The organism is Pseudoxanthomonas mexicana, from assembly GCF_014397415.1.
Classification (GTDB): Bacteria; Pseudomonadota; Gammaproteobacteria; order Xanthomonadales; family Xanthomonadaceae; genus Pseudoxanthomonas_A; species Pseudoxanthomonas_A mexicana.
The window spans coordinates 1,903,352-2,015,305 of the sequence record NZ_CP060731.1; the positions used below are offsets into that span (position 1 = coordinate 1,903,352).

General features: G+C 68.5%; 106 protein-coding genes and 2 pseudogenes (2 of these 108 only partly in view). 62 read left to right on the forward strand and 46 right to left on the reverse strand.

The genetic code is table 11. From position 1 onward, the window contains the following. Nucleotides 1–148, reverse strand: the 5' end (the start) of a protein-coding gene (locus tag IAE60_RS08745) for an MFS transporter (RefSeq protein ID WP_187574549.1). 1,079 nt of this gene lie to the left of the window's left edge; 148 of the gene's 1,227 nt are visible here — the first part of the coding sequence; its start codon is at nucleotides 146–148; its stop codon lies off the left edge, out of view. A 98-nt stretch (nucleotides 149–246) separates the two neighbouring features. On the opposite strand from IAE60_RS08745, the gene IAE60_RS08750 reads away from it, so the two are divergent. Continuing rightward, nucleotides 247–1,167, forward strand: coding sequence for a LysR family transcriptional regulator (locus tag IAE60_RS08750; protein ID WP_187574550.1), 921 nt, complete (start codon nucleotides 247–249; stop codon nucleotides 1,165–1,167). Here IAE60_RS08750 and IAE60_RS08755 read toward each other — a convergent pair whose 3' ends face one another. Beyond that, nucleotides 1,168–1,968, reverse strand: a complete 801-nt coding sequence (locus tag IAE60_RS08755; RefSeq protein WP_187574551.1) for a dioxygenase family protein — start codon at nucleotides 1,966–1,968, stop codon at nucleotides 1,168–1,170. A 312-nt stretch (nucleotides 1,969–2,280) separates the two neighbouring features. On the opposite strand from IAE60_RS08755, the gene IAE60_RS08760 reads away from it, so the two are divergent. The 4 genes from IAE60_RS08760 to IAE60_RS08775 all read left to right on the forward strand — a co-directional run bounded on the left by IAE60_RS08760 (nucleotide 2,281) and on the right by IAE60_RS08775 (nucleotide 5,290). Beyond that, complete coding sequence (locus tag IAE60_RS08760; RefSeq protein WP_187574552.1) at nucleotides 2,281–3,381, forward strand: OmpA family protein; 1,101 nt, start codon at nucleotides 2,281–2,283, stop codon at nucleotides 3,379–3,381. A 191-nt stretch (nucleotides 3,382–3,572) separates the two neighbouring features. After that, the gene (locus tag IAE60_RS08765) at nucleotides 3,573–4,076 is read left to right on the forward strand and encodes a hypothetical protein (RefSeq protein WP_187574553.1); all 504 of its coding nucleotides are present in this window, start codon (nucleotides 3,573–3,575) and stop codon (nucleotides 4,074–4,076) included. A gap of 45 nt (nucleotides 4,077–4,121) precedes the next feature. After that, nucleotides 4,122–4,925: a pseudouridine synthase gene (locus tag IAE60_RS08770; RefSeq protein WP_187574554.1), complete on the forward strand. Its 804-nt coding sequence runs from the start codon at nucleotides 4,122–4,124 to the stop codon at nucleotides 4,923–4,925. A 74-nt stretch (nucleotides 4,926–4,999) separates the two neighbouring features. Beyond that, nucleotides 5,000–5,290 (forward strand): hypothetical protein, encoded by a 291-nt coding sequence (locus tag IAE60_RS08775; RefSeq protein WP_187574817.1) that lies wholly within the window; start codon nucleotides 5,000–5,002, stop codon nucleotides 5,288–5,290. A 21-nt stretch (nucleotides 5,291–5,311) separates the two neighbouring features. On the opposite strand, the gene kbl is transcribed toward IAE60_RS08775, so the two are convergent. Then, nucleotides 5,312–6,511 carry a glycine C-acetyltransferase gene (kbl, locus tag IAE60_RS08780; RefSeq protein WP_187574555.1) on the reverse strand — a complete coding sequence of 400 codons (1,200 nt, stop codon included), beginning with the start codon at nucleotides 6,509–6,511 and terminating at the stop codon, nucleotides 5,312–5,314. A gap of 185 nt (nucleotides 6,512–6,696) precedes the next feature. On the opposite strand from kbl, the gene IAE60_RS08785 reads away from it, so the two are divergent. The 5 genes from IAE60_RS08785 to IAE60_RS08805 all read left to right on the forward strand — a co-directional run bounded on the left by IAE60_RS08785 (nucleotide 6,697) and on the right by IAE60_RS08805 (nucleotide 11,506). Further along, complete coding sequence (locus tag IAE60_RS08785) at nucleotides 6,697–7,713, forward strand: sulfate ABC transporter substrate-binding protein (protein ID WP_187574556.1); 1,017 nt, start codon at nucleotides 6,697–6,699, stop codon at nucleotides 7,711–7,713. A gap of 2 nt (nucleotides 7,714–7,715) precedes the next feature. After that, nucleotides 7,716–8,579 carry a sulfate ABC transporter permease subunit CysT gene (cysT, locus tag IAE60_RS08790; RefSeq protein WP_187574557.1) on the forward strand — a complete coding sequence of 288 codons (864 nt, stop codon included), beginning with the start codon at nucleotides 7,716–7,718 and terminating at the stop codon, nucleotides 8,577–8,579. 1 nt (nucleotide 8,580) lies between these two features. Further along, a complete protein-coding gene (gene cysW, locus IAE60_RS08795) occupies nucleotides 8,581–9,543 on the forward strand; it encodes a sulfate ABC transporter permease subunit CysW (protein ID WP_187574558.1) in 963 nt (320 codons plus the stop codon). Nucleotides 9,544–9,552: 9 nt separating this feature from the next. Then, on the forward strand, nucleotides 9,553–10,611 hold the full coding sequence (locus tag IAE60_RS08800) for a sulfate/molybdate ABC transporter ATP-binding protein (RefSeq protein WP_187574559.1): 1,059 nt from the start codon (nucleotides 9,553–9,555) through the stop codon (nucleotides 10,609–10,611). 187 nt (nucleotides 10,612–10,798) lie between these two features. Then, entirely contained in the window at nucleotides 10,799–11,506 is a 708-nt protein-coding gene (locus IAE60_RS08805; protein WP_187574560.1) for a TorF family putative porin, read from the forward strand. Between the two features lie 61 nt (nucleotides 11,507–11,567). On the opposite strand, the gene tdh is transcribed toward IAE60_RS08805, so the two are convergent. Further along, nucleotides 11,568–12,602 carry an L-threonine 3-dehydrogenase gene (gene tdh / locus IAE60_RS08810; RefSeq protein WP_185895472.1) on the reverse strand — a complete coding sequence of 345 codons (1,035 nt, stop codon included), beginning with the start codon at nucleotides 12,600–12,602 and terminating at the stop codon, nucleotides 11,568–11,570. A 180-nt stretch (nucleotides 12,603–12,782) separates the two neighbouring features. Between tdh and IAE60_RS08815 the strand changes: the two genes are divergently transcribed. From IAE60_RS08815 to IAE60_RS08845, 7 genes are all read left to right on the forward strand, one after another. Further along, entirely contained in the window at nucleotides 12,783–14,951 is a 2,169-nt protein-coding gene (locus IAE60_RS08815; protein WP_187574561.1) for a S46 family peptidase, read from the forward strand. 110 nt (nucleotides 14,952–15,061) lie between these two features. After that, a complete protein-coding gene (locus IAE60_RS08820) occupies nucleotides 15,062–15,706 on the forward strand; it encodes a histidine phosphatase family protein (protein ID WP_162110984.1) in 645 nt (214 codons plus the stop codon). A gap of 16 nt (nucleotides 15,707–15,722) precedes the next feature. After that, on the forward strand, nucleotides 15,723–16,994 hold the full coding sequence (gene folC / locus IAE60_RS08825; protein ID WP_187574562.1) for a bifunctional tetrahydrofolate synthase/dihydrofolate synthase: 1,272 nt from the start codon (nucleotides 15,723–15,725) through the stop codon (nucleotides 16,992–16,994). Between the two features lie 67 nt (nucleotides 16,995–17,061). Then, nucleotides 17,062–18,060 carry an SPOR domain-containing protein gene (locus IAE60_RS08830; RefSeq protein WP_187574563.1) on the forward strand — a complete coding sequence of 333 codons (999 nt, stop codon included), beginning with the start codon at nucleotides 17,062–17,064 and terminating at the stop codon, nucleotides 18,058–18,060. A 37-nt stretch (nucleotides 18,061–18,097) separates the two neighbouring features. Further along, nucleotides 18,098–18,706 (forward strand): CvpA family protein, encoded by a 609-nt coding sequence (locus IAE60_RS08835; RefSeq protein ID WP_162109559.1) that lies wholly within the window; start codon nucleotides 18,098–18,100, stop codon nucleotides 18,704–18,706. Between the two features lie 6 nt (nucleotides 18,707–18,712). Continuing rightward, entirely contained in the window at nucleotides 18,713–20,182 is a 1,470-nt protein-coding gene (gene purF / locus IAE60_RS08840; protein ID WP_185895477.1) for an amidophosphoribosyltransferase, read from the forward strand. Between the two features lie 14 nt (nucleotides 20,183–20,196). Next, nucleotides 20,197–20,994 carry a ferritin-like domain-containing protein gene (locus IAE60_RS08845; protein WP_187574564.1) on the forward strand — a complete coding sequence of 266 codons (798 nt, stop codon included), beginning with the start codon at nucleotides 20,197–20,199 and terminating at the stop codon, nucleotides 20,992–20,994. Between the two features lie 128 nt (nucleotides 20,995–21,122). On the opposite strand, the gene lpxH is transcribed toward IAE60_RS08845, so the two are convergent. Continuing rightward, nucleotides 21,123–21,860, reverse strand: a complete 738-nt coding sequence (lpxH, locus tag IAE60_RS08850; RefSeq protein WP_187574565.1) for a UDP-2,3-diacylglucosamine diphosphatase — start codon at nucleotides 21,858–21,860, stop codon at nucleotides 21,123–21,125. Nucleotides 21,861–21,950: 90 nt separating this feature from the next. Here lpxH and gltX point away from each other — a divergent pair, with 90 nt between their 5' ends. Next, nucleotides 21,951–23,357: a glutamate--tRNA ligase gene (gltX, locus tag IAE60_RS08855; RefSeq protein WP_187574566.1), complete on the forward strand. Its 1,407-nt coding sequence runs from the start codon at nucleotides 21,951–21,953 to the stop codon at nucleotides 23,355–23,357. A 13-nt stretch (nucleotides 23,358–23,370) separates the two neighbouring features. Beyond that, nucleotides 23,371–23,859: a Fur family transcriptional regulator gene (locus IAE60_RS08860; RefSeq protein ID WP_185895481.1), complete on the forward strand. Its 489-nt coding sequence runs from the start codon at nucleotides 23,371–23,373 to the stop codon at nucleotides 23,857–23,859. 167 nt (nucleotides 23,860–24,026) lie between these two features. Here IAE60_RS08860 and IAE60_RS08865 read toward each other — a convergent pair whose 3' ends face one another. From IAE60_RS08865 to IAE60_RS08875, 3 genes are all read right to left on the reverse strand, one after another. After that, on the reverse strand, nucleotides 24,027–25,259 hold the full coding sequence (locus IAE60_RS08865; protein WP_187574567.1) for an MFS transporter: 1,233 nt from the start codon (nucleotides 25,257–25,259) through the stop codon (nucleotides 24,027–24,029). Then, nucleotides 25,256–25,711 carry a MarR family winged helix-turn-helix transcriptional regulator gene (locus IAE60_RS08870; protein WP_187574568.1) on the reverse strand — a complete coding sequence of 152 codons (456 nt, stop codon included), beginning with the start codon at nucleotides 25,709–25,711 and terminating at the stop codon, nucleotides 25,256–25,258. Before IAE60_RS08870 ends, IAE60_RS08865 begins: the two co-directional genes overlap by 4 nt. A gap of 112 nt (nucleotides 25,712–25,823) precedes the next feature. Beyond that, complete coding sequence (locus tag IAE60_RS08875; RefSeq protein WP_244966717.1) at nucleotides 25,824–27,989, reverse strand: TonB-dependent receptor; 2,166 nt, start codon at nucleotides 27,987–27,989, stop codon at nucleotides 25,824–25,826. A 91-nt stretch (nucleotides 27,990–28,080) separates the two neighbouring features. Here IAE60_RS08875 and IAE60_RS08880 point away from each other — a divergent pair, with 91 nt between their 5' ends. Together IAE60_RS08880 and IAE60_RS08885 are read left to right on the forward strand one after the other, a co-directional pair. Then, complete coding sequence (locus tag IAE60_RS08880) at nucleotides 28,081–28,488, forward strand: MerC domain-containing protein (protein WP_187574570.1); 408 nt, start codon at nucleotides 28,081–28,083, stop codon at nucleotides 28,486–28,488. 142 nt (nucleotides 28,489–28,630) lie between these two features. Further along, the gene (locus IAE60_RS08885) at nucleotides 28,631–28,807 is read left to right on the forward strand and encodes a 30S ribosomal protein THX (protein WP_185895485.1); all 177 of its coding nucleotides are present in this window, start codon (nucleotides 28,631–28,633) and stop codon (nucleotides 28,805–28,807) included. Nucleotides 28,808–28,872: 65 nt separating this feature from the next. Here the strand turns inward: IAE60_RS08885 and hutI are convergent, their stop codons facing one another. Together hutI and IAE60_RS08895 are read right to left on the reverse strand one after the other, a co-directional pair. Then, nucleotides 28,873–30,099 carry an imidazolonepropionase gene (gene hutI / locus IAE60_RS08890; protein ID WP_187574571.1) on the reverse strand — a complete coding sequence of 409 codons (1,227 nt, stop codon included), beginning with the start codon at nucleotides 30,097–30,099 and terminating at the stop codon, nucleotides 28,873–28,875. A 1-nt stretch (nucleotide 30,100) separates the two neighbouring features. Then, nucleotides 30,101–30,295: a hypothetical protein gene (locus IAE60_RS08895; protein WP_187574572.1), complete on the reverse strand. Its 195-nt coding sequence runs from the start codon at nucleotides 30,293–30,295 to the stop codon at nucleotides 30,101–30,103. A gap of 83 nt (nucleotides 30,296–30,378) precedes the next feature. On the opposite strand from IAE60_RS08895, the gene IAE60_RS08900 reads away from it, so the two are divergent. From IAE60_RS08900 to IAE60_RS08915, 4 genes are all read left to right on the forward strand, one after another. Continuing rightward, a complete protein-coding gene (locus tag IAE60_RS08900; protein ID WP_187574573.1) occupies nucleotides 30,379–31,635 on the forward strand; it encodes a formimidoylglutamate deiminase in 1,257 nt (418 codons plus the stop codon). A gap of 126 nt (nucleotides 31,636–31,761) precedes the next feature. After that, on the forward strand, nucleotides 31,762–33,405 hold the full coding sequence (locus tag IAE60_RS08905; RefSeq protein WP_187574574.1) for a serine hydrolase: 1,644 nt from the start codon (nucleotides 31,762–31,764) through the stop codon (nucleotides 33,403–33,405). A gap of 2 nt (nucleotides 33,406–33,407) precedes the next feature. Next, a complete protein-coding gene (locus IAE60_RS08910; RefSeq protein WP_187574575.1) occupies nucleotides 33,408–34,625 on the forward strand; it encodes a sensor histidine kinase in 1,218 nt (405 codons plus the stop codon). Further along, on the forward strand, nucleotides 34,622–35,383 hold the full coding sequence (locus IAE60_RS08915) for a LytR/AlgR family response regulator transcription factor (protein ID WP_187574576.1): 762 nt from the start codon (nucleotides 34,622–34,624) through the stop codon (nucleotides 35,381–35,383). Before IAE60_RS08910 ends, IAE60_RS08915 begins: the two co-directional genes overlap by 4 nt. Nucleotides 35,384–35,389: 6 nt before the next feature. Here IAE60_RS08915 and IAE60_RS08920 read toward each other — a convergent pair whose 3' ends face one another. The 3 genes from IAE60_RS08920 to IAE60_RS08930 form a co-directional block, all read right to left on the reverse strand. After that, complete coding sequence (locus IAE60_RS08920; RefSeq protein ID WP_187574577.1) at nucleotides 35,390–35,887, reverse strand: methylated-DNA--[protein]-cysteine S-methyltransferase; 498 nt, start codon at nucleotides 35,885–35,887, stop codon at nucleotides 35,390–35,392. Between the two features lie 94 nt (nucleotides 35,888–35,981). Then, nucleotides 35,982–37,481: a DNA-3-methyladenine glycosylase 2 gene (locus IAE60_RS08925; protein WP_187574578.1), complete on the reverse strand. Its 1,500-nt coding sequence runs from the start codon at nucleotides 37,479–37,481 to the stop codon at nucleotides 35,982–35,984. Nucleotides 37,482–37,530: 49 nt separating this feature from the next. Further along, the gene (locus IAE60_RS08930) at nucleotides 37,531–38,796 is read right to left on the reverse strand and encodes an alkaline phosphatase family protein (RefSeq protein WP_187574579.1); all 1,266 of its coding nucleotides are present in this window, start codon (nucleotides 38,794–38,796) and stop codon (nucleotides 37,531–37,533) included. A gap of 56 nt (nucleotides 38,797–38,852) precedes the next feature. Between IAE60_RS08930 and IAE60_RS08935 the strand changes: the two genes are divergently transcribed. Beyond that, a complete protein-coding gene (locus IAE60_RS08935; protein WP_187574580.1) occupies nucleotides 38,853–39,374 on the forward strand; it encodes a YybH family protein in 522 nt (173 codons plus the stop codon). Nucleotides 39,375–39,461: 87 nt separating this feature from the next. Then, nucleotides 39,462–39,812, forward strand: a complete 351-nt coding sequence (locus tag IAE60_RS08940) for a hypothetical protein (RefSeq protein ID WP_187574581.1) — start codon at nucleotides 39,462–39,464, stop codon at nucleotides 39,810–39,812. A 42-nt stretch (nucleotides 39,813–39,854) separates the two neighbouring features. On the opposite strand, the gene IAE60_RS08945 is transcribed toward IAE60_RS08940, so the two are convergent. Continuing rightward, nucleotides 39,855–40,589, reverse strand: a complete 735-nt coding sequence (locus IAE60_RS08945) for a ThuA domain-containing protein (protein WP_187574582.1) — start codon at nucleotides 40,587–40,589, stop codon at nucleotides 39,855–39,857. 107 nt (nucleotides 40,590–40,696) lie between these two features. On the opposite strand from IAE60_RS08945, the gene hutU reads away from it, so the two are divergent. The 6 genes from hutU to IAE60_RS08975 all read left to right on the forward strand — a co-directional run bounded on the left by hutU (nucleotide 40,697) and on the right by IAE60_RS08975 (nucleotide 50,608). Beyond that, on the forward strand, nucleotides 40,697–42,364 hold the full coding sequence (hutU, locus tag IAE60_RS08950) for a urocanate hydratase (RefSeq protein ID WP_187574583.1): 1,668 nt from the start codon (nucleotides 40,697–40,699) through the stop codon (nucleotides 42,362–42,364). 173 nt (nucleotides 42,365–42,537) lie between these two features. Further along, nucleotides 42,538–43,137, forward strand: a complete 600-nt coding sequence (locus IAE60_RS08955) for an RNA polymerase sigma factor (RefSeq protein ID WP_187574584.1) — start codon at nucleotides 42,538–42,540, stop codon at nucleotides 43,135–43,137. Between the two features lie 28 nt (nucleotides 43,138–43,165). Next, nucleotides 43,166–44,113 (forward strand): FecR family protein, encoded by a 948-nt coding sequence (locus IAE60_RS08960; protein WP_187574708.1) that lies wholly within the window; start codon nucleotides 43,166–43,168, stop codon nucleotides 44,111–44,113. A 91-nt stretch (nucleotides 44,114–44,204) separates the two neighbouring features. Continuing rightward, nucleotides 44,205–47,582, forward strand: a complete 3,378-nt coding sequence (locus IAE60_RS08965; protein ID WP_187574585.1) for a TonB-dependent receptor domain-containing protein — start codon at nucleotides 44,205–44,207, stop codon at nucleotides 47,580–47,582. 102 nt (nucleotides 47,583–47,684) lie between these two features. Further along, nucleotides 47,685–49,274, forward strand: coding sequence for an alkaline phosphatase D family protein (locus tag IAE60_RS08970; protein ID WP_187574586.1), 1,590 nt, complete (start codon nucleotides 47,685–47,687; stop codon nucleotides 49,272–49,274). Beyond that, nucleotides 49,271–50,608, forward strand: a complete 1,338-nt coding sequence (locus tag IAE60_RS08975) for a ComEC/Rec2 family competence protein (RefSeq protein WP_187574587.1) — start codon at nucleotides 49,271–49,273, stop codon at nucleotides 50,606–50,608. The genes IAE60_RS08970 and IAE60_RS08975 overlap by 4 nt, the downstream gene beginning before the upstream one ends. An 87-nt stretch (nucleotides 50,609–50,695) precedes the next feature. Here the strand turns inward: IAE60_RS08975 and IAE60_RS08980 are convergent, their stop codons facing one another. The 9 genes from IAE60_RS08980 to IAE60_RS09020 all read right to left on the reverse strand — a co-directional run bounded on the left by IAE60_RS08980 (nucleotide 50,696) and on the right by IAE60_RS09020 (nucleotide 60,005). Beyond that, nucleotides 50,696–52,288: a sensor domain-containing phosphodiesterase gene (locus IAE60_RS08980; protein ID WP_187574588.1), complete on the reverse strand. Its 1,593-nt coding sequence runs from the start codon at nucleotides 52,286–52,288 to the stop codon at nucleotides 50,696–50,698. 199 nt (nucleotides 52,289–52,487) lie between these two features. Next, nucleotides 52,488–52,991: a lipocalin family protein gene (locus IAE60_RS08985; RefSeq protein WP_374502168.1), complete on the reverse strand. Its 504-nt coding sequence runs from the start codon at nucleotides 52,989–52,991 to the stop codon at nucleotides 52,488–52,490. Between the two features lie 34 nt (nucleotides 52,992–53,025). Further along, a complete protein-coding gene (locus IAE60_RS08990) occupies nucleotides 53,026–54,108 on the reverse strand; it encodes a cyclopropane-fatty-acyl-phospholipid synthase family protein (protein ID WP_187574590.1) in 1,083 nt (360 codons plus the stop codon). Further along, a complete protein-coding gene (locus IAE60_RS08995) occupies nucleotides 54,105–54,893 on the reverse strand; it encodes a DUF1295 domain-containing protein (protein ID WP_187574709.1) in 789 nt (262 codons plus the stop codon). Before IAE60_RS08995 ends, IAE60_RS08990 begins: the two co-directional genes overlap by 4 nt. Before the next feature lie 5 nt (nucleotides 54,894–54,898). Beyond that, nucleotides 54,899–56,149 carry an SAM-dependent methyltransferase gene (locus IAE60_RS09000; protein ID WP_187574591.1) on the reverse strand — a complete coding sequence of 417 codons (1,251 nt, stop codon included), beginning with the start codon at nucleotides 56,147–56,149 and terminating at the stop codon, nucleotides 54,899–54,901. Then, nucleotides 56,146–56,922, reverse strand: coding sequence for a DUF1365 domain-containing protein (locus tag IAE60_RS09005; RefSeq protein ID WP_187574592.1), 777 nt, complete (start codon nucleotides 56,920–56,922; stop codon nucleotides 56,146–56,148). The genes IAE60_RS09000 and IAE60_RS09005 overlap by 4 nt, the downstream gene beginning before the upstream one ends. Continuing rightward, nucleotides 56,919–58,202 (reverse strand): NAD(P)/FAD-dependent oxidoreductase, encoded by a 1,284-nt coding sequence (locus IAE60_RS09010; RefSeq protein ID WP_187574710.1) that lies wholly within the window; start codon nucleotides 58,200–58,202, stop codon nucleotides 56,919–56,921. The genes IAE60_RS09005 and IAE60_RS09010 overlap by 4 nt, the downstream gene beginning before the upstream one ends. Nucleotides 58,203–58,204: 2 nt before the next feature. Further along, entirely contained in the window at nucleotides 58,205–59,128 is a 924-nt protein-coding gene (locus IAE60_RS09015) for an acyl-CoA desaturase (RefSeq protein ID WP_187574711.1), read from the reverse strand. Nucleotides 59,129–59,225: 97 nt separating this feature from the next. After that, a complete protein-coding gene (locus IAE60_RS09020) occupies nucleotides 59,226–60,005 on the reverse strand; it encodes a hypothetical protein (RefSeq protein ID WP_187574593.1) in 780 nt (259 codons plus the stop codon). Nucleotides 60,006–60,249: 244 nt separating this feature from the next. Here IAE60_RS09020 and IAE60_RS09025 point away from each other — a divergent pair, with 244 nt between their 5' ends. The 3 genes from IAE60_RS09025 (at nucleotide 60,250) to IAE60_RS09035 (ending at nucleotide 62,873) form a co-directional block, all read left to right on the forward strand. Then, entirely contained in the window at nucleotides 60,250–60,774 is a 525-nt protein-coding gene (locus IAE60_RS09025; RefSeq protein WP_244966718.1) for a sigma-70 family RNA polymerase sigma factor, read from the forward strand. Next, nucleotides 60,771–61,439, forward strand: coding sequence for a ChrR family anti-sigma-E factor (locus tag IAE60_RS09030; protein ID WP_185895509.1), 669 nt, complete (start codon nucleotides 60,771–60,773; stop codon nucleotides 61,437–61,439). Before IAE60_RS09025 ends, IAE60_RS09030 begins: the two co-directional genes overlap by 4 nt. A gap of 75 nt (nucleotides 61,440–61,514) precedes the next feature. Continuing rightward, entirely contained in the window at nucleotides 61,515–62,873 is a 1,359-nt protein-coding gene (locus IAE60_RS09035) for a S41 family peptidase (protein WP_187574594.1), read from the forward strand. 23 nt (nucleotides 62,874–62,896) lie between these two features. On the opposite strand, the gene IAE60_RS09040 is transcribed toward IAE60_RS09035, so the two are convergent. Next, nucleotides 62,897–63,454 (reverse strand): PH domain-containing protein, encoded by a 558-nt coding sequence (locus IAE60_RS09040; RefSeq protein WP_187574595.1) that lies wholly within the window; start codon nucleotides 63,452–63,454, stop codon nucleotides 62,897–62,899. Between the two features lie 388 nt (nucleotides 63,455–63,842). Here IAE60_RS09040 and IAE60_RS09045 point away from each other — a divergent pair, with 388 nt between their 5' ends. From IAE60_RS09045 to IAE60_RS09055, 3 genes and pseudogenes are all read left to right on the forward strand, one after another. Further along, complete coding sequence (locus IAE60_RS09045; protein WP_185895511.1) at nucleotides 63,843–64,601, forward strand: hypothetical protein; 759 nt, start codon at nucleotides 63,843–63,845, stop codon at nucleotides 64,599–64,601. Between the two features lie 139 nt (nucleotides 64,602–64,740). Continuing rightward, on the forward strand, nucleotides 64,741–65,991 hold the full coding sequence (locus tag IAE60_RS09050; protein ID WP_187574596.1) for a putative DNA modification/repair radical SAM protein: 1,251 nt from the start codon (nucleotides 64,741–64,743) through the stop codon (nucleotides 65,989–65,991). 8 nt (nucleotides 65,992–65,999) lie between these two features. Continuing rightward, a pseudogene (locus IAE60_RS09055) lies at nucleotides 66,000–66,797 on the forward strand (TIGR03915 family putative DNA repair protein); the annotation flags it as partial. Nucleotides 66,798–66,825: 28 nt separating this feature from the next. Here the strand turns inward: IAE60_RS09055 and IAE60_RS09060 are convergent. After that, on the reverse strand, nucleotides 66,826–67,227 hold the full coding sequence (locus tag IAE60_RS09060) for a GFA family protein (RefSeq protein WP_187574598.1): 402 nt from the start codon (nucleotides 67,225–67,227) through the stop codon (nucleotides 66,826–66,828). Between the two features lie 158 nt (nucleotides 67,228–67,385). Between IAE60_RS09060 and IAE60_RS09065 the strand changes: the two genes are divergently transcribed. Further along, entirely contained in the window at nucleotides 67,386–68,309 is a 924-nt protein-coding gene (locus tag IAE60_RS09065) for a TolB-like translocation protein (RefSeq protein WP_187574599.1), read from the forward strand. 95 nt (nucleotides 68,310–68,404) lie between these two features. Continuing rightward, on the forward strand, nucleotides 68,405–69,970 hold the full coding sequence (locus tag IAE60_RS09070) for a M20/M25/M40 family metallo-hydrolase (protein ID WP_187574600.1): 1,566 nt from the start codon (nucleotides 68,405–68,407) through the stop codon (nucleotides 69,968–69,970). Nucleotides 69,971–70,036: 66 nt separating this feature from the next. On the opposite strand, the gene IAE60_RS18655 is transcribed toward IAE60_RS09070, so the two are convergent. Together IAE60_RS18655 and IAE60_RS18775 are read right to left on the reverse strand one after the other, a co-directional pair. Beyond that, nucleotides 70,037–70,426 carry a DUF1428 domain-containing protein gene (locus IAE60_RS18655; protein ID WP_244966719.1) on the reverse strand — a complete coding sequence of 130 codons (390 nt, stop codon included), beginning with the start codon at nucleotides 70,424–70,426 and terminating at the stop codon, nucleotides 70,037–70,039. Then, nucleotides 70,412–70,774: pseudogene (locus IAE60_RS18775) on the reverse strand (DUF1428 domain-containing protein); the annotation flags it as partial. The pseudogene IAE60_RS18775 and the gene IAE60_RS18655, both read right to left, overlap by 15 nt. Before the next feature lie 140 nt (nucleotides 70,775–70,914). On the opposite strand from IAE60_RS18775, the gene IAE60_RS09080 reads away from it, so the two are divergent. Then, nucleotides 70,915–71,646: a hypothetical protein gene (locus IAE60_RS09080; protein WP_187574602.1), complete on the forward strand. Its 732-nt coding sequence runs from the start codon at nucleotides 70,915–70,917 to the stop codon at nucleotides 71,644–71,646. Between the two features lie 7 nt (nucleotides 71,647–71,653). On the opposite strand, the gene IAE60_RS09085 is transcribed toward IAE60_RS09080, so the two are convergent. Continuing rightward, nucleotides 71,654–72,757, reverse strand: coding sequence for a DUF1615 domain-containing protein (locus IAE60_RS09085; RefSeq protein WP_187574603.1), 1,104 nt, complete (start codon nucleotides 72,755–72,757; stop codon nucleotides 71,654–71,656). An 82-nt stretch (nucleotides 72,758–72,839) separates the two neighbouring features. Here IAE60_RS09085 and IAE60_RS09090 point away from each other — a divergent pair, with 82 nt between their 5' ends. Beyond that, the gene (locus IAE60_RS09090; protein WP_187574604.1) at nucleotides 72,840–73,523 is read left to right on the forward strand and encodes a GNAT family N-acetyltransferase; all 684 of its coding nucleotides are present in this window, start codon (nucleotides 72,840–72,842) and stop codon (nucleotides 73,521–73,523) included. On the opposite strand, the gene IAE60_RS09095 is transcribed toward IAE60_RS09090, so the two are convergent. Next, nucleotides 73,520–74,557 (reverse strand): GlxA family transcriptional regulator, encoded by a 1,038-nt coding sequence (locus IAE60_RS09095; RefSeq protein WP_187574605.1) that lies wholly within the window; start codon nucleotides 74,555–74,557, stop codon nucleotides 73,520–73,522. The genes IAE60_RS09090 and IAE60_RS09095 overlap by 4 nt on opposite strands. A gap of 100 nt (nucleotides 74,558–74,657) precedes the next feature. On the opposite strand from IAE60_RS09095, the gene IAE60_RS09100 reads away from it, so the two are divergent. From IAE60_RS09100 to IAE60_RS09110, 4 genes are all read left to right on the forward strand, one after another. Continuing rightward, the gene (locus IAE60_RS09100) at nucleotides 74,658–75,416 is read left to right on the forward strand and encodes a sterol desaturase family protein (RefSeq protein WP_187574606.1); all 759 of its coding nucleotides are present in this window, start codon (nucleotides 74,658–74,660) and stop codon (nucleotides 75,414–75,416) included. Between the two features lie 67 nt (nucleotides 75,417–75,483). Then, nucleotides 75,484–75,759: an STAS/SEC14 domain-containing protein gene (locus IAE60_RS18780; protein WP_244966686.1), complete on the forward strand. Its 276-nt coding sequence runs from the start codon at nucleotides 75,484–75,486 to the stop codon at nucleotides 75,757–75,759. Then, on the forward strand, nucleotides 75,753–75,881 hold the full coding sequence (locus tag IAE60_RS18785) for a hypothetical protein (RefSeq protein ID WP_484573270.1): 129 nt from the start codon (nucleotides 75,753–75,755) through the stop codon (nucleotides 75,879–75,881). Before IAE60_RS18780 ends, IAE60_RS18785 begins: the two co-directional genes overlap by 7 nt. Nucleotides 75,882–76,309: 428 nt before the next feature. Continuing rightward, on the forward strand, nucleotides 76,310–78,874 hold the full coding sequence (locus tag IAE60_RS09110; RefSeq protein WP_187574608.1) for an NHL domain-containing protein: 2,565 nt from the start codon (nucleotides 76,310–76,312) through the stop codon (nucleotides 78,872–78,874). Between the two features lie 25 nt (nucleotides 78,875–78,899). On the opposite strand, the gene IAE60_RS09115 is transcribed toward IAE60_RS09110, so the two are convergent. From IAE60_RS09115 to IAE60_RS09145, 7 genes are all read right to left on the reverse strand, one after another. Then, nucleotides 78,900–79,451: a redoxin domain-containing protein gene (locus IAE60_RS09115; protein ID WP_187574609.1), complete on the reverse strand. Its 552-nt coding sequence runs from the start codon at nucleotides 79,449–79,451 to the stop codon at nucleotides 78,900–78,902. Nucleotides 79,452–79,509: 58 nt separating this feature from the next. After that, nucleotides 79,510–80,268: a hypothetical protein gene (locus tag IAE60_RS09120; RefSeq protein WP_187574610.1), complete on the reverse strand. Its 759-nt coding sequence runs from the start codon at nucleotides 80,266–80,268 to the stop codon at nucleotides 79,510–79,512. A 91-nt stretch (nucleotides 80,269–80,359) separates the two neighbouring features. Further along, entirely contained in the window at nucleotides 80,360–81,004 is a 645-nt protein-coding gene (locus tag IAE60_RS09125) for a MarR family winged helix-turn-helix transcriptional regulator (protein ID WP_187572011.1), read from the reverse strand. 73 nt (nucleotides 81,005–81,077) lie between these two features. Further along, a complete protein-coding gene (locus tag IAE60_RS09130) occupies nucleotides 81,078–81,611 on the reverse strand; it encodes a hypothetical protein (protein WP_187572012.1) in 534 nt (177 codons plus the stop codon). A 16-nt stretch (nucleotides 81,612–81,627) separates the two neighbouring features. Beyond that, entirely contained in the window at nucleotides 81,628–82,134 is a 507-nt protein-coding gene (locus tag IAE60_RS09135) for a hypothetical protein (protein ID WP_187572013.1), read from the reverse strand. Nucleotides 82,135–82,144: 10 nt separating this feature from the next. Next, nucleotides 82,145–83,227: an SMP-30/gluconolactonase/LRE family protein gene (locus IAE60_RS09140; protein ID WP_187572014.1), complete on the reverse strand. Its 1,083-nt coding sequence runs from the start codon at nucleotides 83,225–83,227 to the stop codon at nucleotides 82,145–82,147. A gap of 137 nt (nucleotides 83,228–83,364) precedes the next feature. Beyond that, nucleotides 83,365–83,778 carry a DoxX family protein gene (locus IAE60_RS09145; RefSeq protein ID WP_187572015.1) on the reverse strand — a complete coding sequence of 138 codons (414 nt, stop codon included), beginning with the start codon at nucleotides 83,776–83,778 and terminating at the stop codon, nucleotides 83,365–83,367. Between the two features lie 115 nt (nucleotides 83,779–83,893). On the opposite strand from IAE60_RS09145, the gene IAE60_RS09150 reads away from it, so the two are divergent. After that, nucleotides 83,894–84,784, forward strand: a complete 891-nt coding sequence (locus IAE60_RS09150; RefSeq protein WP_187572016.1) for a LysR family transcriptional regulator — start codon at nucleotides 83,894–83,896, stop codon at nucleotides 84,782–84,784. Nucleotides 84,785–84,797: 13 nt separating this feature from the next. Here the strand turns inward: IAE60_RS09150 and IAE60_RS18925 are convergent, their stop codons facing one another. Beyond that, nucleotides 84,798–88,004, reverse strand: coding sequence for a putative bifunctional diguanylate cyclase/phosphodiesterase (locus IAE60_RS18925; RefSeq protein ID WP_187572017.1), 3,207 nt, complete (start codon nucleotides 88,002–88,004; stop codon nucleotides 84,798–84,800). Between the two features lie 138 nt (nucleotides 88,005–88,142). After that, the gene (locus IAE60_RS09160; protein WP_425504469.1) at nucleotides 88,143–89,123 is read right to left on the reverse strand and encodes an alpha/beta fold hydrolase; all 981 of its coding nucleotides are present in this window, start codon (nucleotides 89,121–89,123) and stop codon (nucleotides 88,143–88,145) included. 190 nt (nucleotides 89,124–89,313) lie between these two features. Between IAE60_RS09160 and IAE60_RS09165 the strand changes: the two genes are divergently transcribed. After that, nucleotides 89,314–89,703, forward strand: coding sequence for an MAPEG family protein (locus IAE60_RS09165; protein ID WP_187572018.1), 390 nt, complete (start codon nucleotides 89,314–89,316; stop codon nucleotides 89,701–89,703). A gap of 116 nt (nucleotides 89,704–89,819) precedes the next feature. Then, the gene (locus IAE60_RS09170; protein ID WP_162110924.1) at nucleotides 89,820–90,962 is read left to right on the forward strand and encodes a COG3904 family protein; all 1,143 of its coding nucleotides are present in this window, start codon (nucleotides 89,820–89,822) and stop codon (nucleotides 90,960–90,962) included. A gap of 112 nt (nucleotides 90,963–91,074) precedes the next feature. Here the strand turns inward: IAE60_RS09170 and IAE60_RS09175 are convergent, their stop codons facing one another. The 3 genes from IAE60_RS09175 to IAE60_RS09185 are packed head-to-tail and all read right to left on the reverse strand — an operon-like array spanning nucleotide 91,075 to nucleotide 92,524. Continuing rightward, a complete protein-coding gene (locus IAE60_RS09175; RefSeq protein WP_187572019.1) occupies nucleotides 91,075–91,299 on the reverse strand; it encodes an RNA-binding S4 domain-containing protein in 225 nt (74 codons plus the stop codon). Nucleotides 91,300–91,319: 20 nt separating this feature from the next. Next, on the reverse strand, nucleotides 91,320–92,018 hold the full coding sequence (locus tag IAE60_RS09180) for a serine/threonine protein kinase (RefSeq protein ID WP_244966539.1): 699 nt from the start codon (nucleotides 92,016–92,018) through the stop codon (nucleotides 91,320–91,322). 2 nt (nucleotides 92,019–92,020) lie between these two features. Beyond that, complete coding sequence (locus IAE60_RS09185; protein ID WP_187572020.1) at nucleotides 92,021–92,524, reverse strand: RNA polymerase sigma factor; 504 nt, start codon at nucleotides 92,522–92,524, stop codon at nucleotides 92,021–92,023. A 190-nt stretch (nucleotides 92,525–92,714) separates the two neighbouring features. Here IAE60_RS09185 and IAE60_RS09190 point away from each other — a divergent pair, with 190 nt between their 5' ends. From IAE60_RS09190 to IAE60_RS09215, 6 genes are all read left to right on the forward strand, one after another. Next, a complete protein-coding gene (locus IAE60_RS09190; protein ID WP_187572021.1) occupies nucleotides 92,715–94,625 on the forward strand; it encodes a DEAD/DEAH box helicase in 1,911 nt (636 codons plus the stop codon). 104 nt (nucleotides 94,626–94,729) lie between these two features. Then, nucleotides 94,730–96,382 carry a sensor domain-containing diguanylate cyclase gene (locus IAE60_RS09195; RefSeq protein WP_244966540.1) on the forward strand — a complete coding sequence of 551 codons (1,653 nt, stop codon included), beginning with the start codon at nucleotides 94,730–94,732 and terminating at the stop codon, nucleotides 96,380–96,382. Nucleotides 96,383–96,501: 119 nt separating this feature from the next. Then, entirely contained in the window at nucleotides 96,502–98,916 is a 2,415-nt protein-coding gene (locus IAE60_RS09200) for a putative bifunctional diguanylate cyclase/phosphodiesterase (protein WP_187572022.1), read from the forward strand. A gap of 40 nt (nucleotides 98,917–98,956) precedes the next feature. Then, nucleotides 98,957–99,676: a pseudouridine synthase gene (locus tag IAE60_RS09205; RefSeq protein ID WP_187572023.1), complete on the forward strand. Its 720-nt coding sequence runs from the start codon at nucleotides 98,957–98,959 to the stop codon at nucleotides 99,674–99,676. A gap of 90 nt (nucleotides 99,677–99,766) precedes the next feature. Next, nucleotides 99,767–100,837, forward strand: coding sequence for a GGDEF domain-containing protein (locus IAE60_RS09210; protein WP_187572024.1), 1,071 nt, complete (start codon nucleotides 99,767–99,769; stop codon nucleotides 100,835–100,837). 93 nt (nucleotides 100,838–100,930) lie between these two features. Further along, entirely contained in the window at nucleotides 100,931–101,353 is a 423-nt protein-coding gene (locus IAE60_RS09215) for a universal stress protein (protein ID WP_187572025.1), read from the forward strand. Between the two features lie 12 nt (nucleotides 101,354–101,365). Here the strand turns inward: IAE60_RS09215 and IAE60_RS09220 are convergent, their stop codons facing one another. Together IAE60_RS09220 and IAE60_RS09225 are read right to left on the reverse strand one after the other, a co-directional pair. After that, the gene (locus tag IAE60_RS09220; RefSeq protein ID WP_187572026.1) at nucleotides 101,366–102,430 is read right to left on the reverse strand and encodes a DUF1176 domain-containing protein; all 1,065 of its coding nucleotides are present in this window, start codon (nucleotides 102,428–102,430) and stop codon (nucleotides 101,366–101,368) included. Next, entirely contained in the window at nucleotides 102,427–103,374 is a 948-nt protein-coding gene (locus tag IAE60_RS09225) for a DMT family transporter (protein ID WP_187572027.1), read from the reverse strand. The genes IAE60_RS09220 and IAE60_RS09225 overlap by 4 nt, the downstream gene beginning before the upstream one ends. Nucleotides 103,375–103,475: 101 nt before the next feature. Here IAE60_RS09225 and IAE60_RS09230 point away from each other — a divergent pair, with 101 nt between their 5' ends. Beyond that, nucleotides 103,476–104,120 carry a Pr6Pr family membrane protein gene (locus IAE60_RS09230; protein WP_187572028.1) on the forward strand — a complete coding sequence of 215 codons (645 nt, stop codon included), beginning with the start codon at nucleotides 103,476–103,478 and terminating at the stop codon, nucleotides 104,118–104,120. Nucleotides 104,121–104,324: 204 nt separating this feature from the next. Then, a complete protein-coding gene (locus tag IAE60_RS09235; RefSeq protein ID WP_187572029.1) occupies nucleotides 104,325–105,626 on the forward strand; it encodes an MFS transporter in 1,302 nt (433 codons plus the stop codon). Here the strand turns inward: IAE60_RS09235 and IAE60_RS09240 are convergent. After that, entirely contained in the window at nucleotides 105,620–106,450 is an 831-nt protein-coding gene (locus IAE60_RS09240) for a DUF72 domain-containing protein (protein ID WP_187572030.1), read from the reverse strand. The genes IAE60_RS09235 and IAE60_RS09240 overlap by 7 nt on opposite strands. Nucleotides 106,451–106,522: 72 nt before the next feature. On the opposite strand from IAE60_RS09240, the gene rraA reads away from it, so the two are divergent. Then, nucleotides 106,523–107,005: a ribonuclease E activity regulator RraA gene (gene rraA, locus IAE60_RS09245; protein ID WP_187572031.1), complete on the forward strand. Its 483-nt coding sequence runs from the start codon at nucleotides 106,523–106,525 to the stop codon at nucleotides 107,003–107,005. 117 nt (nucleotides 107,006–107,122) lie between these two features. Here the strand turns inward: rraA and IAE60_RS09250 are convergent, their stop codons facing one another. Continuing rightward, nucleotides 107,123–108,934, reverse strand: a complete 1,812-nt coding sequence (locus IAE60_RS09250) for a DUF885 domain-containing protein (protein ID WP_187572032.1) — start codon at nucleotides 108,932–108,934, stop codon at nucleotides 107,123–107,125. A gap of 112 nt (nucleotides 108,935–109,046) precedes the next feature. Here IAE60_RS09250 and IAE60_RS09255 point away from each other — a divergent pair, with 112 nt between their 5' ends. Next, nucleotides 109,047–109,397 (forward strand): GFA family protein, encoded by a 351-nt coding sequence (locus IAE60_RS09255; protein ID WP_187572033.1) that lies wholly within the window; start codon nucleotides 109,047–109,049, stop codon nucleotides 109,395–109,397. A gap of 28 nt (nucleotides 109,398–109,425) precedes the next feature. Beyond that, a complete protein-coding gene (locus IAE60_RS09260; protein ID WP_187572034.1) occupies nucleotides 109,426–110,310 on the forward strand; it encodes a DUF2785 domain-containing protein in 885 nt (294 codons plus the stop codon). A gap of 16 nt (nucleotides 110,311–110,326) precedes the next feature. Here IAE60_RS09260 and IAE60_RS09265 read toward each other — a convergent pair whose 3' ends face one another. After that, a complete protein-coding gene (locus IAE60_RS09265) occupies nucleotides 110,327–111,262 on the reverse strand; it encodes a LysR substrate-binding domain-containing protein (RefSeq protein ID WP_187572035.1) in 936 nt (311 codons plus the stop codon). Between the two features lie 108 nt (nucleotides 111,263–111,370). On the opposite strand from IAE60_RS09265, the gene IAE60_RS09270 reads away from it, so the two are divergent. Further along, nucleotides 111,371–111,954, forward strand: partial view of a DMT family transporter gene (locus tag IAE60_RS09270; protein ID WP_187572036.1) — the 5' portion only. The gene runs 313 nt beyond the window's last position; the window shows 584 of its 897 coding nt (coding positions 1–584); its start codon is at nucleotides 111,371–111,373; the stop codon falls past the right edge of the window.

Genomic DNA, 111,954 nt, shown 5'->3' on the forward strand with positions numbered 1-111,954 from the left:
GGCCCGCGGCGGCGATGGAGACCTGCAGGTCGGCGGCGACCTGCATCAGCAGGCCCATGATGACGAACTCGGTGGTGCCGATGCCGAAGGCGCCGGCGGTGAGCGCGTACAGGCCCAACGGCAGTCGGGAGGAGGCGGTGGGGGACATCGCAGCAGGGGTTGAAAGAGCAAGGCGTGCAGCGTGCGCCTTCCCTGGTTGATGAAAAACAGTGAATATGCCGAATCACTTTCAATGGAAACTTGAGAATGGATCGCGTCGGCGACCTGGCCCTGTTCTTGCGCGTGCTCGATCTCGGCTCGATCACGGCAGCGGCGCACAGCCTGGATCTTTCGGTCGCCGTGGCCAGTCAGCGCCTGAAACGGCTGGAGAAGGAGCTGGGCGTGCGCTTGCTGCACCGGACGACACGTCGCCTGCATCCCACGCCGGAGGGCGCCGCGCTGGCCGAGCAGGGGCGGGTGCTGGTGGAGGAACTCGAAACACTGGGCGCCGGCCTGCGCGAAGCGGCGCAGGAGATCGCCGGCACCCTGCGGATGACGATGTCCGCGTCGTTCGGACGGCAGTACGTGTCGCCGCGGCTGCCGGCCTTCCTCGCGCGCCATCCGAAGCTGCGTCTCAGCATCCACCTCAGCGACAACGTCGTGGACCTGGTCAGCGAAGGCTTCGACCTGGCGATCCGCATCGGTGCGCTGGACGATTCTCGCCTGGTCGCCCGGCGCATCGCCCCGAACCGGCGCGTGCTGTGCGCCTCGCCCGATTACCTGCGCCGACGCCGTCGGCCGCGCACGCCCGACGAACTCGCCGATCATGACTGCCTGCTGCTGTTCGGCAGTGGCGGCCGGCAGGATGTGTGGCGGCTGGGCACGCCGACGGGCGGCGAAGTCGCGGTGCGGGTGCAGGGGCGCCTCGAGAGCAACTTCGGTGAAGTCCTGCGCGATGCCTCGCTGGCGGGCGAAGGCATCGTGATCCATTCGCTTTGGCACGTCGCCGACGATCTGCGTGCCGGTCGGCTGGAGGTGCTGCTGCCTGATTACCCGCTGACCACGACCGCGATCAGTGCGGTGATGCCGCAGCGTCGCCTGGTGCCACCGCGCGTGCGGGCATTCACCGAGTTCCTGATCGAAGAGTTCGGTGACGACCCGCCGTGGGAGCGCGGGCTCCCCTGTTGATCAGACGGCGTCGAAGGCGAACGCGTCCAGCGCCAGGCCACCCATTTCCACGTCGCGATGGAGCAGCCTTCCCTTGGCGCCCGCTCCTCCTGCGCCCAGCGCCACGTACAACGGGAACAGATGTTCCGTCGTCGGATGGTTGCGGTGCGCCTCGGGCAGGGCAGTCCAGTCCAGCGCGCCCGCGATGTCGCCCGCCAGCAGCCGATCGCGCAGGGCATCTGTGAACGCTGTCACCCAAGGGTAGGGCGCTGCGTGCGCGTGCTGCCAGTCCAGGGCGCGCAGGTTGTGCGAAAACCCGCCGGACCCCACCACCAGCACGCCCTGACCGCGCAGCGGCGCCAGCGCGCCCCCCAGCCGGTAATGCCACTCGGCGGTCTGCGACGGATCGACCGACAACGCGATCACAGGGATCCCGGCATCGGGATACATCCGCCGGAGCGGCACCCAGACGCCATGGTCCAGCCCGTGATGCCCATCCACCTGGGCGGGGAAGCCGGCGTTCCGCAGGGCCGTGGCGACCTGGTCCGCCAGTCCGGGCGCGCCGGACGCGGGGTACTGGATCCGGTAAAGCGCTTCCGGGAACCCCCCGAAGTCGTGGATCGTTTCCGGCAAGGGCGTGGCGGTGACGGTGGGGCGCGCATGGGTGAAGTGGGCGGACGCCACCACGATGGCCCGCGGGCGCGGCAGCCGTTCTCCCAGCCGGTCCAGGAAGCGGCCGGTGGGGGAGTCCTCGACCGCCAGCATGGGCGAGCCGTGCGAAACGAACAGGCTGGGAAGCGGGGAAGTCGGCGGCAGGTCCATCGCTACAGCTTGCGGTCCGCGGGCGCGCCAGCCAAGACGCGCGCGTGGATCGAAGCGTCACCATAATGTGACTTGAAAGAGGGGGGGCGCTTCCGACCCCCACGAATCCGTGCCAGTTCGCGGGAAGAGTGTTAACCTTTCCCAACTTGTTATGGTACCGTTAACACAGTCTTCACGTACCCCCGCATAATCTGTTCAGCAAGGCGACGGGTGCCTGTCGCCTCGAATAACAACTAGAAGTGCCGGAATCCGCGTCACCACGAAGCCCTTCGGTTTCTCACAACTGAACTTTTACAAGGAAAGGAGCTGCAAATGAACAAGAAGATTCTCTGCGCCGCGCTGCTCGGCGGCCTGAGCCTCGCGAACACCGCGATGGCGCAGGAATTCGACGACCGTTGGTACCTGACCGGCTCCGCAGGCTGGAACCAGCAGGATTCCGACCGTCGCACTGAAGACACCCAGTTCCTGACCCTGGGCCTCGGCAAGTTCATCAGCCCGAACTGGTCGCTGGACGGTGAGCTGAACTACCAGAACCCGAACTTCGACTTCAACAAGGACCTGAACTGGAGCCAGTACGGCATCTCGATGGACCTGCGTCGCCACTTCATCCAGGAAGGCCGTGGCTGGAACCCGTACATCGTGGCGGGCCTGGGCATGCAGCGTTCGGAAGAAGAGTATGTGATCAACAGCCCGGACTCGCCGGCGCAGCGTCGTGACAACAACCTGGCCGCCAAGCTGGGCGTGGGCCTGCAGACCACCTTCGACAAGCGCGTCGCCGTGCGCGCCGAAGTGGCCTACCGCGCCGACTTCGACGACCAGAGCTACACCGCCGAAGGTGGCATCCACCAGCAGGAAGAGAGCTACTTCGGTGACGTGCTGGCTTCGATCGGCGTCGTGATCCCGCTGGGTCCGAAGGCCGAAGCCGCTGCCCCGCCGCCGCCGCCGGCCGCCCCGAGCTGCGCCGACCTGGACGACGACGGCGACGGCGTCAACAACTGCGACGACAAGTGCCCCGGTTCGCAGGCTGGTCAGACCATCGGTCCGGACGGCTGCCCGGTGCAGGTCTCGATCGACCTGAAGGGCGTGAACTTCGACTTTGACAAGTCGACGCTGCGTCCGGACGCGGTCGCGATCCTGAGCGAAGCCGCCGAGATCCTGAAGCGCTACCCCGACCTGCGCGTCGAAGTGGCCGGCCACACCGACCTGTGCGGTGCGGACGCCTACAACCAGTCGCTGTCGCAGCGTCGTGCGCAGGCCGTGTACGACTACCTGACCAGCAACGGCGTCGACGCCTCGCGCCTGGTGGGCCCGGTGGGTTACGGCGAGAGCCGTCCGCTGGAGCCGACCGCGCAGACCCTGCCGGGCTGCAAGAGCGAGCGCAACCGTCGTACGGAACTGAACGTCCAGAACTGATCGGACGCTCTGCAGCAGTAAAGAAGAAGCCCGGCCTTGTGTCGGGCTTCTTTTTTGGGCGCGGTTCGCGTGTCCTGCGTGATCCAGCGCCGCCTTTGTGCATCGGCGCGCGCGTGGCCGCGCATTTTCTTGCCATGCCCCGGTGCGCTGCCTACACTCGCGGCACTTGGAAAAGATTCAGGAGTCGCCCGATGCGCCGTCACGTCGTAGCCAGCCTGCTGTGCATCGCCGCCGTTCCCGCGGCCTACGCCGCACCGGACTGCGCGAGCGGACTGGTTCCGGCGCCGTTGAAGACACCGGCCACGGTGATCGCACCGGTCGCGCCCGAGTTCACCGCCACCGCGACGCAGCTTGGCGCCCCTTCGGGCGTGCTGGCCTCGCATGCGTTCGATGAAGCCCAATCGGTCGATCGCGTCCTGTTGCGCCTGCGCATCGAAGGCTGCCGCAACGTAGCCAAGGCGCTGCCCGCGCCGACCGGCGCTCCGGCCGCTGCCGTCGCCAACAGCCCGGCGGCGTACCAGCCCAAGACGGCGCACGACAATACGCCGTGGCGCTTCGACATGAGCCAGAACGGCAAGCGCATGACCGCCGACGAGTTCGATGCCTGGATGAAGTCGCGCGGCGTCCGTGTCGTCAAGGCGCCGGTTGCGCCGGCCGCCGCACCGGCACCGGCCGAGCCGGCGAAGAAGAACTGATCCCGCGGCGGCCGGCACTCCGGCCGTTTCGCTTGCATCCACGCAATGCCCGCATCGCGCCCGCCCCGTGATCCGCGCGTGCCGTCGCGCACGCGTGCGCCCACGCGCGACAGGACGCAGCCGGGCGTGCGGCATGGACTGGCCCGCGTGCTGTCCAAGCAGGGCGTGTGCTCTCGCACCGAAGCGGCGCGCTGGATCGCGGAAGGACGCGTTTCGGTGGACGGGCGCATCGTGCGCGATCCGGAGTTTCCCGTCATCGCGGGCCGCGCTGTGGTGCGTGTGGATGGCCACGAGCCGGCCGTCGCGCCGCGCCACTACCTGATGCTCAACAAGCCGCGTGGCCTGGTCACGACGACCCGGGACGAACAGGGGCGCGACACCGTCTACCGATGCCTGGAAGACGCAGGCCTGCCATGGCTCGCGCCGGTCGGGCGGCTGGACAAGGCCAGTGAAGGGCTGCTGTTGTTCACCAACGATCCGGCGTGGGCCGCCCGCATCACCGACCCGGCCCAGGGTCCGGACAAGACCTATCACGTCCAGGTCGACCGCGTGCCGGACGCCTCCTTGCTGGAAGCGCTGCGGAAGGGGGTTGAGGTGGACGGCGAACACCTCTCGGCGCGCGATGCGCGATTGCTGCGTGCGGGCGAACGCAACGCGTGGCTGGAGATCGTGCTGGACGAAGGTCGCAACCGGCAGATCCGGCGCCTGCTCGAAGCCTTCGATGTCCGCGTGCTGCGGCTGGTGCGCGTGGCGATCGGCCCGATCGAACTGGGCGCGCTCGCCAAGGGCGCCTGGCGCCTGCTCGATGCGCATGAACGTGATGCGCTGGCGCCGACAGACGGGCGTTGATTGCGCGACCACCGTCCGGGTTCCGTGCGCGGCATCTGCCTACACTCGTTCCGGGCTGAAACTTGGGGAATGACATGTCGAATCTGATCGCGCGCCTGCCGGCGCGTTGCGCCCTGCCGCTTGCGCTCGGCCTGCTGGCGGGGTGCGCCAGCCATGCGCCGGGCACCACCGCCAAGAGCGCGCCCAAGGATGCCGTCGTCACCGTCGCACCAGGGCCGCATGGCCATCGCTTCGACATGCAGCAGAACGGCCGCAAGATGAGGGCCGAAGAGTTCGACGCCTGGATGAAGGCGCGCGGCATCCGCGTGGCCAAGGGTGCATCGACGCGGCCGAAAGCGCCGACCACCGCCAGGCGCGCCCGTTGACGCGCGGGCGCGCCTGTCCGGTCAGGCCTTCAGCACGCCCAGTTCGCGTCCGATGCGGATGAACGCCTCGATGGCGCGATCCAGGTGCTCGCGCGTATGCGCCGCGCTCATCTGCGTGCGGATGCGCGCCTGGCCCTTCGGTACCACCGGAAAGAAGAATCCGATCGCATAGATCCCTTCTTCCAGCAGACGCTCGGCGAAGCGCTGCGCCAGCGGTGCGTCGTACAGCATCACCGGGCTGATCGGGTGCACGCCGGGCTTGATGTCGAAACCCGCCGCCGTCATGCGCTCGCGGAAGTAGGCGGTGTTCTCGCGCAGCCGCTCGCGCAGGTCGCCGGCCGAAGACAACATCTCGAACGCCTTGATGCCAGCGGCCACGACATGCGGCGGCAATGAGTTGGAGAACAGGTAGGGCCGCGAACGCTGGCGCAGCAACTCGACCACTTCCTTGCGCGCCGTGGTGAACCCGCCCAGCGCGCCACCCATCGCCTTGCCCAGGGTGCCGGTGAAGATGTCGATCCTGTCCATCACGCCCTTCACTTCGGCCGAGCCGCGGCCCGTCGCGCCGAGGAACCCGGTGGCATGGCATTCATCGATGTGGACAAGTGCGCCGTACTTCTTCGCCAGCGCGGTGATCTCGTCCAGCGGCGCGATGAAGCCATCCATCGAGAACACACCGTCGGTGGTGATCAGCTTGGTCCTGCAGCCGGCCGCATCGGCGGCCTGCAACTGGGCTTCCAGGTCGGCCATGTCGCAGTTTGCGTAGCGGAAGCGCTTGGCCTTGCACAGGCGCACGCCGTCGATGATCGAGGCGTGGTTCAGTGCGTCCGAGATGATGGCGTCGTCTTCGCCCAGCAGCGGCTCGAACAGGCCGCCGTTTGCATCGAAGCAGGCGGCGTAGAGGATGGTGTCGTCGGTGCCGAAGAAGTCCGCGATCGTCTTCTCCAGCTGCTTGTGCAGGTCCTGGGTGCCGCAGATGAAGCGCACCGATGCCATCCCGAACCCGTGCGTGTCCAGCGCATCCTTCGCCGCCTGGATGATGTCGGGGTGGTCGGCCAGGCCCAGATAATTGTTGGCGCAGAAATTTAGCACCGTGCGGCCGTCTTCCAGAGTGATCTCAGCCGACTGGGGGCCGGTGATGATGCGTTCGGACTTGAACAGGCCCTGGGCGCGGATCTCATCCAGGGTGGCGGCGTAGTGGGCAGTCAGCGGATTGGACATGGGGCAGGGGCGAAAGGGGCAGGCCACCATTCTACCCGCGCCCCGCGATCACCCCGGTCGCGTCATGCGGCAACGGCATAAGCGGTCGCTGTTTCGTCATTTCCCTGCCGGCATGTGCACACGCAGCATCGCGTTTCCGGCCGCGCAGTCTCGGGTCCCGGCCCCCCCCCTTTCCTGGATGCTGCATGAAGAGATCCCTCTCGTACCTCGCTCGCGCTGCCTGGCTTGCCTGCGGCCTGGCGCTGGCGTCTGCCGCGCCAGCGCGGGACATCACCCTGCTCAACGTCTCTTACGATCCGACCCGCGAGTTCTACCGCGAGTTCAACACCGCCTTCGCCGCGGATTGGCAGAAGACGAAGCAGCAGAAGGTCAGCATCGAAACCTCGCATGGCGGTTCCGGCAAGCAGGCCCGCTCGGTCATCGACGGTCTCGAGGCCGATGTGGTGACCCTGGCGCTGGCCTACGACATCGACTCGATCTCCCAGCGTGCCAAGCTGTTGCCGGCGAACTGGCAGTCGCGCCTGCCCGAGAACAGCGCGCCGTATACCTCGACCATCGTGTTCCTGGTGCGCAAGGGCAACCCGAAGAAGATCCGCGACTGGCACGACCTGCTGAAGCCCGGTGTGTCGGTGATCACGCCCAATCCGAAGACGTCCGGCGGCGCGCGCTGGAACTACCTTGCCGCGTGGGCCTACGGTCTGAAGATCTTCAAGGGTGACGAGGCCAAGACGCGCAACTTCGTGCGTGCGCTGTTCCGCAACGTGCCCGTGCTCGACACCGGCGCGCGCGGCGCCACCACCACCTTCGTCCAGCGTGGCATCGGGGACGTGCTGCTGGCGTGGGAGAACGAGGCCCTTCTGTCGATCGAGGAACTGGGACCGGACAAGTTCGACATGGTCGTGCCGTCGCTGTCGATCCTGGCAGAGCCGCCGGTGGCGCTGGTCGACCGCAACGTCGACAAGCACGGCACCCGCGAGGTCGCGCAGGCCTACCTGAAGTACCTGTATTCGCCGGCCGGACAGCGGCTTGCGGCCAAGCACTACTACCGTCCGCGCTATCCGCAGTACGCCGCACCGGAGGACGTCGCGCGCTTCCCCAAGCTTGAACTGGTGACCATCAACGGCGTCTTCGGTTCATGGGCGAAGGCGCAGGCCACGCATTTCGCCGACGGCGGCGTATTCGACCAGATCCAGGCGAAGTAGTCATGGCGGTCGTGTCGCCCCCATTGCCGGGAAGGGCGCGCACCCGGCGCATCATCCCCGGCTTCGGCCTCAGCCTTGGCTACACGCTGTTGTGGTTGGGGCTGATCGTGCTGATCCCCCTGGTCGGCGTGTTCTTCAAGGCCAGCGGTCTGGGAGTCGCCGGACTGTGGTCGATCTGGACCGAGCCGCGCGTGCTGGCCGCATTGCGCATCAGCTTCGGCACCGCGGTGGCGGCGGCGGCGTTCAACGCCGTGATGGGAACGCTGGTCGCGTGGGTGTTCGTGCGCTACCGCTTCCCGGGCAAACGCGTGTTCGACGCGATGATCGACCTGCCGTTCGCGTTGCCGACGGCGGTGGCCGGCATCGCGCTGACGGCGTTGTACGGACCGACCGGTTGGATCGGCCAGTGGCTGGAAGCCGCGGGCATCAAGGTGGCTTACTCGCCGCTGGGGATCACAGTGGCGCTGGTCTTCATCGGCCTGCCGTTCGTCGTACGCGTGGTGCAACCCGTGTTGGCGGAAGTGGAGGTGGAACTCGAGGAAGCGGCGGCGACGCTGGGCGCCAGCCGCTGGCAGACCGTGCGGCGCGTGGTGTTGCCGACCTTGTGGCCGGCGGTTCTGGCCGGATTCGCGCTCGCGTTCGCGCGCGGCGTGGGCGAGTACGGCTCGGTGATCTTCATCGCCGGCAACCTGCCGGGCGTGTCCGAGATCGCGCCGCTGCTGATCACGATCAAGCTGGAAGAGTTCGACTACGAGGGCGCCACCGCCATCGCGGCGGCGATGCTGCTGCTGTCCTTCGCGCTCCTGCTGGTGATCAATACGTTGCAGGCGCGCCTGCAACGTACCGGCAAGCGGGCAGGGGGCTGACATGGGCGAAACCCTCTCGGCCGTCATCGCCTTGCCGCCGGAGTCCGCTTCCGTGGAGCCTCGTACCACCCCTTCGCCGCGCCCGCGCAGCGCGACCAGCGAGCCCATCTGGGTGCAGGTGTTGCTCGTGCTGGGCGCGCTAGGGTTCCTGCTGTCGTTCCTCGTGCTGCCGCTGGCCCTGGTTTTCGTGGAAGCGCTGCGAGGTGGATGGGGCGCCTTCCTGGCCGCGGTCAGCGAGGCCGATGCGCTCGCCGCAGTGAAGCTGACGCTGCTGGTGACCTTGATCGTGGTGCCGCTCAACCTGGTGTTCGGCGTGGCCGCAGCTTGGGCCGTCAGCAAGCATGAATTCCGAGGCAAACGCTGGCTGGTGACGCTGATCGACCTGCCCTTCGCGGTGTCGCCCGTGGTGGCCGGCCTGATCTACGTGCTGATCTTCGGTGCGCAGGGCTGGGCGTACGCGCTGGTCGACGAAGGCTGGCGCCTGTCGCTGCCATGGTTGGGCGAGCTGCATGTGCAGGTGCCGAAGATCATCTTCGCGCTGCCCGGCATCGTACTGGCGACGCTCTTCGTGACGTTCCCCTTCATCGCGCGCGAGCTGATGCCGCTGATGGAGCAGCAGGGAACGGACGAGGAACTGGCGGCACTCAGCCTGGGTGCCAGCGGATGGCAGACCTTCTGGCGCGTGACCCTGCCCAACATCCGCTGGGCATTGCTGTACGGCGTGCTGCTGTGCAGTGCGCGTGCGTTGGGCGAGTTCGGTGCGGTATCGGTGGTCTCAGGCCACATCCGCGGCCGCACCAACACGCTGCCGCTGCACGTGGAAATCCTCTACAACGAATACGCCTACAGCGCGGCGTTCGCGGCGGCGTCGCTGCTCGCGCTCACCGCGCTGCTGACGCTGGCGCTGAAGACCTGGCTCGAATGGCGCCATGGCGAAGCGCTGGCCGCCAACCATCGGCATTGAGACGACACCATGAGCATCAAGATCGAGCACCTGCGGAAGCGGTTCGGTACGTTCACTGCACTGGACGATGTCACCCTCGATATCCGCGAGGGGGAACTGCTGGCGCTGCTGGGGCCCTCCGGCTCTGGCAAGACCACCCTGCTGCGCGTGATTGCAGGCCTGGAGCAGGCCGATGGCGGCCGCGTGCTGTTCGACGGCGAGGATGCCACCTCGCTGAGCGTGCAGGCCCGGCGCGCAGGCTTCGTCTTCCAGCATTACGCCTTGTTCCGCCATCTGACGGTCGAAGAGAACATCGCCTTCGGCCTGCGCGTGCGGCGCGGCAAGCAGCGCATGGCGGACGCGGTGATCCGCGCCCATGTCGCCGAACTGCTCTCGCTGGTGCAACTCGATGGACTGGGCGGACGCTATCCGGCGCAATTGTCGGGCGGCCAGCGGCAGCGCGTCGCGCTGGCGCGCGCGTTGGCCATCGAACCGCGGGTGCTGCTGCTGGACGAGCCTTTCGGTGCGCTCGATGCGCAGGTGCGCCGCGACCTGCGCCGATGGCTGCGCGAACTGCACGACCGCACCGGACTCACCACCATCTTCGTGACCCACGACCAGGAAGAGGCGCTTGAACTGGCGGATCGCGTGGCGATCCTCAATCGCGGACGCATCGAACAGCTGGGCAGCCCTGCGGAGGCTTACGACGCACCGGCGTCGCCGTTCGTCTATTCCTTCGTCGGTGTCGTGAACCGGTTGCCGGCGCATTGGGAGTCAGGCGCCCTGCATGCGGCAGGCCTTCCGTTGGCGGTGCTGGACGCGTGCGGTCAGGGGGAGGCGGAGGTGTTCGTGCGTCCGGAGGACCTGCGCCTGGTCGATGATGGGAAGGGCTGGCCCGCGACGATCATCGGCTCGCAGCGCAACGGGTCGCGGCTACGGCTGCGTGCGCGGCTGGAGGTCGGCGACGAAGTGGAGATCGAGCTGCCGTCGGACCGGGAGGGCGCCGCCACAGGCCCCGGCAGGACGATTCACTTGGCACCAAAACGGTACGGCTGGTTTCCCCTGAATGGTGAAAAGGCACCAGCGTGATGCGTATAAGCTGCTGAATTGATTGGAAAAGAAACGAATTTTCCGCTTGTCCGGCGGGGGCTTGACGTGGGTGATTGCTGCGTCGCACTATCAGGGCGCAGTTAAAAAATAGTGAAGTGGTGATGACGGTCGTACGACGTTCCACGCGCTTCGCCTGCCCACGATCACTCGACCAAGGAGAATCCGGATGAAGCCCGTCAAGCTCGCTACCGCCCTCGCCACCGCCTTGCTGCTTTCGCTGCCGATGTCCGCCTTCGCCCAAGAGGCTGAGGAAGAAGAATCCCCGATCAGCTGGTCGCTGGCGGCCACGTCCGACTACGTGTTTCGCGGCGTGTCCCAGAATGATGAGAGCCCGGCAGGCCAGGCGGGCATCACCTACACCGCACCCCTCGGACTGTATGCCGGTACCTGGGCGTCGCAGGTGGACTTCGATACCAGCAAGCCGGATTTCGAAGTGGACTTCTTCGTCGGCTATAACGTCGACATTACCGACTCCGTCAATTTCGACGTGATGGTCAACCGCTACGTGTATCCGGAGGCTGCCGCCAGCAGCTACACCGAGTTGATCACCAAGACCAGCTTTCTGGAAAACTACAGCGCGACGGTCGCCTACACGGACGACGTCTATGGCTTGGACGAAGAGAGCTGGTATTATGCACTCGGCGCGAGCTACGACTTGCCGAAGGACTTTTCGGTCGCACTCAACGTGGGCCACACTACGTTCGACAGCACGCTGCCCTACGACGACTACACCGACTACGGCGTCAGCTTCAGCAAGTCGTTCGGCATGGTGACGGCTTCACTGGGTTACGTGGGTACCGACAGCCATGGCAACGTGAACTATGGCGATTGGGCCGATGATCGCGTGGTTTTCACGCTCAGCGTCGGCAACTGATCGCACGATCGCAGGAATGGAAAGGGCGCCGCAGGGCGCCCTTTTCTTCTGCGATGAGCCGTCAATTCCAGCTCAGCACGACCTTGCCGGCCTTGCCCTGTTCCATCAGGTCGAAGCCCTTCTGGAAATCGTCGATCGGCAACTGGTGGGTGAGTACTTTGCCCAGCGGGAAGCCGCTCAGCACCAGTTGCGTCATCTTGTACCAGGTCTCGTACATCTTGCGGCCGTAGATGCCCTGCACGGTGAGGCCCTTGAAGATGATCCGGTCCCAGTCCACGCCGGCGCCCTTGGGCAGGATGCCCAGCAGCGCGATCTTGCCGCCGTGGTACATGCAGTCGAGCATGTCGTTGAACGCGCGCGGGTTGCCGCTCATCTCCAGGCCCACGTCGAAGCCTTCCATGTGCAGGTCGGCCATCACGTCCTTCAGCGAAGTGTTGGCCACGTTGACCACGCGGGTAGCACCCATGTCCGCAGCCAGCTTCAAACGGAAGTCGTTGACGTCGGTGACCACGACGTTGCGCGCGCCGATGTGCTTGCAGATGCCGGCGGCGATGATGCCGATGGGGCCGGCGCCGGTGATCAGCACGTCCTCGCCGACAACGTCGAACTCCAGCGCGCAGTGCGCCGCGTTGCCGTAAGGGTCGAAGAACGCCGCCAGTTCGCTGGGGATCTGGTCCGGGATGGGCCACAGGTTGCTGGCCGGCATCACCATGTACTCGGCGAAAGCGCCGTTGACGTTCACGCCGATGCCCACGGTGTTCGGGCACAGGTGCTGGCGGCCGCCACGGCAGTTGCGGCAGTGACCGCAGACGATGTGCCCTTCGGCCGACACGCGCTGGCCGACATCGTAACCGGTCACCGCGGAGCCGAGCTGCGCGATGCGCCCCACGAACTCGTGGCCGATGGTCAGCCCGGGCTTGATGGTGCGCTGGCTCCACTCGTCCCACAGGTAGATATGCAGGTCGGTGCCGCAGATGGCGGTCTTCTCCAGCTTGATCAGCACCTCGTTCGGGCCGGGCTGCGGTACCGGCAGCTCTTCCATCCAGATGCCCTTGCCGGCCTCGCGCTTCACCAGCGCCTTCATCGTCTGTGCCATCGGACGTCGATCCAGGTAATGAGGGCGCGGATTATACGCCCCAGCCCGGAGCGGCCCTGTTGCAGGGCGCCTTGACAGCGCGGACGGCCACGGGGCGCGGGCGGGCAGGACGAAAGTCATGGGCGGCCGCGGTGACAGGTTCATTACAATCGGGACTTTCCTGTCCTTCACGGGGTTTCCATGCGTCCGAACCTGCTCGCCGCCGCTATCGCGGTCCCGTTGTCCCTGCTCGCCGCCCAGATCGCCCAGGCGGGCGAGGGCATGTGGGTGCCGCAGCAACTGCCCGAGATCGCCGGACCGCTGAAGAAGGCCGGCCTGAAGCTGTCGCCGCAGCAGATCTCCGACCTCACCGGCGACCCGATGGGTGCGGTGGTCGCGCTGGGCGGCTGCACCGCCAGCTTCGTGTCGCCGAACGGCCTGGTGGTCACCAACCACCACTGCGCCTACGGCGCCATCCAGCTGAACTCCACGGCCGAGAACAACCTGATCAAGAACGGCTTCAACGCACCCACGACGGCTGACGAGGTCAGCGCGGGCCCGAACGCGCGCGTGTTCGTGCTGGATGAGATCACCGACGTGACGAAGGATGCAAAGGCGGCCATCGCCACCGCCGGCGACGATGCGCTGGCGCGCACCAAGGCGCTGGAGGCCTTCGAGAAGAAGCTGATCGCCGACTGCGAGGCCGAGGCCGGCTTCCGCTGCCGCCTGTACAGCTTCTCCGGTGGCAACACGTATCGCCTGTTCAAGAACCTGGAGATCAAGGACGTGCGCCTGGCGTACGCGCCTCCGGGCAGCGTCGGCAAGTTCGGCGGCGACATCGACAACTGGATGTGGCCGCGCCACACCGGCGACTTCGCGTTCTACCGCGCCTACGTGGGCAAGGACGGCAAGCCGGCCGCGTTCTCCAAGGACAACGTGCCCTACCGGCCGAAGCACTGGCTGAAGTTCGCCGACCAGCCGCTGGGTGCGGGCGACTTCGTCATGGTGGCGGGCTATCCGGGTTCGACCAACCGCTACGCGCTGGCGGCCGAGTTCGACAACACCGCACAGTGGACCTACCCCACCATCGCGCGCCACTACAAGAACCAGATCGCGATGGTGGAAGCGGCCGGCAAGCAGAATGCCGACATCCAGGTGAAGTACGCCGCCACCATGGCCGGCTGGAACAACACCAGCAAGAACTACGATGGCCAGCTGGAGGGCTTCAAGCGCATCGACGCCGCCGGCCAGAAGCAGCGCGAGGAAGCCGCCGTACTGGGCTGGCTGAAGGGGCAGGGCGTCAAGGGCCAGCCGGCGCTGGGCGCGCACGCCAAGCTGCTCGACCTGCTGGAGCAGAGCAAGGCCACGCGCGATCGCGACCTGACCCTGGCGCTGTTCAACAACACCGCGATGCTGGGTTCCGCCACGCAACTGTACCGCCTGTCGATCGAACGCGAAAAGCCGAATGCCGAACGCGAATCCGGCTACCAGGAGCGCGACCTGCCGGCCATCGAAGGCGGCCTGAAGCAGCTTGAGCGGCGCTACGTGGCGGCGATGGATCGCCAGCTGCAGGAATACTGGTTGAACGAGTACATCAAGCTGCCCGCCGACCAGCGCGTCGCTGCGGTCGATGCATGGCTGGGCGGCAATGATGCCGCGGCCGTGAAGCGCGCGCTCGACCGGCTGGCCGGCACGAAGCTCGGCAGCACGGAAGAGCGGCTGAAGTGGTTTGCCGCCGACCGCAAGGCGTTCGAAGCCAGCAACGATCCGGCCATCCAGTATGCGGTGGCGGTGATGCCGACGCTGCTCAAGCTGGAGCAGGAGCGCAAGACGCGTGCCGGCGAGAACCTGGCCGCGCGCCCGGTCTACCTGCAGGCGCTGGCCGACTACAAGAAGAGCCAGGGCGAGTTCGTCTATCCCGATGCCAACCTGTCGCTGCGCATCACCTTCGGCAACGTGATGGGCTACGCGCCGAAGGATGGGGTGGAGTACACCCCGTTCACCACGCTGGAAGGCGTGGTGGCGAAGGAAACCGGACAGGATCCGTTCGATTCACCCAAGGCGCTGCTCGACGCCGTGGCCGCCAAGCGCTACGGCGGACTGGAAGACAAGCGCATCGGTTCGGTGCCGGTGAACTACCTGTCCGACCTGGACATCACCGGCGGCAACTCCGGTTCGCCGGTGCTCGACGCGCACGGCAAGCTGGTTGGTCTGGCATTCGACGGCAACTGGGAATCGGTCAGCTCCAACTGGGTGTTCGATCCCAAGATGACCCGCATGATCGCCGTCGATGGCCGCTACCTGCGCTGGATCATGCAGGAGGTCTATCCGGCGCCGCAGCTGCTGAAGGAAATGAACGTCGGCAAGTAGCACCTGCAACGGTCGCCAGACACGGGACGGGAGCGGGTATCATCCGCTCCCGTCTTCGTTTCCGGCGTATGGAAGCCACGCCGGCCCACCTCCAACGGACACCACCACGCATGCGCATCCTGCTTGCCCGCCACGGCGAAACGCCCTGGAACGCCGAAGGCCGCTACCAGGGCCAGATCGACATCCCGCTTTCGCCGGTCGGCGAAGGTCAGGCGAATGCGCTGGGCCAGCGCCTCAAGGACGTGCGCATCGACCGCGCGGTGGCGTCGCCGCTGTCGCGCGCCCAGCTGACGGCGCGCCTGGCCCTGGGCGATGCGCGTGCCGACATGCTGCAGACCGATGCCGACCTGCAGGAGATCGCCCACGGCGAATGGGAAGGGCTGCTGGCCAGCGAAATCCAGCAGAAAGACCCGGCCCGCCTGCTGGCCTGGCGTGAGGAGCCCGAAAACGTGCTGATGCCGGGCGGCGAATCGCTGCGCCAGGTGCTGGACCGATCCTGGCGTGGCCTGGCCCGCGCCACGGAAGGCCTGGGCGAGGACGACACGCTGCTGGTCGTCGCCCACGACGCCGTCAACCGCGTCCTGCTGTGCCGCATCCTGGGCCTGCCGATCGCCCGCTTGTGGACGTTCCGCCAGGCACCCACCACGCTCAACCTGCTGGAAGGCCCCTCGGTCGAGCAGTTGGAAGTCGTGCGCCTCAACGACTGCGCGCACCACACGCCGTTCTTCGGCGAAGCCAAGCACCGGGCGCTGTAACGCTGCCGAGGCCCGCATGGCGCTTACCGATCTTCCGCAGTGGCTGGCCTACATCGAGCGGCAGCACCCCAAGTCCATCGACATGGGCCTGGAACGCGTGCGCGATGTCGCCGCGCGGATGGCGCTCGGCAGGCCTGCGGCACGGGTCGTCACCGTTGGCGGCACCAACGGCAAGGGCTCCACGGTCGCCTTCATCGAGGCCATTGCGCGCGCGGCGGGCTGGAAGGTGGGCGCCTACACCTCGCCGCACCTGCTGCGCTACAACGAGCGCGTGCGCATCGATGGCGTCGAAGCCGATGATACGTCGCTGGTGGCGGCGTTCGAAGCGGTCGAAGCCGCGCGCGGCGATACGCCGCTGACGTATTTCGAATTCGGCACGTTGGCCGCGCTGTGGCTTTTTGAACGCGCGGGCCTGGACCTGGCGGTGCTGGAAGTCGGCCTGGGGGGACGGCTGGATGCCGTGAACCTGGTCGACCCCGATGTGGCCGTAATCACCACGGTCGATATCGACCACACCGACTGGCTGGGTGCGGACCGCGAGGCCATCGGTGCCGAGAAAGCCGGCATCGCCCGTGCCTGGAAGCCGCTCGTGCTGGGCGAAGTGGATTCGCCTTCCAGCGTGCTGCGCCATGCCTACGCCATCGGCGCGAACGCGCTCAGGCTGGGCAGCGACTTCTTCCACGAGCCCATCGATAGCAGTCACTGGCGCTGGCGCGAAGTCGGCGCGGAACTGGTGTTGCCGATGCCCGTGCTGTCGGCCCCGGCCCAGCGGGCGAACGCCGCCAGCGCGATCGCCGCATTGCGCGCGCTGCCGGGCGACGCGATTCCAGACGAGGCCTTCGCGCAGGGCGTAGCCCAGGCCACGCTCCCGGGGCGCCTGCAGCGCGTGCCGCACGGCGAGGTGGACGTGGTGCTGGACGTCGGCCACAACCCGCAGGCGGCACGCGAACTGGCCGCGTGGCTGCAGGCGCATCCTGCCGCGGGCGAAACGCATGTCGTGTTCGCCGCGCTGGCCGACAAGGACGTGACGTCCGTCGTGGACGCCTTCGCGGGCACGCTATTGCACTGGCATCTGGCGGGACTGGATGCCGGGCCGCGGTCGCAGTCCGCTGATCAACTCGCCGCCCGGCTCGAAGGAACCCTCGCCGCACGGGCACTCCGCCATCCGCGCGTGGAAGACGCCTTGGCAGCCGCGTTGGCCGGTGCACGTGCCGGCGATCGCGTGCTGGTGTTCGGTTCGTTCCATACCGTCGCCGAGGCGCTACAGGCGCTGCATTCAGGTCGATGACGGGGAGCGGCCGGAAGCGCGCCGTATAATCGCGGCGGCATTCCCGCCGCTGCTGCCCTGGACCTGGATGGATACCGCCCTGAAACAGCGCCTGATCGGCGCCGTCGTGCTGGTCGCGCTGGCCGTCATCTTCCTTCCCATGCTGGTCAAAGGGCCGGCACCCGACAGTGGCGTGTCCGACGTGCCGCTCGAGGTGCCCGCCGCGCCCGGCGGCGAATACGAAACGCGCGAGCTGCCCCTGGTCACGCCGGGCAGTGCGCCGGCCCAGGGTGCCGTCGGACTGGACGGTCAGGTGGCCGCGCCTGCTGCCGAGCCTGCGCCCGCCGAGGGTGCGCTGCAGCCGCCGGCGACGGCAGGCGGTGATTTCGCCGTCAGCTTCGGCGCCTACGCCACCCAGGCCGATGCGGACGCCGTGTTGGCCCGCGTGAAGCAGGCGAAGCTGCCCGGCTTCGTCGAACCCGCCACCATCAACGGCAAGCCGGCGTTCCGCGTGCGTGTGGGTCCCTATGTCGATCGTGCGCAGGCCGAAGCGGCGCGGCTGGACGCGATCAAGGTGCGCGGCGACGTCAACGCGCAGGTGGTCACGCTGGATGCGGCGACACCCGATGGCGCGCCCGTACCGTCCCCGGCGCCCTCCGTCGCGACCCCCGCACCGTCGACGCCGACGGTGACCACGCAGGCGCTCCCGCCCACGCCGGCCAAGCCGGTGCCGAAGCCCGCTCCCACGGAAACCAAGCCGGTCGCCGCCGAGACGAAACCGGCCCCTCCGGTCACCAAGCCCGCCGCGCCCGCGCCCGCACCGACAGCGCCGCCCAAGCCCGCCGCCTCCGGCGTGGGCTACGCCGTGCAGTTGGGCGCGTTCTCCAATGCGGGCGATGCGAATGCGCTGCGCGACCGGGTGCGTGCGGCCGGCTTCAGTGCGTTCGTTGAACAGGTGCGCACCGACAAGGGCACGCTGAACCGCGTGCGGGTGGGGCCCGTGGCCGACCGTGCCGGCGCCGATCGTCTGAAGGCGCAGGTGGCCTCCAAGGTCGGCATCGACGGCATGGTGCGTCCGCACCCTTGATGCCGGCCCCCGTCGCCGTGGCCGGAGGGCGTACCGCGTGAGTGCGCTCGATCTGACCCTGCTCGCCATCATCGGTGTCTCGACGCTGTTCGGGCTGATGCGAGGCTTCATCGGGGCGCTCGCCTCGGTCCTGGCCTGGCTGCTGGCCGGGTGGGTGGCGTTCCACTACGGCGCCGAAGTCGCCGCCTGGTTGTCCGATGACGGCCCACCGGGCTCGGCCGATCTGCTGGGCGGCTACGCGCTCAGTTTCGTCGCCGTCATGGTGGTGGTGGGCGTGACCGGCTGGCTGGTGCGCAAGATGGTCTCCTCGGTCGGGCTGTCGGGCGTGGACCGGCTGCTGGGCCTGGTGCTGGGCCTGGCGCGCGGCGCGCTCATCGCCTGCATCGTGCTGCTGCTGGCGGCCTTCACCGATCTGCCGCGCGAACCTGAATGGAAACGGTCCTCCGTCGTGCCGGTGCTGGCGCCGGGCGCGCAGTGGCTTTCACGCTGGTTGCCGGAATGGACCGTGCAGGAACTGGACTTTGGCAACGGCGTTCCCGCGGGCGATAATGCGCGCCTGCATCCCTTGCCCCTGCCGCTGGAAGAATCCGGCGCCCCGCAGGAGCGCGTCCCCCCTGCAGCTTCGCCCGAGTCGAAACCGGAGTAGGTCACCATGTGCGGCATCGTCGGAATCGTCGGCAACCAGAACGTTGCCGGCCAGCTTTATGACGGGCTGACCGTCCTCCAGCACCGCGGACAGGACGCCGCCGGCATCGCCACCGCCGACGGCACGCGCCTGCGCGTGCACAAGGACAACGGACTGGTGCGGGACGTGTTCAACGCCAAGGCGATGAGCGTGCTGGAAGGGCGCGTGGGCATCGCCCACTGCCGCTATCCCACCGCCGGTTCCGAAGGCATGGACGAAGCGCAGCCGTTCTACGTGAACTCGCCGTACGGCATCGCGCTGGCGCACAACGGCAACCTGATCAACACCGACGCGCTGCGCCAGGACGTGTTCGCGCAGGACCGTCGCAACATCAATACCGATTCGGACAGCGAAGTGCTGCTGAACGTGTTCGCTCACGAACTCGACCTGCAGCGCACGCTCAGCCCCGAGACCGCGATCCGCGCCGTGGCCGGCGTGCACCGCCGCGTGAAGGGCGGCTACGCCGTCGTCAGCGTGGTGCTGGGCCTGGGCCTGGTGGCGTTCCGCGACCCGCATGGCATCCGCCCGCTGGTGCTGGGCAAACGCGAACACAGCGAAGGCACCGAGTACATCGTCGCCTCCGAATCCGCGGCGCTGGACATCCTGGGCTTCACGCGCATGCGCGACGTGCAGCCGGGCGAGGCCATCGTCATCACCGCGCGCGGCGAACTGTTCAGCGAGATCGTCGCCGAGCCGCAGGAGCATGCGCCCTGCATCTTCGAGTACGTGTACTTCGCGCGCCCGGACTCGATGATCGACAACGTGTCGGTGCACAAGGCGCGCATGCGCATGGGCGTGAAGCTGGGCGAGAAGATCCTGCGCCTGCGTCCGGACCACGACATCGACACCATCATCCCCATCCCGGACACCTCGCGCGACGCCGCGCTGGAGATCTCCAACGTGCTGGGCGTGAAGTACCGGGAAGGGTTCATCAAGAACCGCTACGTCGGCCGCACGTTCATCATGCCGGGGCAGGGCGAACGGGTGAAGTCGGTGCGCCGCAAGCTGAACCCGATCAACCTGGAGTTCCGCAACCGCGTGGTGCTGCTGGTCGACGACTCCATCGTGCGTGGTACCACCTCCAAGCAGATCGTGCAGATGGCGCGCGATGCCGGCGCCCGCAAGGTCTACCTGGCGAGCGCCGCGCCGCCGGTGCGTCATCCCAACATCTACGGCATCGACATGCCGGCCGCCGACGAACTGGTCGCACACGGCCGCAGCGTGGAAGAGATCGAGAAGCTGCTTGGCTGCGACTGGCTGATCTACCAGGACCTGGACGACTTGGAAGCCGCGGTGCGCGAGGGCAATCCGAACCTGCCGCGCTTCGATTCGTCCTGCTTCGACGGTCAGTACGTCACCGGCATCGAGCCCGGTTATTTCGAGCGCATCGAGCAGATGCGCTCGGACGAGGCCAAGCGCAAGCGCCGCGTCGGCTGATTCGGCAACATCGCATGGCCACGCTGTTCGAGGCCGCGCGCGCCTGCCTGGCGGCGGCCGATGTCGATGAGAAGGTCGGACTGACCCAGCACTACGCGGACGCGTTCCGTCGCGGTGAACTCGAAGCGCCCGACGACGCGCCGGCGCCCGATCCGATCCGCATGCCCGGTCGCCCGGCAAGGCCGGCGCTGGTGCACCCGCGCGACCTGCCTCGCCGCGGACTGGGCAACGTGCAGGGCCGCGCCGCCTTCATCCATGCCATCGCGCACATCGAGCTCAATGCCATCGACCTGGCGTGGGATGCGGTCTACCGCTTCCGCGGCCTGCCCGCGGCGTTCTACGCCGACTGGGTGCAGGTAGCGCACGACGAATCGCGCCATTTCGTGCTGCTGCGAAACCGGCTGCGCGAGCTCGGCTACGACTACGGCGACTTCGACGCCCACAACGGCCTGTGGGAAATGACCGAGAAGACCGCGCACGATGGCCTGGCGCGGATGGCGCTGGTGCCGCGCGTCCTGGAGGCGCGTGGGCTGGACGTGACGCCCGGCATGATCGTGAAGCTGCGCGAGCTGGGCGATGAAGCCACCGTCGCGATCCTCGACCTCATCCTTCGCGAGGAAGTCGCGCATGTGGCGGCGGGTTCGCGCTGGTTCCGCTGGTACTGCGAGCAGCGTGGCGTGGAGCCGCGCGCGCGCTTCCGCGAGTTGCTGAAGGAGTACGCCGGCGGCTACCTGCATGGGCCCTTCAATATCGAAGCCCGCCTGCTGGCCGGCTTCGACGAGGACGAATTGGCGGCGCTGGAAGCCCCGTAGGGTGGGCCTTGGCCCGCCATCGATGTGATGGTGAGTGGGACGTGGGAGCGACGTAAGTCGCGATGAACCACCGCGGCCCATCATCGCGACTTACGTCGCTCCCACAACAGATATAAAGCCTGCCCGAATCAAAGCGAGTCCAGCGCCATTCCACTGGGCTCCACGCGCAGCACCGAGCCTTGCTCGTACCAGTCGCCCAGCACGATGCGCCGGCACGCACGATCACCGAGGGTGAGATCGTGGAGGGCAGGCCGGTGCGTGTGGCCGTGGATCAGCGTATCGATGCCGAACTGCGCCAGCGTCGCCTCCACGGCCGACGGCGTCACGTCGGTGAGCGTTTCAAACGAGGCCTGGTTGTCCTGCTTCATGCCGCCCTGATGCGCGGCGCTGGCGGCACGCGCCTGCGCCGCGAACGCGAGTCGCGCGGCCAGGGGCTGCGACAGGAACTGCGCTTGCCATGCGGTATTCCGCGTCTGCGCCCGGAACGCCTGGTAGGCCGTGTCACCTGTGCACAGCAGGTCGCCGTGCATCAGGATCGCTGGCTTTCCATACAGCATGACGACCGACGGGTCCGGCAGGATGCGCATGCCGGCGCGCCGGCCGAAGGTGTCGCCCAGCAGGAAATCGCGGTTGCCGCGGATGAAGAACACCGGCACGCCGGCATCGGCCACCTCGCGGATGCGCGCCGCGACATAGGCGCCGGTCTCGGAGGGGTCGTCGTCACCCACCCAGGCCTCGAACAGGTCGCCCAGGATGTACAGCGCGTCGGCGCGGCGGGCCTCGCCCTGCATGAAGGCCCCGAACAGCTCGGTCACGGCGGGGCGTTCGGCGTCCAGGTGCAGATCGGAGATGAAGAGCGTGGTCATGCGGGGATTCTAAGCCCTCCCCCTGAACGAGCAGGGGGAAACGCGGTGCGCGCGGGTTAAAATCGCCGTATTCCGTCTGTCGAGTTCCCCATGGCCTGCCGCACCCGCTTCGCTCCCAGTCCTACCGGCTACCTGCACATCGGCGGCGCCCGCACGGCGCTGTACTGTTGGCTGGAAGCGCGCCACCGCGGCGGCGAGTTCATCCTGCGCATCGAGGATACCGACCGCGAGCGCAGCACCCAGGCCGCCATCGACGCGATCCTGGAGGCGATGGACTGGCTGGGCCTGGGCTACGACGAGGGCCCGATCTACCAGACCCACCGCGTCGACCGTTACCGCGAGGTGGCCGAACGACTGGTCGCCGACGGCAAGGCCTACTACGCCTACGAGACGCGCGAGGAACTCGACGCGATGCGCGAGGCGGCGATGGCGAAGCAGGAAAAGCCGCGCTACAACGGTGCCGCGCGCGAGCAGGGCCTGCCGTACCGCGACGACCCGAACCGCGTCATCCGCTTCAAGAATCCGCTCGATGGCGTGGTCGCCTTCGACGACCTGATCAAGGGCCGCATCGAGATCGCCAACAGCGAACTGGACGACATGGTGATCTTCCGCCCGGACGGCTACCCCACGTACAACTTCGCTGTGGTGGTGGACGACTGGGACATGGGCATCACCGAGGTGATCCGCGGCGACGACCACATCAACAACACCCCGCGCCAGATCAACATCTACCAAGCGCTGGGCGCACCGGTGCCCAAGTTCGCGCACATGCCGATGATCCTGGACGAGCAGGGCGCCAAGCTGTCCAAGCGCACCGGTGCGGCCGACGTGATGCAGTACAAGGATGCCGGCTACCTGCCGCATGCGCTGATCAACTACCTGGCGCGGCTGGGCTGGTCGCACGGCGACCAGGAGCTGTTCACGCGGGAGGAGCTGATCGCCCTGTTCGACGTGAAGGACGTGAACTCCAAGGCCGCGCGCCTGGACATGGCCAAGCTCGGCTGGGTGAACCAGCACTACCTGAAGACGGACGCGCCTGCGGACATCGCGCCGCACCTGGTCTACCAGTTGGAAAAGCTGGGCGTGGACCTGTCCACGGGCCCGGCACCGGCCGACGTGGTGATCGCGCTGCGCGACCGCGTGCAGACGCTGAAGGAAATGGCCGAGAAGGCGCTGGTCTGGTACCAGCCGCTGACGGCGTACGACGATGCCGCGGTGGCCAAGCATCTGGGAGCTGCCGCCCAGGCGCCGCTGGCCAAGGCCCGCGAACATCTGGCCGCGCTGGCGGACTGGAATGCCGAAAGCGTGTCGGCGGCGCTGCACCAGGCCGCGGCGGCACTGGAACTGGGGATGGGCAAGGTGGCGCAGCCACTGCGCGTGGCCATCACCGGTACCCAGGTCAGTCCCGACATTTCGCATACCGTCTACCTGGCCGGTCGCGAGGAAGCCTTGAAACGCATCGACGCCGCACTCATCAAGTGCAGTACGTCCGCCTGAATCCGGATCGCCCATGCCCAACGCCCACGCCTGCACCGACCCGCACCATCACGTCCATGACGCCAAGGCGTTCGTGGCGGCGGTGGAACATGCGTGCCAGGAGCGTGGCCTGCGGCTGACGCCGATCCGCGCGCGCGTGCTGCAACTGATCGCCGAAGCCGGCAAGCCGGTGAAGGCGTACGAGCTGCTGGAGTGGGTGCGCGCCACCAAGGGCGTCGGCGCCGACGCGCCGCCGACGGTGTATCGCGCGCTGGACTTCCTGATGGCCAACGGTTTCGTGCACAAGCTGGAATCGGTGAACGCCTTCGTCGCCTGCCACCACCCGAACAGCGCACAACACTCGGTGCCATTCCTCATCTGCGACCGCTGCCACAGTGCGGTGGAACTGGAGGACCGCGACGTGGTGGCCGCGCTGGATGCACGTGCGAAAGCGCTGGGTTTCCAGCCGCAGGCGCAGACGCTGGAAGTGCATGGCCTGTGCGCACGCTGCGCGGCGGCGTGAGGGTTGAGCTGTTGTAGGAGCGACGTGAGTCGCGAGCGCAGACCTGCAGCGTAGTGAGCCGTTGTCTCGCGAAGGATGAGGCAGCTGCCGTCAATGAAGTCCCATCGGTGTACCCGGCGCCGGATGGCGTGCGGTCGCGACTTACGTCGCTCCTACAGGAGCATTACTCAGGCCGCCGCCGGCACCGCCTTCGGCGAACGTTCGCGGATCGGCAGGTTGGCTACCGCTGCAATCAGCGCCAGCGCCATGTCGACGTACCACATCCACGTGTAGTCGCCGAAGCGTTCCAGCGCCAGGCCGCCCAGCCAGGCGCCGAAGAAGCCGCCGATCTGGTGCGACAGCAACGTCAGGCCGAACAGCGTACCCAGGTAGCGCGGACCGAACAGCTTGCCGACCAGGCCCGCCGTCGGCGGCACCGTCGCCAGCCAGGTGAAGCCCAGCGCGGCCGCGAAGACGTAGAACGTGACGGGCGTCGGCGGAGCCATCAGGTAGAGCGCGATCATCACGGCGCGACTGGCGTACATCGCCGCGAGGATCCATTTCATGCGCATCCGCTGGCCCAGCGCACCCGCGACCAGGCTGCCGGCCACGTTGAACAGCCCGATCAGCGCGATCGACACGGCCGATACGCGGGGCTGCAGGCCGCACAGGGCGATTTCGCCGGGCAGGTGGGTCACCAGGAACGCGATGTGCACGCCGCAGGTGAAGAAGCCCAGGTGCAGCATCCAGTAGCTGCGATCGCGCAGGGCGATCGCGATCTGCTGTTTCAGCGTGATGTCGCCGATGGCGGTCACGGCGTGGCTGGCGGGCACGGGCGTGGTCGTCCTCCGCAGCGGAAGCGCCAGCGGAATCGCGAGCAACGAGGCGACCGCCAGCGTGTACATCGCGCTGGCCCAGCCGGCGAACGCGATCACGGCCTGCACCAGCGGCGCGAATACGAACTGCCCCAGTGAGCCGCCGGCGTTGATGACGCCGGCGGCGAACGACCGCTGCTCCGGCGCCAGCCGCTGCGCCGTGGCGCCGATCAGGATGGAGAAACTGCCGGCACCCGCGCCTGCCGCCGTCAACACGCCCAGCGTGAACATCAGGCCCCAGGCAGAGGTGAGGTGCGGTGTGAGTGCCAGTCCCAGCGCCAGCAGTACCGCGCCCAGCACCAGCACGCCGGTCGAGCCGCGCTTGTCGGCGATGGCGCCGAACACGGGTTGCACCGCGCCCCACGTGAACTGTCCGATGGCGAGGGCGAAGCTGATCGCGGCGATGCCGATGCCGGTGTCCTGATGGATCGGCGCGACGAACAGGCCCGTCGTCTGGCGCGCGCCGATGGTGATCATCAGGGTCGCCGCAGCGGCGAGCAGCAGGCCCCAGTGCATGCGGGGCGGCGGGATGCTGGCCGCGTTCATGCGGCGAGCCCCAGATGGTGCCGCAGCAGCTCGTCCAGGTGGTCCAGATCGCGGTGCAGACGGGCGATGCCGGCCTCGCCGAGCATCGTGTCGATGACCGCTTGTGCGTGCCGCCACCGGGGTTTCGCCGCGGCGAGCCGCTCGCGGCCCGACGCCGTCACCGTGACCATGCGCTGGCGCGCGTCGCGCCCGCGGACGGCTTCCACCAGGCCGGCGTCCACCAGGGGCGACAGATTGCGGGTGAGGGTGGTGCGGTCCATGCCCAGTTCGTCGGCCAGTTCGCCCAGCACGCGCGGTTCGCGCTCGCTCCGGCGCAGGATGGAGTACTGGTTGAGGCTCAGGCCGACCGGCGCGAGTGCGTGGTCGTACACCTGCGTCATCCGGCGGCTGGCGCGGCGGAGGCGGAAGCAGGTGCACTGGCTGGGTGTGGAGGAGCGGGGTGGCGGCGTCATCGACATCCCAGAGGAGGGCAGTGAAGCCATTATGTGTATATGCACGTAATGGCCGTCAAGAAGGGCGGCTGCCTTGCCGGCCAGCCGCCCGGGGGAGAGACTCAGCGCTGGATCAGAAGTACGCGCGGATGCCGAAGGCCACGCCGCGGCCCGGCAGCGGCGCGTAGTCGCGCAGCAGCGAGGTATGCGGCCGGGCTTCCTCGTCGGTCAGGTTGCTGCCGTCCAGGAACACCTCCCAGCTGGAGGCCGGGCGGTCCCAGCGGTAGGCCACGTGCGCGTCGACCAGCGTGTAGCCGTCGCTCGGTTCCTCGTTCTGCGCCACGTCGTCCTGCTTGCCGTAGCGCACCGCGCCCAGCGAGGCGCGCCAGCCGCCCAGCGACCAGCCCAGGTCCGCACCGAAGCGCATCGGCGAGATGCGGGGCAGGTAGCCGCCCTGCGCGATGTCGACCTCGTAGCCGTGCGTGTGGTCGCCGTGCGGCACCTCGAACGCCACCGTGCGCAGGCCGCTGCCATCCAGCTTCGCCCGCACGTAGTCGCCGTACAGGCGCAGGTCCCACGCGCCGGCGGCGGTGTCGGCCAACTGGATCTTCGCTTCGGCCTCGGCGCCGGTGAAGGTGGCGTCGTCCTGCGTCCACAGGCGCACCGGATAGCCTTCTTCTTCCACGCCGGTGTCGGTGAGGTAGATGAAGTCCTTGAACCGGGTCTGATAGACGGCCAGCTTCAGGTCGACGCGGTCGGTGTGCCAATGCGCGCCGATCTCGGCGCGCACGCCCTTTTCCGTATCCAGCGACGCATCGCCGATCTCGATGGACTGGGTGGCGACGTGGGTGCCGCCGGCGAACAGCTCCTCGTTGGTCGGCGCACGCTCGGAACGGTCCAGGCCGAAGCGCAGGTCGAAGCCGTCGCTCAGGCGCCAGATGGCGGCGGCCGACAGGTTCACCGCACTGAAATCGGTGGATGCGCGGTCATCCGGCTTCAGCTTGACCTGATCGTAGCGGCCGCCCAGCTCCAGTTTCCACGGGCCGAAATCCTTCTCCTGCACCACGAACAGGCCCAGCGCGTCGGTGACGGTGGACGGTACGAAGGCCTCTTCGCCCACCGCGCTGAAATCGGTGCTGCCGAACTGCAGGCCGAAGGCGCCGCGCCAGCCGTTCCACGTCTTCTGCACCGCTTCCAGGCGGGCGTCGTAGCCCTCGTTGCTGAAGCGCGTGCCCACATCGCCGCCTTCCAGCTCGACATGCTCGTAGTCGTTCCAGGCGGCGCGCAGGTTGATGCTCTGCAGGAACGAGACCGGTTCGTAGACGCCGGCCTTCATGTCGAAGCGGTTCTGCGTCATGTCGATGCGCACGGCGCCTTCCTCGTGCGCTTCGTCATCGTGGTCGGCTTCGCCATCATGGTCGTGGTCATGGTCTTCCTCGCCATGCACGTGGGCACCGGCAGGGATGCCGTAGTTGCTGCGGTAGGTGCTGGCGGCCAGGCCGAAGTAGCCCCGATCCCCCAGGTAGGTGGCGCCCACGGCGCCTGCCTTCGTGCTGACCGAACTGTTGGGCAGCGTGCCCTTCGGCTGGGGTTCCTCCTCGTGTTCTTCACCTTCTTCGTGGTCGTACAGGATGGCGACGCCGGGAATGTCGTAGTCGTCGGTGTCGCGGACCAGGCCGTCGACATGCAGTACCCAGTTCCCGCTCACGCCGTCCAGGCGGAACATGCCGGTGCGCTCGTCGTTGACGGTATTGCCGCGCACTTCGGCACGGCCGCTCAGCGGTTGGTCGGGAATGGATTCGGCCAGGCGGCCGTCGACCACGTTGACCGCGCCGCCGATGGCGCCGCTGCCGAACAGCAGGGTGGCCGGTCCCTTCAGCACTTCGATCTGGTCGGCAAGGAAGGGTTCGATGCTGACCGCGTGGTCGGCGCTGACGGTGGAGGCATCCATCGAACCGATGCCGCCGGACAGCACCTGCACGCGCGGGCCTTCCTGGCCGCGGATGATCGGGCGGCCGACGCCTGTGCCGAAGTAGGTGGTCTGTACGCCCGGCAGCTTGGCGACGGTCTCGCCGAGGGTGCCGGCCTTGGCCTTGTCCAGGTCTTCGCCGTACAGCACGTCCACCGGGGTCGCGACGGATTCCGCGTTGCCTTTCAGCGGCGAAGCGGTGACCACCACGGCCTCCAGGTCTTTGGTCTGGGCATCGCTGGCGGTCTCGGCGAACGCGGCAGGGGAGGCCAGGGCCAGGGCGAGGGCGGTGGCGAGCAGGCTGGGAGCGGGGCGTTGCAGGGAGAGCATGGGCACGGAGTCACTCATGTGGGGGTAACGAATGATGTTATATTATACCAATAGCAACAATATAACCCTCCCGGAAGTCATACTTGCCGCCATGAAGTCTTCGTTCCGCCACCTGCTCGATCGCCTGGGCGCCGTCGGTTCCCTGGTTTGCGCGCTGCACTGTGCCCTGGTGCCGTTGCTGCTGGCGCTGGCGCCGTCGCTGGGCCTGTCGCTGTGGCTGGGGGAAAGCCTGGAGGAGATCTTCGTGGTGTTCGTCACGGTGCTGGGTGCCTTCAGCCTGATCTGGGGTTACCGCCGGCACCGCGTCTTCCGCGCGCTCGGCATGTTGCTGGCGGGCCTGGCGGCGCTGTGGGTCGGGGTGCTGTACCCCCCCTTGCATGCCTCTGTGGTGCCGCATGCCATCGTGATGACCGTGGGCGGCACGCTGGTGGGCCTGGCCCATCTGCTGAACCTGCGCCTGAACCACTGGCACGTCCACGACGCCAGCTGCGCCCACTAGACCCGTCCCGCACGACCTGCGGCGGGCCCGAAAGGCCCCGCTGTGGTAGGCTTTGCGGCCTCGCGCGCGGCGCCCCCGAGCTGTGGATGCCCGCGCATCGCCCCGTCCCGGGCGGACTTTTCAATGAATCAGGAGAACAAAGATGGGCAAGGGTGATCGCAAGACGGCCAAGGGCAAGCGCTATTCGTCCAGCTACGGCAATGCGCGCAAGCACGCCGTCGCCAAGGCCGGCGTGGCGGCCACCGCCACCGCCAAGAAGTCGGTGGTGAAGGCGCCGGCGAAGAAGGCCGTGGCCAAGAAGGCTGTCGCCAAGGCGTGATGCCATCCGCACCGGCGCCGCCGGTTGCGACAGAAAACCCCGGCCATCGCCGGGGTTTTCGTTTTCTAGGCGCCGACGATGACGCGGCCGCCTGCGTGGACGGCCGACATCAGGTCGCCGCCCAGCCAGTAAGCCAGTTGCGCCGGCTGGCCGATGCGCCAGCGCACGAAGTCCGCACGCTGTCCCACCACCAGGCGGCCGCGATCCTCCAGACCCAGCGCCCGGGCGGCGTGGACGGTCGCGCCGCGCAGCGCTTCTTCCGGTGTCAGGCGGAAGTGGGTGCAGGCCAGCGACATGGCCAACCGCAGCGACTGCAGGGGTGAGGTGCCGGGATTGCAGTCGGTCGCCACCGCCATCGGCACGCCACGGGCGCGGAACGCGTCCAGCGGCGGCAGTTTCGTTTCGCGAAGCACGTGGAACGCGCCCGGCAGCAGCACTGCGACGCTGCCGGCCTGCTTCAATGCCGCGACGCCCGCTTCCGACGTGTACTCCACGTGGTCGGCCGACAGGCCATCGAAGCCGGCCACCAGCGCCGCGCCGCCGCCGTCGCTCAGCTGGTCGGCATGCAGCTTCACTGGGATGCCCAATGCGCGTGCCGCCTCGAACACCCGCTGCGTCTGGGCGGCCGTGAATCCGATGCGCTCGCAGAATGCATCCACCGCATCCACCAGGCCCTCCGCGTGCAGGGCGGACAGCCAGCGGCATACGGCATCGATGTAATCGTCGGCGCGCCCGGCGAATTCCGGCGGCAGTGCATGCGCGCCCAGATACGTCGTGCGCACCCTGATGCCGAGCGCGTCGCCGATGCGGCGTGCCACGCGCAGCATCTTGCGTTCGTTGGCGAAGTCCAGGCCGTAGCCGGACTTGATCTCCAGCGTGGTCACGCCGTCGTCGCGCAAGGCGCGCGCCCGCGGCAGCGATTGCGCGAACAGGTCGTCTTCGCTGGCGGCGCGGGTGGCGCGAACGGTCGAGACGATGCCGCCGCCGCTGCGTGCGATGTCTTCATAACTGGCGCCTTGCAGGCGCTGTTCGAACTCGCCGGCGCGGTCGCCGCCGAATACCACGTGGGTGTGGCAGTCGATCAGGCCGGGCGTGACCCATTCGCCCTGCGCATCCACCAGTTCATCGGCCAGCGACGCGGGGGGCGCCGGCAGGTCCGTACGATCGCCCGCGAAGACAAGTATGCCGTCGTGCCAGCCCAGCGCACCGTCCTCGATCACGCCGTAACCTGCATCGCCGGCCAGGGTGACCAGGCGTGCATTGACCAGCAGACCGTCCCAGCGCGTGTCCATATCAATCGCCTCCGCCGTCGCAGCCGTCCGCATCGGATGCGCATCCCGCCTCGCGATGCGTGGCAAGCGCAGGGTAGGTGGCGCTCTCGCTGGCACCCTCGGCGGCCCGGGTCCCCTTGTTCTTCGCCTGCACGGCGATAAAGACCACCATCAGCGCGATGGCGACGGCAAGCAGTGAAAGGACGATGGCAAGCATGGACGTGGGCGACCTGCGCGGGCGTGTCTTGGCGGGGATGACGCGGTAGCCTAACGCACCCCGTCACCGCCGCAAGCACCGCCATGTCGAACTCCGATCCCCTCGCAGGCCAGATCGTCGCCACCGACGCCGGCTGGCGCGTGCCTGGCATCGCCAACCTGCATTCGCACGCCTTCCAGCGGGCGATGGCGGGCCTGACCGAACACCAGACCCACCCGGAAGACAGCTTCTGGACCTGGCGCGAGATCATGTACCGGTTCGCTGCACGGATGACGCCGGAGAGCACTTACGCAGTGGCGGCGCAGCTGTACGCCGAAATGCTGGAAGCCGGCTACACGCATGTGTGCGAGTTCCACTACGTGCACCATCAGCCCGACGGCAGGCCGTACGCAGATCCTGCGGCCATGTCCAGGGCGCTGATCGCTGCTGCGCGCGACACCGGCATCGGCATGACCCTGCTGCCGGTGCTCTACATGACCGGCGGTTTCGACGGTCGCGAACTGTCGGTGCGCCAGCGCAGGTTCGGTCACGACGTGGACGGTTTCCTCCGCCTGCTCGACATCCTGCGCCCGCTGCAGAACGCATCGCTGCGCGTGGGCTGCGCTTTCCACAGCCTGCGTGCGGTTCCGGAAACCGCGATGCGCGAGGTGCTGTCCGCACTGCCGGCCGATGCGCCGGTGCACATCCACATCGCCGAACAGGTGGGCGAAGTGCAGGACTGCCTGGCGCTGCGCAACGCGCGGCCGGTGGAGTGGCTGCTGCGCGAGTTCCCGGTCGACCGGCGCTGGACGCTGGTGCATGCCACCCACCTGACGGGCGAGGAAACACGCGGCATCGCCGCCAGCGGCGCGACCGTCGCGATCTGCCCCACGACGGAGGCCAACCTCGGCGACGGCCTGTTCCCGCTGCGCGAGTACCTGCAGGCGGGCGGACGCTGGGGCATCGGTTCGGATTCCCATGTGTCCGTGTCGCCGGTGGAGGAACTGCGCTGGCTGGAGTACGGCCAGCGACTGGTCACGCGCCATCGCAACATCGCGGTATTGCCGGGCTCGCCCAGTGTGGGGCGCACCCTGCTGGCGGGGGTGCTGGACAGCGCCGCGGATGCCACGGGTCTCGCGCCGGATCCGCAGGATGCCGTCTGGCTGGATGCGCATGCCCCGGTGCTGGCCGGCGCCACCCAGGAGGACCTGGTGGACCGCTGGCTGTTCGCCGGCAACTGGCCGCTGGTCCGGTCGGTCCGGGTAGGCGGGCGCGATGTGGTGGCCGATGGACGCCATGTCGACCATGAGGCCATTGCGCGTAGGTACGGTGCGACGGTGCGCCGGTTGCTGGAGGATTGACGCATGACGCGCCGGCCGTCGTCCGGATCGCGGGTTTCGTCGCCGTCAGCGCTACGCCCATCGCAGACCCGCACGCGTCGCGATGTCCTTCGACAGCATGGTGACCGACCCCTCAGGAGAACCGCCATGGCCTACGCCCATTCGCTCGCCGTCACCCTGGCCGCCGCCGGCCTCACCGTCTTCGCACCCGCCCACGCGATGACCGACCAGGCCCTGGCTGGCATGGTGAAACAACGCCTGCAGGGCGATCGCACCGGGGCCTGCATGGCGGTGGCGGTGGTCGAGGCCGGCACGGTTGCCCGCACGTACCAGTGCGCGGATGCGAAGGACCTGTCGCGCATCGGGCCCGACAGCGCGTTCGAGATCGGCTCGGTCAGCAAGACGATGACGGCGGCGCTGTTGGCCGACCTGATCGCGCAGGGCAAGGGCTCGCTGGACGATACGCTGTCCGCCTGGCTCCCGGAAGGCACGAAGCTGCCCGACTACCAGGGCACGCCCATCCTGCTGCGCCACATCGTCACCCACACCTCCGGCCTGCCGGCGCTGCCCTCGCGCATGGGAGCGGCCGACATGACCGATCCGTACGCGAAACTGGACGAAACGGCACTGCTCGCCTCGCTGGGCGATGTCACGCTCACCGCGGCGCCGGGCACGAAGTTCGAGTATTCCAACTTCGCCTCGATGGTGCTGTCGTACGCCGTCGCCCGCCGCGCGGGCGCCGACATGGAGACGCTGCTGAAGCAGCGCCTGTTCGCGCCGCTGGGCATGCGGCACGCCTACGTCAACACGGCGCCGGACGGCGTGCGCGCGGCCGTGGGCCATACGCCGAACGCGCGCGTCACGCCAGCCTGGCATTTCCAGCCCAATCTCGCCGGCGTCGGCGGCGTGCGCGCGACGCTAGACGATATGGTGCGTTACGTGCAGGGCCAACTGGGAGCCGAGCCCACGCCGATCTCGGCGGCGCTGCAGCGCTCGCAGCAGAAGCTGTCGGATGCACCGCCGATGGCGATGAACTGGATGCTGATGCCCGTCGGCGGACGCACGGTGCACGTGCACGAGGGCGGCACGGGCGGCTTCTCGTCGTTCGTGTCCTTCGACATCGAGAAACAGCGTGGCGTGGTGATCCTGTCCGACACCACCTGGAACTCGATCGGCAGCCTGGGCTCCCTGGGACTGCACCTGGTCGATGCCAGTTTCCCGCTGGGCGCGCCGCGGCGCGAAGCCAGGCCGGACGGCACGCTACTGGATGCGCTGGCTGGCGAGTACGAACTCGCGGGCGGCATGAAGATGACGCTGCGCCGGACAGGCGACGCCTTGGAGATCCAGCCGGCCGGGCAGGGCACGTATGCGATGGGCTACGACAGTGCGGGCGATTTCTATCCGCGCGAGTTCGATGCCGTGCTGCGCCCACGGCGCACGGCGGAAGGCCAGTCCTTCACCTGGATGCAGATGGGCGCCGCGCTGCCAGCCAAGCGCATCGATGCTGCCGCGTCGGCGCCGGTGCTGAAGATCGACGCCGCTGCCCTGCGCGACTATGAGGGCGACTATCCGCTCATGCCCGCGTTCTCGCTCGCTGTGAAGGCGCAGGGCGACACCTTGACGATCCAGGGTGCCGGACAGCCGGCCCTGCCCGTGCAGGCGGTGGCGCGCGATGTCTTCGTGATGGACGCCGTGGGCGCGGAGATCCGCTTCGAGCGTGATGCGGCCGGCAAGGTGATCGCGCTGACGCTGAAGCAGGCAGGCCAGCAGCTGCGCGGAGAAAGGAAGTAAGCATGGAGCGGACTTATCCGCTGCGGCAGAAGCTGCCGGCCGAGGTGCTGGTGGGCGGGAACGCGGTGTGGAGCCGCTATCGCCAGTACCCGGTGTTCGGCCTGCGCTGGCTGCTCGGCCGCAGCCTGTTGTTCTGCAGCGTGATCGCGGTAGTCGCCGCATTCATCGGTGCGGGTACCGGCGTGGCCACGCAGGACCCCGGCATCGCGATCAGGGTCGGCATCACCCAGTTCATCGCCTTCAGCCTGATGGCGACGCTGGGCCCGGCACTGGCCACCGCAGTGCGCCATCGCGGCTGGCCGGTGGCGTGGGAGCGCAAGGCCGTGGTGGTAGCCGTGCTGGCCGGCATGGTGCTCAGCTTCTTCGTCGATCGGGTGGCTTCGTCGTACATCGATCAACTGGTTAAGCCGGAATTGGCCGCCGCCGGCCTGGCTGTTAAGCCACCCGTGCTCTCGCCGGTCGTAAAGGCGATCGGACTGGCGATCAACGTGGCGGCGCTGGTGGTGATCTACGGCCTGTTCGGTGGCGGCCTCGCCCTGCGTGCCTACTTCAGCGAACACCGCCGCTGGGACGAGCACCACCATGTACGCGAACTGAGCGCGCTCGAAAGCCGCGTGCATGAAGCCGACCTTCGCCTGGGGGTGCTGCAGGCGCAGGTGGAGCCGCATTTCCTGTTCAACACGCTGGCCTCCGTTCGCGCGCTGGTGCGGCAGGATCCGGCCCAGGCCGAAGCGACCCTGGATGCGCTGGTCGACTTCCTGCGCGCCACGATTCCGAAGCTTCGCGAGGACCGCGGCCTGCACGCCACGCTTGGCCAGCAACTCGACCTCTGCAGCAGTTACCTGGCGCTGATGCAAGTGCGCATGGGTGGGCGACTGACCTATGACGTGCGGGCCGACGAGGCGCTGCGTGCGGCGCCGTTTCCGCCGTCGCTGCTGATCACGCTGGTGGAGAATGCGATCAAGCACGGCATCGAACCACGGCCCGGTCCGGGCCGTATCGAGATCGACGCGGTGCGCGACGGCGACGCGTTGCGCGTGCAGGTGCGCGACGATGGCGCGGGTCTTCAGCCTGGCCTGAGCACCGGCGTCGGTCTGGCGAACGTGCGCGAACAGCTGGCGGCACGCTACGGCGCGCGCGCGGCCTTCGTCCTGTCGCCGGCCGCCGAAGGTCGTGGCGTTTGCGCGGAGATCCGCGTACCGCTAGGGTCGGCTGCGTGAACACCGTCACCGCCCTGATCGCCGAGGACGAAGCGCCGCAGCGACGCGCGCTGCAGCAGCAGTTGCACGCGGCTTGGCCGGAGCTGGAGGTCGTGGCGGTCTGCGAGGACGGACTCTCGGCGCTGGACGCCGTCGCGCAACACCGGCCGAAGGTCGCCTTCCTCGATATCCGCATGCCGGGCGTCAGTGGACTGGACGTCGCCCGGCAGGTAGTCGCCCAAGGCGGCCTGGTCGTGTTCACCACCGCTTACGAGGACTACGCGATCCGCGCCTTCGAGGCGGGTGCGGCGGACTACTTGCTGAAGCCGGTGCAGGACGCGCGGCTGGCGCAGGCGGTGGAGCGCATGCGGGCGCGCCTGGCCGAGGCGCGCGCGCCGGACATGCGTTCGCTGATCGACGACCTGGAAGCGCGCCTGCGGCCGCAGGGCGACCGCCTGATCCGCTGGATCACCGCCAGTGTCGGCGACAGCGTGCGCATGATCGCCATCGACGAGGTGCTGTTCTTCCAGGCGCAGGACAAGTACGTGCGCGTGGTGACCGCCGATGACGAAGCCATCATCCGCATGTCGTTGAAGGAGCTGCTCGGTGGCCTGGATCCGGACGTGTTCTGGCAGGTGCATCGGGGGGTGCTGGTGCGCGTGCAGGCGATCGACCGCGTGCGCAAGGACGAACTGGGCCGCCACCAGCTCAGTGTGAAAGGACGCAACGACGTGCTGCCGGTCAGCGGCGCGTTCCAGCAGCGCTTCCGCGGGATGTGACCGCGCTCAGCCGAACAGGTCGCGGGACTTCGGCAGGGCGCCCTCCAGCTCCAGCAGGAACTGTTTGGTCGGCAGGCCGCCGCCGAATCCCGTCAATGCGCCATCCGCGCCGACCACGCGGTGGCAGGGCAACACGATGGGCAACGGGTTGCGTCCGTTCGCCGCGCCCACCGCGCGCATCGCGGTGGGCCTGCCGACTCGCTGTGCCAGCTGCGCATAGCTGATCGTTTCGCCGTAGCCGATCCCGGCGAGCGCCATCCATACGGCGCGCTGGAACTCGGTGCCGCACGGTGCCAGCGGCAGGTCGAACACGCACCGCTTCGCGGCGAAGTAGTCGTCCAGCTGGCGTGCCGCCAGATCCAGCAGGCGATGATCGCCGGGTATCCATCCCTCACGGTCTGCCGGATGCCGGTTGCGCGGGAATTCGATGGCATGCAGACCCGCGTCCGTTGCGGCGACGGTGAGCGTGCCGACGGGGCTGTCGAGTTCGCGGTAGAGGATCATGGGGGGGAGCATAAGAGCGTTCGATGTAGGAGCGACGTGAGTCGCGACCGCAAGAATGAAATGCTGTTGCGACCCGAAGTATTCCGGTCGCGACTCACGTCGCTCCTACAGAAGGCATTGCCTTCTGCGCCGGCATACTGGCCTTCCACACATGGATCACGGCATAGGCGCGCCATGGGCGCCAGGCCTCCGCGCGCGCGGTCAGCGCCTTCGCCGTCATCCGCGTGCCATCGGTCGGCACGGCCTTCTGCAGCACCAGGTCGTCGGCCGGGAATGCATCCGGATGGCCGAGCGCGCGCAGCCCCACGTAGTGCGCCGTCCACGGGCCGATGCCGGGCAGGGCAACCCAGCGCGAGGTGAAATCCTCCAGCGTGCGCTCCGGCCGGAAATCGACGCGGCCATCGAGCAGTGCGCGCGACATCCCGCGGATCGTGTCGGCCCGCGCACGGGTCAGGCCGATCTCGGTCAGGTCGGCATCGACCAGCGCCTCCGGCGTCGGGAACAGGTGCGTCAGCCCCTCGAACGGGATCGCCAGCGGTGTTCCATGCCGTTGCGCCAGGCGCGCCGTCAGCGTGCGCGCGGCGGCCACGCTGACCTGCTGTCCGATCACCGCACGCACCGCGATCTCGAAACCGTCCCAGCCGCTGGGCAGGCGCAGCCCCGGCCGCGCCTCCAGCAACGGGCGCAGGCGGTCGTCGTGGCCCAGCGCCGCGGCAATCGCCTGCGGATCGGCATCCAGGTCGAACATGCGCCGCAGGCGGTTGACGATCTGCAGCAGATCCGCCGCCGCACCGCCTTGCAGCTCCAGCTTCAGCGCATGGGTGCCTTCGTCCCAGGCGCTGACCCGCAACCAGCCTGGCGTATCGGGCGTGCCGATCACGCGCCGATAGCTGACGTCGTCGACGACTTCGACGCCCGGCAGTGCGCGCCCGCGCAGGAAATCGAGCATGGCGCCGAAATCGTATGGCGGTCGGTAGCCCAGCCGCAGCGTCATCGCGTCGCCTGCGACCGGCAGTTCGCGCTTGCGCAGGTCGCGCGGCGCCATCCGGTATTCCTCGCGGAAAGCGGTGTTGAAGCGGGTCAGGCTGCCGAAGCCCGCTGCCAGCGCCACCTGCGTGATCGGCAAGGTAGTCTCGGTCAGCAGCTGCTTGGCGAACAGCAGGCGACGCGTGCCGTGCACGTCGACCGGCGTGGCACCGAGGCGATCGGTGAACAGCCGCCGCAGCTGCCGTTCGCCCAGGCCCACGCGTTCGGCGAGGTCGGCCACCGATGCATCTATCAGTGCGCCCTGGTCGATCAGTTTCAGTGCGCGCGCCACCACTTCGTCGCCCCGGCGCCAGGTGCCGTCACCTGGCGCGAGTTCCGGCCGGCAGCGCAGGCAGGGCCGGAAACCGGCGGCTTCTGCGGCCGCTGCGTGGCGGTAGTAGACGATGTTGCGGGGCTTCGGCGCGGGCGCCGGGCATACGGGCCGGCAGTAGATCCGCGTGCTGGTGACGGCGGTGAAGAACAGGCCGTCGAAGCGCGCGTCGCGGCTCAGTCGCGCCTGTTCGCAGACGTGGCGATCGGGCAGGGCGGTGGCATCGGACGGGACCATGGAGGCAGGCTAGCACCGCATCCACGCGTCGACTCACCGTTTCCGGACATCAATGCGCCGGTGCCGCCCGCGGTTTCAGCACCGGGGTGAACGTCTGCAGCGTTCCGTCGTTCTGCGCTGCGCGGATGCGCAGCAGGTGGGCCAGCAGCGGATAGACGTCGACGTTGTCGAAGGCGGGCAATGTCACGCTCGGAACGAAATCGGGCCCAGAGGCCACGAAGAAGGCGCGCATCTGCGGGTCTTCGGGCGCGAAGCCGTGTTCGCCCTTCAGGGGTTGATGCGGCAGCGGATGACGGCGCAGTTGCAGGCGCCAGCCCGTGTCCACCTGGCAGACGATGGATGCGATGCGGGGATTGCGACCGTAGTGCCAGGCGGGCGGTAGGGAGGCCTTGTCCCAGCAGGCGTAATGATCATGGCGCCCGACCAGCCGGCGGCGCACTTCGGCCGCCTGACCCGGGTGCGGCGTGATGTGGGCGACAGGGCCCAAAGATGTCCACGCGTAAAGTGATTCCGGCACCACATCGTCAAGATAGGCCGTGTCCGAGGTGCGTACGTCCGCCATGCCATGGTCGGACAGCACGATCAGGTTGGTGTCGGCGCGAAGACCGCGCGCATCCAGTCCGGCCAGCAGCTTCGCCAGCGCGGCGTCGATGGTCTCCATGGCCTCCATGGCCTGGGGCGAGAAGGTACCCGCCGCATGCGCGGCGACGTCGTACTGTTCCATGTACAGGGTGATGAACCGCGGGCGTTCGCCCGCCGGAAGATCCAGCCACGCCAGCACTTCGGCCACGCGCTGGTCGGGCGTCAGCTTGCCGTCGAACGGCCGCCAATGGTCCGGGCGCGTACCCGCGATCTCCGCTTCCGAACCGGGCCAGAACATCGTTGCCGTCTTCAATCCTGCACGGCGCGCGGCCACCCAGATGGGCTCGCCGCCCCAGAACCTGCCGTCCCGCCCCGACGCCTTCTTGGACTCGAATCGGCCCAGCATCGAGTCCTCGAGGTCGTTGTGCACGATGCCGTGCCGATCCGGGCGCAATCCCGTCACCAGCGTGTAGTGGTTGGGGAAGGTCAGCGTGGGGTACGACGGATTGACCCACGCCGCCCGCGCACCCTGGGCGAACAGCGCATCGAGCGTGGGCATGCGGCCGCTGCCGGGGATGTCGGCGCGCAGGCCATCGATGGAGACCAGCAGCAGGGTGGGCGGCGAAGCTGAAGCGGCGGCAGGTGCGGGATCGGCGCGTCGGGCGGGAGAGCTGCAGGCGGCCAGCAACACCAGCATGGCCAGCCACGCCCCCCTGACGATTGGCAGGTGCATAGGCTACGTAATCACTCTAGAACGGGGACAGCTTGGCAGACTCCAGGACATTCCGCATGACAACGCGCCTCCGACTTTCGTCCACGCTGGTCCTGGTCCTGCTGGCGGGCCACGCGCTGGCCGCTGCGCCCGCGACTGTCCCGCAGGCCGAGTGCCAGGTCTGGCAGCGCGAACTCAGCTTCGCCCGCTCCGTCGCCGACCACGACGCTGCCGCCTTCGCCCAGCACCTGCATCCCGAGGCGGCGTTCGGCGTCAGCCGGACACCCACGCGTGGGCGCGACGCCATCACCCGAGAGTGGATGCCGCTGATCCAGGGTACGACGCTGAAGCTCAGCTGGTACCCCGCCGTGGTGACCGTGGGAGGCGACGGCCGCACGGCGTATTCCAGCGGGCCGGCGTTATACGAGGATCCCAAGACCGGGGAAACCCGCATCGGCCGCTTCGGCTCGGTCTGGCATCGCGGCGACGATGGCGTGTGGCGCGTCCTGTTCGACGACGGCGTGTCGCCACAGAAAGCCGATACCGCGGCCATCCAGCGCTTCCACCAGGGTCGCCGGGAACAGTGTCCCGCGGCATGAGGAGCACCTGAACCGCAGGATGGAAGCGTGCGACGCGGGCGCGCGCCGGGGCGTACCGTGTAGACCACGTTCCTCCGGAGCTCCCTCATGAAGCATCTCCCTCTCCTGGCCCTCGTTGCCTGCCTGATGGCGACCACCGCGCAGGCCCAGTCCCCCGCATCGACGCCGGAGCCGTCACCCGCGCCCACGACTGCGCCGGTTGTCGACCCGCCGCTGGATGCCGCCACGTCGGCCGCCATGCCGGCGAAGAACGAGGACACGCCGCGCCTGTCCGACCTCAACTGCATCCGGCAGACCGGCAGCCGCATCCGCCAGCGCGATGCCAAGACCGCGTGCAACGGCCAACCGGGGCGTTCCTACTCGAAGGACGATCTGGACCGCACGGGCCAGCCGAGTCTGGCCGAGGCCTTGCGCACCCTGGACCCCTCGATTCGTTGAGGTCGCCTGTCGCTTTTTCCGTGCGCGTGAAAGGCGAAGGCGTCAACAGTCGTCCGAACGTCCCGAGACGTAGCGCAGGCCGCCCCGTAGTTGGGCGATGAAGTGGCGGTCGGCATAGACCGCCGCATCGTGCCCGAGTCCGCTGTACCAGCTGCGGCCGCCGTCGAAGGCGTGGCACCAGGCGATGGGATGGTCCGCGCCCATCGTGCCGCCGTCGTATTCCCGCTCGTCCACGGTGGCGATGACCTGCACCTGCCCGCGCGGATTGGCGCGGTAGTTGTACAGCTCGTCGGTGATCGGCCAGCGCGGTCCTACCGGTTTGCCATCCTTCTCTGGTTGCACCTGCGTGGATTGCAGGCCCGGCGGGTGGTTCTGGAAGTACGCGCCCACCAGTTGGCCGTACCAGGGCCAGTCGTATTCCGTATCGGCGGCCGCATGCACGCCGATGAAGCCGCCGCCCTTCCGCATGAACGCTTCGAGCGCCGCTTGTTGCGCGTCCTCCAGTACATCGCCGGTCGTGCTGGCGAACACCACCACGCGATAACGCGCCAGGTTCTCCGGCGTAAATACGCGGGCATCCTCGGTGTGGTCCGCCGCCATGCCTTCGTCCACCACCAGGCGCTGCAGCGTCGTCACCGCCACCGGAATCGCGTCGTGGCGGAATTTCGCCGTCTTCGTGAAGACCAGCACGCGCTCGGGCGGTGCGGCGGCCACGGGCGCGGCGACCCACAGGCCGGCCAGCAGGAAAGCGGTTAACGCACGGCGGAAGGCATCCATGGCCCGATTCTGCCACGCGTGCCATCGCGCACTGCAGCATCGACACGGCTCGCGCAGGATGGGGCCTCCCGCCGATAATGGCCGCATACCTGCATCTGGAACCTGTCATGTCCGATCCCCGCCACGACCCTTCCCGCGTCATCCGCGCCCCGCGTGGCAACACGCTGACCTGCAAGTCCTGGCTCAGCGAGGCGCCGTACCGGATGCTGCAGAACAATCTGGACGCGGAAGTCGCCGAAGACCCCACATCGCTGGTGGTGTACGGCGGCATCGGCCGCGCCGCGCGCGACTGGGCCTGCTACGACGCCATCCTGAAGTCGCTGCGCGAGCTCGACGACCACGAGACCCTGCTGGTGCAGTCCGGCAAGCCGGTCGGCATCTTCCCCACGCATCCCGATGCGCCGCGCGTGCTGATCGCCAACTCCAACCTGGTGCCGCACTGGGCCACCTGGGAGCACTTCAACGAACTCGACCGAAAGGGCCTGATGATGTATGGCCAGATGACGGCCGGCTCGTGGATCTACATCGGCAGCCAGGGCATCGTGCAGGGCACTTACGAAACCTTCGTCGAGATGGGGCGCCAGCACTACGGCGGCAACCTGGCCGGCAAGTGGATCCTCACCGCCGGCCTCGGCGGCATGGGCGGCGCGCAGCCGCTGGCGGCGGCGCTGGCCGGCGCCAGTTCGCTGAACATCGAATGCCGCCAGTCCAGCATCGACATGCGCCTGCGTACGCGCTACGTGGACGAACAGGCCGCCGACCTCGATGACGCCCTGGCGCGGATCGCGAAGTACACCGCGGCCGGCGAGGCGAAGTCCATCGCGCTGCTCGGCAACGCCGCGGAGATCCTGCCGGAACTGGTGAAGCGCGGCGTACGCCCGGATGCCGTCACCGACCAGACCAGCGCGCACGACCCCGTGCACGGCTACCTGCCGATCGGCTGGACGGTGGAGCAGTGGCTGGCCGAGCAGAAGGCCGAACCCGAGCGCGTGCGCGATGCGGCCAAGCAGTCCATGCGCGTGCACGTGGAAGCGATGCTGGCGTTCCAGCAGATGGGCGTGCCGACCTTCGACTACGGCAACAACATCCGGCAGATGGCGTTCGACCAGGGGTTGAAGAACGCGTTCGATTTCCCCGGCTTCGTGCCGGCCTACGTGCGTCCGCTGTTCTGCCGAGGCGTGGGTCCGTTCCGCTGGGTCGCGCTGAGCGGCGACCCCGAGGACATCTACAGGACCGATGCCAAGGTGAAGGAACTGATCCCCGACGATGCGCACCTGCATCGCTGGCTGGACATGGCGCGCGAGCGCATCAGCTTCCAGGGCCTGCCGGCGCGCATCTGCTGGGTCGGCCTGGGCCTGCGCCACAAGCTCGGCCTGGCGTTCAACGAAATGGTACGCAACGGCGAGCTGAAGGCGCCGGTGGTGATCGGCCGCGACCACCTCGATTCCGGCAGCGTGGCCTCGCCGAACCGCGAGACCGAAGCGATGAAGGACGGTAGCGACGCCGTCAGCGACTGGCCGCTGCTCAACGCGATGCTCAACGTCGCCGGTGGCGCCACCTGGGTGTCGCTGCACCACGGCGGCGGCGTCGGCATGGGCTACTCGCAGCATTCGGGCGTCGTGATCGTCTGCGACGGCTCGGAAGAGGCCGACAAGCGCATCGCCCGCGTGCTGTGGAACGACCCCGGCACCGGCGTCATGCGCCATGCGGATGCCGGCTACGACATCGCCGTGCAGTGCGCGAAGGAGCAGGGGTTGAAGCTGCCGATGCTGTGAGCCATCTTCTGCCGTGATCGAAGACGGCTCGTCACGGCGAGCCGTCTTCCCGATGCGGCGCACCGTAATATCCGCGTCATCCCCGCTGCCCAGAATGGGGCGGTCGTGCCTGTCCTCCCCCTGGGCACGTTCGGGGATCCGTCGTGTCGCTCCAACATCCGGTCGAAGAGGCCGTGCCCGACGATGCCGGGCGCGAGCGCTGGTTCGCGGTCAACATCCTGCCCCACGAAGTGTCCCTGCGGCGCTGGCTGACACGGCTCCGGGTCCAGGATCCGGACGCATTGGACATCATCCAGGAGAGCTATGCGCTGCTCCTGGAGCGCGAGCGGCTGGACGACATCCTCAATCCGCGCGCGTATCTGTTCCAGGTCGCGCACTCGCTGATGTTGCGCAACATCCGCCGCGCGCGGATCGTGCCGATCCTGGCGATGGAGGAGCTGGGCAGCGTCGAGCTGGCCGACAAGGCGGCCACGCCGGAACGCAATGCCATGGGCCGGGACGATCTCCGCCACCTGGCCGACCTGATCGCGGGCATGCCCGAACAGGCGCGCCAGGCCTTCGTCCTCCGCCGCATCCATGCGCTGCCCCAGCGTGAGATCGCCCGACGCATGGGGATTTCCGAGAACACCGTCGAGAAACACATCGCGCGTGGCATCCGATGGCTGGGCGAACGGCTGGCCGATGGCGGAAACGGGGTGTCTGACGTCTCCAAGGGGAGTGGTCGGGATACCAGGAGGGTCTATGGACGGTCGCGAAACCAGTCAGGCGATTGAGCGGAAGGCTGCGCAATGGGTTGCGCGGATGGATCGCGGACCGCTCGACGCGCAGGAACAGGGAGAACTCCAGCATTGGCTGAGCGGCGATGCGCGCAGGCGCGGTGCGTTCATCCGGGCGCGGGCCTTGTGGCGCCGCCCGGACGTCATCGCCCGCGTGGCGCAACCATCGGTCCTGCACGCGCTGGAGGAGGTGCCCGCGCCCGCCAGGCCATGCGGGGATCACACGGATCGCGCACCACGGCGCACCGGTCCGGCACTGCGCCGCGGGGTCGCTGCGCTGGCGGCGTCGATCATGCTGTTCGTCCTGGTGGTCGCCAGCATGCCGATGCCGATGGCCTACGCGACGGCGAAGGGAGAGATGCGCCGGGTACCGCTGATCGATGGTTCCACGCTCACCCTCAATACCGAAAGCCGCGTCGACGTGTATGAAGAGGAGCGCCGCCTGCGCGTGAGGATCCGACGCGGGGAGGTGTTCGTTGAAGCGTCCGGAAGCGGCGAGCCCCTGCTGGTGGAAGTCGATGGAGTGCAGCTGCGTGCCGGCGTCGCCGCCTTCGTGGTACGCAAGCTGGATGGCCAGCCGGCCCAGGTCGTGGTGCAGGACGGCGAACTGGCTCTGCCTGCGCCCGACGGATCGGTGAAGTCGCTCGCGGCGCACCAGCGTGGATCGTGGAAGAGCGTCGCCGGCCGCGTCGAGGTGGCGTCGCTGTCAGCAGACCAGATGCATCGCGAGTTGGCGTGGCGCGAAGGCAAGCTCGCCTTCCACGGGGAGCGCCTGGCCGAAGCGGCCGAGGCCTTCGCGCGCTACAGCGATGTCCGGATCGTCATTTCCGATCCGCGCCTGGCAAATGCGTCCATTACCGGCCTGTTCGCCGCCAACAATCCGGCAGGGTTCAGTCGCGCGGTGGCGGATGTGTTCGGTGCCGAAGTCCGACAGGAAACCAGTCGCGAGATCGTCATCGTTCCGGAAGATTAAATTTTCATGACGCATGGCGGAAGCCGGGCCACGGCGTCTCAAGCATTCGAGGTCCGCAATTCCTGCGGCCAACAATGCGAGTGCTTGCCCGATGATCCGCTGCAACAAGCTTCTCCTGGCCACTGCCGTTGCGATCGCGCTGACCTCCGCGCCGCACGCGATGGCGCAACGGCGCCAGTTCAACGTCCCCACGCAGCCGGCGGTGACCGGCATCCCGGAGTTCGCGCGCCAGGCGCAGCTGCAGATCATCGCGCCGGCGGATGCGCTGGATGGCGTCAACACGCAGGCGGTGGTGGGCGAAGGCGACGCGCGGCAGACGTTGCGTACGCTGTTGCGCGATACCGGTCTGGAAATAAAGTCCGATGACGGTCGCGTGATCCTGCTGCAGCCTTCGCGAGCCGGCGAACCGGGCGCGGCAAGTGGAACGGTGCTGGGCAGCGTGCTGGATCCGGCGACGGGCGGCTATCTCCGGGACGCGGTCGTGCGCATCACCAGCAGCGCCGGCACGCGTGTCGTCCATTCGGGCGAGCGGGGCGAGTTCCAGTTGGCCGGCGTGCCGGTGGGCACGGTGGAGGTGACGGTGAGCTACACCGGCTTCCACGAGGAGCGACGCACCATCGAACTCGAGCCGGGCGAACGCGAGCGACTGGAGTTCCAGTTGCGCAGTACGTCGGTGGAGGCGGGCACCTCCGGCACGCGTACGCTGGATTCGCTGCAGGTGGTCGGGGTGCGCGAGGGCGATGCCAGGGCGATCATGGAGCAGCGCGCCGCCATGAACATCACCAACACGCTGTCGGCCGACAGCTTCGGCGAGATCGGCGACGGCAATCCGGGCGAGTTCCTCAAGTACATGCCGGGCGTCGACTTCGATGTCGTGGCGGACGATGCGCCGCGCAACATCAGCCTGCGCGGCCTGCCGGCGAAGTACACCGGAGTGACGCTCAACGGCGTCAGCCTTCCCGGGATAGATGCCAACTCGTCGAGCTCGCGTACCTTCAGCTTCGAACAGAGCGCACTGGCGGGCGTGGATTCGATCAGCATCAACAAGACCACGTCTGCCGACATGGATGCGAACGCACCGGCCGGCACCATCGACATCCGGACCAGGAAAGCGTTCGACGCCAAGGGGCGGCGGGTGGTCGTGTCCCTCGGCGGCACCACGCACTCCGGCCTGTGGGACAGCAGGAACACCGGGTGGATGGAAGGCGGCTACGACACCAAGTGGCTGCCCAGCAGCTCCATCACGTATTCGGACGTGTTCTTCGACAAGCGCCTCGGCATCGCGGCCGGCATCAGCAGCATCACCAACCTGGTGGAGCAGGCGCAGATCACGGCCGGCCGGAACTACGTGGCGACGGCCACCAGTCCCTATCCGTATGCCGTGACGTCGATCGCCGCGTCGGGCTACGACCGCGAATACAACCGGCGTGTCGCGTCCTTCAACGCGGACTTCAGGGCGACCGACACGCTGATCCTGTCGCTCTCAGCCAACCTGAGCCGCGGCGACATCGATCCCAACACCATCACACCCACGTTCACCAACGGCCGCGCGACCGCCGCCAATCCGCATGAAGGCGACCCCTCGCTGGACTGGACGACCCGATATCCCGCCAGCACCAACACGTTGGCGCTGAACCACAGCTACACCTACAAGGTCGGCTACTCGCGCAACTTCGTGCCCAGCTTCGTCTGGCAGAACGAAAACCTGAAAGTGGATGGCAACCTGTTCTCCGCCACGTCCACCAGCCGCTACGACTCGGTCAAGAAGGGACAGGTCTCCAATCTGCTGAATACGCTGAGCGCGCGCGGCAACTACAGCGCCTCTCGCAGCGACTGGATGCACCAGGACTGGCAGATCCAGCAGATCGACGGCATCGACTGGGCCAGCCCCGACGCATTCACGCTGGGGTCGTATGCCGGCGCGCTGGGTGCGTCCACGAGGCCGTCCATCCGCACCACCAGCGGCAGTTCGGCCGAGCTCGACTACCGGGGCGGGGCGCTCAATGTCGAGTTCTACCAGGACATCGGCCGCATTCCGGTCACATGGAAGACCGGCGTCAAGGCGACCCGTGCCGGCTACGAGTTCGGCAACACCTCCGACGCCAACATCTGGACCTACAACGGCCCGTTGAGCAACGCCGAGTTCCTGCGCGCCGTGCAGAGCCGCAACGTCTGGCACGGGGGCGAGAGCGGCATGGACATCAGGACGCTGAGCGGCGGCGACGTATATCTCTACAGCCTGGCCAGGATCCACCAGATGATGCAGGCCAATCCCGAGCAGTGGATACGCAGCGAGACGGCCGCGCAGTGGTACAACGCCCATATCGCGAACGTGAACGAGCTGGACGAACGGATCACCTCGCTCTATTTCATGGGAACCGCGGATTTCACCGAACGGCTGAAGGGCCAGGCCGGTCTGCGTTGGGAGAGGACCCGTGAGATCGGCTACGATTTCGACCCGCTCAGCCCCGACCAGGTGCGCGCTGCCGGGTATGCCGTTTCCGCGGCCACGGGCCGGGCCGCCACGGTCGACGGCCTGAAGTACCAGTATCTGACCAACCCGCGGAAGGAAACCGAGGGCCGCTACGACGACTTCTTTCCCAGCGCGTCGCTCAAGTACAGCGTGACCGACAGCCTGGACATCCATGCAGGCTACAGTAAGACCATCATGCGTCCGGAGGTCGGCGACCTGGCCGGCGTGTGGTCCATCGCCTACGGCACCGAAGACGGGAACGTGCTCAGCGCGCCCAACGCCAGCCTGAAGCCGGAGTACTCGGACAACTTCTCCCTGCGCGCGACGCAGTACTTCGAGCCGGTCGGGCTGGTGGCGTTCGGCGTGTTCCACAACCGGATCAAGGACCTGATCGATACGGCCACGCTGACGCCGGAGGAGTTCGGCTACGACGGCGACGAGCCCGTCGACCTGGTCAGCACCGCGACCAACAGCGCGGCGGACATCACCGTCAACGGCTACGAGTTCGAGTTCAACCACGCCATGGACTACCTGCCGGGTCCATTGAGCGGGCTGACCCTGCGCGGCCATTTCACCAACACCAACCCGTCGAAGAAGCTTTCGCGCGTGGCCCAGCAGGTGGCGGGCCTCGGCTTCGGCTGGAAGTACGGCCCCATACGCCTGAACCTCAACAGCGTGTGGAGCGACGAGAAGGATCGCGGCCCGACCAGCGCGGTAAGCGTGAACAACGGCAATGGCGCCTATTCGGTCGTCCAGGAGCAGCCCTTCGACGACTACCTGGAGGTGAACCTGTCCGGCAGTTACACCCTCATTCCCAAGACCCGCGACAACTGGCTGGGGCTGGAGGTGTACTTCAGCGCCAACAACCTCTTCGACCAGAACCGCCACACCGTCTACTCCAACGGCCCGGTCGGACTGGGCGCGGGCGGCCACCACAGCCAGATCTACATCACCAGCGGCCGTCGCGCCTCGCTCGGCATCCGGGCGCGCTTCTAGGCATCCGATGGCGGCGGGTGTGCATGCCGCTGGTGCGCGTCGCCGGCGGCAGGGCGCCGCGCCATGCCTCGTCTCCCCTTCCAGAGAGCAGACCGATCCCTCATGTCTACCCGATTCGATCGCCGCACCTTCCTGCAGGCCGCCGGCCGCCTGGCCCTGTTCGCGGGACTGGCTCCGGCCGCGCGCGTGTGGGCCTCGGCGCCCTTTCCCGCGTATCCGTTCCTGCTGGGCGTCGCGTCGGGCGATCCCGTGCCGGATGGCTTCGTGATCTGGACGCGCCTGGCGCCGCGTCCGCTGGATGAACATTCCGGCATGCCCATGGTCGCCGTTCCCGTGCGCTGGGAAGTCGCCGAGGACGAGGCCTTTGCCACCGTGGTGCGCAGGGGAGAGGCCATCGCGCGTCCCGAGCTTGGCCACAGCATCCACGTGGACGTGCAGGGGCTGCGCCCGCGTCGCCCCTACTGGTACCGCTTCCATGTCGCGGGGCAGCCGCCGAGTCCGGTGGGAACGGTGCGTACCGCACCCGCGGCAGCGGATTCGCCGGAGCGCATCCGCATCGGCGTGGCCGGTTGCCAGCACCACGAAGCCGGGCTCTTCACCGCCTACCGCCATCTGAGCCAGGAGCAGGACCTGGATGCGGTGTTCCACTACGGCGACTACATCTACGAGGGGGCAGGCAAGGAGGGTGCGCTGTCCTTTGTCGACACCCACGGCCGCCGCGTGGATCGCAGGCACGTGGGCGGCGAAATCTACACGCTGGACGACTATCGCAGGCGTTACGCGCAGTACAAGAGCGATCCCGACCTGCAGGCCACCCACGCCGCCACCGCCTTCCTGTCCACCTGGGACGACCACGAGTTCGACAACAACTGGGCCGCTGCGCTCGACCAGGACGGCACGCCTCCCGAGGTCTTCGCACTGCGGAAATTCGCCGCCATGCAGGCCTGGTACGAGAACATGCCGGTGCGGCGCGCGCTGTTTCCCTCACCGCAGGGCGGCATCACCCTGTATCGGCGGCTGGACTATGGCCGGACGCTGAGGGTGCATCTGCTGGACACGCGGCAGTACCGGAGCAAGCAACGGTGCGAACGGGGGACGACCAGGCCCTGCCGCACCGATGCGGTGGCCGGACCGGAGCACATGCTGGGCAGCGCGCAGGAACAGTGGCTGGGCGCCGGCCTGGACAGCGGCGTGCACTGGCACCTGCTTGCGCAGCAGGTGATGGTGATGCCCTACGCCTATCCGGACAGCCGCAAGTCCGGACCCATCAATACCGACTCGTGGAGCGGCTACCCGGCGGCGCGCGCGCGTCTGGTCGACACCCTCCGGGAAAGAGGGCAGGGCAATGTCGTGGTCGCGACGGGCGACGTGCACAAGCATCATGCCGGCGTGATCCCCTCCGTGGATGGCGATCTGCTCAGCACGCCGGTGGCGACCGAGTTTGTCACCACCTCGATCGCCTCCGGCGGCGATGGCAGCGATATCCCTTCCGGCTGGGAACACGTGCCATCCGAGAATCCCCACACCCATCTACTCAATGACCGCCGTGGCTATCAGGTCTTCGACATCGGTCCCCGGCTGTGGCGTACCGAGGTGATCGGCGTGGACAAGGTGTCGGCCCCCGGAGGGACGAAGACCGTGATCGCCCGCCTGGCGGTTGAGCACGGCAAGCCAGGCATCCAGCCGGCATGACCGCCGCGATTGAACGCCGCCGCTTCCGGAGTTCCGGCCGGTCGCACGACAGGCTCTGCGGGCATCGTGCTCGGGCGAACGGACACGCAGCATGCCTGCTTTCTCCGGTACTGCTCCTGCTGGCACTTCCCCTGCTGGCCAGCTCCGATGTCGCGTCCGGACCGGGCCGGACACTGCCCGCATGGCGCGAGGGCGAACTGGACATCCACCACATCAACACCGGACGCGGCGAGGCCCAGCTGATGATCCTGCCGGATGGCAGCAGCGTGCTGGTGGACATGAGCGGCAAGACGAACGAGCAGGCGCCGTTCTCGCTGCCCACCCGGCCGGACGCATCCCGCGCGCCGGGAGAGTGGGTGGCACGCTACCTACAGCGCGTATTGCCCGGGGAAGCGAAGGGGCTGGACTACGCGGTCGTCAGCCACTTCCACGGCGACCACATGGGCGCGATCACTGCGGACTCGCCCGCCTCGGCGAAGGGCTACCAACTCAGCGGCATCACCCAGGTCGCCGAGTCCGTACCGATCGCCAAGGTCATCGATCGCGGATGGCCCGGCTACGACGATCCGGTGCCGCTCCGCGGCGCGACCATGGACAACTATCGCCGGTTCCTCGACTGGCAGGTGCGGCACCGCGGCATGAAGGTGGAGAGGTTCGAGCCGGGCCGCAAGGACCAGATCGTACCGGTGAACGACGACGGCGCCTATCCCGGTTTCGAGATCCGAAACCTCTATGCGAACGGCCTGCTCTGGACGGGCGAGGGAGAGACCGTGCGCGCCCTTTTCCCCTCGGCGGAACGGATGGCGGAGCAAGGCGTGCCGGGCGAGAACAAGCTGAGCATCGCGTTCCGTGTGCGCTACGGCGGGTTCGACTACTACACCGGTGGCGATCTCTCCTCCGTCGACGAAGAGGTCGCGTTCGGGCCTGCCGCGTGGAAGAACGTCGAGCCCGAAGTGGGGCGTGCCTGTGGCCCGGTCGATGCGATGAAGGCCAACCATCACGGCAGTTGGGATGCCAACAGCATCCCCTTCCTGGCGGCATTGCAGCCGCGGGTGATCGTCATCGCCACGCGCGCCGACGGTCATCCCGCGGTGAATGCCTACAAGCGGATGACCTCGGACGCCGTCTGGCCCGGACAGCGCGATATCTTCATCACCCACCTGTCGGATGCGACCGCGAAGACGACCTATGGCGTGAGCGCAGCGGCCAGTACGCAGGGCCATGTCGTCATCAGGGTGGAGAAGGGGGGCGCGCGCTATCGGGTGTTCGTGCTGGACGATGCGGACGAGACGATGAAGATCAAGGCCGTGTTCGGCCCCTATGCGTCCCGATGAGATGCGAGGGAGCCCCTGCCGCCTGCATCGGAAGGAACCCTCTTGCGTTCACCTCCTGGCGGGGTGCGGAAACGACGGTCCGTCCCGTCAATCCGGGCTGGGAAGTGCCGGATCCCGCATTGCCAGCTGCTGCTCCAGTTCCACCTGCCGCGAAATGTCGGTGAACACGCCGAACCAGCAGCGGGTGCCGTCGGGGGCTGTCCGGGGCGTGGCGCGGCTGGAGACCCAGCGCCAGCGCTCGTCGAACCAGCGCAGGCGGAAGCGGGTCTCGAAGGCGTCGCGGGTGTGTACGGCGGCCAGCCACTCGGCGCGCACACGCACGCGGTCGCTCTCGTCCATGCGTGCGTACCAGGCGGCCATGCGCGCTTCCATCGAGCCGCCTTCCGGCTCCTGCGGGACGGGGCTGATATAGGTGAGGGTGCCGGCGGCATCGCTGACCCACAGCACGTTGGGCCCCAGTTCCACGACGGCGCGGTAGGTCGCTTCGCGGGCGCGCAGCTCTTCCTCGACGCGCTTGCGGTCGGTGATGTCGATGCTGACCACGGAGATGCCGATGGGCTGGGCCGTTTCATCGGTCACCCGTGAGCCGACCACCAGAAAGGTCTCTTCGCGGCCCGGGAAGCGGAATTCGATGCGGGAGGTGTCGCCGCTGTCCAGGATCCGTTGCGATGCCTGCACGATCCATGCCGCGATATCCGGCGCGTAGACCTCTCGGACATGCGAACCCACGATCTCGCAGGGCGGCCGGCCCACCATGCGTGCGAACTGCGTGTTCGCCGCCGCGTAGCGCATGTCCAGGTCCAGGAACGCCAGGCCCACCGGTGCGCTGTTGTAGAGCGAGGACAGCTGGTGCTGGCGCAGGTAGGGCGACATCGGCTGCGATGCGGGCGAGGCGGCATGCACGGGCGCCGTCGCCAGCAGCTGCGCCACCGCGTCGCCCGGCATGGGCCGGCCGGTCAGCCAGCCCTGCGCGTAATCGCAGCCCAGCTCGCGCAGCACGTCCGCCTGCGCTTCGGTCTCCACCCACTCGGCCACCACCGGCACGTCCAGGCTGTGGCCCAGGCCGATGATGGCCGACACCACCTTGCGGCTCTCCCGGTCGGTGGTCAGGCGCTGGATCAGGCCACCATCGATCTTCAGTTCGTCGAAGCCGAAGCGGCTCAGCCGCACCATGCTGGAGAATCCGGTGCCGAAGTCGTCCAGAGCCACGCGGATGCCGTGGGATTTCAGATAGCCGAAAGCCCGTTCCGCGGCGGGTTCGTCCTCGACCAGTTCGTCCTCGGTCATCTCGATGCAGATGCGGTCCAGCGGGAACGACGACTCGGCCATCGCCTCCAGCAGCAGGCGCACCGCCGGTGCGTCCTGTAGCAGCGATGGCGGCACGTTGAACGCCAGGCAGAATCGGCCAGGCCACGTGCTGGCTTCCGCACAGGCGCGGCGTACCAGATTCAGTGTCAGCAGCGGCAGCAGCGAAGCCTGCAGCGCGATGGGAATGAAATCCTTTGGCGGCACGGCGCCGAAGTCGGGATCGTGCCAGCGCGCCAGCACTTCCAATCCGTGGATGGCACGGGTCCGCAGGCAGACGATGGGTTGGTAGGCGGGGTAGATCTTCTCGTGGCACACCGCGTCGGCGATGCGCTGGCGCAGCGCGTCGGCAGTGTGGAACGGTGTTGTCGCCATGCAGCCCCCCAGCGCAGCCTGCCCGACCCCCGGCGTCGTCGAGTCCCTTCCCTCGGCATCGGCGGGGGGGAGGCCCGACTTGAGGCGTCGGACCGCGGCGCGGTGGGCGCCGCGGTCCGGCCACATTAGCGCCTGCGGGAGGGCGCAGGAAAGCGCGCGCTGACCGGCGGCCAGGTAAGCGTGATTACACAATTGGACTTCAAGGTGCGTGCGGCACGCGCCGGATCTTCGACACGTCGTATCCCAATGCCTGGATCTGCCTGATCCGTGCTGCGTAGTCTGCGTCGGATATCCGCGGCGTGCGCGCCATCAGCCACACATAGTCGCGCTTGCTGCGCCCCACGATCGTCTGCTGGTAGTCGGCGTCCACGTACGCGATGACGTACTCGGCCTGGATCGGCCAGATGAACTGCATGCCCCACACCGCACCGCCCGTGCCGGGCGTGACCGTGCCGACCGGATGCATCGTCTTCTCCGGTCCGTCCAATGCGCCCTTGCGGAAGCGGAACGTGGTCTGGATGCGGCCGTCGGGCAGCTTCGCGTACGACTCCACAGCGGCATAGGCGTCGCGCTCGGGGAACGACGGGATATGCGCGATGACGTACCAGTCGCCCATGAAGCGGTCCACGTCGACCGGCGCCGCCGTGGGGATGGATGGCTTGACGTTGCCGGAGCGGCAGGCCGCGGTGGTGGTGGCGACCATCAGGGCGAGCAGCACGAAGGGCAGGGTACGCATGTCAGTGCTCCCGCGCCGGACGCTGGAAGCGATAGTGGGCCACCAGCCACTCCTGTCCGTCGCGATAGCCGAACAGTTCCGCACAGGCCATCCAGAACATCCGCCAGCGCTGGTTCCACAGTGGCGCCGCCTCGCCATAGGCGGCGCGCAGGACGGACATCACCTCGTCGCGGTGCGCATCGTGGTGGGCCAGCCAGTGGTTGGCGGTGCGCTGGTAGTGCGTGCCGTCCAGCAGCCAGCGTTCCTGCAGGTGCAGGTGGTCCTGGAAGAACAGCAGCAGGTCGGCCGACGGCATCATGCCGCCGGTGAAGAAATGCCGGCCCATCCAGTTGTCCTCGCCCTGCGTCTCGAACGGATACATCAGGTGGCGGTGGACGAAGATGTGCACGAACAGTGCGCCGCCCGGGCGCAGTGCGTCGTGGATGCGGCGCATCAGGGCGGCGTGGTTGCTGACGTGTTCGAACATCTCCACCGACACGCAACGGTCGAAGGCCTGCGGTTCCAGCTGCAGCTGGTTCACGTCGCAGGTGATGACGCGCACGTTGCGCAGGCCGCGTTCGGCGCAGCGCGCCTCGATGAACTGGCGCTGGGAGTGCGAATTGGAGACCGCGGTGATCCGTGCATTCGGATAGCGCTCGGCCATCCACAGCGTCAGCGAACCCCAGCCGCAGCCCAGCTCCAGGATGTCCTGGCCGTCGGCGAGCGCAGCGCGTTCGCCGTACAGCGCCAGCATCGCGTCCTCCGCCTGGTCCAGCGTCTCCGTGCCGGTGGGGTAGTAGCAGCTGCTGTACTTGAGCCGGTGGCCAAGGCAGTGGCGGAAGAAGTCCGCCGGCAGTTCGTAGTGTTGCCGGTTGGCGGCATCGGTGTGCACCGCCAGTGCCCCCTGCCGCAGCGCGCGCAGGCGTTGCGCCAGCAGCGCCGACTGCGCCTGCTGCCCGCCCGCAGTCTCGTCACGCAGCCGCTGCGCGCACAGCCGGCGGATCCCTGCACGGATCAGCACATCGGGCAACAGGCCGCGCTCGGCCAGGCCCAGCAGGCCGGGAGCGGCCCGGTCGGCCGCCAGTTCTTCCACCATCGCGTTCATCGTGTCGCCTCCTTGGTGGCGGATTTGGGAAACCAGGGGAACAGCATCGGCGTGGTGCGCTGGTATTCGCGGTACTCGTCGCCGCGGGTGCGCAGCGCTTGCGCCTCGGTATAGGGAATGCCGCTGATCCAGCGCAGGAACACGTACATCACCACCGGCCCGCACCACGACAACCCCTGCCAGGGCGATCCGACGGCCAACGCGACGTAGGCGAACCAGTGCAGCCATTCGAAGAAGTAGTTGGGATGGCGCGAGTAACGCCACAGGCCCTCGCGGCAGGTCCTGCCGCGGTTGGCGGGATCGGCGCGGAAGCGCGCCAGCTGGCGGTCGGCGATGGCCTCGCCGGCCACGCTGCCCACCCAGATGGCCACCGCCAGCACGATCCACGGCCATGCGGCATCGACGGGACTGCGCGCCGCGGCGGCGAAGGGCAGGGCGAACAGCACCACCAGCAGCGCCTGCGCCATGAAGAACAGGAAGAACTTGCCCTGATGCCCCTGCCAGTGTTCGCGCAGGTAGCGGTAGCGCCCGTCCTCGGGCTCGCTGCGCACGCGGTGCCACAGGTGCAGCGCCAGACGCGCGCCCCACAACCCGCCGAGCACTGCCAGCGTGGTGCGGGCCTGCCACGCGCCGTCGCCCAGCACGGCCAGCAGGATCGCGCTGCCGCCCACGCAGGCCGACCACAGCACATCCACGATGCCCGCATTCTCGCGGCGCCGCTGCCACCGCCAGCCCAGCGTCATCACCGCAGCGGCGACCAGGGCCACCCAGGCGAGGGAGTGCAGGAGACTCATGCAGCCCCCGACGGGTGGCCGGGACGGGCCATCAGCACATGGGATACGCCGATGGAGCGCTCCAGGAAGCCGCCTTCGCAATAGGCCAAGTAGAACTCCCACAGACGGATGAAGCGCTCGTCGAATCCCTGCGCGCGCACCTCCGCCAGCCGGATCATGAAGCGGCGCCGCCAGGCCCGCAGCGTGTACGCGTACGACAGGCCGAAGTCCTCCTGGTGGACGACCTGCAGGTCGCTGGCGCGGGTCTTTGCGCCGTACATGGCGTTGAGCGAGGGAATGAAGCTGCCGGGGAAGACGAAGCGCTTGATGTAGTCCACCGAGTCGCGCGCCTGCACGTAGCGATGATCCTCGATGGTGATGGCCTGCAGCAGCGCCTGTCCGCCCGGCCGCAGCAGACTGCCCAGCTTGCCGAAGAAGGTGTCGAGGTACTGCGCGCCGATCGCCTCGATCATCTCGATGGAGACCAGCTTGTCGTACTGTCCCAGCAGGTCGCGGTAGTCCTGCAGCAGCAGGGTCACCCGGTCCTGCAGGCCGGCCTCGGCCACGCGCTGGCTGGCGAGCGCGTGCTGTTCGCGCGAGATCGTGGTGGTGGTGACATGGGCGCCATAGTGGCGCGCCGCGTGCAGGGCGAAGCCACCCCAGCCGGTGCCGATCTCGATCACCCGGTCGCCGGGCGTCAGCGCCAGCTTGCGGCACACGGCATCGAGCTTGCGGTACGAGGCCGTTTCAAGATCCTCGTCCGGCGAGGCGAACATCGCCGAGGAGTACATCAGGTCCGGCGACAGGAACAGCGCGAAGAAATCGTTGCCCAGGTCGTAGTGCGCCGCGATGTTGCGGCGGCTGCCCTCGCGTGTGTTGCGGCGGAGTGCATGCCAGCTGCGCAGCGCCCAGCCCCCCAGCCGCGCCAGCCCGCCTTCCATGCCGTCGAGCAGCTCGCGGTTGCGTACCAGCAGGCGCACCAGGCCCACCAGGTCGTCGCATCGCCACTGGCCGGCGATGTAGGCCTCGCCCGCGCCCACGCTGCCCTGCGCGGCGACGGCACGGTAGAACGACGGATCGTCGATCCACAGGTGCACGACGGGCAGCGCATCGCCACCGGTACGTCCGAAGCGGTGCTCGCCCAGCGCGTCGCGGACCACCAGCATGCCGTGGTCCAGCGCATCCAGGCGCGCCAGCAGCTGGGACCGCAGCAGGCGATCGAGCGCACCGAAGGAAGCGGCGGCGGGAATGTCGGCGATCTCGTTCATGGGGTCTCGCGGGCAAGGGAAGGATGGTCGTGGACGGGCGTGCGCTTGAGCCACAGGCGCAGCGCCTGCCAGTGGATGCCGGTCATCACCTGCGCCGTCATCAGCGGATAGCGCCACAGCACGCGCGCCAGCGAACGGCCGTCCAGCGGCTGGCGCAACAGGGTGAGGGTGGCGTCGAAGGCGCGCCGTCCTTCGCGGTCGACCTGCATGTGCACGCGCAGCGCTTCGTCGGGCACGGTGAAGCGCCAGCGGTAGGCGCAGTCCATCGGCAGGAACGGCGACACATGGAAGGCCTTGTCGAAGCCCCATTCCCAACCGTCGCCGTACGGCACGCCATCGCGCACCGGCAGTACGTAGCTGTGCCGCTCGCGCCACGGCGTGTTGGTGATCTCGGCCAGTACGGCGTCCAGAGTGGCGCCATCGGGCTGGAAGCAATAGTAGAAGCTGACCGGGTTGAAGACGTAGCCGCCGTAGCGCAGGTGCGTCAGCAGGCGAACCGGACCGTGCGGACGGTGGCCCAGCGCGCGTTCGACGCGGTCGCGCACGGCCTCGGCCAGCGGCTGGTCATGCGGTGCCAGGTAGTCGTGCCGGCGGAACTCGGCCAGGTTGCGGCGATCCACCGACCACAGCCAGCGGCGTGCGAACACCGTTTCGATCTCGTCCAGGTCCAGGTAGAGCTGCGCCATGCGATAGCGGAATGCGTGCGCACGTGGCGCATGCCGGCGGTGCCGCACCCAGCCCTCGTACACCGCGCTGGCCAGGGGCGCGTTCATGCGCCCACCGGTTCGACGCCGGCCGGCGCGGGCGCTTCGACGGGCAACGCCTGAATGGCATCGACCACGTCACGTGCACTGCGGATACCGTCTTCGTGGAAGCCCCAACCCCAGTAGGCGCCTGCGAACCACGTGCGTCGCTGTCCCTGTATCTCCTGCCTGCGCCGCTGCGCGGCGACCATGGCGTGGTCGTAGACCGGATGCCGGTAGTGCATGCGGCGGAGGACGCGGGCGGGGTCGATGGCATGGCTGCGGTTGAGCGTGACCACGAAGGGCTCGGGCGAGTCCACGCCCTGCAGCAGGTTCATGCAGTAGCTGACCGTGCACGGCGCCGACGGGTCGCGCGGCACGTGTGCGTTCCAGGCGGCCCAGGCCTTGCGGCGCTGCGGCAGCAGGCGCGTGTCGGTGTGCAGCACGGTGTCGTTGGACTGGTAACGGATCGCACCGAGGATGTCGCGCTCGCGTGCGTCGGCGTCCTGCATCAGCCGCAGCGCATCGTCGCTGTGGCAGGCCAGCACCACCTGGTCGAAGCGTTCGCCGCCGCGCAACGTGTCCAGTTCGACACCATCGGCATCGCGCCGTACCGCCAGCACGGGCGAGGACAACCGCTCCTGCACGCGCCAGCGACGGCGCAGCGCCTCCACGTACGTCGCCGACCCGCCGGTCACCACGCGCCACGGCGGGCGGGTGCCCAGCGTCAGCATGTGGTGGTTGGCCATGAACTGCACCAGGTACCGCGCCGGGAACGCCAGGATGCCCTGCGGTGGCGAGGACCACAGCGCGGACGCCATCGGCACCAGGTGCTCGTCGCGGAAGGCGTCGCCATAGCCGCCGGCCTGCAGCCAGTCGCCCAGGGTGGGTCCGGTGGCATCGCCCTCGAGCAGCGCAGGTGCCTCCCGGTAGAAACGCGCCAGGTCGCGCAGCATGCCCCAGAACCGCGGCGACGCCAGGTTGCGGCGCTGGCAGAACAGCGTATCCAGCGAGGTCGCGTTGTATTCGACGCCGCTGCGCTCGCTGTGCACGGAAAAACTCATCGTGGTCGGCTGCGACGCCACGCCGAGTTCGTCGAACAGTCCGCACAGGAGCGGATAGTGGTCCGGGTTGAACACGATGAAGCCGCTGTCGATGCGGTACTCGCGGCCCGCCTGTTCGACGGTGTGGGTATGCGTGTGTCCGCCGAGGTAGTCGTTGGCTTCGAACAGCACCACCTCGTGCCGCTGCGACAGCCACCACGCCGAAGCCAGGCCGGTGATACCGGATCCGATGACCGCGATGCGCATGATCAGCGCCTCGCCTTGGCCAGCACCCATGCGGGCACCGGCTTGAGGTCGCGCACCAGCCCGAACAGCGCCATCGCGCGCAGGCCGTACCAGGTCAGGTCGATCTCCCACCAGCGGAAGCCCTGGCGTGCGGTCCCCGGGAAGAAGTGATGGTTGTTGTGCCAGCCCTCGCCGAAGGTCAGCAGGGCGAGCCAGAGATTGTTGCGGCTGTCGTCGCGGGTGTCGAAACGGCGGCGGCCGTACCGGTGCGCCAGCGAGTTGATGGTCACCGTGGCATGGAACAGCACCACGGTGGAAACGAAGAAGCCCCACACCAGCATCTGCGGCCCGTTGGTGCCCAACTGCGGGGCCGTGCGTTCCAGCAGTGCGCCAAGACCGTACAGGGCGGCGGCCAGAAGCACCGGCACCACGGTGTCGTAGCGGTCCAGCCAGCGCAGCTCCGGGTAGCGCGCCAGGTCGGGGATGCGCGACCAGTCCGTGCGGAAACCCTCGCGGGTCAGGAACCAGCCCGCATGGCTCCACCAGAACCCGCGCTGGTTCGGCGAATGCGGATCGGCCGCGGTATCGGCGTGGCGATGATGGTTGCGGTGGTGCGCGGCCCACCAAAGCGGTCCGCGCTGCACGCTTGAGGCGCCGATCAGCGCGAACACGAACTGCAGCACGCGCGAAGTGCGGAAGGTGCGGTGCGAGAAGTAGCGGTGGTAGAAGCCGGTGATGGCGAACATACGCACCGCGTACAGCGCGACCGCCACGGCCACCGCGACCGGCGACACCCCGACCCAGAGCACGGCGACACACGCCAGGTGCAGGCCGATGAAGGGCACCACGCGCAGCCAGTCGATGCGGTCCGGCTGCCCGCCGTCGTCGCCGTGGGCCTGGGTGTCGAACCAGCGGCGCAGGACGGACGCGGCACGGCGGACCGGCATGGAAGGGGAGGAATCGCGGGCCGGCATCACGGGGGTCTCGGTTGCGTCGTTCATCACTACGGCGCAGCGGCGGTATTGGATGCGTGAAGACGCGTCGTCATCCGCGGCACTGCCGCACCAGCGGCGTCGCCAGCGCACCCTGCAGCGCGCGTGCATCGGCAGGGGTGGCCGCCTGCGGGAACACGATGCGCACGTCCTGATGGCGGCCCTCTTCGTCGCGGATGGTCGCGATGCCGGCGAACTCCAGCAGGCGCTGGTCCTCGCTGGCGTACGTCAGCTCCATCGTCGGCGCCACGAAACCGTACCAGCGGTCCAGCTTCATCGACAGGCGCTGGGCGGGCACGCCGTTCCAGCGCACGGCCGGGCCCGGCTGCAGCTTGACCGGGACGAACGAGAAGCGGCTCGGCAGCAGGAAGGGCTGGGTGACCCCGCGCCCCGACCTCAGCGCCTCCCAGTGCTGGCGCACGCTGGCGTCGAAGCCGGCATCGATGACGGCACCAGGGGGCGTCGACAGGGTGCGCTCCTTCGGACGGGCATCCCCGACGTCCCTGACGTAGACCACGCGGCCGCCGGGGCCGGTGCGCACCCCCTCGCGATAGCCGTCGCGCGCATCCTCAAAGTCGAAGTCGGGCGCCTGCGCGGCAGGCCGTTCGACCACGGTCTTGCGGGCGAACGCGCGCCCGTCGGGGCATCGGTACAGCACCAGGCGCCGCGCCACCCCCTCCTGGCGGTAGCGCCAGTGGGATTCGCGATAGAGCACGGTGTCGCCCTTGCGGGCGTAGGCGATGGCCTCCTGGCGCAGGACGTCGGTACCGGCAAAGACGGGGGGCGCCATCAACAGCAGCGCGGCCAGCAGGCGCAGGGGTCGGCGGGGCATGGGACGCTCCGTGGGCAGGACGCGGACGTCTACGCAGGTGGGCGTCCGGCGGATGCCTCCGGCAGTGCGCGGGCCTCTGCATCCGAACCCCGGTCATCTTCGTAGAGACCGTCATCACGCACGCACCGGGACCTGGCATACCATGCCCACCGACTTCACAAGGAGACCGCCGCCCCTTCGGGCCGCATCCCCGGTGTCCACGCCTACGCCCCTCACGCGCGACGCGCACGACTGGACCGCCGACATGCTGTCGGTGGCGCGCGCGCGCGACCGCGCGGCCTTCATGCGCCTGTACGACCACTTCATGCCGCGCCTGTGCCTGTACCTGCGCGGCCTGGGCAGTCCCGAGGCCGTGGCCGAGGAACTGGCCCAGGAAGCCCTGCTGCGCCTGTGGCAGCGCGCCGCCATGTACGACCCGCAGCAGGGTGCGGTCTCCACCTGGCTGTTCCGCATCGGCCGCAACCTGCACATCGACCGCATCCGGCGCGAGCCGGGCTGGGTGCAGGTGCTGGAGGAGGCCGCGCCCGCCAGCGACGAGGAGCTGGCGCGACCGTTCACCTCGGCCGAGGACTATGCCGAGCACGTGCACCTGCAGCGCCGCATCGAAGACCTGCCGGCCGTGCAGGCGCGACTGATGCGCATGTCCTACTTCGAAGCCAAGAGCCACCAGGAAATCGCCGACGAGCTGCAGATGCCGCTGGGTACGGTGAAGTCGCACCTGCGGCGCGCGTTCCTGCGCCTGCAGGGCCAAGTACGAGGTCAGCCGTGAACCCGCATCATCATCTCGACCCCTCCACCGTGGTCAGCTACGCGGCCGGCGCGCTGGCCGTGGAGATGGCCGTCGTCGCCGCCACCCATCTGGAGACCTGCGCTCACTGTCGCGCGCGCGTGGACGAGGCCGAACGCATCGGCGGGCAGCTGGTCGAACACCAGCAGCCGGCGTTGTCGTCGTCCCGCCTGGCCAACCTGCGTGCCTCCATGCTGGAACAACTGGACGCGCCGCTGCCGCCGGCACCCGTCGCGGCCCCCCGTGGCACGCCCTACGAGGACGACGACCGGCTGCCGGCGCCGCTGCATCCGTACTTCGGCGCCTCGTACCGCGCGCTGAAGTGGCGCTGGATGGCGCCTGGCGTGCACTGCATCCGCGCTGCCGGCACTCGCAGCGGCACCCTGCTGATGCTGAAGATCGGTCCCGGCCGCAGCATGCCGGTGCACAGCCACGGCGGTACCGAGCTGACCCAGATCCTGCGCGGCGCCTACCACGATGCGCTGGGCCAGTTCGCGCCCGGCGATATCGCCGATCTCGACAGCGGCGTCGAACACCAGCCGGTCACCGTGCCCGGCACCGCCTGCATCTGCGTATCCGCGCTGGACGCGCCGCTGCGCTTCCCGGGCTGGCTGGCGCAACGGCTGCAGCCGCTGTTCAAGCTGTAGCGGACGCCTCCATGGAGCTTGCCACGCCGACCGCCATCGCCTAGCGTGCACGTATCGAAGCAAGGAGTGCGCGCGATGACGGTATGGAAATGCCTGCAGGGGGCGCTGGGTGTGGTGGGGATTGTGGCGTGCACTGCGCACGTGCATGCCGCGTCACCATGGTCGCTCATCGGCAATCCGGCGCACTATGTCCTGGATGGGGGTGGTGACGTGCAATCGGAACGCGGCGCGTCGCTGACGGTCTACGCAACGCCCGAGGCGGATACACGGTTCGGTGGCGGCACTGCCGTCATCGATGCGACGCCTTACCGGGAGAAGCGTGTGCGCCTGACCGGGCGCATTTCCACGCAGGCCGTATCGGATACAGCAGGCATCTGGTTGCGCGCAGATGCAGCGTCCGGCCGCGTCGCATTCGCCAACAGCGAACGTAATCCTGTGACCGGCAATGCCGCTGATGTCGTGCGCCAGGTCGAGATCTATGTGCCTGCCGTGGCCGAACGGCTGTTGGTCGGCCCCCTGCTGATCGGCAAGGGCCGCATGAGCGTGCGGGAACTGCGCCTGGAGCAGGCCCCGCCATCACCGGACGACGGCGTGCCGCCTGCCCGCATCGTGGAGGATGCGGTCAGGCATGTGCGCGCGCAAGCACTGTATGCCGATCGCATCGACTGGGACCGTACACAGGCCGATATCGCGTCGCGCGTGCAGCGGGTGCACACGGCGGACGCGGCCTACGACCTGATCCGCAGTCTGCTTGCCCAACTGGGCGACCGTCACAGCGGCGTGCTGCCGCCCAGCGACGTCAGGCGCTCCGCTACCGAGGGCGTGCCATCCTTCGTGCCACGCGTGGAAGTACGCGAGCGGGTAGGCATCGTGGCTGTTCCCGGGTTCTCGGGTACGGAACAGGCCGCTTCGCTCGAATTCGCACGGGACCTTGCCACGGCCATCGCCGACCGGGCGGCCTCAGCTTCGTGTGGCTGGATCGTGGACCTGCGCGGCAACTCGGGCGGCAACATGTGGCCGATGCTGTCCGGCCTGCATCCGCTGCTGGGGGACGCCACGGTGGGCTATATGCGTGATCGGGATGGACGCCAGAAGGCCTGGCGCATCGCGCCGCCGGGCGTAACGGCTCCGGATCTTTCCGCTGTCCCCGTCGTTGTGGTGACTGGCGCGCAGACCGCCAGCTCCGGCGAGGCCGTGGCCGTCGCGTTCCGTGGGCGAGCACATACGCGCAGCATGGGCCAGGCCACCATGGGTGTCAGCACCGGAAATCAGTTGTTTCCGGTGCCAGGCGGCGGCGCGCTGAAGCTGACCACCACCCGGTTCGTCGATCGCACGGGCCATGCATATGGCGGGGCGCTGGCGCCCGACGAGGAGGCTTCGGAAGCGGACGCCGTGGCGCGCGCAGTTCAGTCGCTTGCGGGGTGCCCTGGCTGACTCGCGATGCGCGGATATCCCGATCAGTGCTGTGGCAGGTGTTCGCGTAGAAGCTCCGCGATCTCGTCCAGGCGCGCGCGGATCGCGTCCAGTGCGTCGCCTTGATGGTCCGGGACCTGGGATGTTGGTGTGCGCTGCATCCGCAGTCGCTCGCGACGGGCGAGGATTTCGTCGCGCAGCGCGTGCGCGTCGACGATGCCGACCAGCTGCATGCTGTGCGCCTGGCCCGGACTCTGGCCCGCGGTCTCCACGCGCAGGATGCTCAGGTGGTAGAGCCGCAGGATGGGGCCTTCGATGAAGGTCACGTCCTGGATGTTCTCCAGCGGGATGGTCTTCTCCACCCGGAACAGGATGCCCTTGCGGAACTGCAGCGTGCGATCGTCCAGCGTGCAGCCCAGCCGGTCGAAGTAGTGCCGTGCCCACCATTGTCCAGGCCCCAGTACCCACACCAGGATCAGCGGTGCGCCGAAGATGGACAGCAGCAGGTACCACGCCACCATCGCCACCAGATACGGCCGGATCAGCGGATTGAACGTGGCGTGCAGCGGGGGCGTCTCGGAAAGGGCGTGGGGTGTCGGCACGGTCGCCTCCAGTCGGGGTGCGCGATTCTTGCATGCCTTGGCTCATCCGCGGTATCGCGCGCCCCGCGTCGCCGCGTTGGCATGCGCGTCGTTTCATAGCGCACGTCGTCGCTATTTGCTCCCCGCTCGATGGGAGACGCAGCGCATGCAACGGTGATCTCCATCGGTGTTGTGGAGCGCTCTGCGCGTGCGGGACATTCCGCTTCCACCCATGCCTGTTAATGCACGTCGATGACGCGTGAAAGCAGTGCGCTCGCGGCGATTTCCGTATCGGAATGAATCCAAGCAGCGCGATGCTGCGTAGGGGAAGGGCCGCGTGCATGTCGCCGCGGAACTCCACCCATCACATCTGGATACCATCACCATGAACACAAGGCTGGCTGGCTTGATGCTGTTTGCCGTTTCCGCTCCGGCGTTTGCGGCAGGCCCGGAACAGGGCAAGTTTTCGATGTCGCTGTTCGGTGGCGCGGACACGCCCATCAGCGGCGACGTGCATGATGGCGCGGTGGCGCCCGTTCCCGACCTGGGACCGTTGAATCCCGACCTGGCCGGCGTCAGTGCCGAATTGCGCATCCAGCCACGCAGCCACGAGGACATCTACGACCAGGCCTTCACCTACGGCCTGGAGTTCTCCTACGGGCTGAGCGACCGCGCCGAAGTCTTCGGCCAGGTGCGCCGCACCGAAGCCGACCCGGGCACGGTGCGCGTCGGCGGTGCCTTCGTGCCTGCGCTCAATACCGAACTGCCGGTGTACGGCACCTTCAGCGATTACAAGGCGCTCAGCCTGGAAGCCGGTTATCGCTACTATTTCATGCAGCCCGGTTCGGCGCGTCCGTTCGTCGCCGGGCGTCTGGGCGCCACCCAGACCGACGACATCCGCGCGACGTTCGAGATCCCCGATGCCGCCATCACCATCGCCAACGCGCCGTTCACCGAGAAGAAGTGGGCGGCCACCGCCGGCGTGGACGTGGGCGTGCTGATTCCGGTCAGCGAGGCCTTCAGCATCACCGCGCAGGCGGGCGTGCGCTATGTCGCCGACCTGGAAGGCGACGACAGCGCCATCGGCGGACTGGGACTGGGCTCCATCAACGACACCGGCAAGCGCGTTTCGGTGCCGATCTCCATCGCGGCGCGCTTCGATTTCTGAACGCGACGTCCACGTCGTCTCGGCTTCGCGGACAGGACGTGTCGCGTCCTGTCCGCAAGTCGTCGGAATGTGGCGTCGGCTTCAGGGTCATGACGGATCGTCTCAGTCCCTGCATGCAGTCGCTCGCTAGAATCCGGCCATGCAACTGAAAGACAAGCTGGCGATCCTGGCCGATGCGGCCAAGTACGATGCCTCGTGCGCATCCAGCGGCGCGGGCAAGCGGCATTCGCTGGGCAAGGGCGGCATCGGCAGCACCGAGGGCATGGGCATCTGCCACTCGTACACGCCGGACGGGCGTTGCGTATCGCTGCTCAAGATCCTGCTGACCAATTTCTGCATCTACGACTGCGCCTACTGCGTCAACCGCGTTTCGAGCAACGTCCCGCGCGCGCGCTTCGCCACCGCCGAGGTGGTGCGGTTGACGCTGGAGTTCTACAAGCGCAACTACATCGAAGGGCTGTTCCTCTCCAGCGGCATCATCCGCAATGGCGACTACACCATGGAGCAGCTGGTGGAAGTGGCGCGGAGCCTTCGCGAGGATCACCGCTTCGCCGGCTACATCCACCTGAAGACGATTCCCGAGGCGTCTCCCGAACTGCTGGCCGCGGCCGGTCGCTACGCCGACCGCTTGAGCATCAACGTGGAACTCCCGACGGAAGCCGGCCTGAAGCAGCTGGCGCCACAGAAAGATGCGCCGGGCATCCGCGCCGCGATGGGCGAACTGCATACGCGCATCCTCGCTGCGAAGCCCAGCAAGCAGGAAGCGCAGCCGAAACGCCTCCGACCGCCGAAGTTCGCGCCGGCCGGGCAGAGCACGCAGATGATCGTCGGTGCCGATGCCGCGGACGACCGTGCGATCCTGGTCAGCAGCGACGCGCTGTACCGCCAGTTCCGCATGCGCCGGGTGTATTACTCCGCCTTCAGTCCCATCCCCGATGCCTCCACCCAGCTGCCGCTGCGCGCGCCGCCGCTGCTGCGCGAGCACCGCCTGTACCAGGCCGACTGGCTGCTGCGTTTCTACGGGTTCGAGGTGAAGGAAATCGTCGAGGACGTTCCGGGGCAGGGCGGCATGCTCGACCTGGACATCGACCCCAAACTGGCATGGGCGCTGCGCCATCCGGATCGCTTCCCGGTCGATCTCAACACGGCGCCGCGCGAGATGCTGCTGCGCGTACCCGGGCTGGGCGCACGCAACGTCCAGCGCATCGTCGATTCGCGCCGCCAGGGCAAGCTGCGCGTGGCCGACCTTGCGCGCCTGCGCGCGCCGCTGCAGAAGCTGCTGCCGTTCGTGGTGCTGCTGGACCACCACCCACGCCAGCGGCTGGACGATCCGGCGCGCCTGCGTCGCGAGCTGGCGCCGGCGCCGCGCCAGGCCGATCTGTTCGGCTGAGGCACACGATGTTCCGCGCCACCGTCACCCCGGCCTGGGATCTGGATGCGTGGCGTGCGCAGGCGCGCCATGCATGGGAGGCCGGCCTGCCGCCGGACGTCGTGGAATGGCAGGCGGATGCGCAGGGAGAACTGCTCGCCAGCGCCGCCGTCACCGATCAGCCGGCACGCCGGCAGGGCCTGTCGGTGCCGGCGGATTTCATGGCGTTCGCGGCCTCGGTGCTCTGCCATCGCGATCCCGGCCGGCACGCGTTGCTGTACCGTCTGCTGTGGCGCATCGGCAACGGCGAGCGCGCGCTGCTGGATCGCGCCACCGATGCCGACGTGCATCGCGCAACGCGCTGGGCACAGGCCGTCCGTCGCGATACCCACAAGATGAAGGCGTTCGTGCGCTTCCGCCTGGCCGAGGGCGAAGACAATGCCTACATCGCCTGGTTCGAGCCCGACCACTACATCGTCGATCGCGTGGCGCCGTTCTTCATGCGCCGCTTCGCCGGGATGCGCTGGGCCATCCTCACCCCTTATCGCAGCGTGCAGTGGGATGGTGAACATCTGTGGGCGGGCGAGGGCGCCCAACGTGCGGATGCCCCGGCCGACGATGCCGAAGACGCCTTGTGGCGCACCTACTACGCCAACATCTTCAACCCGGCGCGGCTCAACACCCGGATGATGCGGCAGGAGATGCCGCAGAAATACTGGAAGCATCTGCCCGAGACGCACCTGTTGCCAGACCTGGTCCGCGAGGCCGGCCGGCGCGTGCGCGACATGGACGAGCGCGAAGCGCAGGCGCCACGGCGGCGGATTCCGAAACGCCTGCGCAAGCGGGAAGACTGATTCAGGGTTGTCTCGGGAACGCCTGCAGGGCGGGATCGATAGGGGCCCATGCCGGCGCCGAGTCGGTCCAGATGACGGTGGTCGGCACGATGCCGGTGGCATCGTCGAGCGTGCCCACGCGGATCACCATGCGTTCGGTGTTCTCGCGTGCCTCGCTGAACATCGGGGTCCCACACCGGGGGCAGAACGAGCGCCGCATGTGGTTTCCGCTCTCGGCCATGCTGTCCCAACCGTCCAGTTCACCGTCCACCCGCACGGCATTGCGCGGGACGAGCATATTCACCGCCGCATTGCCGGTGCTCCAGTACTGGCAGTCGCGGCACCAGCACAACCGCACCGCAAAGGGCTCCGCGCTCAGTGTGTAGCGCACTGCGCCGCAGCGGCAGCCACCTGTCCGGGTCATCCTCCACCTCCATCTTGGGAAACGGATACCGTAACGGCGCGCCAGTCTGAGCGGAAGCGGTGCTCCGTTGAATCAGGCTCAAGGCTGCGTTGTGGAATGCTCGCTACGCGCTTGGGGCGAACCCGGGTAGGGTGGCGCCGGCTCAAGGGAGACGGATCATGAGGATGTGCCTGTTGTCGTCCGCCTGCGGGATCGTGCTGGGACTCTGGTGTTGCGATGCGTGGGCGGGTGATCTGCAGGTGCCGGCGCCGCCGGCGCGCTGGACGCCGCAGGCCTTGAGCACCGATCAGTACGAGTCATCGCCGGTGTTCTCTCCCGACGGACGCGAGCTGATGTTCTTCCGGGCGCCCCCGGCGTTCGATCGATACCGGCTGCGCATGTCGCGTTGCGAAAACGGGCAGTGGAGTGAAGCCCGCGAACCCGCGTTCTCCGGCCCCGACGCTGCGCTGGAGACCGATCCCGCCTACAGTCCCGACGGCGGATGGCTTTACTACGCCAGCGACCGGGCGAACGCGGGCGATCTGGATATTTGGCGCGTGGCGCGCGGTTCCGACGGACAGTGGGGTGAACCTGAGCGCCTTCCGGGACCGGTCAACTCCCCACAGACCGAACTGCTGCCGCGCCCGCTGGCCGACGGCCGCCTGCTGTTCGGCTCGCACCGGCCCGGCGGGGTCGGGGGCAGGGATCTCTACTTCGCCACGCCGCGTGGCAATGGCCACTGGGAGGTCGAGCCGCTGCCTGCGCCGGTCAACACTGCCGGCGACGAGTACGAGGCCGACCTGTCGCGCGATGGCCGCGTGCTGGTGGTCGTGGCCCATCGCGGTGTGCGTTCGCACCTGTACGTGTACGACCTGGACGCCGACGACTGGCACGAGCGGGGTCGTGTGCCTGCGCGCGAGGACGTGTTCCAGGTCGGTCCCCTGTTGTCGCCCGATGCGAAGCGCCTGCTGTTCGCCCAAGCCGACGGGCCTGCATCGGGCGAGTTCTTCCTGGTCGAACTCGCGCCCGGCAGCGATCCCGCGTGGCCACCGGCCTGTGCCAGCCCGGACGAGGGCGCGCGCCACGGGGGCGAATCGCGCTGAACCACGCGCTGCCTGTCGCGAAACGCCGTCCGTGTCGCGGCGCATGCGATCCAGCTCGTGTAAGGTCCGGGCATGGCAACCCACAGGGAGTCGTGATGTCCGGCCTGCGTACGCTTTCGATCAGCCTTGCCCTTGCACTGTCGTGCGCCACCGCGCTTGCCGCCCGCGCCGCGGATTCCCCACGCCCCGCTTACGCATGGACGACCACCGAGGCCTTCGACGTATCGCGCGTGCCGGCGTACGCAGGGCGCCATGATGCGGTGTACGCGCGCATCGATGCGGACCTGGAGGCGCATGTCGCGCATCTCCAACGCTGGGTGAGGCAGCGCTCCATCAGCGCACAGGACGATGGCATCGATGCGATGGCAGCGATGGTCGCCGACGATCTGCGCGCCTTGGGATTCGATGACGTGCGGCAGGTGGAGACGCCCGGCCATCCGGGCGTGCTGGGCTACTACGATGCGGGAGCCGCCCGCACACTGGTGGTGTACATGATGTACGACGTGCAGCCGGTGGAGGACAACTGGCGCATCGACGACCCGTTCGCCGGATCGCTGGTGGAGAACGAGCACGGCACCGTGCTGATGGCGCGCGGTGCGACCAACCAGAAAGGGCCGCAGCGGGCGTTCCTCAACGCACTGGACGCGATGATCAAGACCACCGGCACGCTGCCGGTGAACCTGTACGTCGTGGCCGAGGGCGAGGAGGAACTGGGCTCGCCGAACGTCGGACGGATCTTCGAGCCGTGGCTGGATCGCCTGCGCCAGGCCGACGGCGCCTTCTTCCCGATGAACATCCAGCGGCCCGACGGCTCCGCGTCGCTGAATCTGGGCGTGAAGGGCATCGTGTACTTCGAGCTGGAATCGAAGGGAGGCGCGTGGGGCGGGCCGGCCCGGTCCGAAGTGCATGGCTCGGTGAAATCGCTGGTGGATTCGCCCACGCTGCGGCTGGTGCAGGCGATCGCCTCCATGACCACGGCGGACGGCAACACCATCACCATTCCGGGTTACTACGCGCCGATAACGCCGCCGACCGTGGAACAGCAGCGCCTGGTCAATGCGCTGGCAGCCGGCGCCGACGATGTGGCGCTGCAGCGCAGCCTGGGCGTATCGCGCTGGATCGATGGGCTGACCGGACGCGAGGCCATCGTGCGCGACCTGTTCGAGCCGACGCTCAATGTGGATGGGCTGTGGAGCGGCTACACCGGCGCGGGCATGAAGACCATCCTGCCGCACGTCGCGACGGCCAAGATGGACTCCCGCCTGCCGCCCGGTCTCGAGCCGGAGGATGCCTACCGGATGATCCGTGCGCACCTGGATGCGAAGGGCTTCGACGACGTCGTGATACGCCCCCTGTCCGGATATCCCGCCGCCTCCACGTCGGTCGACGCTCCCCTGGTGCAGGCCATGCTGGGCGTGCTCAACAAGTACGGGGCCCCCGCGCGGGTGTCGCCGTGGCTGGGAGGCAGTGCGCCGTTCTATCAGTTCACGCGCACGCTGGGCCTGCCGTTCGTGTTCGGCGGGCTGGGATACGGCACCGGCGCGCACGGGCCGGACGAGTTCATGCTGATCCATCCCGCGCAGGGCGTGAAGGCGGCGGGCCTGGCCGACATCGAGAAGTCCTACGTGGACATCCTGCATGCGCTGTCGGAGCCCCGCTGAGGCGCGCGACAGACGTTTCCGCATGCCATCGCCCGTCCGGGGGCGAGCGATGGCGGTGTGCGAATCCTAGGCGCGCAGCTCCACCACGGGCGTGAATCCGCCGAACACCATGCGCTGTCCATCGAACGGCATGGGCGGGTTGTCCTTGTTGGACGGATCCATGCGCGGGTCTTCCATCATCTTCTGCATGCCGGCATCGCGCGTGGCCTTGTCCGGCCACTCCACCCACGAGAACGCGACGGTCTCGTCGTCCTTCGCCTCCACCGCGCGGAAGAAATCCGTCTGCGTGCCGCGCGGCACGTCGTCGCCCCAGCCTTCGATGATGCGCGTGGCGCCGAAGCCCATGAAGATCGTGTCGAAGGTGGTGGCGTAATCGGTGAACGCGGCCTTGTCCTTCGTCGGCGCGGCGAGGATGAAGCCGTCCACGTAGGACGAAGGCGTGGCGCCGTCGCCCAGTTCCAGCGTGGGCACGAAGCCGCCATAGATCAGGCGCTTGCCGTCGAACGGCATGGGGTTGTTCTCCGGCGACATCCGCGGGTCGTCCATCATCTTCTTCATGCCGGCGTCGCGAGTCGGCTTGTCCGGCCATTCGATCCAGGAGAACACCACGCTTTCGTCGGGCTTGGCCTGCACGGTCCTGCGGAAGTCGGTGACCTTGCCATCGGGCACATCGTCCTCCCAGCACTCGACCACGCGGTTTGCGCCCTGTTCGATGAACACGGGGTCGCCGAGGCGGGCGTGGTCGATGAACTTCTGCTTGTTGGCGGTGGGCACGGCGGCCACGAAACCATCGATGTACGGCATGGGGAAACCTCCGGAAACACGGCGCCGGGATGACGCCTTCCTGAACATGACGAACGGGGAGGGCGGAATTCGACAGGCGGCTGGCCGGTGTCCGCCGACGTGGGCGTTCAACCTGCCACGATCAGGACGAAGGTGGCGTGATGGCGGTTTCTGCAACGGGCGCGGTGCCGCGCCGACCGGGCCCGTGGGGCATCGGCAGCGGTGCGTGGATGTGGGGCCTGGTGGCCCTGGTGGGCGTGGGCTTCTGGAAGACCTATTTCAGCCGCCTGGGCCTGGCCGACGCGGTCACGCATCTGCACTCCGGACTGATGCTGGCCTGGATGGCGATGCTGCTGGCGCAGCCCTGGCTGATCCGCACGCGGCGCATGGCGCTGCACCGGCAGATCGGCCAGTTCTCCTACGGCGTGATGCCCGGCGTGCTGCTGACGGCACTGTGGCTGTCGCACCTGCGGATCGCGGCCGCCCCGCCGGAGTTGTTCGGCCTGCAGTCGATGCTGCTGTACCTGGGCACCGCCGCGTCGCTGATGCTGGCGCTGTTCTGGGGCTTGGCCATCGTCCACCGGCGCGAACCGGCCCTGCACGCGCGCTACATGGTCGCAACGGCGCTGGTGATGATCGACCCGGCGGCCGCGCGCCTGATGCTGGCGTTGCTGCCCGAGGGCGCGCGTTTCAATCCGTCATGGGGTGGTTACGCGGTGACGTTTGCGATCCTGGCCGTACTGATCGTGTTCGATCGCGCGGCGCCGCGCGGACGCGGCGTTTTCCGCTTCGTCGCCGCGGTGTTCGCGCTGAACTTCGTGCTTATGCACGTGGTGCCGGGAACGCCGGCGTGGCAGTCGTTCGCGCACGGGTGGGCGGCGCTGGGCGGTTGAGTCGGCCCTATCGCTGCATGCAACGTCGGTAACGCTCGTCCACGCGGGTGGCGAACCACGCCGTGGTCAGTTTGCGGGTGATCTTCGGGCTTTCCAGCGTGATGCCCGGGATCATCGCGCGCGGCAGCGGCTTGCCGGCGCGCGCTTCCGCCAGCGCGTAAACCCGCGCATACAGCGGGGTGTCGTCGAAATCGAGGCGGCTGCCGCGCTGCAGCGCCCCGCGGATTTCGCGCTCGTCCATGCGCAGCTCGCCGGCCAGGCGGCGCACGGCGCGTTCGGTCTGGCCGGGCTTGTCCATCGGGGCGCCCGGGTTCAGCAAGTCGCCGTCTAGCGCCAGCGTCACGCCGGCAGCGATGCCCACGGCGTTCTGGAACGCCGCATTGCGGCTGGCGTACCAGCCGGCGTTGTAGTCGGCGAAGCGGTGCACCTTGCGCGTGTACGGCGTCTGGTAGCCCAGCAGATGGGCGATGCCGAAGTACAGGCCGCCGCGCCGGGTGAAGACCTCATCGCGGATGCTGCCTTCGACCGGATAGGGATAGCGCGAGGCATTGGCTTCTGCGAACGGGATGCCCACCTGCATCGGCCCACCGGTCTGCACCGGGTTGTAGTCGGCGAACAGCCGCTTGCCCAGTGGCACGCTACCGATCAAGTCTTCGTAGAGATCGCTAAGGTCGCGCTCGGTGCGCACCGAACGCAGGCGCTCGGCATAGCGGCGGCCGTCGGGCGAGCGCACTGCCAGCGCCGCGTCAACCATGAACTTCGGTACGTGCAGGGCGGCCGCGCGGCGGTCGATCTCGCCACGGGCGATCTTCGGAAGATTGGCGACCGCCGGGTTGGCGACGTAACCGGATTCCTGCTCGGTGATGGCCAGCACCGCACAGATGTTCTCGCTGGTGGGCTCGATGCGCTGCGCGGCGAACGCGGTCTCGATGTCGGCGGCCCAGCGGTCGCGGTCCGACACCTTGGCCGGCATGCGCCGCACGATCTCGCTGCGCGTGTCGGCAGGCGGTCGCGTGGGGGCCGGCGGTGCGGTCACGCAACCGGCCAGCAGCAGGATGGACGCGGAAGTCGCGGCGCAGAACAGGGAACGGAGGGCGGGCGATGTGGTCATGCGCGCAGCATACGGAGCGCCCCCGCCGGATGCACCGGGGCCCCCTGCAGGGATAATCTTGATTCCTCCCGCGTGTACGCCGATGACGACGCCCCTCGACAACCCGTTCTGGTCCGCCCTCGCTTCGATCCATGACGGCATCGCCCTGCGCGCCGGCGAGGTGGCACGCTATCCCGCCGACCATGCGCCCTTCTTGGGCGTGGCCAATGCGGACGTGCGCGTGGGCGATGCGCTCCGTCGCCTGGTGGCGCCGGGAGAGTCGGTGTACCTGCTCGGGGTGGTACCCACGCTGCCGCCGGGATGGCAGCTGCAGGCGTTCCGCCCGCTCGCGCAGATGGTGTGCGACGCACCGCTCGCACCCACCCAGGGGCCGGAGATCGTACCGCTGGGCGACGCGCACCGCGAAGACGTGCTGGCATTGACCGCCCTGGTGTATCCGCATTACTTCCGGCCGCGGACGATGGACTTGGGGCGCTACTTCGGCATCTATCGCGACGGCCGCCTGGCCGCAATGATCGGCGAGCGCCTGGGCGACGACAGCCATCGCGAGATGAGCGCGATCTGCACGCATCCCGACTTCCATGGGCTTGGCTACGCGGGTTACCTCACCACCTGGCTGACCAACGACACGCTGGCGCATGGCCGGCAGCCGTTCCTTCACGTCAGCTACGAGAATCCGCGTGCGCTGGGTCTGTACGAACGCCTCGGTTACCGCGTGCGGCGCGACATCGGGTTCTGGTCGCTGCGCCGGATCGACGCGGGCTAACGCGCGCCCGCGTCCCGCAGCATCCGGCGCATGCCGCCGAAGCGCCGGCGGTACTGCGCTGGCGACAGCCCCACCTTCCGCCGGAACAGCCGGCTGAAGTACGCGGCGTCCTCGTAACCCACGGCCTGCGCGATGGCTTCGATGGCCTCGTCGCCGGTTTCCAGGTGCTGCTTGGCTTCTTCCAGTCGCAGCGTGTGCACGTACTCCAGCGGCGACAGTCCGGTGGCCTGCTGGAAGCGGCACGCAAAGGTGCGCTCGGCCAGGCCGCTGGCCTGCAGCATGCCGGCGACGGGCGCGGGCGTGTCGTAGTGCTGCGCGATCCACACCTGCGCCTGCGAGACAGCCGCGTCGGAGGTCGTCCGCGTGCGCGCCAGGCTGGCGAACGGCTGCTGGCCGGTCTGGTGCCAGTCGATCAGGAACACGCGCGCGGTCTGCATCGCGCATTCGATCCCGGCCACGCGCGCGATCAGGTACAGCGAAAGGTCGTGCCAGCTGGAGCCGCCGCCGCCCATCACCAGCCGCTGGTCGGGGCCGGCCGTGACGACGACGCGCTGCGGGTGCACGCGCACGTTGGGGTGGCGCGTGGCGAGCGCGTCGCAATACGCCCAGTGCGTGGTCGCGTCGTGGCCATCGAGCAGCCCGGTTTCGGCGAGCAGCATGGCACCGGTGCAGGCCGCGGCGATCACGCTGCCGCGTGCGTGGCAGTCGCGCAGCCAGCGGGCTTCTTCTTCGTAGCCGTGCAGGGCGATGTCGCCGGGATAGATCGCCAGGTCGGGGATGCAGATGTAGTCGGGCGCGGGCAGGTCGCGCAAAGCGACCTGGGGGGTGACGACGATGTCGTTGACGACATTCAGGGGCGCGGTGTCGCGTGCCACGATCAGCGGACGAAAGGCCGATTCGCCCGGCGGCAGGCCGATCATCGGCGGCCAGTCGCGGCCGGCCGAGTGGAACAGGTCGTACATGCCGTACAGCACCGAGGCGGCGGCGCCGTGGGTGGCGAGCAGGGCGATGGTGGGGCGTTCACGGCGCGGCATGACGGAAATGTCAGGTTGGCGGCGGAAATGGCTGCGGTGTCGAGGTGCAGCGGCCCGTATCGTGCCGCCTCCCCCGTAGTAGACCAGAGCCGTTACCGCCATGCCAACGCCCCTTGAACTCCTTCTGCATCCGCTGTCCTTCGCCTTCTTCGGCATGTACGCCGTGCTGATGCTGTGGGAGGCGATCGCCCCCGCGCGTGCCCTGCCGCGCATCGCACGCTGGCGTACGCGCGGCCTGCTCGCGGCGGTGCTCTACCTCCTGCTGTCCTCTTATCTGCCGATGCTGTGGACGCAGTTCCTGCTGCCGCTGCAGCTGTTCGACCTGAGCCATCTCGCCTGGCCGGTCGGTGGGCTGGTCGGCCTGCTGGTCTACCAGGCCTGCGCGTATGCATGGCATCGCGCCATCCACGGCAACGACTGGCTGTGGCGCTTCGGCCACCAGCTGCACCACAGCGCCGAGCGGCTCGATACCTTCAGCGCCTTCTGGTTCAGCCCGTTGGACACGTTGGGCTGGACGGCCGTCGGCAGCCTGGCGCTGACGGTGATCGTCGGCCTCAGTCCGGAAGCCACGACGGCGTCGCTGCTGGCGGCCACGCTGCTGGCGATGCTGACCCACACCAACGTGCGCACGCCGCGCTGGCTGGGCTGGTTCGTGGAGCGGCCGGAGATGCATTCCTGGCACCATGCGCGCGGCCTGCACCGGCAGAACTACTCCGAACTTCCTGTGTTCGACCTGTTGTTCGGCACCTTCCACAATCCCCGCGAGTTCGCCGCACAGACCGGATTCCACGAAGGCGGCTCTTCACGCGTCATCGAAATGGTGATGGGGCGCGACGTGACCCGCGATCCCGCTTCGTGAAGTCTTCTTGACGCCTTCGTGCACGGCGGCGGCTATGGTCGCCGCTTCCGCATGAGGGAGTGTCTGCATGATCGAAACCCTGACCAGCCCGCCATATGTGGCCGCGTACCGGTTCACCGGCCAGCTCAGCGGCGAGGACTACGATGCCTGCATCGCCGACCTGGAAGCGCGGCTGGCGCAGTTTCCGCGCATTGCCGTGCTGAGCGATCTCAGCGACATGCAGGGCGTGTCGCTGGAGGCGATCGGGCGATCGGGAAGGACCTGCGCTATGCGGCATCGAAGCTGGGCGAGTTCGGTCGGTTCGCGCGCGCGGCGATCGTCACCGACAAGCGGTGGCTGGTGACCGTGACGGAATTCGCAGCGCACCTGATGCTGAATACGCAGGTGCGTACGTTCGCGCAGGACGAGCGCGTACTCGCGCTCGCATGGGCTGCGGAACTCGATCCGCATACTCCCGCGCCTTGAACCTCTAGAGAAACAAGGCCCCACTGAGTGCCGCCAGCGTCATCCCCAGTCCCATGAAGGCCAGTCGGTGCAGCAGCGAGAAGGGGGCGGGTGCGCGGTGCATGGTGCTATCCAAACCTGAGTGGCGCGAACGCGCCGTGAAGCCCCTGTGGCACTTCCAACGCCGGAACGATCTGTGGCCGGCCAGATATGCTGGACAGGCGTCAGTTCGGGCACCTAGACTGCATCCTTCACGGGGGTGATCGATGCGCACAGGAAGTGGGAATGCGACCGAAGGTCGCGGCCGACGGATTCCGCGGAAGAAGTGGGCACGGTCGTTCCAAGCGATGGTCGGCGCTGGGCTCATCGGCTGTCTGGCCCAAGCGGCCTCGTTGAGTCTGCCTACGATTTCTACGGTCGCGGGGGGAGGAACTTCACAAGAAGAGGGGGTGCCTGCAGCCCAAGCTTTGCTCAAGTATCCGGAAGACCTGGCAGTAGACGGCGCTGGCAACCTTTATCTTTCGGACCGGTCTACGTTGCGGGTGCGGAAGATAGACACCCAAGGCGTCATCCGCACTGTCGCTGGCAATGGACAGGGTGGCTACAACGGGGACGGCATCGCCGCCACCAGCGCTACGCTCGTCCCGATGGGTATCGCAGTCGATGCGCAGGGTAATCTGTTCATCGCTGAAGATGTACGCATCCGCATGGTGTCGCCCAGCGGCGTTATCACCACCTTGGTAGGCGATGGCAACCGTGGTTTCTCCGGCGATGGCGGACCGGCGATCGCCGCCAGCATTAGTTCGCCGATCGATCCGGAAGTCGATGCGCAGGGCAATCTCTACTTTATCGACAGGGGAAACCGGCGTGTCCGCAAGCTGACCCCGGATGGTGTGATTAGTACGGTCGTCGGCAACGGCAGCTTCAGCGGCACCTTCCCCGAGGGTACGCGCGCGTTGGACGTGGGGTTCGAAGCCCAGGGACTCGGGATTAGCCCGAGCGGCGAAATACTACTGGTGGGCGGATTCGACCATCGCGTGTATCGCTTAGACCAGCAGGGTCGCTTGTGGACGGTAGCGGGAGGCGGCTTTTTCGGCGCCGATCCTATGGCGACGAATGTCGTGTTGCACGGGCTGCGCGACGTCGCGTCCGATGCGCGAGGCAATGTGTATGTGAGCCAGAACGCGATCGTGCAAATGATCGCACCAGACGGGGCGATCCATCTCGTCGCCGGCAGACACAACCGGCGCGATGGCTTTGCCGATGTGGAGACGGGTTACGGAGGAGATGGTGGCCCAGCGGTACAGGCATTACTGAAGGACGTTGTCGGTTTGGCGGTGACTCCTGACGGGCAACTGTTCGTTGCGGACCGAGGCAATGCGCGCGTCCGCAAGATCACTCCTGTGTCGCAGCCGGAGACGCCGGCAGGCATGTTCGCCTTGCGATGGGCCGGGGACAGGGACGGTGGTGGCGGTGCCGTCGTTTCCGGCGATTTCAATGGGGACGGGCGTGCTGATCTCGCTACAGTGTCGAAGCCGGGCCGGTATGACTACGAATACTGGGCTGTGGGAAGTGTCTGTCTGCTGTTGCAGTCATCCGCCGGAGCCTTCGAGGACGAGGGCAGTTCCTGCATCAACATGCCTGCGCCGACCGCGCCGCTGCCCACCCGTCCTTCGCCGACTTTTCGTGGCGTGGGACTGGCGGTTGCCGACATGAATGGCGACGGGATCGACGATGTCCTCGCATCGAGCGGCGCCGGCATCGCCATCGTGCCCGGCAGCCGGCAACGCGATTTCCGCTCCAGCTGGTTCTCAGGCGTCTGGAACACGCCCGCGGACGAGTTGGTCGTCACCGACGTTAATCGGGATGGCGCGCCGGACGTGGTCGTCCGCACGGTCGAATCGCGTGGCAGCCAGAATATGGGTCTGGGCATCTACCAAAGTTCCCGCTCCGGGGTGGCCTACTCCTTCCGCTTCATGCCGCTAGACTTCGATCTTTCCAGCCTACGTGCTGCCGATCTCAGCGGCGACGGGCGCGAGGACCTGGCGATGGGATACGTGCGCGGAAGCGGAGGCGAAGGCGGCGCTGCTGTGTTGCGCCATGATGGCCAAGGGGGATTCCTGTCGCCACAGCTGTACCCTGTCACCGGCAGCGGACGCGCTTCGGTGGCCGTGGGGAGTTTCAACGGCGATCGCAGGCGTGATCTGGCAGTCGCGCGAGTAGGCTACCAATCGGGAACGCTGATCCACATGTTCCATCAGGATCCCTATGGCGCGCTCCAGCCCGCGACGCCATTGGAAGCGACGCCGCAACCCACGGGCCTGCTTGCGGTGGATCTGGATAGGGACACGCTGGACGATTTGTTGGTGTTGGGGGGCTCGAATTGGTCAGTTGGCTACTATCAAAGCCGGTATGGACGCGGCCTGGATGCCCAAGTGCGATATGCGGTGTCGCCCCCCGACGAAGAAGACGTCAACACATTGGTGGCGACCGACGTGAACCATGACGGGCACCTAGACGTGGTGCAGGTAAGTTCCGGCCGTCTGGATTTCCTCTACGGCACCGGCAGACGCTGGGGCACCGCAGCGCCCGGCAGCCATCCGCTGCTACCGGGAGGGCAGGCAGTGCGCAGTGCAACTCCCCAGCCTCTGGCCACGACACTTGCCGTCGCGCCTTCATCCGCTTCATCGCGAACCATCGAGCAAGGTGGGCGATGGGGTTCGAGCCGCGATGCTCGCTGGTTGCAGTCGCTGCCGCAGCGTCTGGCGTGGACCACGCGCGCGGCGTCAATCATGCGCGGTTGGATCGCGCAGCTGTCAGGATGGTGCAGCTCTCTGTTGTCCTCAAACACTTCCGGTACCACGCCGGAGGCGCCGATGGAGCGTGTGCGCAACACGTTAGACGCGGGAGTCGCGCGCACCGCGTCCTCTTCAGGCACGTGGAAGCCGCCACAGAAGCGCAACCCGTTTGTACCGACCTCGATAGGATTGAGACGCTGCGACCGCTTCCGCTAGCGGCGGACGTAGACCTGAGCGTCCTTTAGGCGAAGGTCAAGCAATCCTGCGCGTCGCAGCCTCTCGCATGGGATGTCTTCGCGCCAGCGGCGGTAGCGATGGACTTTGCTTCGCCCGCCAGCACCGCGATCTGCGCCCCCAGCACCAAATCGCTGACCTGGCCGAAATGCCGGTGGCGAAGACGGCCCTGCGCGTCGATCAGCACCAGCGTCGGCGTGCCGCGCATGGCATAGGCCTCCATGGTCTGCGGGATCGGTCCGCGCGTGCCGGGGCGGTCCACACCGACCGGGAAGACGATGCGGTATTCGTGCAGGAACGCTTCCAGCGCCACCGGCGTCATCGCCGCGTGGTGTTCGAACACGGCATGCAGGCCGACGACGGCGACCTGTTCCGCGGAGAACGTCGCGTGCACGCGCGACGCCTGCGGGAGGCCATGCGACACGCAACCTGGGCACAGCATCTGGAAGGCCTCGAGCACGATGACCTTGCCGCGGAGCGCTTCCAGCGACAGGGCGCGGGAGGTGTTGAACCAGCGGTCCACCTGCCAGGGTGGCGCCGGGCGATCCATGGCATTCATGGGGATGTTCTCGTGGGGTCGCGGCCGGCCCATCCGAGCCGGCGCGAGCAGGGTGCGATTACTGGTTCGGCTTGCCGGGCAGGCTCAGGTTGCCGGAGGCGACCTTGAACACGTCCACCACGCACAGCAGCGGTGCGTGCACGCTGGCGTTGACGCGCAGGCCGGCGGTGACGCCGTCGAAGCTGCCCGCAGTGACCACGCCGATATCGTCGAACGGCACTTTCACTTCGACCGTCTCGGCATTCAGCGTCGGACTCCAGCCGGGGCTGTCAAGCAGGATCGGAAAGCCTGGCCAGGTCTTCGGGAGGCGCGGCTTGCTGCCTGCGCGAATGTCGACCACGCCCAGCGCGCCGGGACCGCAGGCGTCGTTCGGCTTCAGCACCACCCAATGGCTGTGCCAGAGGTCGCCGTCGTTATCGCGCCTGCCGTCGCCGTTCTCGTCGTACAGCGGCGTGTCGTCGAAATCGGGATGCGCGGTGACCGCCATCGCCAGGATGCCGGCGCCTTTCTCGAAGCCGACTTCGTACGGATCGATGGTGGTCGGCCACACGTAGGAGAACACGTCGCTGCCGGCCAGCTTGCCCGTCGCGGCGGGCGTGCTCTTGCCGGCCTTGCCGGACACCGCCATGTGGAATGTGGCGATGTTCTTGTCGGTGCTGATCTTGGTGTGGACGATGTCGAAATCGGCGGTCACCGCCTTGTTGGCGGTGGACGGGATACCGCCGGTGTGGGCCTTGCCGTCATGGGCGTGCACGCCGCCGATGGCCAGCGCGAGTGCGGCGGCCAACGCGAAACGTCGGGTGGTGTTCTGGCGCATAATGAAATTCCTCTTGCTTGCTCTTGCAGGGTGGGTGGGAGGTACCGGGCGGCGTCCGATGGCAGTCGGGCGCCGTCCTTCTTTTTTCCGCCTAGGGCGGAGTCGGTTGGCGGAAGCGGGCCACGCTTCCCAGCCGTTGTTCGTCGTCGGCAGGCTGCTGTTCGGCACAGTCCACGCGCAGTTCGCTGTCGCCGAAGGCCTTGTCCAGGAAGGCGCAGACATGCGGCGCGGTGCGTTCGCCCGAGGCGAACGGTCGGAAGAACTCGCAGCCCAGGCAGGTCCGCAGGCCGGTGGCCAGCCCCTGTTCCTGCGCTTCGTTGACCAGCAACTGGGTGACCCGCAACAGCGCGCCGAGGTCGGTTTCGTCGAGCGATTCGATCAGCGAACCCATGCCCTGGTCCGGGCGCTGCAGCTGGGTGGCCATGCGCGAGCCGGCCGAGGTCAGCTTCACACGGGCGGCGCGCGCATCGTCGGGGTCGGGTGTGCGGCGGATCCATTGCTTGCCTTCCAGCGCCTTCAGCGAGTCGCTGAGGCTGGCCGCCGACAAGCCCAGGCGTTCGGCGATCTGCCGCGCACGCAGGCCGTCCTGCACGCCCTGCAGCATGCGCAGCACGGCTGCCTGCGTCGGCGGCAGCGAGGGCGTGCCGTCCTGGCGCCACGATTGGGCGCGCACCAGGTGGGCGAGCTGTTCCAAGCCGCGCGTGGCCTGTCTGCGCTGAAAAGGGGTATCGATCATGGCAAATAAGTTAGGAGTCCTAACCAAATAAGTCAATGGCCGTTCGTCGGCACGATGCGGCAGGCCCACCGTGTCACCAGCGCACCATCGGCAGCGGATCGAGTGGATGGTGGCGCAGGCGCGTGAGCGTCAGTTCCGCCAACCGCCGGTGGAAGCCTGCGTCCGGGAAGGCCGCCATCACATCGCGCACGGCACGCCGCGAGAGGCCGAACCGGCGCATGCCCAGGCTGACGTCGATCCAGTCGGCGCGGCGGAAGGCCTCCACTGCGGGCGACGTGCCGGCCGGCGTGCGCATGAACTTGTGATGGCATTCGATCATCGCGTCGATTTCGACCATCCAGGCCGCCTTTCCCGTCTGGTGCAGGTAGTCCCTCGCGAGTATCCGCGAGGGTGGCAGGTAGTCGAACGTGCCGGCGGTCCAGATGCCGAGGTCATGGAAGGCCACGGCGATGCTCAGTTTCTCGAGCGCATCCGCATCGCCGGGCGCCAGTTGCCAGTAGAAGTTCGCCACCCGGTACGCATGGTGGCGATACCCGGTGGCGTCTTCACCCAATGACCCTGCGTGCGCGGCGAGCAGGGCGTCCAGCGTGGGCAACGCGGTCAGCATGGCCGCGCAAACCGGCTCAGGTCGCAGGCTGGGCCAACGTCGTGCGCCCACGGCGCAATGCGCGCACCTGCAGCACCATGCCCACGAGGAAGACCAGGAAGGTGCCGCCGACCAGTTTCTGCAGCAGCGGATCCTGCGGCCCGGACACCAGCGGCGCATCGATCGGCACGCGGGTCAGCGTCTCGGTGAAGCCGGGGATGAAGTGGAAGTACACCGTCAGCGTGAACGCCAATGCAGACGCGATATGCCGCCACGAACCCAGGACCGCGTTGCGGCCCAGCAGCACGGCGACCGCGAGCACGATCAGTGTCAGCACGGTCAGCCCGTGCGCTTCGCTCAGCTTGCCGGTGCGCATCAGGAAGAAGCTGGTGAGGCAGGTGGCGACGGTGAACCAGGTGTAGGTCTTGCCCAGCGGCGTTGCGTAACGGATGTCATGGTGGCGCAGCAGCGCGTACAGGCCGCCGAACAGCGAAATCAAGCTGATGGCGGTATGGAACCAACCGAACGGGGTGATGTTGAGCATGGGATGTTCCTCAAGGGGCAGGCGAAGGATCGGGAAGATCGAACTGCATGAGGTTCCAGCGGGTGACGTCCTCTTCCCACTCGTCGCCGGTCGCGGCGCTGAGCGGCAGGGCGAGGTTGGCGACGATCATGCGGCGGCCCTGCACGGCGCTGGCCGCCGGGAACAGCAGGGCACGCGGCGCACCCTGCCCATCCACGCCGAGGAAGTCGCCCGCCCGATGACGCACGCGGCCGCGCTCGTCCAGTGCGACCAGCGTGTCGATCTGGTTGGCGGATACCCACAGCAGGCCTTCGTGGAACAGCAGGCCGTCGGCACCGTAGACGCTGTCGGCCAGTACCTCGATGGCGCCGTCAGGCATGCGCTTGCGCAGGACGCGGCCGTCGCCGGCGTTGTTGATGTAGAGGATGGACTGGTCGGCGTTGAAGGCCATGCCGTTCGCGCCGAACGGCAATGCGCCGGTCGTCGCCAGCAGCGGATCGCGCGCGAACACGCCCACCTTGCACGGACGGCAGGTCGCCGCGTTCGCGATGCGGTAGACCGCGCCCTGGAACGAATCGGAGACATATAGCGTGCCGGCGCGGTCGAACACCAGGCCGTTGATGGCCGGGAAGCCCTGCGACCCGAACGTGATCGTGTCGTGGCTGCCATCGGGATTGTCGATGCGCCGTGCTGGCGGCGCGCGGGGCGACAGTGCGGCGAACGTGGCCACATCCTCGATCGCGCTGTCCGCATCGAAGCGTGCCGGCAGCCGCTGCAGTTTCGAGGCGCCGAAGTTCAGTACGTAGACCTGGCCATCGTGGAAGGCGACGCCGGTGAGCGGCGTCGGCCCGAAGTGACGCTGGGCCAGCAACCGGCCATCGGCGGCGAAGCGCAACACCTGGTTGTTGCGCGCCGATTCCGGCATGCGCGCGTCGAAAGTGCCGACGTACACCTCACCGGTCGCGGGATCGACATCCAGGCTTTCCGGATGACGGGCATCCGAGGGCAACGTGGCGAACGGCGTCACCTGCAGGCGCACGGCATCCGCGGCGACGCATACGCTCGCCGCCGACAGGGCGGCGAGACCGAAGGCGAGCAAGAGGCGACGGCGCATGCGTGGCTCCATCGAAGGGCAGAGCGCACGCTGGCATGGTGCTTCCCGTACAGGCTTGTACCCGCGTGCGGGCACGCGGCGGGAACGAAGAACGCCGGCAGGGCCGGCGTTCCGGGGGTGCATGAAGCGATGCTGCTTCAGCGGTTGTCGAGGCTCCAGCCGCCGGCGCCGCGGGCCGCCAGGGTGATGAAGCCACCGGCCAGGGCGAAGTTCTTCAGGAACATGATCTGCTGGATCTGGTCGCCCAGGTTGCTGTGGAACAGCACGGCGCTTGCAATCGAGAACGCCGCCAGCAGGCTGGCGACGATGCGGGTCCTGTAGCCGGCGACGATGGCCAGGCCGCCCAGCACTTCCAGCGCGATGACCAGCGGCAGCAGGGCGCCGGGGACGCCGACGGACTCCATGTAGCCGGCGGTGCCGGCGTAGGCGGCCAGCTTGCCCAGGCCGGAGATGACGAACAGGGAGGCCAGCAGGCTGCGGCCGACGAGATCGGCGGCGCCACGCAGGGCGGGAATACGGGTGGTGCTCGCGGTAGCGGTGACGGTGGACATGGTGGACTCCGGGGAATGAGGGGTGGGTGCAGCGGGTACGGAGGGCAGATTAGGGCGTGGCAAGGCATCCCGGAAGCCTATATATTTCGATGAAAACCATCGTCTGGGGCGATACATGCTGGATGCCATCACGCTCGACCAGCTCCGCACCTTCATCGCCGCCGCCGAGCAGGGCAGCTTTTCCGCTGCGGGCCGCAAGCTGCGCCGTGCGCAGTCGGTGGTCAGCCAGACGCTGGCCAATCTCGAGCTGCACCTCGGCGTCAGCCTGTTCGACCGCAGCGCCCGTTACCCGCAACTGACCGAGGCCGGCCGACTGCTGCTGGTCGAAGCGCGCGCGGTCGCCGAGCACATGGACACCTTCAAGGCGCGCGCCCGCAGCGTGGCGGAAGGACTCGAGCCCGAACTCTCGGTGGCCGTGGACGTGATGTTCCCCATGGGTGCGCTGACGCGCGCCGCCACCCACAGCCGCGCTGCGTTTCCGCACACGCCGCTGCGGTTGTACGTGGAGGTCCTGGGAGGCGTGATCCAGCCCGTGCTGGACGGCAGGTGCCGCATCGGCGTGGTGGGCTCGCTGCCGGACCTGCCCGCCGGTGTGGTGGCCGAACCGCTGCTGGCGGTGCCCTTCGTCACGGTCGCGGCGCCCACGCACGCGATGGCGGCGCAGCGCGGCACGGTGCCGGTGAAGACCGCGGCGAAGCATGTGCAGCTCGTGCTGACCGATCGCACGCCGTTGACGGCGGGGCGCGATTTCGCGGTGCAGTCGCCGCTCACCTGGCGCCTGGCCGATCTGGGTGCGAAGCACGCCTTCCTGCGCGCGGGCCTGGGCTGGGGCCACATGCCGCTGCACATCGTCGAAGAGGATCTCGCTGCGGGCCGCCTGAAGCGCCTGCGCATCGCCGATGCGGATCCGCGCTATGCGCAGATGCCGATGCGTGCGGTCTGGCGCAAGGACACGCCGCCCGGACCGGCTGGACGCGCGTTCCTGGACCAGTTGCGCGCGGACTGAAGCTGGCGCCCGCTCAGCCCATCGGCTGGCGCAGCTGCCCGCGCGCCAGCGCGGTCGCTTCATCCACTTCCATCGGCCGGCCGAAGAAATAGCCCTGCATCTCGTCGCACTGCATCTGCTGCAGTGCGTTCATCTGTTCCACGGTTTCCACGCCTTCGGCGATGGTGCGCAGGCCCATTTCGTGGGCCAGCACCAGGATCGTGCGGGCGATGGCGCGATCGGTGCTGTCCTCCGCGGCGATGCCGTCCACGAAACTGCGGTCGATCTTGATGACGTCCAGTGGCAGACGCTGCAGGTACGACATGCTGGAATAGCCCGTGCCGAAGTCGTCCAGCGCCAGGCGCACGCCGAGTTCGTGCAGCGACTGCAGGATCCGCTGCGCCGCGCCCATGTCCTCCACCAGCACGCTCTCGGTGAGTTCCAGGGTCAGCGCGTCGGCCGGCAGCGCGTGCCGCTGCAGGCAGTCGGCGATCCACGGCGCCAGCGTCGGCTGGCCCAGCTGGCTGGGCGACAGGTTGACCGCCATGCACAGCGTGCGCAGGCCCATCGCCCGCCAGCGGGCCAGTTGCTGGCAGGCCTGTTCCAGCACGAAGTGGCCGATGTCCTCCATCAGGCCCGCGCTTTCGGCCAGCGGAATGAAGACCGACGGCGGTACCTCGCCCCATGCCGGATGGCGCCAGCGTGCCAGCGCCTCGAAGCCGATCAGTTGCAGGGTGTCGCCCGCCACCACGGGCTGGTATGCCAGGCGCAACTGGCCGCGCGCCACGGCCTCGCGCAGGGCGGTGACGCGGCTCAGGCGATCGTTGGCATCCTGCTGCGCGCCGGCCGAAGGCAGCCGCACCTGGTTGCGTCCTGCGCGCTTGGCCAGGTGGCGCGCGTCGTCCGCGCTGCGGAGCAGGCTCTGCAGGTCGATGCCGTGTTCGGGCGCATGCGCCAGGCCGATGCTGGCGGTGACGGTGAACGAGGGATGGGTGGAGTACAGCGCGATCGGCTGTCCCACCGCGCGCCGGATCTCCTCCGCCCAGCGGCTGAGCTGGTCGATGTCGGTATCGATGAAGTGCACCAGGAAGCCTTCGCCGCCATAGCGGTACACGCGGCCCTGTTCGCCCACCGCGCCCGAGATGCGCTGGCCCATGCGGCGCAGCACTTCGTCGCCGCCATCGTGTCCGAACGAATCGTTGACCATGCCGAACCCGTCCAGGTCGACGATGGCCAGCCCGTGCCCTGACGGCGCCTGCGTGCCGATCTGCTCGGTGATCAGGGTCGCCTGCGCCGAGAACCGCGGCAGGCCGGTGGCGCTGTCCATCGCGGCCGCATCGTTGAGCCGTCGCTGCGCATCGAGCCGGCGTTCGGTCTCGGTCAGCAGCGAGCGCGCCGTCTCCGCCGCCTCGGTGGAGCGGCGCCGCGACAGGTCGAGCAGGAACAACACGAACGCGATCAGCAGGCCGCTGCTCAGGCCGCCCACGACGAGTGCGCGCGGCAACGCGAACGAGGTCAGCGAGGGCGGTGCCCACAACGAAAGCTCCACCTCGTGGCCGGGCAGGGCGACGGTCTGCACCGACAGCGGCTCGCCGAAGGTCTGGCCCTGTTCCACCGTCGCCATGCCATCCGCGGTCGCGCGTACCGGGCGGTCGGAGAACACCGCCTTGTTGAGGGTCATGACGAAGCCGTCCAACGCGATGAAGGCCTGCGTGCGCCGCCCGGCTTCGTCCACCGTCAGCCACCACCCGCCCGGCACCGGCTGCAGCAGGCCTTCGTCGGCGACCGGCGACGGTGGCGACGGCGCGGCAGGTGCGTCGAACCCCGGTTCGACCCAGCGGAACTCGCCTGCATCGCCCACGCTGCGCACCACGCGGAACGCAGCGAACGCGCGGACCATGTCGGCGACATGGCGGTCGAACAGCGCTTCCGCCATCTCGGGACGCGCGGCCACCAGCGACGACGACAACTGCCGCAGCGCGCCGCGACGGAGTTCCACGCCGCGCAGGAAGGTCGCCGATGCGCTCGCCGTCTGGGTTTCCATCACCCGGCGAGCCATCGCATCGCGGTCCGCGCTGGCGGCCAGCCAGAACATGCCGCCCAGCGTCAGCGCGGCGGCCATCGGCAACACGCCGAAGAGACGCTCGCGCAGGGAATTCTCGCCCGCGACCGCCAGCGCCAGGCCCATCGCGACCAGCTGCGCCGTCGCGGTCAGCGAAATCTGGTAGACCGACATGCCTTCGCGCGGGTAGGGCAACTGGATCAGCAGGCCCAGCGCCGCCATGCCCGCCACCGACGCCATCGCGATGCCCAGCCCGCGCACGAGGCCCCAGCGCACGTTCTCCCAACGCTGCAGCGCCTGTGGCAGCAGGGCCACCCCCACCCACGCGGTCAGCACGCCGTAGTCGGTATAGCCGCCGATCAGGGGCGTGCTGGCGCGGGGAAGCCATCCCACCCGGTGCAGCAGGGCGTTCAGCGGGGTGGTGACCTGGCCCAGCGTCTGCAGCAGCGTGAGCAGCAGGGGGGCCGCCACGATGGCCATCAGGAGCCAGGCGGCATGCTCGCGGTCGCGTTGGCGCAGCAACAGGGCCAGCGCTAGCAGGGCGACGGCCAGCGTCGATACCGGGCGCATGGGCGGATAGTCCACCCCCATCCTGCCCACCAGGCTGCCGGGCACGTGCCAGCCCACCAGGGCCAGCACCGCGAACGCCAGCACGAAGGCGATCAGTTCGGCACTGGTGTCCAGGGCCTGTCCCGCCCGCAGTGACGGCGTATACACCAGCAGGAAGATCGCCAGCGCCGAGAGCGCAAGCGACCAGCCGATATCGGCCGCCGGGGCATGGGGTTGCAGTGCGCCCAGGACCGGCTGCACGGCGAGCAGCAGCAGCGCCGCCGCCGACACGCGCATCACGAATTCGGGCCAGTACCCCCGCCACAGGCGGGCCCAGGCGATGACCGCCGCGGCCGCCAGCACCAGGCACGTGCCCAGGCCGTGGAACTGCCACAGATGCAACACGAACAGCAGCGACAGCAGGCCCGCCACTGCGCCGCGCACCTGGCGGTGTTCGCTGCGCCAGGTGGCGATGGCCACCAGCACCCCGACCAGCGGCACGCTGTCGTCGACGAAGTGGCCACTGCCCATGTTCGCCAGCATGAAGCCGGCCGCCATCGCCCATGCCAGCGCGGCGGCGAAACGCTGCGCCCACTGCACGGGCCGCCATAGGTCCTGGTGTATCGCCAATGCCATCCCCTGCGGGGCCGACACCCCGTGCCCCTGTGATACCCAAATCGCCGCCGCCCCGCAAGCGCGGGCGGCGCAATCGGTGAACAGGGCGGGCAGAACCGGCGCGCCGTCACGCGCGCCGGCGGCGATCGGGCATCAGCTCTTGACGAACGCCAGCATGTCGGCGTTGAGCTTGTCCTTGTGGGTGTCGGTGATGCCGTGCGGGGCGCCCGGATAGACCACCAGCTGGCTGTTCTTCACCAGCGTGGCCGACGCGCGCGCCGCGGCGTCGATCGGCACGACCTGGTCGTCGTCGCCGTGGATGATGATCGTGGGCACGTCGAACTTCTTCAGGTCCTCGGTGAAATCGGTCTCCGAGAACGCCTTGATGCTGTCGTAGGTGTTCTTGTGGCCGCCCATCATGCCCTGCAGCCACCACGCATCGATCACGCCCTGCGACGGCTTCGCGCCCGGACGGTTGTAGCCGAAGAACGGGCCGCTGGGGATCTCCTTGAACAGCTGCGCGCGATTGGCCAGCAGGCCGGCGCGGATGCCGTCGAACACGTCGATCGGCAGGCCGCCGGGGTTGGCGTCGGTCTTCAGCATCAGCGGCGGCACCGCCGAGACCAGGCCGGCCTTCTTCACCCGCTTGGTGCCATGGCGGCCGATGTAGCGCGCCACTTCGCCGCCGCCGGTGGAGAAGCCGAACATCGCGATGTCCTTCAGGTCCAGGTGTTCGATCAGCTGCGCCAGGTCATCGGCATAGTGGTCCATGTCGTTGCCGTCCCACGGCTGGCTGGAGCGCCCGTGGCCGCGACGGTCGTGCGCGATCACGCGGCAGCCGTTCGCGGCCAGGTGGTACATCTGCGACTCCCAGCTGTCGGCATTCAGGGGCCAGCCGTGGCTGAGGGTGACGACCGGGCCGTCCTTCGGGCCCCAGTCCTTGAAGTAGATCTGTACGTCGTCTTTGGTGGTGAACAGGCCCATGGTGGTTCTCTCTACGGTGGAGGAGGGGGGAGGAAGCGACGATGCGGTGGGAGCGGGCGGTTCGGTACGCCCGCAGGCGGACAGGGGCAGGAAGGCGGCGCCGGCCAGGGCGGTGCCTGCCAGCATCAGCTGCCGTCGTTGCAGGTCGATGTCGCGGGGGAAATCCGGCATGACGAGGATCCGGGAGGGTGGGACGGCGCCCACCTTCCCATCCCCACCCGCGCGTCGATTGCACCGGCGTGCGCAGATGCGGCGGCACAGCCATGGCGCGTGAGCGCGAGCGGGGAAACGCAGGCGCGCAGGTGCGCTAGAGTCCGCGGACCCTCACTGGAGCGCTGTCATGCCGATCGAACTGAATATGCTGGCCTGGTCCGCGGCCCTGGGGCTGGTGCACGTACTGCTCGGCGCGGCGCTGATCACGCACCAGCGAGGGCTGCGCTGGAACGTGGGCGCGCGCGATGCGGTGCTGCCCCCGGTCACCGGCGTGGCCGCGCGTGTGGATCGCGCACTACGCAACTTCTTGGAGACCTTTCCATTCTTCGCCGCGGCCGTGCTCGCGGTCGTCGTGCTGGAACGGGGCGACGCCAGCACCGCGCTGGGCGCGCAGTGCTATTTCTGGGCGCGCCTGGTGTATGTGCCGCTGTACGCGGCCGGGGTGCCTTACCTGCGCACGGTGGTGTGGGGCGTCTCGCTGTGGGGCCTGCTGCAGCTGCTGTGGGCCCTGCTGTGACTGCGCAGGGCTGCAGGTTCATCGCAGGGCAGGCCTGGGGCGCCGGATTGACACTAGACTAGGGGCGAACCCCTTCAGGCCCGCGCCCGTGCGCGCGGGCGTCGTGCGACCGAACGATGCTGTCCCGCCTTTCCCCCCTGACAAGCCTGGTGCTGCTGGCCTCCCTGGCGTTGGCCGGCTGCCGCATGGACGCTCCCGACATGGCGCCCGACGCGCTGGCGCAGGCGCCGGTGGAGCCGCCGAAGGACACTCCCGCGCAGCAGGCCGAGCGCGGTGACGGTGCGGTCTCCAGCGGACCCGTTCCCACCGGTACCCGCGGGCAGGACAGGGCGCTGCCGACCGATTGGCCGAGCGCGCGGGTCACCTCCGGTACCGCACAGGTCAGCTGCCAGGCCGACTACACCACCGAGGAGGGCGATGGTGTACCGCTGGAATCGCTGGCCTTCTTCAGTGTGGTGGATGCGCTGTCGCCGTGCCAGAAGGGCGGTGTGCTGCGCCTGCGCTACCAGGGCAAGATCGCGGCCGATTTCACCGACCTGGTCACGCGCGTGGCCGACATCGCCGACCGCATGGGCATCCACAAGCGCATCCTGGACCTGGATTCGGCCGGCGGCCAGGTCGAGGACGCCATCCGTGCCGGCGATGCCATCGGTGCCAGTGGCTGGACCATCTGGGTGCGCGAAGGCTCGATCTGCCACAGCGCGTGCGTGTTCGTGCTGGGGGCCGGCGACAACCGGATGATCTCCGGCAAGGTGGGCGTGCACCGCATCATCCGCATGAGCTCCACCGCCACCACCCGCAGCGAACTGAACGAAGAACTGCGCGGCGTCTACGACCGGGTGAAGGACTACCTGTCGCGCAACGGCGTGGCCGTGGCGGTGGCCGACCTGATGATGACGGTGCCCAACCGCCGGCTTCGCCTGCTCGACAAGGACGAACTGCAGGAATACGGCCTGGATGGCACCAACGCAGCGCAGGACGATCTGGACCGCCTGCAGTTGATGCGCCGTTGCGGCGAGGACTTCGTGCTGCGCCGCGACGCCTTCATGCGCAGTTTCGACAGCCAGTGCAAGACCGCGGGCGCCGGACTGGACGAGATGCAGGCCTGCGGCCTGGCGCTGCGCGAGCAGTTCCGCTTCCCCGACGCGAACTGCCCGGCCGACAGCCCGCTGTCGGAGTTCGACCGCATGGCCGATGTGGAAGCGGCACCGGAGGACGCCGCCGACGCCCCTCGGTCAGAGGCGGGCACCGCACCCTGAGCCGCACGCCGCGCCATGGCGGCGCACTGAGGCTTTGTCGTTCACGCGTCAACCAAAAGGCTCAACGCCGAGGTTTGTTGCGAGTAGAGCGATGTGGAGCCGGGCAGGGGGGCTAGCCCTCGACGCCCAGCACCCGGATCTCGGTATCGCCCACGCGAACGATCTGACCGGCCCGGATCTTCGCCGTCTTGCGCAGCTCCACCGCGCCGTCCACCGTCACGTCGCCGCTGGCGACGATGGCTTTGCCCTGGCCGCCGCTGTCGGCGAGGCCGACCAGCTTCAACAGTTGGTTGAGTTCCACGTGGTCGCGGTCGAGATCGAAGTCGATGATCTGCATGCGGGCAGTGTACCTCCCGCTCACTCCGCCTCGAAGCGCGCAACCTCGTCGATCTGCGCCTGGGCACGTCGCAGGCTGGCGCCGGTCACGCTGTCGTCCATGAACTTGGCCAGGCGCGGGCGCGCCGGCCGGCGCGACCAGCGGTGCAGCCATGCGGTGCCCAGCAGGCCCGCCGCACCGACCCCCAGCCCGATCCAGACCGTGCCCGGCGCACGTGCGTACAGGTCGGTGCCGCCCAGGCCTGACAGCACCATCAGCAGCGGCACCCACAGGAACCACCACGGCAGCCCGGCCAGCATGCCGTTGACGATGTAGGTGCGGCGCAGGGTCGCCAGGCGCTTCTGGATCTCGACGATGGGCTGGGCGTAGTCGATTTCGCCGATGCGGTGCAACGTCTGGCCCGCCATCGCGATCGTGGCGATGCCGTAGAGCTGCACTACGATGCCCGCGACGATCGTCGTCCACGGCAGTCCATCGGCCGATTGCCCGCCCTGGATCCAGAGCAGCGCGGCCAGCCCGATGAAGGGAATGCCGAAAATCGTCTGAACCACCTGGCCCCAGAACAGCGGGCGTAGGCTGGACAGTGCCTTCTGCTTGCGCTGCTGCAGCAGTACATCGGTCTGCAGCGCATCGTGCCGCTCCAGCCGGCGCGACAGGGTCTGCCAGGCGAGTTTCAGGTCATCGGGTTCCATCGAGGCGATTCCGTGGGCGTGGGTCATGGTCAGAGTTCCTGGCGCAGCCGCTGCTTCAGCCGGCTGATCTTGGTGGCGACGTTGGTCTCGCTCAGGCCGAGCACGTCGGCCATCTCGCGGTAACTGCGGTCTTCCAGATAGAGCAGCAGCAGCGCGCGGTCGAGCGGGGGTTGTGCGTGGATGAAGCGGTGCAGCTGGTCCACCTGATGGCGCGCTTCGTGCTCGTGGGCGTGCGGATCGGCCACCTCGCCGTGGTGGTCACCGAAGGGCTCCGGCTGCACGCCCCGGGTCCGGCCGCGCACGTAGGAAATCGCCACGTTCAGCGCGATCCGGTACATCCAGGTGGCAGCCGGGCGCTGCGGGTCGTAGCCGGGCCAGGCGCGCCACAGCTGGGTGGCGATCTCCTGCATCAGGTCGTCGCGGTCGTCCGGGTGCCAGGCATACGTGCCGGCCACCTTGGCGACAATGCCGCGATGGGCCTGCAGCAGGGCCTGGAAGCCCTCACGCGCGTCCGTGTCCGTGGGAGAAGTCATGGCGAGCGTCGTTTCCATTCCGGCACCGGGTCGATTGTGCGGTCAGAACGTGATTCGCCACCGTGGCGGAAAAATCACGGCGCTCCCGGCAGAATCCGGGCCGTCGTGTGCTGCAGCGCGACAGGAGCCCCCCGAAGGCGCACAATATGCGGCTCGGCGTGCGGCTCCGCGACGCCCCGGAGTCTCTCGCATGTCCACCGAATCCCCTTCTCCCGCCCCCCTGTTGTTCGCCGATCTCGGCCTGTCCGCGCCGGTCATGGCCGCCGTCACCGCGGTGGGCTACGAAAGCCCGTCGCCGATCCAGGCGGCCACCATTCCCGCCATGCTGGCCGGCCGCGACGTGCTGGGCACGGCGCAGACCGGTACCGGCAAGACCGCCGCGTTCGCGCTGCCGGTGCTGTCGAACATCGATCTGAATGCCGAGCGCCCGCAGGCGCTGGTGCTGGCGCCCACGCGCGAGCTGGCCATCCAGGTGGCCGAGGCGTTCCAGAAGTACGCGACGAAGATCCCGGGGTTCCACGTGCTGCCGATCTACGGCGGCCAGAGCTATTACCCGCAGCTGCAGGCGCTGAAGCGCGGCGTGCATGTCGTCGTCGGCACGCCCGGCCGCGTGATCGACCATCTGGAGCGCGGCTCGCTGGACCTGTCCGGCCTGACCACGCTGGTGCTGGACGAGGCCGATGAAATGCTGCGCATGGGCTTCATCGACGATGTCGAGACCGTGCTCAAGAAGACCCCGGAAACGCGCCAGGTGGCGCTGTTCTCGGCGACCATGCCGCCGGCGATCCGGCGCATCGCCCAGACCTACCTGAAGCAGCCGGTGGAAGTCACCATCGCGGCCAAGACCACCACCTCGGCCAACATCCGCCAGCGCTACTGGTGGGTGAGCGGCATGCACAAGCTGGATGCACTGACCCGCATCCTGGAAGTGGAACCGTTCGATGGCATGATCGTCTTCGCCCGCACCAAGGCGGCGACCGAAGAACTGGCCGACAAGCTGCAGGCGCGGGGACTGGCGGCCGCCGCGATCAACGGCGACATGCAGCAGGCGGCGCGCGAGAAGACCATCCAGCAGCTCAAGGACGGCAAGCTGGACATCCTGGTGGCCACCGACGTGGCCGCGCGCGGCCTGGACGTTGAGCGGATCAGCCACGTGCTGAACTACGACATCCCGTACGACACCGAGAGCTACGTGCACCGCATCGGCCGCACCGGCCGTGCCGGCCGCACGGGCGACGCCATCCTGTTCGTCACCCCGCGCGAGAAGGGCATGCTGCGCGCGATCGAGCGCGCCACGCGCCAGCCGATCGAAGAGATGCAGCTGCCCAGCGTGGAAGCGGTGAACGACCGTCGCGTGGAGAAGTTCCTGGCCCGCATCACCGACACGCTGGCCTCCGGCAGGGCGGGCGAGTTCCGCGCGCTGATCGAGCGCTACGAGCGCGAGCAGAACGTGCCGGCGGTGGACATCGCCGCCGCGCTGGCGCAGCTGGTGCAGGGCGATACGCCGCTGCTTCTCTCGCAGGAGCGCACGCCGCGTGAGGCGCGCCCGGCGCGCAGCGAGACCTACGGCAACGCGCCCCGTCGTGAGCGCGAGGAGCGGCCACGCCGTGACGACGGCCATGGCGAGCGTCCGGCACGCAGTGTCGACAAGCCCGAGCGTTCGAAGATCGAACGCCCCGACACCGACCGTCCGCGCGCCGACAAGCCGCCGCGCAGCGACAAGCCCGAGGTGGGCATGGAGACCTACCGCATCGAGGTGGGCCACATGCACGGAGTGAAGCCCGCCAACATCGTCGGCGCCATCGCCAACGAGGCGGGGCTGGAAAGCCGCTACATCGGCCGCATCGACATCCAGCACGACCACACCACGCTGGACCTGCCCGAGGGCATGCCGCGCGAGGTGCTGATGCACCTGAAGAAGGTCTGGGTGTCCGGCCAGCAGCTGCGTATCCACAAGCCGGGCGAGGGGGGCGGTGAGGCGCCGCCTCGCCGCTTCGGCGGCCCTGGCGCCGGCAAGGGCAAGCCGCGGGGCGACAAGCCGTTCGGCGCCGGCAAGCCCGGCCTCAGGCCGCATCGCAAGGGCCCTCCGCGCGAGGGATGACGGCCGGCCGGCGCGGGGGCGCCGGCATGTGGCACGGAGTTTGCATTTCGTAGACGCAAGCCAGCGCACCGGGTGTCGGGAAGCGGCGACGTACCGGAGTGTTCGTGAGGGGATGGGGCAGGCAACGGGGCACGATCGCGGGGTGGCTGGTGCTGCTCTGTGCATTGCCGTGCCTGGCCCTGGCCACGCCGCAGGTCGGCCGCGACTACCTGGTCACCGGCGCCCCCACGTCCGAACAGGCCCCGCAGCGTCACTGTACGCCCGCCATGCGGGCGCAACTGACCGAGCGGGTGGAGATCCCGGCGCCGCCCGGCGGCTGGTCGGGTGCGCCGCAGGCGGTCAACGTATTCAACGTCTTCGCCGGTGAAGTCCGGGTGCATCATGGCGACCGCGAAGTCTGCGGGCGCATGCACGATGCCCGCACGCGCGACTCCCGCTTCCGTGCCGGCATCGGCATGGTGGCGGTACCTCCGGCGGGCAGCCGCGAGCCGATCCAGGTCGCCTGGGCCACGCCGCTGAAGGCGGGCTGGATCCCGACCGTTCGCATCGGTGCGCCCAGCCCGATCCAGCAGTTCGATACCGCGCGGCTGCTGGTGCGCACGGCCTGCGTGGCCATCGCCATCGCGCTGGCCTTCATGGCGCTGATGGGCTTTCTGAGCACGCGCGACCGCGTTTTCCTGGGCTACACACTGCTATGCACGCTCACCGTGCTGGGCCAGGCCGTACTCAGCGGCCTGAGCGGTTATCCGGAACCCTGGCTGCCGATCGGCGACCAGGAATCGCGCTGGCTGGTGGTGCTCTCGTGCCTGGGCCTGCCCGTGCTGCTGTATGTGATGTGGCTGCTCACCGGTGCCGCACGTGCGTGGCGGGCAGCGGGCCGCTGGCTGGCCCGCGCGACGGTGGCGTTCTGCGCGACGGCACTGCTGGCGGTGTGGTTGCCGCGGGGCGCGCTGTCGCGGCTGGCCACGGGCATGGATGCAGGTTTCGCGGCGGGCTGCGTGGCGATCCTGGTCCTGAGCCTGGCCGGCCTGCGCCGCCGCCGGGGGGACGCCCTGGCCGCGATCGCCGCCGTGCTGCCATTCCTGGCGATGACGCTCATGGACATGGCCGACAACGGAGTCCTGATCGAATACCGGGTGGAAGCGATCCAGCTTGCGATCACCTGGTTCCTGACCGTCAGCGCCTACGTGCTGAACCTGCGCCTGGGCCAGCTGCGGCGCCAGCGCGACGAGATGCGCGCGCTGGCCGATACGGATGAACTGACCGGCCTGCCCAACCGTCGCGCCGGCCTGAAGCGGCTGGAACAGCACATGGACGCGGCCCGCGCCGACGGCGGGCTGCTGGCGGTCGGCTTCCTCGACATCGACCTCTTCAAGCGCATCAACGATGTCCACGGTCATGCCGTCGGCGACCGCGTGCTGGTGGCCGTGGCGGCCACGCTGACCTCGGCGGTGCGGGATCCCGCCGATGTCATCCGCATGGGCGGCGAGGAGTTCCTGGTGCTGTTGCCCGGGATCGGCGGTGCGACGGCGCGGGCGCGCCTTGACGCGATGCGGACCGGGGTGGGCGCCGCGGGGGCCGCCCTCGGCATCGAAGGGCTGGCGGTCACCGCCAGCATCGGCCTGGCCAGCCTGACGCCCGACGACGCCGACGCGGCGTCCCTGCTGCGGCGTGCCGACGAAGCCATGTACCGGGCCAAGCGCGCCGGTCGTGACCGGGTAGTGGAAGCCGGGTCCACGCCCGACGGCGAAGGCTGAGAGCCTGCGGCTTCTCCGGCAAGGTCGGCCGGGGCCTCAAGTGCGCCGAAGGCAGGCCGATCAACCGGAGTGGAACCCTGCGCCGATGTCTTCTCCGCCGGGACCGAAAGGAGCCAGGTGTGACACATACGGACGTCTCCACGACCGAAGCCGCCCCGTCACCGGACGACCGCAACCTGCGGCGGCTGCCGGCCCGCGTGGCGGTGCTCATCGCCCTGTCGGCGCTGGGCGCGCTGCTGATCGCGGCGATCCTGGAGACGCAGGCCGGCGCGACGGCCTACATCATCGGCGAGGGCCACTGGTCCAAGGCGCAACAGCGCGCCGTGCACAGCCTCTACCGCTATGCCGGCCATGGCGACCCGGCGGACCTGGCCGACGCGCGGGAGGCGCTGCGTGTGCCGCTGGGCGACCGCGCCGCTCGCCAGGCCCTGGAGCGCGACCCGGTCGACCTCGCGGCGGCGCGTGCGGGGTTCCTGCAGGGCGGCAATGCGCCGCAGGACATCGAACGCCTGGTCTGGATGTACCGCCTGCTGCACGATGCGCCGTACTTCCGCGAATCGGTCCGCCTATGGCGGGAGGCGGAGGCCGAGATCGACCAGCTGGTCGTGCTGGCCGATACGCTGGAAGCCCATCGGGCGCGGCGCGTGCCCGATGAGGCCAGCGTGCTCGCCTACAAGCGGCAGCTCACCGCCATCGATGCGCGCCTGCGACCGAAGGAGCTGGCCTTCTCGCGCTCGCTGGCCGAGGGCGCGCACTTCCTGCGACGCATGCTGCTGGCGCTCAGTGCGGCCGCCTTCGTCCTGCTGTGCGCTTACGCCCTGCATGTGATGCGCAGCACCCTGCGCCGCGTGCGCGACACGGAAAGCGAGTTTCGTCTGGCCTTCCACCAGTCGATGGTCGGCATGCTCAAAGTAGATCGCCATGGACGGTTCACCCAGGCCAACGAGGCGCTGGGCCGGATCCTGGGCATGTCGCTGACGGAGCTGCGCATGCAGCGTCTGGCCGATGTGCTCCACGCCGATGACCTGCCCGTGGACGAGCGCGGCGCCATCGACTGGGTGCGGTTGCAGGAGCCGGGCGAGCGCCGCCTGCTGCGCCGCGATGGCACGCTGCGCTGGGTGCGCTGGAGCGCTTCGTGGGTCGGCGTGCGCGGTGGGCGCGGCGAGCAGCTGTTCGCGCTGGCCGAGGACGTGTCCGAAGCGCACGAACTGGCCTGCGAGATCGCCCACCAGGCCAGCCATGACGAACTCACCGGCCTGATCAACCGGCGCGAGATCGCGCGCAGGCTGGACCGCGCGCTGGAAACCGCGCACGGCGGCGGGCAGCGGCACGCGCTGTGCTTCATCGACCTGGACCAGTTCAAGCTGGTGAACGACACCTGCGGGCACGAGGCCGGCGATCGCTTCCTGTGCCATTTCGCCACCCGCCTGGCGTCGCAGCTGCGCCGCGGAGACTGGCTGGGCCGGTTGGGGGGCGACGAGTTCGCCGTGCTGCTGCACGACACCACGCTGGACGAAGCGGAAGCCGCGATGGCGCGCGTGCACGCGGCATTGGCCGGGCAGGCATTCCGATGGAACGGACGCGCGTTCGGCCTGAATTGCTGCGTCGGCGTTGTCGAGATCAACGACGAGGCGATCGATGCCGACTGGCTGCTGCGGGCGGCCGATGCGGCGTGCTACGTGGCCAAGGAGGAGGGACGCAACCGCATCCGCTGCTACCGCGACGCGGACCCCAGCCTGTCGCGTCGCCGCCACGAACTGGAATGGGTGGCGCACACGCAGCTGGCCATCGCCGAGGACCGGCTGGTGCTGTACGCACAGCGGATCGTGCCGCTCGAGGGTCCGCCGCGCCTGCAGTACGAGGTGCTTGTTCGTCTGCGCGACCGCGAGGGCAGGCTGCATGCGCCGGGCGTGTTCCTGCCGGCCATGGAGCGTTACGGCCAGGTCATGGCGGTCGACCGGTTCGTCCTGATGGCCGTGTGCCGGCATTTCGCGCGCAATCCGGGCCGGCTGGCCGGCGTGGAGCTCTGCCACGTCAATGTCTCCGCCCAGTCCGTCGCGGATCCGGCCTTCCTGGAGCATGCCGGCGCATTGCTGGACCGCCATCCCGGCGTGGCGGCGCGGCTGTGCTTCGAGATCACCGAAACCGCGGTGATCGCCAACCTCGACGACGCCTGCCGCTTTATCGAGGCGATGCGTGTCCGCGGGTGCCGGATCGCGCTGGACGATTTCGGCAGCGGCCTGTCGTCGTTCGCCTACCTGAAGCGGTTGCCCGTGGACATCCTCAAGATCGACGGCGCGTTCGTACGCGACCTGGGGCGCGGCGGATCGGACCTGGCGCTGGTGCGTTCGATGAGCCAGATGGGTCAGGCGCTGGGCAAGGTCACCATCGCCGAGTGGGTGGAGAGCGAGGCGGTGATGGCCCAGCTGCGCGAGGTGGGTATCGGCTGCGTGCAGGGCTACGCGGTGCACGTGCCATGCCCGCTGGACGAGCTGGTCGACGCGTGGGACACCGCCTGCGCCGAACCGGCCTGATGCCGGCCACGGCGCCGCGCCGATGCCCGATAATGGCGGCATGACCACCCGCCTGAACAAGTTCATCGCCGAAACCGGCTTCTGCTCCCGCCGCGAGGCCGACCGCCTGCTGGCCGAGCGGCGCGTCACCGTCAACGGCATGACCGCCGGCACCGGCGCGGTGGTGGGCGAGGGCGACGAGGTCCTGGTCGATGGCCAACCGCTGAAGGTGCGCACGGCAAAGGCGGGCAAGCGCCGGCATGTCTACATCGCCCTGAACAAGCCCGTCGGCATCACCTGCACCACCGAGTCGTCGGTGAAGGACAACATCGTGGACTTCATCGGCCACGAGCAGCGCATCTTCCCGATCGGGCGGTTGGACAAGGATTCGGAAGGCCTGATCTTGCTGACCAGCAACGGCGACATCGTCAACCAGATCCTGCGCGCCGAGAACCGCCACGAGAAGGAGTACCTGGTGGCGGTGAACAAGCCGGTCACCGACGAGTTCCTGCGCGGCATGGCGCGCGGCATGCGCGTGCACGGGCAGATGACGCTGCCGTGCCGGACCAGCCGCATCGCCAAGTTCGGCTTCCGCATCACCCTGACCCAGGGCCTGAACCGACAGATCCGCCTGATGGCCGCGGCGTTCGACTACCGCGTCACCCAGTTGCGGCGCGTGCGCATCGACAACGTGAAGCTGGGCGACCTGAAGGTGGGCCGCTGGCGCAACCTCACCGACCAGGAACTGCGCGGCCTGCTGCCGCAGCAGGAAAGCTGGTGATGCGATAGCGTGACCGCGGTCGCGGCACGGCCCGCGTCGGCGGGGCGGCATCGCGGCATACTGCGCCGGTCTTCCCGATCCCGTGACGGCATGAGCCCTCCGCCGAAGCCCGACAACGAGGAAGCGCGCCTGGACGCGCTGTACAGCTTCGACATCCTGGACAGCGCGCCGGAGCAGGGCTTCGACGATCTGGTCCGCATCGCGGCCGGTATCTGCGGCGTTCCGATGGCGGCGGTCACCCTGATCGACCGCGACCGCCAGTGGTTCAAGGCGCAGGTGGGGATCGAACATCCGGATCCCTCGCGTGAATCGTCGTTCTGCGCCCATGCCATCCTCGCGCCGGAGCGTACGATGGTGGTGCCGGATGCCACCCGCGACACGCGTTTCGCCGACAACCCGCTGGTCACTGCGGAGAACGGCATCCGCTTCTACGCCGGGGCGCCGCTGCTGACCCGCGAGGGTTTCGCGCTGGGCGCCCTGTGCGTGGTGGACGACCAGCCGCGCGACCTGGCGCCGTTCCAGTGCGAGGCGCTGGAGGCCCTGTCGCGCCAGGTCACGCACCTGCTGGAGCTGCGCCGCGTCAGCCGCGACCTGAGTCACCAACTGCGCGAGCGCGCCTGGTACGAGCAGCAGATGCGACTCTACCAGGCACAGCTGGAGCAGCAGAACGCCGAACTGTCCGAGCAGACCCGCACCGATCCGCTGACCGGCCTGCCCAACCGCCGCGCGTTCGCCGCCGCGCTGGAGGGAGCGATCACGAGAACCACGGGGACCGGGGACCCGCTGGCGGTCGCGGTGGTGGACGTGGACCACTTCAAGACGATCAACGACCTCCACGGGCACGACGAAGGCGACCGCGTACTGGTCGCGCTGGCCGACATGCTGAAGTCGCAGGCGGCCGGGCGCGGCATGGCGGCGCGCCACGGCGGCGAGGAGTTCGTCGTCCTGCTGCCCGGTGCCACGCTGGAGGAGGCGCGCCTGCAGTGCGAGTTCATGCGCCAGAGCGTGGGCCTGCTGCCGATCGGCCTGCCGGTCTCGGTCAGCATCGGCGTGGCGACGCACCGGCGCGGAGATGCCGCCGAGGACCTGTTCCGTCGCGCCGACCAGGCCTTGTACGAAGCCAAGCGCGGCGGACGCGACCGCGTGGTCGCCGCGGACTGAGTTGATCGCGATCAATGCGCGCTGCGACGCGTTGACGCATGCTGTTCACATGGGCGGCGCATCGGGCGATCGCCATGCACGGGAAGCACGACGATGAAGATCCTGTTGGCAGTGGATGGAAGCGCGATCGGCCTGGCCGCGGTTCGCCATCTGGTGGAGCTCAGCAAGTCGCTGGCGGAAACGCCTGCGGTGACCCTGCTCTACGTCGACCCGCCGCTGCTGCGTTCGGTGGCGCTCGAACTGGGCAGCGACGGTGTGGAGCGCTACCACGCCGAGAACGGCGCCTACGCCATGAAGAAGGCACGCACGGCGCTGAAGCGCGCGCAGATCCCGTTCGCCGAGAAGGTCGTGGTGGGCGAGCCGGCCGAGAGCATCGTCAAGCAGGCCAAGTCGGGCAAGGCGGACCTGATCGTGATGGGTACGCACGGCCGGGGCGCGCTGAAGCAGCTGCTGGTCGGCTCGGTGGCGCTGAAGGTCATCGCGACCAGTCCGGTGCCGGTGGTCGTCGCGCGCTGATCCGCGCGCGGCTCAATCCCCGCGGGTACGCCAGAGGGTGGGCCAGTCGCCGGGATTCCCGCCGCGGCACCACCCCAGGCGGTGGTAGCGCTGCAGGCGGAAGTCGCGGCCGTCGAACGCCCAGGTGGCGCTTTCGCCGCAGTCGGCAAGGCCACGCCCCTTGGCGAAGTGCGACAGCTGGCCTTGCCCGAACCCGACATTGGTGAACGCGTCGATCACCCGTGGCGCACCCTCGTCCTGCACGGGTACCGTCAATCGCAGGCGGCGTGGCGCACCGGCGCCGTCGCGGCGCACGCGGAACAGCAGGCTGGACGACTGGTAGGCCCCGCGCCAGCACTCGAGCGCGACCAGTGCCTCATCGTCGTCCAGTGCGTGCGCTTCGTCGTATGCAGTGTCGGGTACTACGAAGCAGTCCTCGCGCCGTACGTCGTCCGCCGCCTGCAGGCGCACCCGCGCCACCAGGCGGGACGCCTCGGCGTCGTCCAGCGGAGGCGCCACCACCGCGCGGGTCGGCAACGGCGCCGCCGGCGCCGCCGGCACCTTCGCGGCAGGCAGCGATCCGCGTCTGAGCAGGGCCGTCGTGGTGCCCAGTCGCCCCTGGGTTTCGTCGATCAGCAGCAGGGCGGCCGACAGGCCGGCGAGGGAGGCGGAGGGAGCGCCCTCGCCGATGGCTGCCCGCAGGTCGGTGCCGTTGCGGACCGCGTCGAGGAAGGTACGCACCTGCGCGCCGTCTTGCCCGATACGTTGAACGCCTTCATCGCCTGTCGCCGACTGCAGCAGGGACGAAGCAGCGAACCGGGCGCCGTCCAGGCGCAGGTCGCGCGCGGCCACGGGAGCCTCCGATTCCAGCGACAGCTCAGGTTCGCCCGAAGGACCCGCATCGACCACCAGCCGCAGGATGAGCTGCGGATACGCCTCCTGCATGCCGATCGCTTCGCAGCGCGCGGTGTTGTCGCAGGCCACCACCCAGTCCTTGATCTCGCGGTACACGGGCGTGGCCGCCGAGGCGGCGGGCGCCATCGTCAGCGCGACGAGGGCCGCGGCGAACGGCAGGGTGCAGGAATCCGGGATCTTCATTCGACGATGTTCTTGGCTTCCGACGTGCCCAGCACTTCCGGATGCTCGATGCGTTTCGGACGCTGCGTCAGCGGGTGCAGGAACACCGCTGCCAGGATGATGCCCACGCCCAGGTAGAACAGCGGGGTCAGTTCGCGCTGTTCGCCCAGCAGCACGATGGCCAGCACGATGGCGTAGACCGGTTCCAGGTTGGTCACCAGCTGAACGCCGTAGGCGCTCAGGTGTTTCAGCGCCACCAGCGACAGGGCGAACGGCAGCAGCGTGCAGGCCAGCGACAGCACGACCAGCAGCACGCCGTCCTTCAGTCCAGGCAGTACGAACAGGTCGCCGGCGAAGGCCGGGAACAGCACCGGCATCAGCGGCGCGAGCGCGGTCAGCAGCAGCGTGCCCGCACCCAGTTCCAGGCCGGTGATCGTCAGCGGTTCGCCGTGGTCGATCAGGCGCTTGTTGAGCGGGCCGAACAGCGCCACCAGCAACGCCGACAGCGCGCCGACCAGCACGCCCAGCCGCATGCCGTCGGGAATGCCGCCCACCACAAGCGCCACGCCGGGCAACACCGCGATGCCGAACAGCAACTCCCGCCACGAGAACGGTCGTCGCGTCAGCCAGGGCTCGATCACCGAGGTGAAGGCTGGTGCCAGCGCGATGCAGGTCACGGCCACCGAGGCGTTGGACAGCTTGATGGCGCCATAGAACGTCAGCCAGTGCAGGGCGACGATCAGGCCGATGCCGCAGTAGGCCAGCACCAGTTTCGCCGGCATCGCGCGCAGGCCGCGCCATACGCGCGGCAGCAGCGCAAGCGCCGCGACCACGATCAGCATGCGCCACCACACCAGCGGCAGCGCGGACAGGCTGATCAGCTTGCCCAGGATGGGAGTGAAGCCCCACAGCAGCACGCACAGGTGGATCTGCAGCTGGGCCTTGGCGGTGGGGGTCATCGGCATGCGCGCATTGTCGCCGAAGCGCTGCGTGGCTGGCGACCGGACCACTCCCGACCGGCGCCCGGCCGTGGCAAGCTGGCAGGACCGTGGACCGAGGATGTCCGATGCCGCCCGCACCGCTTGCCGTCCCATCCCGCGTCTGCGCCACCCTCGTGGGCCTGCTGTCGCTGGCCGCGCTGGTCCTGCAGTACGTGCTGATCCTGCAGCTGACCCGCGACAACGTCGGCGTGGTGCTGGGCACCGTGCGGTTCCTCACCTACTTCACCATCCTCAGCAACATCGCGGTCATGCTGGCCGCCTGCGCGGCAGCGGCGGGGCAGCCGGGATTCTTCGCGCAGGCCCGCGTGCGCGGCGCAGTCGCGCTCTACATCGGCGTCACCGGCAGCATCTATTTCTTCATCCTGCGCCATCTGTGGCAGCCGCAGGGCGCGCAGTGGTGGGCCGACACCGGCCTGCACTACGCGGTGCCGCTGGCGTACTGGGCATGGTGGCTGGCCTGCGTGCCGCATGGCGCGTTGCGCTGGCGCGACGTGGCGGGATGGCTGCTGTTCCCGCTGGGCTATGTCGTCTGGGTGTTCCTGCGAGGCGCGTGGGTGGGCGAGTACCCGTATCCGTTCATCGACGTGGCCCAGCTCGGCTGGGCACGGGTCGGCGTCAACGCCCTGGGTGTGATGGCCGTGTTCGTGGTGCTGGGATTGGTCGTGGTGGGCCTGGATCATCTACTCGGTCGACGCAGGCGTCCCCTGTAGGAGCGACGTCAGTCGCGACCGCGAACCTACCGGTCAGGAAAGACTGCGCCGCTCACGGCGTCTAGGATCGCCAGCTGCTCTGGCAGGCCTGGTGTACGGTCGCGACTGACGTCGCTCCTACAGGAGACCAGGGGCCGCTGGACGCGTCCCGTGCGGCATGCCATGTTCGCGCGCCACGCCCGTAGCGCCATTCAGGACTTCCGCATGACCTCCCCCGACGCATCGCAGCCGATCCCGCGGCCCTTCGATCGCCGCGATGCGAAGACGCTCGGCCTGTCGGCACTGGGTGGCGCGCTGGAGTTCTACGACTTCGTGGTGTTCGTGTTTTTCGCGAAGACGCTGGGCGCGTTGTTCTTCCCGCCCGGCACGGCACCCTGGCTGGCGCAGCTGCAGGTGTACGGCATCTTCGCCGCCGGCTACGTGGCGCGTCCGCTGGGCGGCATCGTGATGGCGCATTTCGGCGACCGCCTGGGTCGCAAGCGCATGTTCACGCTCAGTGTTTTCATGATGTCGGTGCCGACGTTGCTGATCGGCCTGCTGCCCACGCATGCGCAGGTCGGTGCATTGGCGCCGTTGCTGTTGCTGGCGATGCGGATCGTGCAGGGCATCGCGGTCGGTGGCGAAGTGCCGGGTGCCTGGGTGTTCGTCGCCGAGCACGTGCCGCGCAGCCGCGTGGGCATTGCCTGCGCCACGCTGACGGCCGGCCTGACCGCCGGCATCCTGATTGGCTCGCTGCTGGCCGCGTGGATCAATACGCGCTACAGCGCCGCGGAGGTGCAGGCGTGGGTATGGCGCGTGCCGTTCCTGATCGGCGGCGTGTTCGGCTTTGTCGCGGTATGGCTGCGGCGCTGGCTGGAAGAAACGCCGGTCTTCGTCGAGATGCGCGAACGCCGGCAGCTCGCCCGGCAGGTGCCGGTCAAGCAGGTGCTCGCGGCGCATCGACCGGCCGTGGTGCTGTCGATCCTCGCCTCGTGGCAGCTGACGGCGGCGATCGTCGTGATCGTGCTGCTGACGCCGACCCTGGTGCAGACCAGCTTCGGCATCGCGCCCGCGGTCGCGTTCCACGGCAACAGCCTGGCGACGCTGGCGCTGGTGTTCGGCTGCCTGGCGGCCGGCTGGGCGGTGGACAGGATCGGCGTGGGACGCGCGCTGCTGTCGGGTTCGCTGGGGTTGGGTGTGGCCGCCTACGCGCTGTACGGCGCGCTGTTGGCGGGACACGAAGCGCAGTTCGTGGCCTGGTACACGCTGGCCGGCCTCTGCTGCGGGGTGGTCGGCGTGACGCCGGCGCTGATGGTCGCGGCGTTCCCACCGGAAGTGCGATTTTCCGGCCTGTCGTTTTCCTACAACGTGGCGTACGCGGTGTTCGGCGCCCTGACCCCGCCGCTGCTCGCCTGGCTGGCGGAGGCGTGGGGCCCGCTGGCGCCCGCGCACTATGTGGCCTTCACCTGCGTGATCGGTGCCGGCGTGGCCGCCTGGATCATCGCGAAGCGGCCATTGCGCTACTGAGGGTTCGCGAGTGCGCGGATCAGTGCCATCGCCGCTGCAGGATTGCGTTCCTTGGCGCTGCTGATGAAGTACAGAAACACGTCGCGCCGGGGCAGCACGGGCGCAGGCTCGCCCACGTGCGGCAGTTCGGCGATGTCTTCACCGCGCGACCAGGCGCGTGCGCGCTCGGCCCATTGCGTCAACTCCTTCGGCGGGTAACCGGTCTCGATCGGCTGCGAGCGCATCAGGCGTGCGTAGACGAAATCTGCGGTGAGGTCGGCGAAGGACGGGTAGTCGGTGGAATCGGTGAAGACCGTGGCGACCTGGTGGCGACGTGCGAGTTCGATGAAGTCCGCGTCCACGGCGGCGGGGTCGCGGACCTCCAGCGCATGCCGCAGCGGGCGGCCATCCACGTCGCGCGGGAGCAACGCCAGGAAGGCATCGAGTTCGTCCGCATCGACGCGTCGTCCCGCTTCGAACTGCCAGACCAGCGGCCCCAGCTTCGGGCCCAGTTCGGCGATGCCGCCGACGAAATCCTCCACCTGCACCCGCGTCGAGGCCAGCGAGCGCGACTGCATGATCCGCTTGGGCGCCTTGGCCGAGAACACGAAGCCGTCCGGCGTCTGGTCGCGCCAGCTGGCGTAGGTCGCCGGCTTCTGCGCACTGTAGTAGGTGCCGTTGATCTCGATGGCGGTCAGCTGGCGGCTGGCGTATTCCAGCTCGCGCCGTTGCACCAGGCCATCGGGATAGAAGTTCTTACGCCACGGCGCGAACGTCCAGCCGCCGATGCCGACGCGGATGCCGTCGGTGGCGAGGGGAGGCGGGGAAGCGAAGAGGTCGTCCATGCGCGAAGCATAGCCCGGTGCCCGTCGCGTCCGCGTTACCATGCGGTCAACCGCCGCCCTCGGAGATGCCGCATGTCCTGGACCACGCCCGACCTCTGCGACCAGTACCCCGACGTGCAGGTCGCCGAGCCGGTGTTCCGCGGCTACGGCGGACGCATCGCGTTCGCCGGACCGGCGGTGACGGTCAAGTGTTTCGAGGACAACTCACGCGTGCGCGAACTGGCGGCGACGCCGGGCGAGGGCCGGGTGATGGTGGTCGATGGTGGCGGTTCGCTGCGGCGCGCGTTGCTGGGCGACCATATCGCGGCGAATGCGGTGAAACACGGGTGGTCCGGCTTCCTGATCTTCGGTTGCGTGCGCGACGTTGACGCGCTCGCCGCCTTGCCGCTCGGCGTGCGGGCGCTGGCATCGCATCCGATGAAGACCGACAAGCGCGGCCTGGGCGACGTGGACGTGCCGGTGGCGTTCGCCGGCCTGTCGATCGCGCCGGGCGACTGGGTCTATGCCGATGCGAATGGGGTGCTGGTTGCCGGCGCTCGGTTGCATGAAGCATGAAAAAGGGCAGGCGATGTGCCTGCCCTTCTTCGTTGAGGGATGCCGGGAAGTCGCTGGATCCTCGCTTTCGCGGGGATGACGTCCCGGCAAAGGCGCGCTGGCGCGCGCGCCGGGGCGTCACTTGATCGGTTCGTCCAGCATCAGCTGGCGGACGAAGCGCACCGGCGGCGCGCCGTACGACAGCACCTGGTCGTGGTAGGCCTTCAGGTTGAACTGCGCGCCCAGCTTGGCTTCCGCGGCCTTGCGCATGTCGAAGTGCTCCTGCACGCCCACGAAGTACGTCGGCAGCTGCGCCGAGGTCAGCTGTGCGCGGGTCCACTTGCCGGCGGCCTCGCGTTCCTGCTGGAAGGTCTGGCGCACCATCAGGTCCATCGCCTGTTCGCGCGTCCAGCCATCCACCTGCACGCCCTGGTCGAGGATCGCGTTGGCGATCGTGCGCAGGTAGAACTTCATCTGCACCAGGCGGAACAGCGGATCGTTGTCCAGGTAGCCGGCGTCGGCCATCATCTTCTCGGTGTAGACCGCCCAGCCCTCGGCGAACATGCCCGAGCGCAGCACGGCGCGCAGCGTCGACGGGAACTTGGCCGAGTGCCAGCCTTCCAGGTAGTGGCCCGGCGTGCCTTCGTGGATGCTCAGCAGGTGGATCATCCGGCTGTTGTATTCGCGCAGGAACGAGTCGACCTGCTTCTGGTCCCACTCGTCCGGAATCGGCGAGACGGCGTAGAAGGTCTTCAGGTGCTTGTCGAGCGGGCCTGGCGAGTCGCAGTACGCCACCGCCACGCCGCGCTGGAACTCCGGCATCTCGATGATTTCCACCGGCGCGTCCGGCAGCGTGACCAGGTCGTGCTGGCGGACGAACTCGGTGGCCTGCGCCAGCGCCGCTTCGGCATCCGGCACCACCTTGTCGCGCGCCGGACGCTCGGCGTAGGCCAGCTCGAGCGCGGCCTCGATCGCCTTCTGCTGCTCGTCGGCGGTGGGCGTTTCCGGCAGCGCGGGCGCGCCGGGCTTGTCCTTCAGCACGGTGCGGGCGATGCCGTACATTTCCTCGCGCACGCGCTTGAGTTCGCCCTCGGCGCGCTGCTTGATGTCGGCGCGCGACAGCGACGACAGCAGCGCGAACTGCAGCTTCTGGTCGTACAGCGTCTGGCCGATGCGGAAGTCGCCCTTCGCGTTCGGGACCAGCGTCTTGTCCAGCCAGGCCTGGTGCTCGGCCACGGCCTTCTTCAGGCCGTCGATGGCGGCTTCGGCCTGCGCGCGGTCGGCTTCCGGCAGGTCCTTGAGGTTCGGGGTGATGAAGGTGTCGACGATGCTGAGGATGCCGGCGTTCTGCTTGGCGACGGTCTCGGCATGCACCTTGGGCACGCGCGCCGGATCCAGGTTCTCGCGCGCCTGCGCCAGCAGCGCCGGGATCTTCTGCATGCGCGCGGTGGCGGATTTCAGGCGTTCCGGCAGGGGTGCGAATTCGCGCGCCATCAGGCCGTAGATCGCGCCGCCGGCGACGTTGTTGTAGACCTGCGGATCCCATGCCCAGCTCTGCAGGGTTTCCGCGGTCCAGATGTCGTACTGCAGCTGGTTGCGCAGGATGGCGGCGTCGACCTGGTTCTCGCGCGACAGCGCGGCGGTGTCGGTGGCGTCCAGTTCGGCCAGGATCTTCTTGCTGAACGCCAGGCCCTTCTGGCGGCCGGCGGCGCTCAGGTCGTCGAGTTCGCCGTCGTACTTGTGTTCGCCGATCTGGGTGGCGCTGACCGGCGAGAGCTGCAGCCAGCCTTCCAGCGCGCGTCTGGAGAGGTCGGCGAAGGCCGCATCGGCCTTGGCGGTGTCGGCGGGGGTGGCTGCGGTGTCGGCCGCCGGGGCGGCGGTGGGAGCTTCGCTCTTCTGGCAGGCGGTCATCGAGGCCAGCAGGGCGGCGGCGAGCAGGGTCTTGCGCATGGGAATCCTGTTGCGGTGCGGCGTGAGCGGAGCGCACAGGATAGGCCGAAGGTCATGCCTGTACCCGTGCCATTCGATATACGCTTGGGCGAGTCCACCCGAGGAACCTGACATGACGCATGAGGGAAGCTGCCACTGCGGACGCATCGCCTTCGAGGTCGAAGGCGACATCGCAGAGGTCATCGATTGCAACTGCTCGCTGTGCCGCCGGCGCGGTGGTCTGCTGTGGTTCGCCCCGCGCGAGGCGCTGGTGTTGAAGACGCCCGAAGGCGACCTGTCGACCTACACGTTCAACAGGCACGACATCCGCCACCACTTCTGCGCCGTCTGCGGGATCGCGCCGTACGGCGAGGCGGCTCACCCCAAGACCGGTGCGCAGATGGTGGCTGTCAACGTGCGCTGCCTGCCGGGTGTGGACCTGGCCGGGTTGAAGATGACGCCCTTCGACGGCGCCAGCCTCTGACCATCGCGACTAACGCAGAGAGATGACGATGCGCACTTCGACATGGTGGGTGCTGGCGGGTCTGCTGCTCTCCTCGGCTGCGCAGGCGGCATGTCCGCCCGAGGGCACCGATCCGGCTTCGCTGCAGTTGTTGCGCGAGCAGAAGTTCGCCGTTCCCGACGACGTGCGCGCCGCCCTAGTGGCGGGGCTGCCGGCGTGCCTGGCCGATCCCGATCCCGCCTTGCGCGATGGCGTGGCGTACGAAGGCCTCAGCACCTGGCTGCGCGCGGGCCAGGTGGACGTGGCGCAGCGCCGCGCCTTGCGCGACCGCCTGTACGCGATGCTCGGCCGCGAGGACGCCGCGGGATTCGGCCCGCCCTTCGCCGCGCTGGTGTTGTCGGAGGTGGCGCGCACCGACCGCATCGCGCCCTGGATGTTGGTCGAGGAACGCGCCGACATGGTCGCGCGCGCCGCCGCCTACCTGGCATCGGTGCGCGACTATCGCGGTTTCGATGCGGTCGAGGGGTGGCGGCACGGCGTGGCGCATGGGGCCGACTGGCTGCTGCAACTGGTGCTCAACGAGCAGGTGGAGCGCGCGCAGGTGGATGTGTTGCTGCAGGCCGTGGCGGAACAGGTGGTGCCGGAAAGCACGCACGCCTACGTCTTCGGCGAGCCGGGGCGGCTGGCACGGCCGGTGCTGTACGCCGCCAAACGGGGGCTGCTGGACGAGGCGGCGTGGACGCGGTTGTTCGGGGCGTTGCCAGCCCGGCTCGGCGTGGCGGAGCAGGCGTACGCCGACAGCGCATGGCTCGCACGTCGCCACGATCTGATGGCGTTCCTGATGAGCATCCATCTGGAAGCCGACCAGTCCGACGACCCCCATATCCGCGCGCTGAAGCCCGTGGTCGTCCAGACACTCAAGGCCGTGCCCTGACCGAATGCGCGTGGAATCAAGCGCCGCGGCGGCCCAGGAAATCGTCCGGCATCGGCGGCAGTGGCGTGTGCTCGTCGCGCGCCTCTTCCTTCAGCCAGTCGATGAAGGCCTGCGCGACAGCGCTGGGCGGTTTGTGCGCCGGATGCACGGCGTAGTAGGCGAAGCGCGCTTTCAGCGCGGGGCCCGGTAGCCGTACCAGTTCGTACCGCTGAAGATACGGCTGGGCGACATGGCGGCGCGCCAGCGCTGCACCGACGCCGTACACGGCCGCGCGCATCGCATCGGTGCTGTCGTTGAAGCTGTGCATCGCCGGCAGGCGCAGCCCGCGTACGCCCGCGGCGCGGAACCACTCGCGCCAGCCCTGCAGCGCCAGGTCCGTCACCAGCGGAAGCCGGGCGATCTGGCGCGGTTCCAGCACGGCGTCGATGCCGGGCAGGGCGGGCGACGCGACCGGGAACAGTTCGTCGTCCATCAGGTGGTGCGCGGTCAGGCCTGCCCAATGCCCGGGTCCGTGGCGGATGCCGAGTTCGGGGCCTTCGTCATCGAAGCGCGTCAGCGCGATGCCGGTATCCACGTGCAGGCGGATGTGCGGATGGCGCGCGCAGAAGCGCGGCAGCCGCGGCAGCAGCCAGCAGTAGGCGAGCGAATGCAGTGTGGTGATGCGCAGGGTGGTGGTCTTGCCGGCCAGCTTCAGGTGCGAGGCCACGGCGTCGATATCGCCCAGCGCCGCGTTGGCGGCATCGGCCAGTTGCCTGCCTTCCAGGGTCAGCTTCACGCCGCGCGCGTGGCGCTGGAACAGGACCACGCCGAGCAGCGCCTCCAGCTTGCGCACGTGGTGGCTGACGGCACTCGCCGTGAGGTGCAGTTCGTCGGCGGCTTGGGCGAAGTTCTGGTGGCGCGCGGCGGCGGCGAAAACCCCGAGGGCGGGTAGCAGGGCGGGGCGCAGGCTCATGGGGGGACTCCAGGCACAAGCCAGATTTGTGGCTTGGGCGTATCGTACGCGCTTGTAGGGCTATCGCGTTACGCCAGAATGGTGCCCGACACGAACAAGGCTCCCGCGATGGCACAGGCGACGACCACCTTAGACCCCATTCCGCAGGTGGCCGGGCGCGACTGGCGCACGCCGCTCGAGTTGCTGGCGTTGGGCGCGATCTGGGGTAGCTCATTCCTCTTCATGCGCATCGCGGCGAACCCGTTCGGGCCGTTCGCGCTGGTCGAGGTGCGGCTGGCGCTGGGTGCGCTGGTCCTGCTGCCGTTCCTGTGGCGCGAGCGTGCGCACTTCCGCGCCGGCATGTGGCCGCGCCTGGCGATGATCGGCGCGATCAATTCGGCCATTCCGTTCCTGCTGTTCGCGTGGGCGGCGCAACGTTCGCCCGCCGCGATCGGAGCGATCTGCAACGCGATGACCGTGCTGTTCGCCGCGTTGGTGGGCTTCCTGTTCTTCGGGCAGAAGATCGGTACGCGCCGTTCGCTCGCGCTGCTGGTCGGCTTCGTCGGCGTGGTGGTGCTGGCGACCAGCAAGGCCGGGGGCTTGAGCGTGGGCGGCGCGGTGGTGGCCGGTTCCACCGCGGCATTGCTCTATGGCGTGGGCGTGAACCTGGTGCGCAAGCACCTGGCGGGGATTCCACCGGCGGCCGCAGCCGC

Coding starts and splice junctions, on each gene's coding strand:
- IAE60_RS09045 (WP_185895511.1), top strand. CDS start 63,843: ATGCTGTTTGCCGTTTCCGCTCCGGCGTTTGCGGCAGGCCCGGAACAG.
- IAE60_RS08980 (WP_187574588.1), bottom strand. CDS start 52,288: ATGGCGACAACACCGTTCCACACTGCCGACGCGCTGCGCCAGCGCATC.
- IAE60_RS09250 (WP_187572032.1), bottom strand. CDS start 108,934: ATGCGCAAGACCCTGCTCGCCGCCGCCCTGCTGGCCTCGATGACCGCC.
- folC (WP_187574562.1), top strand. CDS start 15,723: ATGGCGCTTACCGATCTTCCGCAGTGGCTGGCCTACATCGAGCGGCAG.
- IAE60_RS09025 (WP_244966718.1), top strand. CDS start 60,250: ATGCTGTCGGTGGCGCGCGCGCGCGACCGCGCGGCCTTCATGCGCCTG.
- IAE60_RS09190 (WP_187572021.1), top strand. CDS start 92,715: ATGTCCACCGAATCCCCTTCTCCCGCCCCCCTGTTGTTCGCCGATCTC.
- IAE60_RS09060 (WP_187574598.1), bottom strand. CDS start 67,227: ATGACCCGGACAGGTGGCTGCCGCTGCGGCGCAGTGCGCTACACACTG.
- IAE60_RS08940 (WP_187574581.1), top strand. CDS start 39,462: ATGAAGCATCTCCCTCTCCTGGCCCTCGTTGCCTGCCTGATGGCGACC.
- IAE60_RS09000 (WP_187574591.1), bottom strand. CDS start 56,149: ATGAACGAGATCGCCGACATTCCCGCCGCCGCTTCCTTCGGTGCGCTC.
- IAE60_RS08845 (WP_187574564.1), top strand. CDS start 20,197: ATGGCCACGCTGTTCGAGGCCGCGCGCGCCTGCCTGGCGGCGGCCGAT.
- IAE60_RS09095 (WP_187574605.1), bottom strand. CDS start 74,557: ATGCCGCGCCGTGAACGCCCCACCATCGCCCTGCTCGCCACCCACGGC.
- IAE60_RS09230 (WP_187572028.1), top strand. CDS start 103,476: ATGCCGCCCGCACCGCTTGCCGTCCCATCCCGCGTCTGCGCCACCCTC.
- kbl (WP_187574555.1), bottom strand. CDS start 6,511: ATGTCCAATCCGCTGACTGCCCACTACGCCGCCACCCTGGATGAGATC.
- IAE60_RS09185 (WP_187572020.1), bottom strand. CDS start 92,524: ATGACTTCTCCCACGGACACGGACGCGCGTGAGGGCTTCCAGGCCCTG.
- IAE60_RS08875 (WP_244966717.1), bottom strand. CDS start 27,989: ATGCTCTCCCTGCAACGCCCCGCTCCCAGCCTGCTCGCCACCGCCCTC.
- IAE60_RS09135 (WP_187572013.1), bottom strand. CDS start 82,134: ATGCTCAACATCACCCCGTTCGGTTGGTTCCATACCGCCATCAGCTTG.
- IAE60_RS08760 (WP_187574552.1), top strand. CDS start 2,281: ATGAACAAGAAGATTCTCTGCGCCGCGCTGCTCGGCGGCCTGAGCCTC.
- IAE60_RS09020 (WP_187574593.1), bottom strand. CDS start 60,005: ATGCCCCGCCGACCCCTGCGCCTGCTGGCCGCGCTGCTGTTGATGGCG.
- cysW (WP_187574558.1), top strand. CDS start 8,581: ATGGGCGAAACCCTCTCGGCCGTCATCGCCTTGCCGCCGGAGTCCGCT.
- IAE60_RS08885 (WP_185895485.1), top strand. CDS start 28,631: ATGGGCAAGGGTGATCGCAAGACGGCCAAGGGCAAGCGCTATTCGTCC.
- IAE60_RS09255 (WP_187572033.1), top strand. CDS start 109,047: ATGACGCATGAGGGAAGCTGCCACTGCGGACGCATCGCCTTCGAGGTC.
- IAE60_RS08905 (WP_187574574.1), top strand. CDS start 31,762: ATGGCCTACGCCCATTCGCTCGCCGTCACCCTGGCCGCCGCCGGCCTC.
- IAE60_RS09215 (WP_187572025.1), top strand. CDS start 100,931: ATGAAGATCCTGTTGGCAGTGGATGGAAGCGCGATCGGCCTGGCCGCG.
- IAE60_RS09005 (WP_187574592.1), bottom strand. CDS start 56,922: ATGAACGCGCCCCTGGCCAGCGCGGTGTACGAGGGCTGGGTGCGGCAC.
- IAE60_RS08755 (WP_187574551.1), bottom strand. CDS start 1,968: ATGGACCTGCCGCCGACTTCCCCGCTTCCCAGCCTGTTCGTTTCGCAC.
- IAE60_RS08945 (WP_187574582.1), bottom strand. CDS start 40,589: ATGGATGCCTTCCGCCGTGCGTTAACCGCTTTCCTGCTGGCCGGCCTG.
- IAE60_RS18780 (WP_244966686.1), top strand. CDS start 75,484: ATGATCGAAACCCTGACCAGCCCGCCATATGTGGCCGCGTACCGGTTC.
- IAE60_RS09220 (WP_187572026.1), bottom strand. CDS start 102,430: ATGAAGATCCCGGATTCCTGCACCCTGCCGTTCGCCGCGGCCCTCGTC.
- IAE60_RS09265 (WP_187572035.1), bottom strand. CDS start 111,262: ATGAGCCTGCGCCCCGCCCTGCTACCCGCCCTCGGGGTTTTCGCCGCC.
- IAE60_RS09065 (WP_187574599.1), top strand. CDS start 67,386: ATGAGGATGTGCCTGTTGTCGTCCGCCTGCGGGATCGTGCTGGGACTC.
- IAE60_RS09015 (WP_187574711.1), bottom strand. CDS start 59,128: ATGCCGGTCCGCCGTGCCGCGTCCGTCCTGCGCCGCTGGTTCGACACC.
- IAE60_RS08775 (WP_187574817.1), top strand. CDS start 5,000: ATGTCGAATCTGATCGCGCGCCTGCCGGCGCGTTGCGCCCTGCCGCTT.
- rraA (WP_187572031.1), top strand. CDS start 106,523: ATGTCCTGGACCACGCCCGACCTCTGCGACCAGTACCCCGACGTGCAG.
- IAE60_RS09085 (WP_187574603.1), bottom strand. CDS start 72,757: ATGACCACATCGCCCGCCCTCCGTTCCCTGTTCTGCGCCGCGACTTCC.
- IAE60_RS08930 (WP_187574579.1), bottom strand. CDS start 38,796: ATGCACCTGCCAATCGTCAGGGGGGCGTGGCTGGCCATGCTGGTGTTG.
- IAE60_RS09100 (WP_187574606.1), top strand. CDS start 74,658: ATGCCAACGCCCCTTGAACTCCTTCTGCATCCGCTGTCCTTCGCCTTC.
- gltX (WP_187574566.1), top strand. CDS start 21,951: ATGGCCTGCCGCACCCGCTTCGCTCCCAGTCCTACCGGCTACCTGCAC.
- IAE60_RS08990 (WP_187574590.1), bottom strand. CDS start 54,108: ATGAACGCGATGGTGGAAGAACTGGCGGCCGACCGGGCCGCTCCCGGC.
- IAE60_RS09260 (WP_187572034.1), top strand. CDS start 109,426: ATGCGCACTTCGACATGGTGGGTGCTGGCGGGTCTGCTGCTCTCCTCG.
- IAE60_RS09120 (WP_187574610.1), bottom strand. CDS start 80,268: ATGCGCCAGAACACCACCCGACGTTTCGCGTTGGCCGCCGCACTCGCG.
- purF (WP_185895477.1), top strand. CDS start 18,713: ATGTGCGGCATCGTCGGAATCGTCGGCAACCAGAACGTTGCCGGCCAG.
- IAE60_RS08925 (WP_187574578.1), bottom strand. CDS start 37,481: ATGGTCCCGTCCGATGCCACCGCCCTGCCCGATCGCCACGTCTGCGAA.
- tdh (WP_185895472.1), bottom strand. CDS start 12,602: ATGGCACAGACGATGAAGGCGCTGGTGAAGCGCGAGGCCGGCAAGGGC.
- IAE60_RS09050 (WP_187574596.1), top strand. CDS start 64,741: ATGCAACTGAAAGACAAGCTGGCGATCCTGGCCGATGCGGCCAAGTAC.
- IAE60_RS08970 (WP_187574586.1), top strand. CDS start 47,685: ATGTCTACCCGATTCGATCGCCGCACCTTCCTGCAGGCCGCCGGCCGC.
- IAE60_RS09225 (WP_187572027.1), bottom strand. CDS start 103,374: ATGCCGATGACCCCCACCGCCAAGGCCCAGCTGCAGATCCACCTGTGC.
- IAE60_RS09010 (WP_187574710.1), bottom strand. CDS start 58,202: ATGCGCATCGCGGTCATCGGATCCGGTATCACCGGCCTGGCTTCGGCG.
- IAE60_RS09180 (WP_244966539.1), bottom strand. CDS start 92,018: ATGACCCACGCCCACGGAATCGCCTCGATGGAACCCGATGACCTGAAA.
- IAE60_RS09240 (WP_187572030.1), bottom strand. CDS start 106,450: ATGGACGACCTCTTCGCTTCCCCGCCTCCCCTCGCCACCGACGGCATC.
- IAE60_RS08920 (WP_187574577.1), bottom strand. CDS start 35,887: ATGATCCTCTACCGCGAACTCGACAGCCCCGTCGGCACGCTCACCGTC.
- IAE60_RS08900 (WP_187574573.1), top strand. CDS start 30,379: ATGTCGAACTCCGATCCCCTCGCAGGCCAGATCGTCGCCACCGACGCC.
- IAE60_RS08880 (WP_187574570.1), top strand. CDS start 28,081: ATGAAGTCTTCGTTCCGCCACCTGCTCGATCGCCTGGGCGCCGTCGGT.
- IAE60_RS09035 (WP_187574594.1), top strand. CDS start 61,515: ATGACGGTATGGAAATGCCTGCAGGGGGCGCTGGGTGTGGTGGGGATT.
- IAE60_RS09235 (WP_187572029.1), top strand. CDS start 104,325: ATGACCTCCCCCGACGCATCGCAGCCGATCCCGCGGCCCTTCGATCGC.
- IAE60_RS08870 (WP_187574568.1), bottom strand. CDS start 25,711: ATGACGCCGCCACCCCGCTCCTCCACACCCAGCCAGTGCACCTGCTTC.
- IAE60_RS08805 (WP_187574560.1), top strand. CDS start 10,799: ATGAAGCCCGTCAAGCTCGCTACCGCCCTCGCCACCGCCTTGCTGCTT.
- IAE60_RS08785 (WP_187574556.1), top strand. CDS start 6,697: ATGAAGAGATCCCTCTCGTACCTCGCTCGCGCTGCCTGGCTTGCCTGC.
- IAE60_RS08750 (WP_187574550.1), top strand. CDS start 247: ATGGATCGCGTCGGCGACCTGGCCCTGTTCTTGCGCGTGCTCGATCTC.
- IAE60_RS09165 (WP_187572018.1), top strand. CDS start 89,314: ATGCCGATCGAACTGAATATGCTGGCCTGGTCCGCGGCCCTGGGGCTG.
- hutI (WP_187574571.1), bottom strand. CDS start 30,099: ATGGACACGCGCTGGGACGGTCTGCTGGTCAATGCACGCCTGGTCACC.
- IAE60_RS08965 (WP_187574585.1), top strand. CDS start 44,205: ATGATCCGCTGCAACAAGCTTCTCCTGGCCACTGCCGTTGCGATCGCG.
- IAE60_RS08975 (WP_187574587.1), top strand. CDS start 49,271: ATGACCGCCGCGATTGAACGCCGCCGCTTCCGGAGTTCCGGCCGGTCG.
- IAE60_RS08800 (WP_187574559.1), top strand. CDS start 9,553: ATGAGCATCAAGATCGAGCACCTGCGGAAGCGGTTCGGTACGTTCACT.
- IAE60_RS08830 (WP_187574563.1), top strand. CDS start 17,062: ATGGATACCGCCCTGAAACAGCGCCTGATCGGCGCCGTCGTGCTGGTC.
- IAE60_RS08860 (WP_185895481.1), top strand. CDS start 23,371: ATGCCCAACGCCCACGCCTGCACCGACCCGCACCATCACGTCCATGAC.
- IAE60_RS08935 (WP_187574580.1), top strand. CDS start 38,853: ATGACAACGCGCCTCCGACTTTCGTCCACGCTGGTCCTGGTCCTGCTG.
- IAE60_RS08770 (WP_187574554.1), top strand. CDS start 4,122: ATGCCCGCATCGCGCCCGCCCCGTGATCCGCGCGTGCCGTCGCGCACG.
- IAE60_RS08815 (WP_187574561.1), top strand. CDS start 12,783: ATGCGTCCGAACCTGCTCGCCGCCGCTATCGCGGTCCCGTTGTCCCTG.
- IAE60_RS09205 (WP_187572023.1), top strand. CDS start 98,957: ATGACCACCCGCCTGAACAAGTTCATCGCCGAAACCGGCTTCTGCTCC.
- IAE60_RS09170 (WP_162110924.1), top strand. CDS start 89,820: ATGCTGTCCCGCCTTTCCCCCCTGACAAGCCTGGTGCTGCTGGCCTCC.
- IAE60_RS09150 (WP_187572016.1), top strand. CDS start 83,894: ATGCTGGATGCCATCACGCTCGACCAGCTCCGCACCTTCATCGCCGCC.
- IAE60_RS09145 (WP_187572015.1), bottom strand. CDS start 83,778: ATGTCCACCGTCACCGCTACCGCGAGCACCACCCGTATTCCCGCCCTG.
- IAE60_RS09080 (WP_187574602.1), top strand. CDS start 70,915: ATGGCGGTTTCTGCAACGGGCGCGGTGCCGCGCCGACCGGGCCCGTGG.
- IAE60_RS08765 (WP_187574553.1), top strand. CDS start 3,573: ATGCGCCGTCACGTCGTAGCCAGCCTGCTGTGCATCGCCGCCGTTCCC.
- IAE60_RS09140 (WP_187572014.1), bottom strand. CDS start 83,227: ATGCGCCGTCGCCTCTTGCTCGCCTTCGGTCTCGCCGCCCTGTCGGCG.
- cysT (WP_187574557.1), top strand. CDS start 7,716: ATGGCGGTCGTGTCGCCCCCATTGCCGGGAAGGGCGCGCACCCGGCGC.
- IAE60_RS09070 (WP_187574600.1), top strand. CDS start 68,405: ATGTCCGGCCTGCGTACGCTTTCGATCAGCCTTGCCCTTGCACTGTCG.
- IAE60_RS09115 (WP_187574609.1), bottom strand. CDS start 79,451: ATGAATGCCATGGATCGCCCGGCGCCACCCTGGCAGGTGGACCGCTGG.
- IAE60_RS08820 (WP_162110984.1), top strand. CDS start 15,062: ATGCGCATCCTGCTTGCCCGCCACGGCGAAACGCCCTGGAACGCCGAA.
- IAE60_RS08895 (WP_187574572.1), bottom strand. CDS start 30,295: ATGCTTGCCATCGTCCTTTCACTGCTTGCCGTCGCCATCGCGCTGATG.
- IAE60_RS09175 (WP_187572019.1), bottom strand. CDS start 91,299: ATGCAGATCATCGACTTCGATCTCGACCGCGACCACGTGGAACTCAAC.
- IAE60_RS08865 (WP_187574567.1), bottom strand. CDS start 25,259: ATGAACGCGGCCAGCATCCCGCCGCCCCGCATGCACTGGGGCCTGCTG.
- IAE60_RS09130 (WP_187572012.1), bottom strand. CDS start 81,611: ATGCTGACCGCGTTGCCCACGCTGGACGCCCTGCTCGCCGCGCACGCA.
- IAE60_RS09210 (WP_187572024.1), top strand. CDS start 99,767: ATGAGCCCTCCGCCGAAGCCCGACAACGAGGAAGCGCGCCTGGACGCG.
- IAE60_RS08985 (WP_374502168.1), bottom strand. CDS start 52,991: ATGGTCGCCACCACCACCGCGGCCTGCCGCTCCGGCAACGTCAAGCCA.
- lpxH (WP_187574565.1), bottom strand. CDS start 21,860: ATGACCACGCTCTTCATCTCCGATCTGCACCTGGACGCCGAACGCCCC.
- IAE60_RS09125 (WP_187572011.1), bottom strand. CDS start 81,004: ATGATCGATACCCCTTTTCAGCGCAGACAGGCCACGCGCGGCTTGGAA.
- IAE60_RS08910 (WP_187574575.1), top strand. CDS start 33,408: ATGGAGCGGACTTATCCGCTGCGGCAGAAGCTGCCGGCCGAGGTGCTG.
- IAE60_RS08960 (WP_187574708.1), top strand. CDS start 43,166: ATGGATCGCGGACCGCTCGACGCGCAGGAACAGGGAGAACTCCAGCAT.
- hutU (WP_187574583.1), top strand. CDS start 40,697: ATGTCCGATCCCCGCCACGACCCTTCCCGCGTCATCCGCGCCCCGCGT.
- IAE60_RS09090 (WP_187574604.1), top strand. CDS start 72,840: ATGACGACGCCCCTCGACAACCCGTTCTGGTCCGCCCTCGCTTCGATC.